Origin of the sequence: Rubellimicrobium roseum (assembly GCF_006152145.1) — a bacterium.
GTDB classification, from domain to species: domain Bacteria; phylum Pseudomonadota; class Alphaproteobacteria; order Rhodobacterales; family Rhodobacteraceae; genus Rubellimicrobium; species Rubellimicrobium roseum.
Genome location: NZ_VDFV01000001.1, coordinates 165,513 through 279,923, shown reverse-complemented (window position 1 = coordinate 279,923; position 114,411 = coordinate 165,513). Strand labels below are relative to the sequence as shown.

97 protein-coding genes (2 of these 97 running past the window's edge) are annotated in these 114,411 nt (G+C 69.5%); 45 read left to right on the top strand and 52 right to left on the bottom strand.

Going from position 1 to position 114,411, the window contains the following annotated elements:
* Positions 1–527, top strand: partial view of a hypothetical protein gene (locus tag FHG71_RS01265; protein WP_139079784.1) — the 3' portion only. Its footprint begins 337 nt before the window's first position; 527 of the gene's 864 nt are visible here — the last part of the coding sequence; its start codon lies off the left edge, out of view; its stop codon occupies positions 525–527.
* Here FHG71_RS01265 and FHG71_RS01260 read toward each other — a convergent pair.
* Positions 518–1,255 carry an SGNH/GDSL hydrolase family protein gene (locus FHG71_RS01260; protein ID WP_139079783.1) on the bottom strand — a complete coding sequence of 246 codons (738 nt, stop codon included), beginning with the start codon at positions 1,253–1,255 and terminating at the stop codon, positions 518–520. The two genes, FHG71_RS01265 and FHG71_RS01260, sit on opposite strands and share 10 nt — an antisense overlap.
* Before the next feature lies 1 nt (position 1,256).
* Complete coding sequence (locus FHG71_RS24510; RefSeq protein WP_139079782.1) at positions 1,257–1,787, bottom strand: acyltransferase; 531 nt, start codon at positions 1,785–1,787, stop codon at positions 1,257–1,259.
* Between the two features lie 336 nt (positions 1,788–2,123).
* Here FHG71_RS24510 and FHG71_RS01250 point away from each other — a divergent pair, with 336 nt between their 5' ends.
* The 6 genes from FHG71_RS01250 (at position 2,124) to FHG71_RS01225 (ending at position 11,703) form a co-directional block, all read left to right on the top strand.
* Entirely contained in the window at positions 2,124–3,161 is a 1,038-nt protein-coding gene (locus tag FHG71_RS01250) for a right-handed parallel beta-helix repeat-containing protein (RefSeq protein ID WP_176559231.1), read from the top strand.
* Between the two features lie 193 nt (positions 3,162–3,354).
* A complete protein-coding gene (locus FHG71_RS01245) occupies positions 3,355–4,701 on the top strand; it encodes an O-antigen ligase family protein (RefSeq protein ID WP_139079780.1) in 1,347 nt (448 codons plus the stop codon).
* Between the two features lie 29 nt (positions 4,702–4,730).
* Positions 4,731–5,798, top strand: coding sequence for a glycosyltransferase family 2 protein (locus FHG71_RS01240; protein ID WP_139079779.1), 1,068 nt, complete (start codon positions 4,731–4,733; stop codon positions 5,796–5,798).
* Positions 5,799–6,046: 248 nt separating this feature from the next.
* Positions 6,047–8,023 (top strand): type I secretion system permease/ATPase, encoded by a 1,977-nt coding sequence (locus FHG71_RS01235; protein WP_176559229.1) that lies wholly within the window; start codon positions 6,047–6,049, stop codon positions 8,021–8,023.
* Positions 8,024–8,039: 16 nt separating this feature from the next.
* On the top strand, positions 8,040–9,356 hold the full coding sequence (locus FHG71_RS01230; RefSeq protein ID WP_139079777.1) for an HlyD family type I secretion periplasmic adaptor subunit: 1,317 nt from the start codon (positions 8,040–8,042) through the stop codon (positions 9,354–9,356).
* A 379-nt stretch (positions 9,357–9,735) separates the two neighbouring features.
* The gene (locus FHG71_RS01225) at positions 9,736–11,703 is read left to right on the top strand and encodes a right-handed parallel beta-helix repeat-containing protein (RefSeq protein ID WP_139079776.1); all 1,968 of its coding nucleotides are present in this window, start codon (positions 9,736–9,738) and stop codon (positions 11,701–11,703) included.
* A gap of 69 nt (positions 11,704–11,772) precedes the next feature.
* Here the strand turns inward: FHG71_RS01225 and FHG71_RS01220 are convergent, their stop codons facing one another.
* The 10 genes from FHG71_RS01220 to FHG71_RS01175 all read right to left on the bottom strand — a co-directional run bounded on the left by FHG71_RS01220 (position 11,773) and on the right by FHG71_RS01175 (position 20,657).
* Complete coding sequence (locus tag FHG71_RS01220) at positions 11,773–12,888, bottom strand: inositol-3-phosphate synthase (RefSeq protein WP_246045296.1); 1,116 nt, start codon at positions 12,886–12,888, stop codon at positions 11,773–11,775.
* Position 12,889: 1 nt separating this feature from the next.
* Complete coding sequence (locus tag FHG71_RS01215; protein WP_139079775.1) at positions 12,890–13,813, bottom strand: beta-xylosidase; 924 nt, start codon at positions 13,811–13,813, stop codon at positions 12,890–12,892.
* Positions 13,810–14,589: a TIGR04290 family methyltransferase gene (locus tag FHG71_RS01210; RefSeq protein WP_139079774.1), complete on the bottom strand. Its 780-nt coding sequence runs from the start codon at positions 14,587–14,589 to the stop codon at positions 13,810–13,812. The genes FHG71_RS01215 and FHG71_RS01210 overlap by 4 nt, the downstream gene beginning before the upstream one ends.
* On the bottom strand, positions 14,586–15,167 hold the full coding sequence (locus FHG71_RS01205; protein ID WP_246045309.1) for a histidine phosphatase family protein: 582 nt from the start codon (positions 15,165–15,167) through the stop codon (positions 14,586–14,588). The genes FHG71_RS01210 and FHG71_RS01205 overlap by 4 nt, the downstream gene beginning before the upstream one ends.
* Before the next feature lie 53 nt (positions 15,168–15,220).
* Positions 15,221–16,309, bottom strand: a complete 1,089-nt coding sequence (locus FHG71_RS01200; protein ID WP_139079772.1) for a glycosyltransferase — start codon at positions 16,307–16,309, stop codon at positions 15,221–15,223.
* Positions 16,306–17,100 (bottom strand): PIG-L deacetylase family protein, encoded by a 795-nt coding sequence (locus tag FHG71_RS01195; RefSeq protein ID WP_176559228.1) that lies wholly within the window; start codon positions 17,098–17,100, stop codon positions 16,306–16,308. Before FHG71_RS01195 ends, FHG71_RS01200 begins: the two co-directional genes overlap by 4 nt.
* Before the next feature lie 4 nt (positions 17,101–17,104).
* Positions 17,105–17,845: a nucleotidyltransferase family protein gene (locus FHG71_RS01190; RefSeq protein ID WP_139079770.1), complete on the bottom strand. Its 741-nt coding sequence runs from the start codon at positions 17,843–17,845 to the stop codon at positions 17,105–17,107.
* Positions 17,833–18,942: a CgeB family protein gene (locus FHG71_RS01185; protein ID WP_139079769.1), complete on the bottom strand. Its 1,110-nt coding sequence runs from the start codon at positions 18,940–18,942 to the stop codon at positions 17,833–17,835. The genes FHG71_RS01190 and FHG71_RS01185 overlap by 13 nt, the downstream gene beginning before the upstream one ends.
* Positions 18,943–19,041: 99 nt before the next feature.
* A complete protein-coding gene (locus FHG71_RS01180; RefSeq protein ID WP_139079768.1) occupies positions 19,042–20,292 on the bottom strand; it encodes a cytochrome P450 in 1,251 nt (416 codons plus the stop codon).
* A 56-nt stretch (positions 20,293–20,348) separates the two neighbouring features.
* Complete coding sequence (locus FHG71_RS01175) at positions 20,349–20,657, bottom strand: hypothetical protein (RefSeq protein WP_139079767.1); 309 nt, start codon at positions 20,655–20,657, stop codon at positions 20,349–20,351.
* A 136-nt stretch (positions 20,658–20,793) separates the two neighbouring features.
* On the opposite strand from FHG71_RS01175, the gene FHG71_RS01170 reads away from it, so the two are divergent.
* Positions 20,794–21,570: an SDR family NAD(P)-dependent oxidoreductase gene (locus tag FHG71_RS01170; RefSeq protein ID WP_139079766.1), complete on the top strand. Its 777-nt coding sequence runs from the start codon at positions 20,794–20,796 to the stop codon at positions 21,568–21,570.
* Positions 21,571–21,588: 18 nt separating this feature from the next.
* On the opposite strand, the gene queF is transcribed toward FHG71_RS01170, so the two are convergent.
* The 3 genes from queF to FHG71_RS01155 form a co-directional block, all read right to left on the bottom strand.
* Positions 21,589–22,053: a preQ(1) synthase gene (gene queF, locus FHG71_RS01165; protein ID WP_139080012.1), complete on the bottom strand. Its 465-nt coding sequence runs from the start codon at positions 22,051–22,053 to the stop codon at positions 21,589–21,591.
* Between the two features lie 103 nt (positions 22,054–22,156).
* On the bottom strand, positions 22,157–22,660 hold the full coding sequence (locus FHG71_RS01160; RefSeq protein WP_139079765.1) for a YciE/YciF ferroxidase family protein: 504 nt from the start codon (positions 22,658–22,660) through the stop codon (positions 22,157–22,159).
* Between the two features lie 212 nt (positions 22,661–22,872).
* On the bottom strand, positions 22,873–23,772 hold the full coding sequence (locus FHG71_RS01155) for a sialate O-acetylesterase (RefSeq protein WP_139079764.1): 900 nt from the start codon (positions 23,770–23,772) through the stop codon (positions 22,873–22,875).
* Between the two features lie 2,425 nt (positions 23,773–26,197).
* Here FHG71_RS01155 and FHG71_RS01150 point away from each other — a divergent pair.
* The gene (locus FHG71_RS01150; protein ID WP_246045295.1) at positions 26,198–27,520 is read left to right on the top strand and encodes an aldehyde dehydrogenase family protein; all 1,323 of its coding nucleotides are present in this window, start codon (positions 26,198–26,200) and stop codon (positions 27,518–27,520) included.
* Here the strand turns inward: FHG71_RS01150 and FHG71_RS01145 are convergent.
* From FHG71_RS01145 to FHG71_RS01120, 6 genes are all read right to left on the bottom strand, one after another.
* Positions 27,498–28,595 carry a sulfotransferase family protein gene (locus tag FHG71_RS01145; RefSeq protein ID WP_139079762.1) on the bottom strand — a complete coding sequence of 366 codons (1,098 nt, stop codon included), beginning with the start codon at positions 28,593–28,595 and terminating at the stop codon, positions 27,498–27,500. The two genes, FHG71_RS01150 and FHG71_RS01145, sit on opposite strands and share 23 nt — an antisense overlap.
* On the bottom strand, positions 28,592–29,701 hold the full coding sequence (locus FHG71_RS01140) for a glycosyltransferase family 2 protein (protein WP_139079761.1): 1,110 nt from the start codon (positions 29,699–29,701) through the stop codon (positions 28,592–28,594). The genes FHG71_RS01145 and FHG71_RS01140 overlap by 4 nt, the downstream gene beginning before the upstream one ends.
* Positions 29,698–30,411, bottom strand: coding sequence for a lysophospholipid acyltransferase family protein (locus FHG71_RS01135; RefSeq protein WP_246045294.1), 714 nt, complete (start codon positions 30,409–30,411; stop codon positions 29,698–29,700). The genes FHG71_RS01140 and FHG71_RS01135 overlap by 4 nt, the downstream gene beginning before the upstream one ends.
* 83 nt (positions 30,412–30,494) lie before the next feature.
* Positions 30,495–32,024 (bottom strand): phytoene desaturase family protein, encoded by a 1,530-nt coding sequence (locus tag FHG71_RS01130; RefSeq protein WP_139079759.1) that lies wholly within the window; start codon positions 32,022–32,024, stop codon positions 30,495–30,497.
* Positions 32,021–33,565: a phytoene desaturase family protein gene (crtI, locus tag FHG71_RS01125; protein WP_139080011.1), complete on the bottom strand. Its 1,545-nt coding sequence runs from the start codon at positions 33,563–33,565 to the stop codon at positions 32,021–32,023. The genes FHG71_RS01130 and crtI overlap by 4 nt, the downstream gene beginning before the upstream one ends.
* Before the next feature lie 2 nt (positions 33,566–33,567).
* The gene (locus tag FHG71_RS01120) at positions 33,568–33,978 is read right to left on the bottom strand and encodes a DUF2141 domain-containing protein (RefSeq protein WP_139079758.1); all 411 of its coding nucleotides are present in this window, start codon (positions 33,976–33,978) and stop codon (positions 33,568–33,570) included.
* Positions 33,979–34,104: 126 nt separating this feature from the next.
* Here FHG71_RS01120 and FHG71_RS01115 point away from each other — a divergent pair, with 126 nt between their 5' ends.
* From FHG71_RS01115 to hpnE, 3 genes are read left to right on the top strand one after another with little or no spacing between them, the layout of a single operon-like run.
* Positions 34,105–34,944, top strand: coding sequence for a squalene/phytoene synthase family protein (locus FHG71_RS01115; protein WP_176559226.1), 840 nt, complete (start codon positions 34,105–34,107; stop codon positions 34,942–34,944).
* Positions 34,941–35,804, top strand: a complete 864-nt coding sequence (locus tag FHG71_RS01110) for a squalene/phytoene synthase family protein (RefSeq protein ID WP_246045293.1) — start codon at positions 34,941–34,943, stop codon at positions 35,802–35,804. The genes FHG71_RS01115 and FHG71_RS01110 overlap by 4 nt, the downstream gene beginning before the upstream one ends.
* Positions 35,801–37,060 carry a hydroxysqualene dehydroxylase HpnE gene (gene hpnE / locus FHG71_RS01105; protein WP_139079756.1) on the top strand — a complete coding sequence of 420 codons (1,260 nt, stop codon included), beginning with the start codon at positions 35,801–35,803 and terminating at the stop codon, positions 37,058–37,060. Before FHG71_RS01110 ends, hpnE begins: the two co-directional genes overlap by 4 nt.
* Here hpnE and fni read toward each other — a convergent pair.
* Both fni and FHG71_RS01095 read right to left on the bottom strand, forming a co-directional pair.
* Entirely contained in the window at positions 37,057–38,073 is a 1,017-nt protein-coding gene (gene fni, locus FHG71_RS01100; RefSeq protein ID WP_139079755.1) for a type 2 isopentenyl-diphosphate Delta-isomerase, read from the bottom strand. The two genes, hpnE and fni, sit on opposite strands and share 4 nt — an antisense overlap.
* Positions 38,074–38,151: 78 nt before the next feature.
* On the bottom strand, positions 38,152–39,501 hold the full coding sequence (locus FHG71_RS01095; protein WP_139079754.1) for a sensor histidine kinase: 1,350 nt from the start codon (positions 39,499–39,501) through the stop codon (positions 38,152–38,154).
* A gap of 187 nt (positions 39,502–39,688) precedes the next feature.
* Between FHG71_RS01095 and FHG71_RS01090 the strand changes: the two genes are divergently transcribed.
* Positions 39,689–40,480: a Crp/Fnr family transcriptional regulator gene (locus FHG71_RS01090; RefSeq protein WP_139079753.1), complete on the top strand. Its 792-nt coding sequence runs from the start codon at positions 39,689–39,691 to the stop codon at positions 40,478–40,480.
* Positions 40,481–40,491: 11 nt separating this feature from the next.
* Here the strand turns inward: FHG71_RS01090 and FHG71_RS01085 are convergent, their stop codons facing one another.
* Complete coding sequence (locus FHG71_RS01085; RefSeq protein WP_246045292.1) at positions 40,492–41,028, bottom strand: sigma-70 family RNA polymerase sigma factor; 537 nt, start codon at positions 41,026–41,028, stop codon at positions 40,492–40,494.
* A gap of 499 nt (positions 41,029–41,527) precedes the next feature.
* On the opposite strand from FHG71_RS01085, the gene FHG71_RS01080 reads away from it, so the two are divergent.
* Both FHG71_RS01080 and FHG71_RS01075 read left to right on the top strand, forming a co-directional pair.
* Entirely contained in the window at positions 41,528–42,565 is a 1,038-nt protein-coding gene (locus tag FHG71_RS01080) for a patatin-like phospholipase family protein (protein ID WP_139079752.1), read from the top strand.
* Between the two features lie 80 nt (positions 42,566–42,645).
* The gene (locus FHG71_RS01075; RefSeq protein ID WP_139079751.1) at positions 42,646–43,173 is read left to right on the top strand and encodes a DUF4142 domain-containing protein; all 528 of its coding nucleotides are present in this window, start codon (positions 42,646–42,648) and stop codon (positions 43,171–43,173) included.
* Positions 43,174–43,211: 38 nt separating this feature from the next.
* On the opposite strand, the gene FHG71_RS01070 is transcribed toward FHG71_RS01075, so the two are convergent.
* From FHG71_RS01070 to FHG71_RS01060, 3 genes are all read right to left on the bottom strand, one after another.
* The gene (locus FHG71_RS01070; RefSeq protein WP_139079750.1) at positions 43,212–43,868 is read right to left on the bottom strand and encodes an ABC transporter ATP-binding protein; all 657 of its coding nucleotides are present in this window, start codon (positions 43,866–43,868) and stop codon (positions 43,212–43,214) included.
* Positions 43,869–43,883: 15 nt separating this feature from the next.
* Positions 43,884–45,008 (bottom strand): polysaccharide biosynthesis/export family protein, encoded by a 1,125-nt coding sequence (locus FHG71_RS01065; protein WP_246045291.1) that lies wholly within the window; start codon positions 45,006–45,008, stop codon positions 43,884–43,886.
* 128 nt (positions 45,009–45,136) lie between these two features.
* A complete protein-coding gene (locus FHG71_RS01060) occupies positions 45,137–46,450 on the bottom strand; it encodes a DUF2793 domain-containing protein (RefSeq protein WP_139079749.1) in 1,314 nt (437 codons plus the stop codon).
* A 182-nt stretch (positions 46,451–46,632) separates the two neighbouring features.
* Between FHG71_RS01060 and FHG71_RS01055 the strand changes: the two genes are divergently transcribed.
* On the top strand, positions 46,633–47,448 hold the full coding sequence (locus tag FHG71_RS01055) for an ABC transporter permease (protein ID WP_246045290.1): 816 nt from the start codon (positions 46,633–46,635) through the stop codon (positions 47,446–47,448).
* A gap of 22 nt (positions 47,449–47,470) precedes the next feature.
* Here FHG71_RS01055 and FHG71_RS24505 read toward each other — a convergent pair whose 3' ends face one another.
* The 9 genes from FHG71_RS24505 to FHG71_RS01010 form a co-directional block, all read right to left on the bottom strand.
* Positions 47,471–48,841 carry a M10 family metallopeptidase gene (locus tag FHG71_RS24505; RefSeq protein WP_139079748.1) on the bottom strand — a complete coding sequence of 457 codons (1,371 nt, stop codon included), beginning with the start codon at positions 48,839–48,841 and terminating at the stop codon, positions 47,471–47,473.
* A 203-nt stretch (positions 48,842–49,044) separates the two neighbouring features.
* Positions 49,045–50,469 (bottom strand): siroheme synthase CysG, encoded by a 1,425-nt coding sequence (gene cysG, locus FHG71_RS01045; RefSeq protein WP_139079747.1) that lies wholly within the window; start codon positions 50,467–50,469, stop codon positions 49,045–49,047.
* A complete protein-coding gene (locus FHG71_RS01040; RefSeq protein ID WP_139079746.1) occupies positions 50,441–53,095 on the bottom strand; it encodes a nitrate reductase in 2,655 nt (884 codons plus the stop codon). The genes cysG and FHG71_RS01040 overlap by 29 nt, the downstream gene beginning before the upstream one ends.
* Complete coding sequence (gene nirD, locus FHG71_RS01035; RefSeq protein WP_139079745.1) at positions 53,092–53,427, bottom strand: nitrite reductase small subunit NirD; 336 nt, start codon at positions 53,425–53,427, stop codon at positions 53,092–53,094. The genes FHG71_RS01040 and nirD overlap by 4 nt, the downstream gene beginning before the upstream one ends.
* Complete coding sequence (gene nirB / locus FHG71_RS01030; protein ID WP_139079744.1) at positions 53,424–55,874, bottom strand: nitrite reductase large subunit NirB; 2,451 nt, start codon at positions 55,872–55,874, stop codon at positions 53,424–53,426. Before nirB ends, nirD begins: the two co-directional genes overlap by 4 nt.
* 59 nt (positions 55,875–55,933) lie before the next feature.
* The gene (locus FHG71_RS01025) at positions 55,934–57,196 is read right to left on the bottom strand and encodes an MFS transporter (protein ID WP_218014001.1); all 1,263 of its coding nucleotides are present in this window, start codon (positions 57,194–57,196) and stop codon (positions 55,934–55,936) included.
* 301 nt (positions 57,197–57,497) lie between these two features.
* On the bottom strand, positions 57,498–58,730 hold the full coding sequence (locus FHG71_RS01020) for a CmpA/NrtA family ABC transporter substrate-binding protein (RefSeq protein WP_139079743.1): 1,233 nt from the start codon (positions 58,728–58,730) through the stop codon (positions 57,498–57,500).
* Positions 58,727–59,323: an ANTAR domain-containing response regulator gene (locus FHG71_RS01015; protein ID WP_139079742.1), complete on the bottom strand. Its 597-nt coding sequence runs from the start codon at positions 59,321–59,323 to the stop codon at positions 58,727–58,729. The genes FHG71_RS01020 and FHG71_RS01015 overlap by 4 nt, the downstream gene beginning before the upstream one ends.
* A 102-nt stretch (positions 59,324–59,425) precedes the next feature.
* Positions 59,426–59,626, bottom strand: a complete 201-nt coding sequence (locus tag FHG71_RS01010; protein ID WP_139079741.1) for a heavy-metal-associated domain-containing protein — start codon at positions 59,624–59,626, stop codon at positions 59,426–59,428.
* Between the two features lie 162 nt (positions 59,627–59,788).
* Between FHG71_RS01010 and FHG71_RS01005 the strand changes: the two genes are divergently transcribed.
* Positions 59,789–62,266 carry a heavy metal translocating P-type ATPase gene (locus tag FHG71_RS01005; protein WP_139079740.1) on the top strand — a complete coding sequence of 826 codons (2,478 nt, stop codon included), beginning with the start codon at positions 59,789–59,791 and terminating at the stop codon, positions 62,264–62,266.
* A gap of 13 nt (positions 62,267–62,279) precedes the next feature.
* Positions 62,280–62,741, top strand: coding sequence for a Cu(I)-responsive transcriptional regulator (cueR, locus tag FHG71_RS01000; protein WP_139079739.1), 462 nt, complete (start codon positions 62,280–62,282; stop codon positions 62,739–62,741).
* A gap of 3 nt (positions 62,742–62,744) precedes the next feature.
* Here the strand turns inward: cueR and FHG71_RS00995 are convergent, their stop codons facing one another.
* The 6 genes from FHG71_RS00995 to FHG71_RS00970 all read right to left on the bottom strand — a co-directional run bounded on the left by FHG71_RS00995 (position 62,745) and on the right by FHG71_RS00970 (position 72,105).
* Positions 62,745–63,815: a DUF1513 domain-containing protein gene (locus FHG71_RS00995; RefSeq protein ID WP_139079738.1), complete on the bottom strand. Its 1,071-nt coding sequence runs from the start codon at positions 63,813–63,815 to the stop codon at positions 62,745–62,747.
* Positions 63,815–64,789: an imelysin family protein gene (locus tag FHG71_RS00990; RefSeq protein WP_139079737.1), complete on the bottom strand. Its 975-nt coding sequence runs from the start codon at positions 64,787–64,789 to the stop codon at positions 63,815–63,817. The genes FHG71_RS00995 and FHG71_RS00990 overlap by 1 nt, the downstream gene beginning before the upstream one ends.
* Entirely contained in the window at positions 64,789–66,297 is a 1,509-nt protein-coding gene (locus FHG71_RS00985; RefSeq protein WP_139079736.1) for a di-heme oxidoreductase family protein, read from the bottom strand. Before FHG71_RS00985 ends, FHG71_RS00990 begins: the two co-directional genes overlap by 1 nt.
* 4 nt (positions 66,298–66,301) lie before the next feature.
* Positions 66,302–67,567 carry an imelysin family protein gene (locus FHG71_RS00980; protein WP_139079735.1) on the bottom strand — a complete coding sequence of 422 codons (1,266 nt, stop codon included), beginning with the start codon at positions 67,565–67,567 and terminating at the stop codon, positions 66,302–66,304.
* Positions 67,568–67,658: 91 nt separating this feature from the next.
* The gene (locus FHG71_RS00975; RefSeq protein ID WP_139079734.1) at positions 67,659–70,793 is read right to left on the bottom strand and encodes an efflux RND transporter permease subunit; all 3,135 of its coding nucleotides are present in this window, start codon (positions 70,791–70,793) and stop codon (positions 67,659–67,661) included.
* 4 nt (positions 70,794–70,797) lie between these two features.
* Complete coding sequence (locus FHG71_RS00970; RefSeq protein WP_176559225.1) at positions 70,798–72,105, bottom strand: efflux RND transporter periplasmic adaptor subunit; 1,308 nt, start codon at positions 72,103–72,105, stop codon at positions 70,798–70,800.
* 192 nt (positions 72,106–72,297) lie between these two features.
* Between FHG71_RS00970 and FHG71_RS00965 the strand changes: the two genes are divergently transcribed.
* Complete coding sequence (locus FHG71_RS00965; protein ID WP_139079733.1) at positions 72,298–74,868, top strand: AMP-binding protein; 2,571 nt, start codon at positions 72,298–72,300, stop codon at positions 74,866–74,868.
* 1 nt (position 74,869) lies between these two features.
* On the opposite strand, the gene FHG71_RS00960 is transcribed toward FHG71_RS00965, so the two are convergent.
* The 3 genes from FHG71_RS00960 to FHG71_RS00950 form a co-directional block, all read right to left on the bottom strand.
* Positions 74,870–75,199 (bottom strand): tryptophan synthase subunit beta, encoded by a 330-nt coding sequence (locus FHG71_RS00960; protein WP_139079732.1) that lies wholly within the window; start codon positions 75,197–75,199, stop codon positions 74,870–74,872.
* Between the two features lie 207 nt (positions 75,200–75,406).
* A complete protein-coding gene (locus FHG71_RS00955; protein ID WP_139079731.1) occupies positions 75,407–76,522 on the bottom strand; it encodes a THUMP domain-containing class I SAM-dependent RNA methyltransferase in 1,116 nt (371 codons plus the stop codon).
* A 64-nt stretch (positions 76,523–76,586) separates the two neighbouring features.
* Complete coding sequence (locus FHG71_RS00950; protein ID WP_176559224.1) at positions 76,587–77,531, bottom strand: DMT family transporter; 945 nt, start codon at positions 77,529–77,531, stop codon at positions 76,587–76,589.
* 320 nt (positions 77,532–77,851) lie between these two features.
* Here FHG71_RS00950 and FHG71_RS00945 point away from each other — a divergent pair, with 320 nt between their 5' ends.
* From FHG71_RS00945 to FHG71_RS00865, 17 genes are all read left to right on the top strand, one after another.
* Entirely contained in the window at positions 77,852–79,678 is a 1,827-nt protein-coding gene (locus FHG71_RS00945) for a sigma-54-dependent Fis family transcriptional regulator (protein WP_246045288.1), read from the top strand.
* A 143-nt stretch (positions 79,679–79,821) separates the two neighbouring features.
* Positions 79,822–81,621, top strand: coding sequence for an NAD(P)/FAD-dependent oxidoreductase (locus FHG71_RS00940; RefSeq protein ID WP_139079728.1), 1,800 nt, complete (start codon positions 79,822–79,824; stop codon positions 81,619–81,621).
* Between the two features lie 154 nt (positions 81,622–81,775).
* Positions 81,776–82,774 carry a Gfo/Idh/MocA family protein gene (locus tag FHG71_RS00935; RefSeq protein WP_139079727.1) on the top strand — a complete coding sequence of 333 codons (999 nt, stop codon included), beginning with the start codon at positions 81,776–81,778 and terminating at the stop codon, positions 82,772–82,774.
* 2 nt (positions 82,775–82,776) lie between these two features.
* On the top strand, positions 82,777–84,348 hold the full coding sequence (locus FHG71_RS00930) for an acyl CoA:acetate/3-ketoacid CoA transferase (protein ID WP_139079726.1): 1,572 nt from the start codon (positions 82,777–82,779) through the stop codon (positions 84,346–84,348).
* Complete coding sequence (locus tag FHG71_RS00925; protein ID WP_139079725.1) at positions 84,345–85,112, top strand: enoyl-CoA hydratase/isomerase family protein; 768 nt, start codon at positions 84,345–84,347, stop codon at positions 85,110–85,112. The genes FHG71_RS00930 and FHG71_RS00925 overlap by 4 nt, the downstream gene beginning before the upstream one ends.
* 1 nt (position 85,113) lies before the next feature.
* The gene (locus FHG71_RS00920) at positions 85,114–86,637 is read left to right on the top strand and encodes an aldehyde dehydrogenase family protein (RefSeq protein WP_139079724.1); all 1,524 of its coding nucleotides are present in this window, start codon (positions 85,114–85,116) and stop codon (positions 86,635–86,637) included.
* A 59-nt stretch (positions 86,638–86,696) separates the two neighbouring features.
* Complete coding sequence (locus FHG71_RS00915; RefSeq protein WP_139080005.1) at positions 86,697–87,947, top strand: ABC transporter substrate-binding protein; 1,251 nt, start codon at positions 86,697–86,699, stop codon at positions 87,945–87,947.
* A gap of 55 nt (positions 87,948–88,002) precedes the next feature.
* Positions 88,003–88,899: a carbohydrate ABC transporter permease gene (locus tag FHG71_RS00910; protein ID WP_139079723.1), complete on the top strand. Its 897-nt coding sequence runs from the start codon at positions 88,003–88,005 to the stop codon at positions 88,897–88,899.
* A complete protein-coding gene (locus FHG71_RS00905) occupies positions 88,896–89,819 on the top strand; it encodes a carbohydrate ABC transporter permease (protein ID WP_139079722.1) in 924 nt (307 codons plus the stop codon). The genes FHG71_RS00910 and FHG71_RS00905 overlap by 4 nt, the downstream gene beginning before the upstream one ends.
* A gap of 4 nt (positions 89,820–89,823) precedes the next feature.
* Positions 89,824–90,933 (top strand): ABC transporter ATP-binding protein, encoded by a 1,110-nt coding sequence (locus FHG71_RS00900; RefSeq protein ID WP_139079721.1) that lies wholly within the window; start codon positions 89,824–89,826, stop codon positions 90,931–90,933.
* Positions 90,933–92,432 (top strand): FAD-dependent oxidoreductase, encoded by a 1,500-nt coding sequence (locus FHG71_RS00895; protein WP_218014000.1) that lies wholly within the window; start codon positions 90,933–90,935, stop codon positions 92,430–92,432. Before FHG71_RS00900 ends, FHG71_RS00895 begins: the two co-directional genes overlap by 1 nt.
* Positions 92,429–93,187: a 3-ketoacyl-ACP reductase gene (locus tag FHG71_RS00890; RefSeq protein WP_139079719.1), complete on the top strand. Its 759-nt coding sequence runs from the start codon at positions 92,429–92,431 to the stop codon at positions 93,185–93,187. Before FHG71_RS00895 ends, FHG71_RS00890 begins: the two co-directional genes overlap by 4 nt.
* 1 nt (position 93,188) lies before the next feature.
* A complete protein-coding gene (locus tag FHG71_RS00885; protein ID WP_139079718.1) occupies positions 93,189–94,769 on the top strand; it encodes a GMC family oxidoreductase in 1,581 nt (526 codons plus the stop codon).
* Positions 94,770–94,771: 2 nt separating this feature from the next.
* A complete protein-coding gene (locus FHG71_RS00880) occupies positions 94,772–95,953 on the top strand; it encodes a dihydrodipicolinate synthase family protein (protein ID WP_139079717.1) in 1,182 nt (393 codons plus the stop codon).
* Positions 95,954–95,957: 4 nt separating this feature from the next.
* Entirely contained in the window at positions 95,958–96,962 is a 1,005-nt protein-coding gene (locus FHG71_RS00875; RefSeq protein ID WP_139079716.1) for a LacI family DNA-binding transcriptional regulator, read from the top strand.
* A complete protein-coding gene (locus FHG71_RS00870) occupies positions 96,959–98,224 on the top strand; it encodes a glycerate kinase type-2 family protein (protein ID WP_139079715.1) in 1,266 nt (421 codons plus the stop codon). The genes FHG71_RS00875 and FHG71_RS00870 overlap by 4 nt, the downstream gene beginning before the upstream one ends.
* Positions 98,225–98,227: 3 nt before the next feature.
* Complete coding sequence (locus tag FHG71_RS00865; protein ID WP_139079714.1) at positions 98,228–98,551, top strand: Dabb family protein; 324 nt, start codon at positions 98,228–98,230, stop codon at positions 98,549–98,551.
* 23 nt (positions 98,552–98,574) lie between these two features.
* On the opposite strand, the gene FHG71_RS00860 is transcribed toward FHG71_RS00865, so the two are convergent.
* The 3 genes from FHG71_RS00860 to FHG71_RS00850 all read right to left on the bottom strand — a co-directional run bounded on the left by FHG71_RS00860 (position 98,575) and on the right by FHG71_RS00850 (position 101,506).
* Positions 98,575–99,504 (bottom strand): DMT family transporter, encoded by a 930-nt coding sequence (locus FHG71_RS00860; protein WP_139079713.1) that lies wholly within the window; start codon positions 99,502–99,504, stop codon positions 98,575–98,577.
* Between the two features lie 30 nt (positions 99,505–99,534).
* The gene (locus tag FHG71_RS00855; protein ID WP_139079712.1) at positions 99,535–100,305 is read right to left on the bottom strand and encodes a helix-turn-helix transcriptional regulator; all 771 of its coding nucleotides are present in this window, start codon (positions 100,303–100,305) and stop codon (positions 99,535–99,537) included.
* A gap of 976 nt (positions 100,306–101,281) precedes the next feature.
* Entirely contained in the window at positions 101,282–101,506 is a 225-nt protein-coding gene (locus FHG71_RS00850; RefSeq protein ID WP_246045287.1) for a SlyX family protein, read from the bottom strand.
* A gap of 68 nt (positions 101,507–101,574) precedes the next feature.
* On the opposite strand from FHG71_RS00850, the gene hisS reads away from it, so the two are divergent.
* The 4 genes from hisS to FHG71_RS00830 all read left to right on the top strand — a co-directional run bounded on the left by hisS (position 101,575) and on the right by FHG71_RS00830 (position 105,614).
* On the top strand, positions 101,575–103,062 hold the full coding sequence (hisS, locus tag FHG71_RS00845; protein WP_139079711.1) for a histidine--tRNA ligase: 1,488 nt from the start codon (positions 101,575–101,577) through the stop codon (positions 103,060–103,062).
* 2 nt (positions 103,063–103,064) lie between these two features.
* Entirely contained in the window at positions 103,065–104,156 is a 1,092-nt protein-coding gene (locus FHG71_RS00840) for an ATP phosphoribosyltransferase regulatory subunit (RefSeq protein WP_139080003.1), read from the top strand.
* A complete protein-coding gene (gene hisG, locus FHG71_RS00835; RefSeq protein WP_139079710.1) occupies positions 104,153–104,842 on the top strand; it encodes an ATP phosphoribosyltransferase in 690 nt (229 codons plus the stop codon). The genes FHG71_RS00840 and hisG overlap by 4 nt, the downstream gene beginning before the upstream one ends.
* A 64-nt stretch (positions 104,843–104,906) precedes the next feature.
* The gene (locus FHG71_RS00830; protein ID WP_176559223.1) at positions 104,907–105,614 is read left to right on the top strand and encodes an NYN domain-containing protein; all 708 of its coding nucleotides are present in this window, start codon (positions 104,907–104,909) and stop codon (positions 105,612–105,614) included.
* A gap of 92 nt (positions 105,615–105,706) precedes the next feature.
* On the opposite strand, the gene FHG71_RS00825 is transcribed toward FHG71_RS00830, so the two are convergent.
* Together FHG71_RS00825 and FHG71_RS00820 are read right to left on the bottom strand one after the other, a co-directional pair.
* Positions 105,707–106,201, bottom strand: coding sequence for a hypothetical protein (locus tag FHG71_RS00825; protein WP_139079708.1), 495 nt, complete (start codon positions 106,199–106,201; stop codon positions 105,707–105,709).
* Between the two features lie 374 nt (positions 106,202–106,575).
* Complete coding sequence (locus tag FHG71_RS00820; protein WP_139079707.1) at positions 106,576–107,037, bottom strand: DUF1489 family protein; 462 nt, start codon at positions 107,035–107,037, stop codon at positions 106,576–106,578.
* A 132-nt stretch (positions 107,038–107,169) separates the two neighbouring features.
* Here FHG71_RS00820 and FHG71_RS00815 point away from each other — a divergent pair, with 132 nt between their 5' ends.
* The 3 genes from FHG71_RS00815 (at position 107,170) to FHG71_RS00805 (ending at position 111,383) form a co-directional block, all read left to right on the top strand.
* Positions 107,170–109,485 carry an adenosylcobalamin-dependent ribonucleoside-diphosphate reductase gene (locus FHG71_RS00815; RefSeq protein ID WP_139079706.1) on the top strand — a complete coding sequence of 772 codons (2,316 nt, stop codon included), beginning with the start codon at positions 107,170–107,172 and terminating at the stop codon, positions 109,483–109,485.
* Positions 109,486–109,573: 88 nt separating this feature from the next.
* A complete protein-coding gene (locus FHG71_RS00810; RefSeq protein WP_139079705.1) occupies positions 109,574–110,647 on the top strand; it encodes a hypothetical protein in 1,074 nt (357 codons plus the stop codon).
* Positions 110,648–110,720: 73 nt separating this feature from the next.
* Positions 110,721–111,383, top strand: coding sequence for a VOC family protein (locus FHG71_RS00805; protein ID WP_139079704.1), 663 nt, complete (start codon positions 110,721–110,723; stop codon positions 111,381–111,383).
* Here FHG71_RS00805 and FHG71_RS00800 read toward each other — a convergent pair.
* Positions 111,372–111,809, bottom strand: a complete 438-nt coding sequence (locus FHG71_RS00800; protein WP_139079703.1) for a DMT family transporter — start codon at positions 111,807–111,809, stop codon at positions 111,372–111,374. The two genes, FHG71_RS00805 and FHG71_RS00800, sit on opposite strands and share 12 nt — an antisense overlap.
* Positions 111,806–112,318, bottom strand: a complete 513-nt coding sequence (locus tag FHG71_RS00795; protein ID WP_139079702.1) for a DMT family transporter — start codon at positions 112,316–112,318, stop codon at positions 111,806–111,808. The genes FHG71_RS00800 and FHG71_RS00795 overlap by 4 nt, the downstream gene beginning before the upstream one ends.
* Before the next feature lie 176 nt (positions 112,319–112,494).
* Here FHG71_RS00795 and rpsD point away from each other — a divergent pair, with 176 nt between their 5' ends.
* Entirely contained in the window at positions 112,495–113,118 is a 624-nt protein-coding gene (gene rpsD, locus FHG71_RS00790) for a 30S ribosomal protein S4 (RefSeq protein ID WP_139079701.1), read from the top strand.
* A 79-nt stretch (positions 113,119–113,197) separates the two neighbouring features.
* A protein-coding gene (locus FHG71_RS00785; RefSeq protein WP_246045286.1) for a homospermidine synthase crosses the window boundary here: on the top strand, positions 113,198–114,411 show its 5' portion. Its footprint extends 253 nt past the window's final position; only the first 1,214 of its 1,467 coding nucleotides appear in the window; its start codon is at positions 113,198–113,200; its stop codon lies off the right edge, out of view.

Sequence of the window (114,411 nt, the reverse complement as noted above, 5' to 3'; positions counted from 1 at the left end):
CCATGACGCCCGAGCGATTCTTCGACGGCGAGGTGGAATGGGGCTACTTCGGGTTCGCCCCCGAGCATTTCGAGTACGACCGGCTCATCGCGCTCTATCAGGAGCTCTTCGGACGCGACAACGTCTATGTCCTGCCGCAAGAGATGCTGCAGGCCGACCTCGACCTGGCTTGCGCCGACCTGGCCCGTTTCGCGGGCCATGCGGAGTGGCGCGGCCTGTCGTCCGACGCGCGACGCGTGCGGGGAGCGAGCGATCCGGAATACGCCGTTCCCGTGCTTCGGCGGGTCAACCACGTGCGGCCCTCGGCGCTCCACCATGAGCCGCTCCTGAACCTGGGCACCGGGGGGGACCACCTCTTCCGGGCGACGAGCTATCTCATGAGGCGGGCCTTCGTGGCGGCCCTCATGAAGAGCAGGACGCCGGTCAGCCAACACGTCCGGGCGCGCTTTGCCGGCTATTTCTCCGAAAGCAACGCACGCCTGCGGCGCATCGTGTCCAACAGCATCGACATGTCCGCCTACACCTGATCGCGCGTGACCTGACCCGGCGGAGCGGCCCCGCAGGTCACGCCGAGCGCGCGACCGAGATGGCTGACCAGCGCCGGCACGATGACGGCCGAAGCCGTTGCCGGATCGGGGTGCAGTCCGTCGGTGTGGAGCCCCCTCTCGCTCGGGGCGCGGGCGAGCCAGCGCGGATGAAAATCGACCAGGCCCAGATCGAGGGACCCGGCCAGAGTGCCATAGGCCGCGTAATGGTCCTCCAGCCGGGGGCGGACCAGGCTACGCAGGCCGGTCACGGGATTCATCGTCATCAGGGTGAGGCCGGTGGACGGGGAAGCGTCGCGCAGGTCGGACACAAGCTGGCGATGCAAGCGGTCGCTTTCGGAGAGCGACAGTCCATCGAGCATGTCCGCGTCGTTGATGGCGAACTCTATCAGGACGATATCAGGCTGGGCCGCCGCGACCTCAGCGACCTGTCCCGCGCCCCAGGAGACGTTCGCGCCGGGCTTGGCCACCTTTGTCACGGTGACCGGCCGATCAAGGCACCGCCCGAGTTCCGCGCCCACCTCTTGTGGCCAATCGTAGCGGGCCGTCAGGCTGGTCCCAAGCGCGACGACCCGCAATGCGCGGCCCGCTTCCAGGGAGATCGCCGGGAGGGCGCGGTCCCGCACCGGCGGGGCTGGACGCTCCCGAGGAAACGCGGCCAGCAGCAGGGCGCCGAGCGCCAGGAGCGCGACTGCGGCCCTCCGGCGCATCTCAGGTCAGCCCGGCCTCGGCCAGGGCCGCCTCGGTGCTGTCAGCTGTGAGGAAGCGGCCATAAGGGCCCACTTCGATGTCGCTCTTCAGGATGCGGGCAGGATTGCCGGCGACAAGGGAGCGCGGCGGCACCGACTTGGTGACGACCGATGCCGCGCCGACGACGCAACCGTCCCCGATCTCGACGCCCGGCAGGATGAGGCTGCGGCCCCCGATGAAGCAGTCGGCACCGATCCGCGTATGCAGATAGAGTCCCCTCGTCATGTCGTGGGTCAGGATGCGTGATTCGAACGCCAGATAGGTGCGCGGTCCCACGTGAACGCCCTTTGGAAAGGTTCGATCAAGCTGAGCCGAAAGCGACATTTGGACGCTGGGGTGGATGTCCATCCTCCAGACATATGTATACGAAAGGCGTCGTATCGTGACGAGAACGTTCCGGATGGCGCGGAGCCGGTTCAGTCCGCGGCGCTTCGCCTTCTTCAGGGGCGCTGCCTGAGCCGCAGGAGATGTGGAAGTTGCAGGAATGGTCATCGACGGTCCTTCGCTGGCGCAATGTGCAGGACGGGGCCCTCGGCCGAGATTATGGGTGTCGTGGTCAAGTTCAAGCTGAGGGATTATTGGGGCACTCTATGCGGGCTTCGTACCCCTTGGGAGAGATCGATGGAATGGACGAGATGTGGACTGCTGGTCGCGCTGCTGTTGGGCGGGGCGCAGGTCGCCCAGGCGCAGGATGCGGTGCTGTCGGATCCATCGGCTCTTGAGGAGGCCGTGGAGGCCCGGCCGGAGGGCGGCGTTCTGCTGCTTGCGGGCGGCGAATGGGGTAGGTTGGACCTCCGCGGCCTGCAGTGGTCCGAGGACCGGCCCCTGGTGATCCGCGCCGCCGATCCCGCCTCTCCGCCCCGCTTCACCGGGGGGCTGATCGCGAACGTTCAGGGACTTGTGATCGAAGGCATCCTGGTCGATTACACCTTCTCTCCGGAGGACAAGGCCAACGACCGGATCTTCCGGATCGAGGGCAGCCGGAACGTCGCCGTTCGGAACTCGGTGTTCGACGGTGACGAGGCCCAGGGGCGTGGGCCTCTGGATGACGGCTTCCCGACCGCTTACGCGGTCAGCGTCCGGAACTCGTCAGGGATCACGATCGAGGCGAACGAGATCCGGACCTTCTACCGTGGCATCGTGGTCTCCGAGAGCGAAGCGCTTGTGGTGCGCGGCAATGACATCCATAGTCTGCGGATGGATGGCATGAACTTTGCCCAGGTCGAGCGTCTGCTCGTCGAGGGAAACCACATCCACGACTTCGACCGTTCGGTGGAGTCCAAGGACCACGCCGACATGATCCAGTTCTGGACCAAGGGCACCGAAGCGCCGTCACGCGACATCGTCATCCGGGGCAACCTCCTGAACTCGGGGCAGGGCTGGTTCACCCAGTCCATCTTCATGCGCAACGAAGAGGTGGACCAGGGCAACGCCGGGCCGGAGATGTACTATCAGGATGTGGTCATCGAGGGCAATTTCATCCTGAACGCCCATCTTCACGGCATCTCGGTGGGTGAATCGGCCGGCCTGGAAATTGCGAACAACACGGTGGTGCGGAACCCGAACTCGGCGGGCACGAAGCCCAACCCAAAGACCTTCATCCCCTTGATCACGGTCGCGTCCGGCTCCACGGATGTTCTCGTCGAGAAGAATGTCGCTGGGGGCATCACTGGCGAGGAAGGGCAGCCGGACTGGTCGGTGCAAGACAATCTCGTGGTACAGGATCAAAGCCGGCTGGCGCCGTACTTCTACGGGCTGGTCTTCGTGGGGGGCGATCCGGGCAATCCCGCATCCTTCCTGCCCAAGCCCGGCGGGCCACTTGATGAAACGGGAATCGGCGCGGACATGAGGGCTCGCGAATTCTAGGCCGGTCGAGGATCCCGTGCGGCGCGTACCAAGGCCTTGGAGGCATCGAGGGCGGACCTGCCCTTGGCCATCCTTCTTTCGAGGATCGTGACTAGTGGTTGCAAGTGGCCTGTACCTGAACCGGCTTCCGCAGGCCCCCGGCCGTTCCCTGCCAGCGAGGGAAGGGGTTCGGGCCGCACGCCTGCCTTGGCCGGTGTCGGCTTACCTGCTGTGCGTGGCGGTCCCTGTCGCCTTCGATCTGGGCCCGCTGACCATGACGGGCCTTCGGGTGCTTCTCCTTGCCCTGACGGTGCCGCTGGCGATCCGTCTCTTCATGGGGCATTTCGGACGGGTCTTCCTGACGGATATCCTCTTCACCCTTCACATCCTCTGGGCCGGCGCTGCCTTGTGGGTCAACAATCCCGACCGCGCGGTCGAGCAGATGGGCTCGGTAGGCGTGGAGTTCCTCGGGGGCTACATGATCGCGCGTGCGTATGTGCGCAGCCCCGAGGTCTTCCTCGCGCTCTGTCGCAGGCTCGTGCTGATCGTCCTCTGCATCCTGCCGTTTTCGCTTTATGAGCTGATGACGGGGCGCCCTATCGTGGTGGAGATGATCTACCGGATCCCCGGGCTCAGCAGCGTCGAGATCGTCACCATTCCCGGGCGGATGGAGCTGGAGCGTGTTCAGGCCACATTCGCTCACCCTATCCATTATGGCCTGTTCTGCTCGGTCGCGTTTTCGCTGGCTTTCGTGGCGCTCAAGGGAGTGTCATCGACGCCCTGGCGCTATCTGAGCAGTGGGCTGGTGGCCTTTTCCGGATTCATGGCTCTCTCGAGCGGCGCCTTGCTGGCCGTCGTCCTGCAAGTCGCCCTCATCGTGTGGGCGTCCATCTTCGTCGGACTGAAGTCGCGCTGGTGGCTGCTCGTCGGTCTTTTCGCCCTGGGCTATGTCGCCATCGATCTGCTTTCGACGCGGTCTCCCATTCGGGTGTTCATGTCCTATGCGACCTTCTCGGCGCACAACGCCTACTGGCGGGGCATCATCTTCGAATGGGGCATGAAGAACGTCTGGGGCAGTCCGCTCTTCGGAATTGGCCTGAATGACTGGGTGCGCCCCTGGTACATGCACTCCGGCAGCATGGACAACTTCTGGCTCGTGATGGCGGTCCGCTACGGCTTGCCCGGGCTGATCCTTCTGGCGGTCGGCTACATGCTGGGCCTGATGCACATCATGCGCCGCAACTTCGAGGGAGACGAGCGTCTGACGCTGATCCGACGCGCTTGGGTCTTCACGTTCCTGGGGCTGAGCTTCACCTTGTGCACGGTCCACGTATGGACAAGCGTCTACTCCTTCGTGTTCTTCATGTTCGGCGCGGGCATGTGGCTGATCCTCGTGGAGCCTGAGAAAACGCAGCCGGCGGCAGCGGAAGGACGGCGTCCGCCAAGTCGCCCGTCGGCTGCGGTCCCGTCCCAGCCGCCGTCGGCCGTGGCGCACAGGCCGTCGCAGCCCTCTTACACTCGCTTCCCGGCCAGCCCTCAGCCGGCCCGCAAGCGAGACTGACGTCACATCCTAATACGGCACCCTGTCCCATGTCCTTTCCCTTCCTCGGAGTTGTCGTCGTCACGTTCAACTCGACCGATGTCATCCTTGATTGCCTGGAAAGCCTCCTCGCAGCCCAGGGCGTGCGCCTCGCCATTGCCGTCGTGGACAATGCCTCGGTCGATGACACGACCGGCTTGATACGCGCTTGGGCGTCAGGCGAGCGGCCATATGTCCCGGCCGATGATCTTCCCTTCGCCCTTCGCCCCGCGCCCAAGCCGCTACGTCTCCTCGCCGAGCGGGACCCGCTCCCGAACGAGGGTCACAGCGTCGCTCTCATCGAGACCGGCCTGAACGGCGGCTTTGCGGCTGGTGTCAATCGCGGCCTGGCCTATCTTGCCGGCTTCCCGGAGATCGAGCGGTTCTGGGTGCTGAACCCCGACAGCGCCGTCCCGCCCGAAACGCCCCGGGCGGTGGTCGAGGCCCCCGGCGGTTTTGGCCTGATGGGAGGGCGTGTCCTTTATCTCGACACGCCGGACCGGATCCAGATCGATGGCGGCACCATCAACCGGCTGACCGGCGTCACCGGCAACTCGGGTTTGGGAAGGTCGCATGCGGCCACGCCGGCGCCCGATCCGGCTGCACTCGACTTCATCACGGGGGCGAGCATGGTGGTCTCGCGGACGTTCTACGAGGCCGCAGGTCCCATGAAGGAGGATTACTTCCTGTACTACGAGGAGGTGGACTGGGCCTTGCGCCGCGGGAACCTGCCACTCGCCTACTGTCCTCAGGCCATCGTCTACCATCGCGCCGGCACGGCCATCGGCTCGCCGACCCTGGGGCGACCGGCTTCGCCGTTCTCTCTTTATTTCAAGCATCGGGGCCGTATGCGCTTCCTGCGCCGCTTCTTCCCCTGGTCGCTTCCGGCGGGCCTGGCCTATTCCCTGGCCAAGGCGGGGCAACTGGCGGCCCGTGGCTATGGACGTGAGGCGTGGACGATCATGGCGGGCTCGCTCGGCCTGCCTCCGCCGGCGTCTGTGCGCGCCCGCCTGGCGCCCGAGGCGCAAGCCTTGGCCTTTGGCCGTCCAAAGGCGCAAATGCGGCCTGAGACTCGCTGACCGTTTCGCTAAGGCGGTTTCTTGCCGCCTATAGGCGGCTTTGTTGAGCGATTGTTCACCGATCCGGGCTGTCGCCCACAGATCGCCTTGAAATCGGCGCAGTTGCCGGCGACCTCTCGTGCCGCTGGGGACGATAGCCAGCTGACAAGAACCAGGGACCAGTGACGCAGCCCATGCCTAGACCCCTCCCGCCCGGAGGGCCGTCGTCGCATGGCTGTGAAGCGCCCCGGTTGCGATGGGACGGGACGATGAACTCGCACTTCACCACCATAACGCCCCAGCCCCGGGCCGTGTTCCTTGCGGCCTGGCGGAATCTGCGACGCACCTGCGTCGCGGTCTTCGGCTTCAGCATCGTGCTCAATGTCCTGATGCTGACGGGCTCGATCTACATGCTGCAGGTCTACGACCGCGTTCTCACGAGCCAGTCGGTCGAAACGCTGCTCGCCCTCTTCGCCATCGTCGTGGTCCTTTACGCCTTCCTGGGCTTCTTCGACTTCCTCAGGGCCCGGATCCTAGGCCTCGCCGCCGTGCGGCTCGACCTCGCGCTGGGAGCGGGGGCCTTCGCCCAGCTCCTGCGGCAGGGACTTCCGGGCGTGCCACGCGCCGGCCAGCCGGTCGCTGCTCCCTCCCAGCCGCTGCAGAACCTCGACACGGTGCGCGGTTTCCTGTCGGGCGGCGCGGTGGGCGCGCTCTTCGATGCGCCGCTGGTGCCCCTCTACCTCGTGGTGCTTTATCTCGTGCATCCGATGCTCTGCGCGGTCACGATCGCCGGCGCCCTGGTCACGGCCGCCCTTGCCTGGGCGAACCATCTGCTGACCCGTGACGCCATCGACCGGACGCTGGCAGGCGAGTCCGCCGAGCGCGAGCTGGCCGAACGGTCCCGCCGCGGCGCCGAGGCGATCTTCGGCATGGGTATGCAGGGTGCCGTGGTCAGCCGCTGGCAGGGTCTCCGCAACGTCGCGCTCGCCGCGGGCCAGCGCTCGGGTCATCCGGCCGAGATGATCGCCGCCACCAGTCGCGCGTTTCGCATGCTCCTCCAGTCGGCGATCCTGTCCGCGGGCGCCTGGCTCGTCATCCAGGGCGAAATCACCGGCGGCATGATCATCGCCTCCTCCATTCTGTCCGGCAAGGCACTGGGGCCCGTGGACCAGATCATCGGCAACTGGCGCGCGATCCAGCGCGCGGCCCGGGCCCGCGACGCCCTGCGCCGCAGCTTTGCCGACGCGCCCGACACGCTGGCCGTGGTCGACCTGCCCGAGCCGCAGGGCCATATCGAGCTGCGCGACGTCACCAAGCTCGCGCCCCCTTCGGCCAACAACAGCGAGCGCCGGCCTCTCCTCGACGAGGTGGGCTTCTCGCTCGAGCCGGGCGACGGCCTGGCCATCGTCGGTCCCTCGGGCAGCGGCAAGTCCACGCTCGCGCGCGTGCTCATGGGGATCGTCACCCCTGATGCGGGCGAGGTCCGGCTGGACGGCGCCACGCTCGACCAATGGGCGCCCGAGCGGCTGGGCCGTCATCTGGGTTACCTGCCGCAGCTTCCCGACCTGCTGCCCGGCACGGCCCGCGACCACATCGCCCGCTTCGATCCCAGCGTGACCGACGAGATGGTGATCGAGGCGGCCAAGGTCGTGGGCATCCATGAATTGATCCTGAGCCTGCCCAAGGGCTATGCCACTGAAGTGGGTGGCGCCGGCGGGGCCACGCTTTCGGGCGGCCAGATGCAGCGGCTGGGTCTCGCGCGCGCCATCTGTGGCCGGCCCAAGGTGGTGGTGCTCGACGAGCCCAACGCCCACCTGGACGCGGCCGGTGACGAGGCGCTGGCGCGGGTGATCACGCTTCTGCGCCGCGCCGGATCGGTGGTGATCGTGGTCACGCACCGCCCCGCCGCCCTGGCTGTGCTCAACAAGGCGCTCGTGCTCAAGGACGGCCGGGTGGAGCGGTTCGGCCCCGTTTCGGACGTGCTGGGCCCGACTGCGGTGCTGCCGGCGAACGACCATATCCCGCTCGCGCCCGCCGCCATGCCGGCACGGCTCGGATGGGAGCCGGTCGTGGTCCAAGCTGCGCCGGCGGCTGAGAACCTGTTCACGCGGCTCGCCAACGTGCTGGAGACAGCGCAGGTGCCCCCCCACGGCGCCGATGTCCCCGAAGCCGATCCCCCCATGCCCCGCCGCGTGGCCCAGGCCATGGCGCGCCTCGGCGACCAGTCGGCCGCCGGCCGCCGCTGAGATCTAGGAGCCTTCCATGACCGCTTCTGCCACCCTCGACTCCGTTCCCGTCACCGACCTGCGCAGGCCGATTCGGCGGGGCGTCGCCGCCTTGGCGCTCTTGGCCGCCGTCTTCGGAGGGTGGGCCGGCCTTGCCCAGATCGAAGGTGCCGTGGTCAGCGGCGGACAGATCGTGGTCGCGGGCAAGCCGCAACTCGTTCAGTCGCTCGACGGAGGCATCGTCCGCGAGATCGCCGTCAGGAGCGGCGATCGCGTGCAGGCAGGCGACGTGCTGGTGCAGCTGGACGCCACCTTGGTCGAGACCAACCTCGGCATCGCCCGCGTGCGGTTGGCGGATGCGCTGGCGCTCCGGGCCCGGCTCGAATCCGAGCAGGCGGGCTTGGCCGAGCCGGTGTTCCGCTATCCCGAGTTGCCCTTCGCGCGTCCCGCCACGGCGGCGCAGGAAGAGGCGCAGCGCCGCATCTTCGCGGCCCGGGCCGAGGTGCTGACCGGTGGTCAGGCGCAGCTTCAGGAGGCGCTTCGGCAATCCGAGGCCCGCATCGATGGCCTGGAAGCCCAGATCGCCGCCAAGCGCGAGCAGGCGGCGCTGCTGGAAGAGGACCTGGCCAATGCCCGCTCACTCAACGAGCAGGGTCTGGTGGCCGGGCGCGAGCTCAATGACATCACTCGGAGCGTGGCGAGCATCGACGGCGAGATCGAGTCGCTGGAGGCCGAGATCGCCTCGGTCCGCATCGAGATGGAGGACGCACGCCTGGCCACTCTTCAGAAGGAGCGTGAGTTCCGCGAGTCCGTGGCGAGCGACCTCCGGGAAGCTTCGGCCCAGGTGGACGAGCTGATGCTCGAGATCGTGACCCGGTCGGCCGAGCTCGAGCGGACGGTGGTGCGCAGCCCGGCCGAGGGGGTCGTGCATGACGTGCAGGTGGCGACGCTGGGCGGCGTGATCGCGCCCGGCGCCACGCTCCTTCAGGTGGTGCCGCTCGGCACTGGGGTCGAGTTCGAGCTGCGGGTCGATCCCCGCGCCATCGACCAGGTGCATCCCGGCCAGCCCGCCGAGATCGTCATCGCGCCTCTCGACCCCGCGACGACCCCGCGTCTTCAAGCCGAGGTGCGCGAGGTGCCGGCGGCGGCCGTGACCGATCCGCAGAGCGGCGAGTCCTTCTACCGGGTCACGCTGTCGGTCACGCCCGAGGAGCTCGACCGGCTGGGCTCCGATATCGCCCTAATTCCGGGTATGCCTGTCGAGGCCTTCCTTCAAACAGGCGGTCATTCGGTCATGGCCTTCCTCCTCCATCCGATATCGAGCCACCTGAACCGCGCGTTCCGCGAGTCGTGAGGCAAGGGGCAGATGCCCCGTCACGCAATGTGCGCCGGCCGTCGGCGGCAGGCCAACCGGTCGGGCCGCCGCAGGGGACGCCATATGGGCCCATTGTCCCTTTCGAAGGGCTGCAATCCGGCGCCAAGCGGGAACATGCGTTCCGCATCAAAGGAGAAAATCCGATGAGCACAATCCGCGGCTCGCAACCTGCGGGCGAAATGGCGGACTATCTTCTCCCCGAGCCGTACGGCCAATTCAGCAGGGATCCGCTCAATTGCGAATGCTGACCTAATTCGGTCTGGACAGGGGTTGGCTTTCTACGACAAGTCACCACTTTGAGGGAAACAAAAGACAGCGACTGTACGCATAAGTCAGCGCGACAAACACGAGGGACACAATGTCGACCATCAACGTTTCTAATCTGTCACAACTCTATACCGCTCTGGGCTCCTGCAAGGGTGGCGAGACGATCCTGCTGAGCAGCGGGAACTACGGTGAGTTCCGCCTGGACAGGCAGACTGATTTCGACATCAATCTACCGCCGAACATCACGATCAAGTCGGCCGACCCGTCGCGCCCAGCGGTCTTCGACTCCGTCATCGCACGGGGCGCGTCGAACCTGACCTTCGATTCGATCAAGTTCGATTATGAGTTCGAAGCCGGCGACCCGATCACCTATCGTCCCTTCACCTTCGACGTTTGCGACAACCTCACGATCCGCAACAGCACGTTCGACGGGGACCTCGCGAGCGGCGTTTCTGCCACCGCGAACGGCTTCGGCTATGGAGTCGGCCTGTTCGTGCGCGGCAGCGCCGGTGTGGTGATCGAGAATAACGAGATCTTCGATTTCTATCGGGGCATGGTCCACACTGGTAACTCCAAGCTGACGGTGCGCGATAACGACATTCATTCGATCCGGATGGATGGGATGAATTTTTCGGCGGTACAGGACGTCCTGATCGAAGGAAATCACATTCACGATTTCAAGCGGTCCTATGCCTCCGTGGATCACGCTGACATGATCCAGTTCTTCACGACCGGCACGGTTGTTCCGTCGAAGAACATAACGATCCGCGACAACGTGCTCGACATTGGCGACGGCGGCTGGACCCAGTCCATCTTCATGCGCAACGAGGAAGTGGATCTTGGGCGCAAGTCCTTTGCCGCCATGGCCTACCAGAACATCCTGATCGAGAACAACACGGTCACGAACAGCCATGCTCACGGCATCACCGTGGGTGAGACGAACGGGCTTACGATCCGCAACAACTCGGTCCTGCGGGCCGATGGTGAGTTTGACGACGGCAAGGACTCCGGCGTGGAGATCCCCCGGATCAGTGTCGCTTCGGGCTCGCAGAACGTCGTCGTGACCAAGAACATCACGGCCTACCTGCCGGATGCCAGGGCTGGCTGGACGGTGGCCGACAACATCGTGGCTCAGGATCAGGACGCCACCAAGGCGAACCACTACAGCAAGCTCTTCACGGCGGCTTCCCTCACCGACGCTGCCGGCGAGCACGTCTTTGTCGCCCTCACGGGCAGCGAGATCGACAAGCTCAATGCGGGCTCGCTGCTCACGCAGGGACTGAGTGGCGCGGTCGCCAAACCTGTTGACCCGACCACGCCCGCGCCTGACGTCGACGTTCCTCAGGTTCCGACAGCTTCGGAAACGGACGTCTTGAAACTCGTGAGCGGTCGTTTCGTGGGCTGGGACGGGACCGAGTCCGTCGATTTGGGCGCGGCCCCCTCGATGACTTCGGACGGGATGCAGCTGACCGCCAAGGGCGTGACGGCCCGGGTGGACCGCCAGCACATGGACGAGGTCGTCGGCACCGACGACATGATGATCGCCTTCAAACTGGATGCGGATGCAGCAGGCGCAGCGGGCGAGCTTTTCCGCATGCATGGTAGTTTCCTGGCCTCGGTCACTTCGACGGGCGAGTTGAACTTCCGCATTCAGCGCGAGGGTGACACCACCGTGAGCCTGACGACCAAGGGGGCCGCGCTCAACGCCACCGCCGGAAAGGACCACTCCATCGTGGTCAACCTCGAGGACGGCAAGCTTCAGATCTGGGTGGACGACAAGCTGGCCGCCCAGACCGACTGCGATGGCGTCGTCGGCGGAAGCCGGTTCGGCTCGCATGACATGGTCTTCGGCAGCCCCTGGGATCGCGCGAACTTCAACGGCGACATCTCGGCATTCGAGATCACGTTGGGTGGCGAGGGGCCCGCAGCCTCGAGCGACGTCCTTTCGGCCAGCTCGGCGCAGGAGCAGGACCTCGACTACGCCGTCGCGGACCTGACCGAGGACGACGCGCGCTTCGACCTCGTGCCGTCGCACCAGGACACTGGCCTGATGGCCTGATCGCCCGTTCCCACGGGCAGCTAGAGACCCCGACGGCCCCCGGTCCTTTCGGCCGGGGGCCTTGCCGTTTCAGCCTTCGCGGATGAAATCCTCGACGGCCTGATAGGCCAGGTCGTCTTGCATCTGCCGGGGTGGGTGCTTGCAGAAAAAGGCGGCCGGCGCCTCGATGGGACCGGCGAGGCCCCGGTCGCGGGCCAGCTTGGCGCAGCGGATCAGGTCGATGGCGACGCCCGCGGAATTCGGCGAGTCCTCGACCGAAAGGCGGAGCTCCATGTGCATGGGCACGCCCCCGAACATGGTGCCCTCAAGCCGGATGAAGGCCACCTTGTTGTCGTTCTGCCAAGGGACGTAGTCCGACGGCCCGACATGGATGTTCTCCCAGTCGAGCCGCTGACCGGCGACGGCCTGCACGGCCTCGGTCTTGGAGATCTTCTTGGAGGCCACCCGGTCGCGGGCCCACATGTTGAGGAAGTCGGTGTTTCCCCCGGTGTTGAGCTGGTAGGTCCGGTCGAGCCGCACGCCGCGCTTGGCGAAGAGGTCCGTGAGCACCCGATGGACGATGGTGGCGCCCACCTGCGCCTTGATGTCGTCACCGATGATGGGCACGCCCGCCGCGGCGAAGCGCTGGGCCCAGGCAGGGTCCGAAGCGATAAAGACGGGAATGTTGTTGACGAAGGCGACACCAGCCTCGATGGCGCATTCGGCGTAGAACTCGGTCGCCTTCTGGCTGCCCACGGGAAGATAGTTCATCAGGACATGAGTCCCCGTCTCGCGCAGGGTGCGAACGACCTCGTCGCGATCGGGCTCGGGCAGGTCGGCCTTCAGGAAGGTGCGATGTTCGGGCTGTTCGGCCATGTGCGGCGCGAAGCCGTCGAGAACCTTGCCCATCCGTACCTTCGCGCCGGTTTCGGGCACATCGGCGCAGAAGATGGCGGTGCAATTGGGCTTCTCGAAGATGGCGCGGGCGACGTCCTGCCCGACCTTGCGCCGGTCGATGTCCCAAGCCGCGACGATACGGATGTCGCTGGGCCGGTAACCGCCGAGGTCCCAGTGCATGAGGCCCGTGTGCTCGTTCCTGTCGTGGTCGCGATACAGGGCGATCCCCTGCACGAGCGAGCTCGCGCAGTTGCCCATGCCCACGATGGCGACGTTGATGCCCTCGCGGGCGAGACTTCCGTCGGGCACCTCAGATCCTCCCTGCGGTGGCGCGCGCGGGCATCGCGGGCGCGTAGCGTTCGATCATGGCCGCGCAGAAGTCCGCGAACTGCTGCGGGTCGTCCGGCGGGCTCGTGTGGTGGCGGCCCTGGCCCAGGTGCTCGGGGGTGAAGCAGAAGGTCACCATCACGTCGAAATCCTGAAGCGCCTCCATCTGGCGGTCGAACCAGTCGAGAGCGTTAGGGCGAAAGCTGTCGGCCCAGGAAAGTCCGGTGCGCAGGTGCCGCACGTCCAGCCGCTTCATCCATTCCACGGCCGTTGGCAGGCGCGGGTCCTCGAAGTGGAACCACTGCATGAGGCCCATCTCGGCTGCATGGGGCGCGTAGGCATCAAGGCCCGGCTTCGGGGTGCCGTCCTCACGGATGAGGCCCATGTAGAAGTGACGGTAGTAGCTCGACCCTTCGGCCTCCTTGTGCCGTGTCGTGGCCCCCCATTCGCGCGGCAGGTCGAAGAGCGAATACCAGTAGACGCGGGGAACGCGGCCGACGAGCAGCTCCGCCGTCTTCTGGACGCCGAAGACCTGCACCTCCTCGGCCCCGAACGAGCCTACGCCCACCTCGCTCACCCAGACGGGGTGATGGGGCGCCACGGCCTCGATCTCGGCGACCTTGGCGGGCCATTCATGAATCTGCCACAGGTTCCAGTCGAGCGGGAACCCATGGACGGCGATCACGTCGACGCTGTCGAGCACGCCCAGGGTCCCCAGATGCCGGATATAGTTGGGGTCGATGGGCGAGATGCCTCCCAGAACCCGCGTCATGCCGGGATTCACGCCCGCGACGGCCGACCCCGCAAGGTTGATCATCGCGGCGAACCGCGACCAGTCGGGATCGAGCGCCGGGTCCCAGTGGGACTTGTTGTTGGGCTCGTTCCAGAACATCACCGAGTCGATCATCGCGCGGCTCCCCTTGCCGGATAGGCCGCGCCCGCGCCCCATTGCGCATAGGGCACCTCGGCGCGGCGGCAGATATAGACGTCCTCGGACGCGCGCGTCTCGATGGAGAAGCCCGAGGCCCGCAGCATGGCCTCGACGCCCGCGCGGTTCGGGACCCACCAGTTGGTCCAGTCGTCGGCATAGAGATGCTCGATGAAGTATGCGGCCGGATAGCCGGCGGTCTCGAACATCGCCTCCTCGGAGAAAGGCGCCTCCTCCGGCACGTCCAGCACCTGCTCCGGGCCGCGCAAGAGGGACTGGAAGACCATCAGGTCGCCGCAGACATGCTCGCGGATGAGGTCGAGCGCCAGAAGGGGGTGACGCAGGTGGTAGAGCACGCCCATGAAGACCACGACGTCGAACGTCTCGCCCAGCGCTCCCACGTCGTAGACTTCGAGTTGCCGGAACTCGATCTCCAAGCCCTCGATCTCGGCCGCGAGCCGCGCCTGTCGAAGATAATGCTCGTCATGGTCGATGCCGAGCACGCGCGAGGCGCCGCGCCGCTTCAACTCCAAGCTGTAGAAGCCGGCGTTGCACCCGATGTCGAGCACGGACTTGCCATCGAGGCGTTCAGGGATCGCATGGGCGAACCGCTCGAACTTGGTGCGGGGAAAGTCGCCCAGGAAATGGCCGGGCGCCGTCTCGATGCCACCGAGCCTCAGGTTATGGAACCAGGGTCCCAGGGCTTCGATGCGGCGGGCGAGGTCGTCGTTGCCGGGTTCAGGCACGTCCTTCATGCGGTCATTCCGATGGATTCGTTGAGGGAAAGCACCCGAGCGCCCCAGCGCCCGGCCTCCAAGCGACTGATCGAGGCGGGTCCGATCTCAAAGCGCAGGAGGTGGTCGAGCGACAGGCCCAGCACGCGGGCCACGAGGGCGCGGATCATGTCGCAGTGGGTGACGAGGGCGATCCGCTCGCTCGAGCGCATCGAGAGCGACGCCACATGGATCTCGATGCGGGCGGCGGCCTCGGCCATGCTCTCGCCGCGCGGGATGCGTGCGCTGGCGCGGCGATTATTCCAGTCATCCCAGGCGGGCTGGCCGGACAGGGTGGCGAACTCGGTGCCCGTCCAGTCGCCGAAGTCGATCTCGTCCAGCGCTTCGACCACCGCGAGAGGTGCGCCAGTCGCTTGGGCTATGGCTTCGGCCGTGGCGCGGGCGCGCTCGCGGGAGCTGGTGTGGATGGCGGTCAGCCCTTCTCCAGAGAGGTGACGGCCCAGCGCAGCGGCCTGCCGCTCGCCCTCGGGCGTGAGGGGCACGCCTGCGGCCCGGCCGGTGAGCCGGTGCCCGAAATCCGCGTGGGTGGCGTGGCGGATCAGATAAAGCCGGACGCTGATGGGACCCCCCGAAGCCTTCTACTTTCGTTCGGCTACAAACGTTCGCGGGCCTGTGAGGTTCCAGTGACCGTCTCGATTGGGCGGAGCCTCGCTGACTTGGCTGCCAAGTCTTCGTACCGGCGCAGATAACCTTCGATCATGCGGTCGGCCCCGAATCGGGCAATGGCGGCGGCGCGGCAGGTTTCGGGGTCCAAGGCGCCAACCTTTCGGATAGCCTCGGCCATCTCGGGGACGTCGCGGACGAGAAAGCCGGTCCGCCCGTGCTCCACGATGTCGGGCAGGGCACCGGTTGGATAGGCGATCACTGGCGTTCCAGCGGCCAGAGCCTCCATGGTGACCAGCGAGGAGGTCTCGCGCGCCTTGCAGGGCAGGAGGACGCAGCGCGCATTTGCGAGCAGCGCCTGCTTGCGCGCGCCCTCGACGGGACCGATCCAGCGCCGTCGCCACGATAGGCGTGGAGCAATGGCCCTGCGGAAGTGCCGCTCGTGGTCGGGGTAGGGGAAGACGGTACCGGCAAGGAGGAGCGGTACGTGGGCCAGTCGCGCGGCATCGAGCGCGTCGTCGAAGCCCTTCTCCGGGCAGATCCGGCCCAGCGCGAAGACGTAGCAGCGGCGCCGCTGCTTGAGGTCGGGGATGTCCACTCCGTTCTCAATGGGCGCCTCGATCCGGGACCCGGGCGGCGCGGTGGCGGCCTGCGCGGCGGAGACGGGGTGCAGGTGCGTGCCGGGCCGCACGGGGGCCAAGGCCTCGGGGGGATACCAGTCGAGCGGCAGATGCAGCGTCACGAGGACCGGCGGCCCCGGGAGCGGCAGGTAGGAGGGAAAATCGATGCCGTGGAGGTGGATCACATCGGGCCGATCGCTCGCGACGACCTCGGCGATGCGCGCGCGGACGGCGGCGCGGACGCGCTCGGCGTCCCAGTCGGTGATCGGGCCCGCGACGGCCGGGATGGGGCGCAAATCGCCCGCGACCCGCGAGCCCTCGCAGGCGATGACCAGCGAGCGGTGCCCGCGAGCCACCAGCGCGCGATCGAGCCGCGCGAGCACCTGCTCGGCACCGCCCACCGGGTCGGCGGTCACAGGGGCCAGCGGGTACGCGACGCTCAGGACCGAAAGCCTCATGCGCCCTCCCGGTCGAGAAGCGCGTTCGCGTGCTCCCGCCAGCGAGCCAGCGTCATGTCCCAGCCGTGCCGGTCATACCAGGCGAGACCCTGCGGCGCCGGTTGACGGAAGTCATAGAGCGGCGCGGGGCGCAACCGTTCCTCCCATTGGCTCGCAAAGCCGAGGACGCCACTTTGGCTGCGGTACTCGGCCAAGGCCGCATCGCGCCGGGCGCGTTCCGCCTCGGTCAGGTGCAACACTGTCTCGGGGGACTTCGGGTCGGGATGGAAGCGACCGAAGACGGGCCGATCGCCCTCTATGGCGTAGATGGGGAATTCGTAGACCCCTGGCACCTCGCGTCCGTCGGCGGACAGGCGGCGCAGCGCCAGCCGCACGCCCAATGCCGCCGTGTCGTGGTCTGGGTGGCCGTGCTCGTAGGCGTGGGTGATGACGACCTGCGCTTCGCCCAAGTCTTCGACGAGCTGGTCGAGAATGGCCGGTCCGTGCAGGATCGCTTCCTTGTCGGGGTGCCAGTAGCAGAGAAGCTCGGGGTCTGCACCCAGCGCGTCCATGGCGGCGACCACCTCGCGGCGGCGCATGCGTCCGTAGTCGTCGCGGCTGGACAAGCCCAACCGCCGGGCGTCCTCCATGTCGCGGGGGGCACCGTCGGTGAGGTGGATCACCGTCAGGTTCTCCATGCGGTTCATGCGCGAGCCCGCCGCCAGCACTTCGTCGTCGGGATGGGCCACCACCACGACCACGCGCTCGGGGATGCGTTCGCGCCGGGCCAGTCGGTCGAGGAAGCCCGGCACTGGCTCAGGCACCCGCGGCAGCGGCGGGGCCCAGGAGTTCCATCGCCAGGCGATAGCCTTCCAGCGTGCCCACGTCGGCGTAGATGGTCCCGGCGCGGACGCCCACCGCCTCGCCGCCTTGCGCGAGCCAGGCGTTGACCAGCGTGCCGATGTACTCGTCCGGCTCGGGGCGCGATAGCCAGAAATCGCGCAGCTCGTGGAAGACATGCCCAGGCATCTTGAAGGCGCCCCAGACCCAGTCCGAACGGATCTCGGGCGACTTCACGTCGATGGCCAGCACCCGACCTTCCGCGTCCGTCACCACGGCGTCAAAGTGCTGGGGCTGCTCGACGGGGAAGAGGAGAAAGGACAGCCGGTCGTCGGGCAAGGCGCGCAGCGCATCCTCGGGAAACCAGATCGTGTCGGGCAGGCCCACCAGCACCGGCTCGTCCGGGGGGATGACAGGATGGGCGCGGAAGATCGCGTCGCAGAGACCCGCAGGTTCGGGCTGCGTGACATAGGCGATGTCCACGAGGTCGCAGTGGCCGCCGTAGTATTTCAGGATATCACCCTTGTGAGGCGAGATCACGAAGCAGACCTTGGTGGCTCCTGCGAGCGCCATGCGCTCCACGAGGTATTCACTGACCGCCTTGGGTCGGGCGCGTCCGTCGCCCGAGAGCCGCCCGCCCACGGGCAGCAGTTCCTTGGAGAAGGCGAGGGGCTGAATGCGCGTGCCGTTCCCGGCGGCCGGGATCACTCCCCACATGCGACGGTCTCCCCTTGTATGGCGGACAGGCAGGACGACCCGCCAAGATAAGCGACGAGTTCGGCCGCGCGGGCCGCCGAGGTGTGCTGGGCCAGCACCCGCTCGCGGGCGGCGCGGCTGACGCGCTGGAGTTCGGCATCCGTGAGGTCCAGCGCCGCGATGGCTTCGGCGGTGGTGCGGGCGGTCAGTATCTCCGTTCCCGGAGCGAAGAAATCCCCCAGCCCCGCCCAGGTGTCGCTGAGAAGGGGAACGCCGCAGGCCGCCGCCTCGAAAAGCCGTCCCGAAGGGCACCACCCCATTGAGGCCATCGCCTCGCGCGTGACGTTGAGCGTGAGGCGCGAAGAGGCGAAGAAGGCGGAATGCTGCGCTGGGGGCAGATGCTTCACGAAGAAGATGTTGTCCGTCCACGGGAAGTCCCGAGGATACGCAGCGCCGGCCAGCACGAAGCGCTGGCCGGGCCGCGCGCGCGCCACGTCGACGAATAGCCGCTCCAAGGCCGCCTGCCGGTCGCTGGCATAGGTGCCCAGGTAGGACAGGTCCCCTCGAAACGTCGGGTCGGGGGTGGCAGGGCGGTGCACATCGGGGTCCACATGGCCGTAGAGCGCCGCCACCCGCCGTGCGCCCAGCCGCGTGCGCAGGAGATCCAGCGCCACCCCGCCCGTGTAGCTGAGCACGAGGTCGAAGGGCCCGAGACCTTCGGGGGGCAGGAAGTCCACCGCCTCGCCGCTTTCGAGCCGGCGCAGCGTCACCGGCGTGTCCATGTCGTAGAAGGCAGTCGTGCCTCGTGCCTCGTCCCAGGCAAGTCGCGAGGCGGCAGGGCCGTCCGGGCAGAAGGACGTGACCATCACTGCGTCGGCCCCGGCCACCTCGGCGCGCGCGCGGGGCAGGACCAAGGTCCAGTCAGCGTAAAGCACCAGCTCGGCCGCTAGGGGCAACTCTTGGAGATCGCGCGTGTCGGCGTACCAAGGCACATCGCGTTCGAAGAAGACGACCTCGTGCCCCAGCCGGGTCAGCGCACGGATGAGCCCGCGCCACAAGGTCGCGTGGCCGTTGCCCCAAGAGGAGCTGACAGCCAGTCCGAACACCACAAGCTTCATCGTGCCCCTGATCCCGTGACCCGCCGCGCGCCTGCGGCCGCCGACGTCAACAGGAGCGGGCCGTGACGGTTCCCAAGTAGAACACTCATTTGCGAGCGCTCAGGCGGTGGCCTGCCGGACCTGTCCGATGAGGAAGCCGCTTCGGGGGATGGCTGGAATGCGGCTCAGGTCCACCGACAGGTCCTGCGATGGCACCTGATAGTCGAGCGAGGCCAGCATTTGCGCGCCCATCTTCGTCAGCTCCTGCGCGATCCATTCGCCGGGGCAGCGGTGGGTCGTGGCATGGTCACCGGCGCCTTGCGGGATCAGGTCGTAGGGTCCGGGGATGCGGTCCAAGAACCGCTCGGGCCGGAAACCGTCTGGGTCGTCCCAGAGCCTGGGGTCCCGGTCGGTGCCGAAAAGGTCGATCAGTACCCAATCTCCCTTGCTGAAGTGGAAGTCCTTCCACTCGAAATCCCGCAGCGCCCGGCCGCCGATCATCGGGATGAATGGCGTGAGGCGGCGCACTTCCTGCGCGAAGGCCTCGGCAAAGGCCTCGTCGCCCGTGCGCAGGCGCTCGACCATCTCGGGGCGGCGATGGAGCGCCAGGGCCGAGAAGACGATGTAGCGGGCCACGGCGACCGTGGGTCGGATGACGTTGATGAGCTCGACCGCCGCGATCCGGGCGGGCAGCCGCCGCCCCTTCTCGTCGCGGTGCTGCGCAATGCTCTCGAGCGCCGTCCCTTTCGGCATCGAGTGGCCCGCCCGCGCCTCACGGATGATCTGGCGGGCCCAGTGCTCGGTCCGCGCCCGCAGGAGATGAGTGCGCCAGTTGTTTGGTCCCACGCGAGCCGAGGCTTCGACCATCTCCGCGACCTCGTAGAGCCGCTGCGGCGCTTCGGGTCCCAGCGGCACGCCGGCCCAGTCGCAGACCGCGTGGAACAGCAGTTCCCGCATCTCGTCGAACAGCGTGACTGCGCGAAGGCTTTCCCAGTCCGGAAGGCGGCGCTCCCATTCGGCCCGCGCGACCTGGGCCAGCCGATAGGCTGCCTCCGGCCCCAGGATGTCAAGGAACAGGCCCTTGCGGTGCCGGTGGGCGGCACCGTCGAGCGTCATGACGCTGCCCACGTCCTGCAGGAGCGTCAGCGCCGAGAGCGGTAGCCCGCCGCGACGGGTGAAGCGGTCGCCGTCGTAGAACATCTCGGCCCAGTCCGCCCCCTGCACGCAGGAGGCCTCCTTGAGCATGAGACGCGTGCGGAAGGCGTCGGTGCCATGTCGCCGACAGCGGCGCGGGATGAAGTTGTAGCCTTCGCGCCAGAGCGCGAACGAGCTGTCGGGCGCCCCATCGCGGGGCAGGCGGCTGTCGGGCATGGCATCGTTCCTGGCAGGCGCGACCCGATTCCCGGGCCGCCCGCGATGTTCCGGCGCTACTTGTGCCGCGCCGCCGCGTGGTCGCCGTGCTCGCGTTTCTCGGCAGTGTCGCGGCCGATCAGCTTGTTGAACAGGCTGCCTTCGTCGAAGAGGAGCGCGAGCTGCTTGTCTTCGAACTCCTGGAAGAACTCCTCCCAGGCGATCTCCACGAGGTGATCGTGATGCGAGTTGGGTGCATCGGGGAACATGAGGCGTATCAGGCCCACGTCGCCCTCGGAATGGGTCCGGTCCACGGCGGCGGGCTTGCCGCCCTTGCTTTCGGCCCATTTGCGGATGGTGTCGTGATCGGTCGTCGTTTCGGCCATGGTCGGGCTCCCGTCGAGGGTCTGCCCCCGCCAACACGTCCCGCGCGCCGAGGTTCCGGAACGCTCCGACACCCGGTGCGTTGCGAGGGGAATCGGACCGGGGCGCGTCGCGGCCCCGCAGCCAAGGAGTTTTTCCATGACACGTCCCCTCACTATCGTCACCGGCGCTTCGTCGGGCATCGGCTATGAACTGGCCAAGATCGCTGCCCGGGACGGGCATGACCTCGTGATCGCCGCCGATCAACCCGAGATCCAGCAAGCGGCGCAGGACTTCCGTGCCCTGGGAGCCGAGGTCGAAGCGATGGAAGTGGACCTTTCCACGACCGAGGGCGTGGACCAACTTTACGAAACGCTGCGCGGGCGTCCCGTGGAGGTGCTTTGCGCCAACGCCGGGCACGGGCTCGGCCATGGTTTCCTCGACCAGGATTTCGCCGAGGCGCGGCACGTGGTGGACACCAACATCACCGGCACGATCTACCTGATCCAGAAGGTCGGCCGCGACATGCGTGCCCGCAACAAGGGTCGCATCCTGATCACCGGCTCGATCGCGGGCTTCATGCCGGGCTCATTTCAGGCCGTCTACAACGGCACCAAGGCGTTCATCAACTCCTTCGCCTTCGCGCTGCGGAACGAGCTCAAGGACACCGAGGTGACGGTCACGGACCTGATGCCTGGTGCCACCGAGACCGAGTTCTTCGAGCGCGCCCATCTTGAGGATACCAAGGTCGGCACCTCGAAGAAGGACGACCCGGCCATGGTGGCCGAGGTGGGCTGGAAAGCCATGATGAATGGCGAGGGCGACGTGGTCGCGGGCTGGAAGAACAAGATCCAATCGGCCATAGCCAACATCACTCCCGCCGGGATGATGGCCGAGCAGCATCGCAAGATGGCCGAGCCCGGCAGCGGGACCTAAACGGTCTTCGGGCGGGGTTCAGCCCCGCCCGCGATAAGGCGGCACCCCCTGGTCCGGCAGCCAGACTCCCTCGGGCAGGGGGCCGGTCTGGTAGAAGACGTCGATGGGGATGCCCCCGCGCGGATACCAATAGCCGCCGATCCGCAGCCATTGCGGCTGGAGGAGATCCACGAGCCGCTTGCCGACCGAAACCGTGCAATCCTCATGGAACGCGCCGTGGTTGCGGAAGGACCCGAGGAACAGCTTGAGCGACTTGCTCTCCACCAGCCAGTCGCCCGGCACGTAGTCGATCACCAGATGGGCGAAGTCGGGCTGCCCCGTCATCGGGCAGAGCGAAGTGAACTCGGGCGCGGTGAACCGCACCACGTAGGCCGTGCCCTTCTGCGGGTTCTCCACACGTTCGAGGACGGCCTCCTCGGGGTTCTGGGGCAGGCGGGTGGCCGACCCGAGCTGGGTCAGGCCGGAATAGATGTCGTTGGCCATGGCGGGAACCTCGCGAAGGGATCGCGCCACCTAGCAGGCCTCATCCGCAGGCGAAAGGACCGGCAGGTTGCCCCGCCGGTCCTTCACGCCGTCGTGTTGTGCCTCAGGCGGCCCGCTGGTTCACCTTGGCCTCGGCCATGGCGGTCAGCTTCTTGTCAGTCGCATATTCCTCGTCGAGGTTCTGCTGGAGAACGCTCGCGCAGTCCGGGCGACCAAGCTGCTTCGCCCAGGCGATCAGCGTGCCGTAGCGGGTGATCTCGTAATGCTCCACCGCTTGTGCGGCGGCCAGGAGGGCGGCATCCAGCACCTCCTTATCCGAGACCTCGCCCGCGACCTCGTTGGCTTCCTTGATGATGCCGTCGATGGCGGGGCAGTCGACCTGCTTGGGCGACTGGCCATGCATCTGGAACACCTGCTCCAGCCGCTTGATCTGGTTCTGCGTCTCGGCCAGATGCTGCTCGAAGCCCGAGCGGAGCTGCGGGTCCGTGGCCTTGGAGATCATCTTGGGCAGGGCCTTGGTGATCTGGTTTTCGGCGTAGTAGATGTCTTGGAGCTGGTGGACGAAAAGATCGTCCAGCGTCGCGATGTCCTTGCTGAAAAGTCCCATGGGAATCCTCCGGTCATGCGGGGGCGGGACCCCGGAGGTCCACCTTCCCGCTTCGGATCGGGAAACGTCCTGTTGATCGAGCGGTTCCCGTCTCAAGGCGGTGCGTGACGGTCCAGCTCGGCATGACGAAGGCAAGCCCCAGGCGCGCAGGGCCTGCTTGGCACGAAGCAGGCCCATAACAAGGTGGCTGGTAAACTGGCCGGAGGGGGCGATCAGCGGCTCAGCAGCGCCGTCAGTTCGGGTGCGAGGTGGTTCACGATGGCGGCACGGCCCAGACTGTTGAAGTGGCAGGTGTCCCATCGAAACTCGTCACCGAGTTCGTCGGTGTTCATGCCGAGGATGGCGCGGTCGCGTCCCCGAACGGTGTTGGCCTGCACCTCGCGAACGATTTCCACACCTTTTGCCCGCTTCGAGCCGATGCACTTGGAAGCCTGGAAGAGATAGAGTTGGCTTTGGGGCATGTCGGCGAGCAGACGGTCCGCCAACTGACTGAACCGGCGCTCGAGCATTGACATGTCGTGTTCGGCCAAGGCGTCGGTTTCGCCTTGGTGCCAGAGAATCAGATCGGGCTCGAAGCCTGCCTGGCGTGCTGATGCCACCCGTCCAGCGAGCGCGGCGTAGTAGCCAGACCGATCGTCCAACCAGTCGCCGACCTGGGTGCCGCCGATCGCACCGTTGATGAACAGGACCGGCCGGCCAAGCTCGTCCGCGAGTCGCTGGCCGAGTTCCGGCCACAGGCTTCCCCTCTGGCCGCTTGCGCCGAGCATAGGGTCCCCGCCCGGATAGCAGCGACCTTCGAACCACGTAAAGACCGGTGCATCCGCCCTGATCTGGGACATGGAGGTATTGGAGTTCGCCGCATTCGACTGACCGCCCGTCACGAGCACCACCGCATGCGATGGGGCGGGACAGGCCACGGCCTCCAATCCTTCGGCCTGCTCCGGTCCAGGAACGCGGACCCAGTTCTTCTCAAGCCCGAGCGTTTCGCGGATCACATAACTTGATCGGTCCAACGCCTCGCGGGGCTTGTCCGACAGCGTTCCTGCCGCAAGTCCGCCAATTCCTGCCGCTGCAACCAGGACTACGGCAAGAAACCAAGATGGACGCTGCATGCATTCGCTTCCTTGTCAGGAGCGCCGAATTCGGTGCGCTGAGCGAGACCGGAGCGGGCGCTGATGTTCCATGATCTGCTTATGCAGACCTCTCCGGAGGCACAAGGAAGGCTTTGGAGCCAATGCGGGCCATGTGCTGTCCGGTCCTGTTCCTCGGTCCGCCGAGGCTCCTGAAGAGGTTGGCGGGCGTGCCGCTGGGACCCCGAGCTACGGCGGCTTGGACGTTGGCCACGGGTGGTGTGCGTATCCGAATCCTTTATCTAAGCTGGCCGAGCGCTCGAACCGGAATGCCTCGGAGGCGATCCGCATAGCCGGACAAACCGTTTCCGAGCAGGTTCGGGCCGATGCATCGCAGAGCGCAGCTACGCGTCGGCTAGATCCCGAGTGAAAGCCGCTGCGACGCTCTGAAATCGAGGCGGTTGGCTTGAAGACGTCTGCCACTGCCGATGTTGCTCCTCCCTATTCCACTGGGTGGGGTTGGCGTCCGGCCCGGCCCGTCCCTTGGGGGCGGTCGAGGTTCGGCGCCGAGCGGATCATCGGCATCCGGTGTGGGCAGGAGGTCCGAAGCCCCCCGTTCGAGGTGGGCAGCCGGTGCGGGAGCGGCCCGGCCCGGCGGCCCGCCCACGTCGCCGGTCCAGCATCCGCGCGGGCCGCTTCGGCGACAGGGTCACGTGACCGGCCGAAGGACGCACGGGCCCCTCGCGAGGCGAGCCCGGCCCGAGAAGGCCGGGGCGCCCCGTCGCTCCCTCGCGCCCCGACAGCCCGGGCGGACCGAGGTCGGCGCCGCCGTCCACGGCCGGAGATGGGGGGCGCCCTTCCAGGAGCGCAGGCGTTCTCGCGCCGCAGGCCGTTTCCCGGCCGCGCGTCCGCCCGTGACGGTCACGCCCGCCGGCGGGCCGGTCACACCTCCGACCGCCTCCGCCGCGCCCCCAACGCTCCACCCGCGCCCATGCGCCAGTCCCACACCAGAACTCTTGACTGACCTTCCCCTTGGGGTGATCCGGTTGGCCGTCCTGGGGCATGCCGGTTTGGCGGCCATGGCGGGGGTGGCCGCCCTCTGGGGCCAGAGGGCAATGGCCCGGCGCCGAGGGGAGACGCCGGTCGGTGCGGTCTGGTCGTGGGCCTTCGGGGACGCCTCTGGCTGCGGCGAGGCGACAGGCGATCTTGCCGTCCGGGCGCCCGCCGCCACCTGTGGCGTCGGGCTTCTCGCGGCCCCTGTTCACCCCGGGCTGACCCGGCCTCGCGGCCCGGCGGCGGGCGCGCCCCGGGCTACTATCCGGTCCCGCGCTGCGAACTCGGGGCGGGATCTCCTCCGATTGAGGGAATGATTCGACGGCGTCGCGCCGCCGGACGCAGGTCGGACACTGGTCCGACCCGCTGACCGCCAGCGGGGCTTGAGGCCAAGCCGAGGCCGCCCACCGGCGAGGACCAGGTCCTTCCGGCGTCAAGTCCGATCCGGCCGTCCGGAGTCGCCCCCTCGCCGGTGGGCGCGAGCCCATGGCGCTTCCCCAACTCGTTCCGTCGCGAACGCCCCCGGGTCCGTCGCCCGGTCCGTTTTCGGGCCGCTGGCCTCCCTGCGCCAGCGGTGGCGGGCGCAGGGCGTCACACCTGCGGACCATGTCGCCTCGGCCGCCGGATGGCCCAGTATCGCCCGCGGTCCCCCGGCCAGAGCCAGGCCGGAGCCGGGCCGCGACCTCCTGCGGTCCGCGCACGTCCGGAGCCACCCTTCGTCCGCCAACAGGCCCGAACAACAGGCCCGAAAGCCCGCTTAGGGAAGGACCGAGGTTCGGAGGGAAGTCTCGCGTTCTTCTAATATAGTGAAGCGTCTGGGCGGCCGACCAGCGACGACGCCGGCCCTCGTAAGGGCACTCGGCGGCGATGGGTTCAGCATGACATCGCCACGGGCTTCGGCCCATGCCCCCGCCTCTATGGTCCGGCCCAGATCTCCAGGCGAGTTGGTGCCTGTTCGCTGCACGAGTCGAGCGCTCGCCTTGTTTCGTCCCGATCCGTTTTTGCCCACTGACCTTCCCGAGAGGCCCTGGCATGGTCTTGCCGGTCTCCTAGGGAGATGGTTTCTTAGACCGCTTGCTGCGCCTTGATCCGGGTCAAGCTGTGCTTGGTCAACACGACACCCGCGGTTCACGAACGCGTCGGACAGTTCGGTCTCGGCCGCCCACCCCGTAACCTCCCCCCGGCATTCCAGAAGACATCACCGTTGTTGATGATCCCTTCGCTTGCCACGAAATCCACGTCAGCTAGCCTGTGACAATGTGCAGCTTGGAGGCCATCCAGTATCTCTCTTGAGATCGAATGGGACTCGGCTTGCGCTTGCGGCAGAATAATTCCGGTACGGAGAGCACGCATGGACGGCGGATCATCGGATCTTGGGGCGGTTGGCCTCGTACGTGCGGCTTTCGATAGCTTGGTGGCTGCGGCACCCGATCTGCCGGCACGGCGCGCGCATCTTCTGAGCTTGCGCGCAGCGGTCCTTCAGGCAGCCGACGACTTTGCCCGCGCCATCGACGCCGACTTCGTCGGGCGGCCCCGGCCCGAGACCATGCTGGCCGAGGTCGGGCTCGTGCTTTCCAGCATCGATTGGACGCTCCGACGGCTGACGCGGTGGACGCGCCCTCGCCGGGTGCGGCTGCCGGCCGAATATCTGGGTGCGTCGGGGCGGGTGGAGCGGGTGCCATTGGGCCGCGTGGGCATCATCGCGCCCTGGAATTATCCTCTGCAGCTTGCCTTCGTGCCCTTGGTCGCGGCGCTCGCAGGCGGAAACCGGGTTCTCCTCAAGCCCTCCGAGGCCACGCCTCGCACTGCCTCGCTGCTGGCGCAGGTCGTGGAGCGGGCGCTGCCACCCGACCTTGCTCGGGTCGTAGAGGGCGGACCGGAGATCGCGCGCGCGCTGACCGAGTTGCCGCTCGACGGGCTTTTCTTCACCGGCTCCACCGCGACGGGACGGAAGGTGGCCGAAGCAGCGGCGCGGAATCTGATTCCCGTGACTCTAGAACTTGGCGGCAAGTCGCCCGCCATCGTGATGCCGGACGCCGACCTGATGGATGCGGCCAAAGCGGTCATGGCCGGGAAACTCTTCAACGCGGGACAGACTTGCGTCGCGCCAGACTACCTTCTCGTCCCTCGCGACCGGATGGGCGACACCCTGGACGCCTTACGCTCAGCGACGCAGCGGCTCTACCCGGATCCGCAGGGGCCTGACTATGCCGCCATCGCCCGTCCCCAGGACCTCGGCCGACTTGAGGGACTGCTCGAGGGCGCACGCGGGGTGCCGCTCATGGAGCGCATGCCAGCACCGCCCAAGTTCGGCGCCTGGGCCGTGGTCGACCCCGATCCCGACAGCCCGCTCCTGCGCGAGGAGATCTTTGGCCCGATCCTTCCCATCGTCCCCTACGACGATCTGTTGCAGGCCGAGGCCTTCGCCAACGCCCGACCCGTGCCGCTCGCGCTCTACGTGCTGGGCCGGAGTCGGGCGGCTTGCGAAGGTGTCGTAGCGCGGGTGCGGTCGGGCGGGGCTCTGGTCAATGACTGCCTTCTGCACACGGCGGCGCACTCGCTTCCTTTCGGCGGGGCAGGCGAGTCCGGCATGGGCTCGTATCACGGCGAGGAAGGCTTTCTTGCCTTCACCCGCCCGCGCAGCATCATGGTGGCTTCGCGCTGGATGCCTGCGCGCCTGGGGCGCCCGCCCTATGGGTCCTCGGTGGATCGGATCATCCGGTTCCTGCTGCGCTAGGAACGCCGTAGAGCGCCAGTTCCTTGGACCAAGCGGCTTCTAGGCGACCTAGGTCCGTGGCCTCGAGGCGCGCGCCTTCGGGCCGGAATTCAGCGACCTGCCGAAGGTGAGCGTCGATCCTGTCCATGGCGCCTGGCGGGGCAGGCAGGTCTAGCTGACGCCAGAGCTGCTGCAGCACGCGTCTCGGCTCGGTGGTTAGGGACTCGAAGCTCACCTCGGCGAAACGCCCGGGCGGCAGCTGCGCCGACTGCTCGCGCAGCGCCCGCATCACTGGCGGATAGGTGGCCAACACCGCGCTGTCGATCTCGCCTACGGGCACATCCTGCAACGCCAGTTCGCGCATCGTGCGCCGGAGCGCCCGGCGCGAGGAGGCAAAGACCCCGCGCGGGTCGCGATGGATATGGACGATCCGCGCGCCCGGGAAAAGATCGAGGAGCAGGTCTACCTGGGCCGTGTAGGCGGGGTTCTTGAGCAGGAGGGGGCGCTCTCGTGCCCGCCGTCCCAGCGCCGCAACATAGCGGTGGATGGCACGCCTCCGAGCCTCGTCCGTTGGCCCGGCAAGCCCCTCGTGGTAGGTTTGGGAGAAGCGGCGCGGAAAGTAGACGGCGTGAAAGTAGCTGCCGGGCCCGAGATTGGCCAAGCCCACCTCATCCTCGGTCGGCGCCTCGGGGCCCATGGCGACCTTGTCGATCAGCCGGGTGCTCGGCAGGTAGGGGTCGATGAAGGGCTTGGCCAGCGGTGCAAGGCTCCGCGCTTCCCAAGGCATCGCCGCCAGCACCGGGGGAGCGGTGGCGAAGGCTCCCGAGGCGGCCAGGAGATTGTGGAGGTGCGTTGTCCCGCTGCGAGGGTAACCGACGATGAAGACAGGCGGGGCGATGGCGGTCGGGTCCAGGGCTTCAAGCGCGAGATCCGCCGCCGTGAAGGGCAGGCGCACGAGCGAAGTCGCCAGCGCCACAAGATAAGCCGGCGTCCCCCGGACCGAAGGCGGCCCGTGCCTCGCCACCAGCCGCAGAAGCGTCACGGGATCAGCGCCGCAGAGCGGATGGAAGATCCGGTGCCAAGGAAAGCCGCTCATACGTCGTAGGTGCGGCCGCGCCAGACGGCCGGGCTTCGACGCCGCCCGCGCAGCAGCGCGTTCCACTGGATCGCCAGCGTCACCGCTACCCCCACGGGATGAAGGAGCACCGAGACGGAAGAGGCTCCGACACGTCGGGCCGTGGTGGCGGCCGCCGCCCACATGAGTGCCGATGACAACGCAGCGATCCCCCAGGCCACGCCAGAGGCGACGGGCAGCAGCAGGATCGGCAGCAGGTGTCCTCCGCCCAGAAGCAGCGTCCATATGGGAAGGGCGCGAGGGGTGGCCATTCCCTCGCGGGCGTTCTTTGAAAAGCCCGCCCAGAGGTCGCTCCAGTTAGAGTACATCCGGCATGTGGCGAGGTCGCTCAGGTCGCAGAGGTCGGTGGCGAATCCTGCCTCCCGTACCGCCCTTGCAAGGCGCAATCCATCGTGGATAGTTCCGCGGATAGCTGCATGACCCCCGCTCGCGTCATAGGCCGCGCGCGTCACCGCAAGGCACTGACCGCAAGCCGCGGCGAAGCGCGGATCGGTCGCCTGCCACCGCGCCACGGCCAGCGGCAGGTAGCCCAAGAGCACAACGAAGATCTGCGGGATGGCGATCTTCTCTCCCAACGTGACCGTGACCTGCCGGGGAAATCCGCTGGCGAGGCCCAGGCCATTCGCCTCGACGAAGCCGGCGAGCCGCGCAAGGGTCTCGGGATGCAGTCGCACGTCGGCGTCGACATAGATCAGTATCGGCGCCCGTGCGGCCAGCGAAAGCTGCCAGCAGGCGTGCTGCTTGCCAACCCAGCCGCGTGGCAGCGGCGCGCCCGCCACGAGCCGCACTCGCCCGTCCTGCGCCGCCCGCTCCCGGACGATCGTGCCCGTGCGGTCGGCCGAACCGTCGTCCAGCACCACCACGTCCAGATCGACCCCGCGCGAGGCCAGCACGGAGTCGAGCACCGCGCCGATATTGCCCTCCTCGTCCCGGGCGGGGATCAGGACAGACACGGTCGGGCGCCTGGTGGCGAGGGGGGAAGGGGGCCGGTAGGCGCGAAGGTTGGCGAAGGTCATCCCGGAGTAGAGTGCCGCCAGAACCAAGGCGAGAACAGACAGAGGGATCATGGCCGTTCCGCAAGATGATCGGGCACGTGCCGTTCGCCGCGCGCGAGCGCCCGGAGCCGCTGCCAGGTTCCGTAGATGCCGCCCACGCCGGCCTGGCCCGCCAATAGGTTCGTGAAGGCGGCCGGATCGCGCGCTTGGGCGAGCGCAGCCAGCCGATCGCAGGTGTCCGTCAGGGCGATCTCGAGACGCGGAGCCCAATTCGCCGCGTCGCCTTGCCCTTCCAGCGGGGTTCCGAAGGCCGCCAACGCCTCGGGTCGCTTCTCGCTCCAGAACGGGTATTCCAGCGCCAGGGGCACGGCGATAGCCCTGGGTATCCGCGCCATCAGGTGGGCGACGCCCGGCCGGAGCCCCAGAGGCCGCTCGCGCGGGTCGGCGAAGCGGCCCTGCGCCGTGATCCACAGCATCCGGCGCGGGTCGGACAGGATCGCCCGCGATGTAGCGAGGAAACGCAGCGCGCCAGCGCGCCCTTCCTCGACGCCGAAGATGCCGATGCGGCGGAAGAAGCCGTAGCGGCGCAGCATCTCCGCCTCCATCGGTCCATAACCCTCGCGGTCGGGGAACAGGCGAGAATGAAGCACGATGACAAAGGCCGGGTCCCACCAGGAAGGATGGTTCGAGTAGATCACCAGCGGCCTGTCGGACGGCAGCTCCGGCAGCCCTGGCCGTGCCAGCCGGATCGCCCGGAATGAGGCCGCCATCTGACGTGCCATGACCGCCACGAAAAATCGGACCATCGGCGGACGACGCAGGGCCACAGGGTCCTGCGCCGGGTCGTGCCTATAGGCGGCAGCGCTCACTGGGCGGCGACGTGGGCGGCATTGGAAGTGGCGTCCTGATGAAGCGTGTCCGCCGCGATCCATCCGGACATGAGCGCCATCGGCATCCCCGGCCCCGGGTGCGCCGACCCGCCGGCCAAGTAGAGGCCCTTTACCTGCCGCGACCTGTTGCCCGGCTTGAAGGCGCCCAGCACCTTGCCATGGCTCGCGAGCCCGTAGATCGCACCGTTCAGAACCTTGTAGCGGTCATGGATGTCCTGGGGCGTGAGCGTCCTTTCGACCACGATCCGCTCCTCAATGTCGCCCATGCCGGCTGCGCGGGCCAGCTTGTCGAGGATCGTACGCCGGTACGCCGGCAACATCCGGGACCAGTCGTGCCGGTCGCGCAGGTAAGGCGTGTGCACGAGGATATAGAGGGCCTCGCCTCCTTCCGGGGCCACGCCCAGCTCGGTCCGGGCGGGCGCGGCGATGTAGGCGGTCGGGTCGGGCGCGGGCTCGCCCTTGCCGTAGATGCTGCCGAACTCCTCTTCCGGGTCGCGTGAGAAGACGAAGTTGTGGTGCGCCAGATGCTCGTAGGCTCGGTCCAGCCCCAGGTACAGCACCACGCCCGAGCAGGCGGCTTCGCGCTTGCGCCCGCGGGCGAAGCTGTCCCAGGCCGCGCCGCCGATCAGCTCGCGATAGGTTCGCACCGAATCCATGTTCGACACGATGCGATCGAACTCGAACCGTTCACCGTCCGAGGTGACGAGCGCCTTGGCCGACCCGTCCTCCGTGTGGATGCGGGTCACGTCCACGCCGGTGCGGAAGTCGACGCCCAGTTCCTCGGCCAGCCGGGTCAGGGCCACCGGGACCGCGCGCGTGCCGCCCATCGGGTACCACACGCCTTCGCCCAGCTGCATCTGCGCGATCCCGCAGAGCACGGCAGGTGCGCCGAGCGGGCTGCTGCCCACGTACTGGATGAAATGCTCCAACATCTGCCGCACGCGGGGGTCGGCGATGTTCCTCTTGATCTGGCCCGCGACCGTCCGGTGCATCCGAAGGCTCAGCACGTCCGACAGCGTGCCCAGGCTCATGTTGGCCTTCAAGTTCATCGTGTCCTTCAGGTCCTCGACGGACTTCCAGAAGAAGAACTTGTCGGACACCTCCGCCAGCCGCTTGGCCACCGCCATGAAATCATCGAAGCCTTTGGCATCGCCCGGATTCAAAGCTCCGATGGCCGCTCGCGCGTCGGTCTCGGTCTCCCTAAGGTCGAGCACCGTGCCGTCGTCGTAGAAGCAGCGCCACTGCGGGTCGAGCCGCACCAGCGTCAGGTAGTCCGCGATGTTCCGCCCCGCTTCGGAGAAGATCCGCTCCAGCACCCGCGGCATGGTCAGGATCGTGGGGCCCATGTCGAAGCGGAAGCCCGCCTCCTCCAGCACCGCGGCCTTGCCGCCCAGCCAGGGATTCTTCTCGAACAGCGTGACCTTGTGGCCGCGCGCCGCCAGTGTGCAGGCGGCGGCCAAGCCCCCAAGGCCTCCACCGATGATCCCGGTCCCCCCGATCCTCATTCCGCCGCCTCCGCCATTGCGCTTTGGGGCACGCGCCCCGCGTCCAATCCCAGATCCTCGGCCAGAAGCTTGGTCGCGATCCGAGCCGATTCAAAGATGGTAGGGAGACCACTGCCCGGATGGGTGCCGCCGCCCGTCAGATAGACGCCATCCAAGTCCTCGAACCTGTTGCGAGGCCGCAGGTGCAACATCTGGCCCAGATTATGGGCGAGATTGAAGGTGGCGCCCAGATGGATGCCCGTGGCTTCCCAGTCCTGGGGCGTCAGCATCCTTTCGCTGCGGATATGGGACCGTATGTCGCGGCCCACGAACAACGCCAGACGGTCCAGCACCATCTCGCGGTAGGAGGGCGCGAGCGCCGCCCAGTCCACGCCTCCGCGCAGGTTGCCCACCGGTACCAGCACGTAGAGCGCCGAGTGCCCCGGCGGCGCCAGTGTCGGGTCAGAGACACTGGCGTTCTGGACATAGATCGAGGGCTCGGCCGGCGCCTTGCCATCCTCGATTTCCCGGATGTTGCGCTCGTAGTCGCGGCTCAGGCAAATCGTGTGATGCGCGAGCCCGTCGATCTTCGTGTCGAGCCCGAGATAAAGCATGTAGGTCGAGCAGGAGTAGCTTTTGGCGTCGATCCTCTCATCTGTCCAGCGGCGGCGCAGCGCATTCGGCACCATCCGCTTCATCGAATGGGCGAAGTCGGCGTTCACCACCACCGCGTCGGCGGCATAGGTGCCCTGCGCCGTCCGTACGCCGGTGGCACGCCGCCCCGCGAACAGCATCTCCTCGACCGGCTCGGACAGCCGCACCTCAACGCCCATCTCGTCCAGCACCCGCGCCATGGCGCGCGGAATCGCATTGCAGCCCCCGATTGGGTGCCAGACCCCGTGCGCATATTCGATATGCGCAAGGATCGTGAACAGGGATGGACACTTGAACGGCGACATCCCGAGGTACTTTGACTGGAACGAGAAGGCGAGCCGCACCAGCGGGTTCCTGAACCAGCGCGCAAGGTCCCTGTCCACCGTCGCCCAGGGCCGCAACATCGGCAGCGAGCGGACCATGTCCCGGTCTGCGAAGGCGCCCAAGCCCAGGAAGGGTTTCTGCAGGATCGGCCTGAAAGCCTCGAACTTCCGCAGGTTGTCCGCGAAATAAGGCTCGACCCCCGCGGCATCCGCGGGGTCGATCCTTGCCACCTCGGCCTTGAGCCGCTCGATGTCGGCGCTGGCGTCGAAGTCCTGTCCGTTCTCGAACTTCAACCGGTACATCGGGTCGAGACGCACCATCGGCACCTCGACGTCTAGGTCGCGCCCCGTCGCCGCAAAGATCTCGCGCAGGATCTCGGGATAAAGGAAGAAGGTGGGACCGGTATCGAAGACGTAGCCGTCCTGCTCGATGCTGGCGGTGCGACCCCCGACCTTTGCCGCGCGTTCCAGCACCGTCACCTCGGCCCCTGCGGCTCGCGCCAGCATCGCCGCTGCAAGGCCGCCGGGGCCTGCGCCGATCACCACGACCCGACGTGCGTCCGTGCTTCGTTGCCCCCGCATCATGTTCACTGAAAATACCTCATCGTCAGGCGAACGGTCGCGCCCGGCTCTTCAAGCGTGAAGGAGGCGTCCCGCCACTGAGGCGGTCCGAAGCGCATGGGCGCATCGCGCGAGAAGCCCATCCCTTCAGTAGGCAAGAAGCCCGGACGATCGAGTGTCTGATTGTCGTTCTCATCATGCACGACCTGAACGGCGTAGGTGCCCGGCGGCACGCCCGTTACCGTCACCACGCCTTCGGTGGCCGGGGCACGACCGAAATGGGCGCAGGCCGGCTGGAGAAACTCGTTCTCGGTGCAGACCGCCGCATAGACGGTGCCCTCGACGTTCCGCAGGCCCCCGACCTCGATCCGCAGGTCAGCCGCCGTAGCCGGCGAAGCCAAGAGCGCGCCCAGCGCGACATGCAAGGCTCTTTTCATTTGCCAAAACACCGCCGGACCCCAATCTGTATCGCGCGGACCCTACGGCCCGCTTTCCTGCGGATGGAACTAAATCGCGATGCGCCCTCGTCACCAAGAAAAAACGTTCGCGAACGAGCCATTCACATGAGCCAAAGCGAGAATTTTCCCGTTGGCTCCCTCTTGATCCGGCGCGACCTGCGCCCAATGGTCCATGTCTTTTACCGCTTCGCGCGCGATTCCGACGATGTCGCGGACGATCCTGGGCTCGCCGCCGAGGCCAAGCTCCAGCGGCTTGCCTGGTTCGAGGCTGGACTCGACGGTGATTCGGATGGTGCGCCGCAGGGTTTGGCTCTTGCATCTCTCGACCGTCCCGAACCTTCGCATCACGCCCGCCAGCTTCTCGCGGCGTTCCGCTGGGATGCGCGTGGAGGCAGTTGCGCCACCTGGGGCGAACTCTTGGCCTACTGCGAGGATTCGGCCAATCCCGTGGGCCGCTTCCTTCTCAATCTTCATGATGAGGGGCGGGCCGCGCGCGTCTTCAGCGACCAGCTCTGCACCGCGCTGCAGGTTTTGAACCACCTTCAGGACCTCCGGGCCGACCACCTGCGGCTGGGGCGGCACTATCTTCCCGCCGACTGGATCGTGGGGGAGGGCGCCCGGCTCGACGACTTGGGTGCCGACCGGCTGTCGCCGCAGCTGCGGCGTGCGGTGGACCGGGCGCTCGACCAGTGCGACGCGCTCCTCACGGGTGCCGAGAACCTGCCCGGAGTGCTGCGTTCGCGCCGGCTCGCGGCGGAAGCCACGACCATTCTCTGGCTCGCCCGACGCCTGTCGCGGCACCTGCGCGAGCAGGACCCGTTGGCCGGGCGCGTGGCGCTTTCGCGGCTCGACTTCGCTCGGGCGGGCGTCTTGGGAGCCCTGGTCGTGCTGAGAGGACAAACATCGGCTCAGGCACAGCGCTCCGCGTGGGAGGAAGAGGCGTGACCGCGCTGCCCGCCCCCGCCGACTTCGCTCCCCGGCACCAAGTCCAGCGCATCGTAGCCGCCTCGGGCTCCTCCTTCGCCGCCGGAATGCGCCTGCTGCCTCGTCGTCGACGCGAGGCGATCTTCGCCGTTTATGCCTTTTGCCGCATCGTGGATGATATTTCCGACGGCACCAGCTCCCCCCGCGAGAAGGCGGAAGGCCTGGCGCTCTGGGAGGATGAGGTTGGGCGCATCTTCCGCCGCATCCCTCGCACGCCCGTGGGCGAGGAGCTGGTGCGCGCGGCCGAGATCTATGCCCTGCCACGTCGCGAGTTCGACCTGATCCTCGAAGGCATGCGCATGGACGCCGAAGGCATGGTGGCGCCCGATCCTGTCAGACTGGAGCGATACGTGCGATGCGTGGCCGGAGCCGTAGGGCTCCTGTCCATGCGCATCTTCGGGGCCTGGCGCGGCGACGTCTCGCGCCGCTTCGGACTCTCGCTCGCTCGTGCGATGCAGCTCACCAACATCCTGCGCGACGTGGAGGAGGACGCGGGAATGGGCCGCCTCTACCTGCCTGCGCCGCTGCTCGAAGCCGCCGGCATCCCGCCCGATCCCGACTTGGCATGTCGACATCCCGCCCTGCCCGAGGTGCGCCGCCAGCTCGGACTGGTGGCCCGGACGCAGTTCCAGCGTGCCCGCGCCGCGCAGGGTGCCCATTCCTGGCCCAGGATACTTCCGGCTCTGGTCATGATGGGTCCCTACGAGCGGCTACTCGGTCAGATGGAGGCTGACTGGACCCGTCCGCCTGCCCGCCGTTCCGGCTGGCGCAAGGCAGCGGACGGGCTGGCCTGCGCGGCGGGGGGGCTCACCTGGCGGTGACGGGTCACGTCCATGTCATCGGCGCGGGCCTCGCCGGCCTTGCCTGCGCGCTCGACCTTGCCGAGGCAGGCGCCCGGGTAACCCTGCACGAGGGCTCGCCCAAGCCGGGCGGGCGCTGTCGCAGCTACCATGATGCGGTGCTGGACCGCCGCATCGACAACGGCAACCACCTCATGCTGTCGGGGAACGCCGCCGTCCTGTCGCACGCCGTCCGCATCGGCGCGGCGGACCGGTTGGTCATGCTGCCCGACGCCGCCTTTCCCTTCGTGGACCTCGCGAACGGAGCCCGCTGGACGGTGCGGGTGCCTGCGACCCCGCGTGAGGCGCTCCGCCCGGACAGTCGCCCGCCAGGAGCGACGCCCGGTGCAGCGCTTTCGGGCGTCGGCGCCCTCCTCATGGCCGGGCCGGGCCGCACGGTGGCCGAAGCCGTGCGCGACCGCGGCCCCATGTGGCGCACCTTCTGGGAACCCATGACCACCGCCGTTCTCAACATGCCGCCCGAAGTCGGATCGGCCGCCCTCCTGCGGGCGGCGCTCTTGCGCAGCTTCTTCCGCGGCGCCCGCGCCTGCCGCCCGGTCCTGGCCCCGGAAGGTCTGGGCGAGGCGTTGATCGACCCCGCCGTGGCACGCCTGCGGCAGATGGGTGTTGAGATCCGTTTCCGCGCGCCCCTCGCGGGCCTCGCCCTCGACGGGGACCGAGCCGAGGCACTGGCCTTCACCGATGGTACCCGCGTCGCACTCGGTCCGCGCGACCGCCTCGTGCTGGCTGTCCCGCCTGTGGCGTTGAACGACCTCCTGCCCGGCCTGCCGCGGCCATTCCCGGGCCCTTCGATCCTCAATGCGCATTTCCTCGTGTCGCCCGAGCTCGCCTCCGCCGCGCCACCGCTTCTGGGACTCCTGTCCTCGAACGCCCAATGGCTGTTCCGGCGCGGCGACGTGCTTTCCGTCACCGTGTCCGCGGCCGAGGCCACGCCCGTGGGCGCTCTGGGCCGCGAGGAAGCGTTGGATCTCCTCTGGTCCGAGGTCGCCCGTGCCCTCGACCTGCGCGACGTGCCGCCGCTCGCCCGCCGCCTCCTTCGCGAGCGAGCGGCAACCTTCGATCAGTCGCCGGAAGGCGCCGCTCTCCGCCCCGCTACGGTAACGCCCTGGCGCAACCTCGTTCTCGCGGGCGACCATGTGAACACGGGCCTGCCCGCGACGCTGGAGGGGGCGGTGATCTCGGGCCGTCGCGCAGCAGCGCGCGCGCTCGCGGCCTAGGTCGCCTGCAGCTCTGCGCTCCGCAGCGCCGCAAGATTTGCCGACCCCGTGCAGAAGCAGGCCACGCGGAGCTGGTCCATCACCGTGCCGAAGTGATCCACGACCGCCTCGGCCGAACGCGTCGCGGCCTCCAGCAGCCCCGAGGCCTGCCCGACGACGTCGGCCCCCAGCCGAATGGCGCGCGCCACGTCCAGTCCGTCGCGTATGCCGCCCGAGCCGATCACCACTGCTTCGGGGCAAGCCGCACGTACCTCGGCGATGGCCTGCGCCGTGGGGATGCCCCAGCTCGCGAAGGCGCGCGCCACCGCCGCCTGCCGGGAGCTGCGCGCCCGCTCGGCTTCGACAGCGGCCCAGCTCGTGCCACCTGCGCCCGCAACGTCCAGCACCCGCACCCCCACATCCCAGAGCCGCCGCGCCACGGCGCCCGACAGCCCCGCTCCCACCTCCTTGGCCACGACCGGAACGGGCAGCCCCCGCGCCAAGGCCTCGATGCGGGACAGAAGCCCGCGCCAGTCACGGTCCCCCTCGGGCTGAACGGCCTCCTGCAAAGGGTTGAGATGGATGATGAGCGCATCCGCACCGATCATCTCCACCGCCCGCCGTGCCTCCTCGGCCCCGAAGCCGGTGTTGAGTTGCGCCGCCCCGAAGTTCGCCAGAAGCGGCACCCCCGGCGCGATCCGCCGCAGCTCCGCCCCGAGCCCCCCGGCCTCGCCCGCTTCCAGAGCCACGCGCTGCGAGCCCACAGCGAGAGGCAGCCCAAGCGCCTGGCATGCTTCGGCCAGATGACGGTTGATCGCCTCGGCCCGCGCTGGGCCGCCGGTCATGGAGCTCACCAGCAGCGGCGCGGCGATGCGCCGGCCCAGGAACTCGGTGGACAGATCGATCTCGTCCATGTGCAGCTCTGGCAGCGCGACATGGACGAACTCCACCGCGTCGAGGCCCGTGCGCGAGCCGCCGCGCCCCCTGCCACCCAGGACGATGTCGAGATGCTGGTTCTTGCGGTCGCTCAGCACGGGGAAGGGGTCCGGCTCGTTGGAATTGCCGCAGGGATGACCTGCCGCGCGGCCGGGCGCAAGCCGGTCCGGTCTGGCTCAGGCGCGGTCGGGACGCAGCGGCATTTCGATGGCACAGGCCAGCCCCTCGGGCCCGTGCTCGATCCGGGTCCGCGCACCCAGCGAATAGGGAAGCATCCGCTCCAGGAGCTCCGTCCCGAAGCCTTTGCGCCGGGACGCGCGCGCCTGGCCGCTGCCCGACTCGCGCCAGAAGAGCCGAAGGCAGGGCGGCTCGTCCTCCATCACCTCCCAGGTGACCTCGACGCGACCGGCCGGCGTGGCCAGCGCGCCGAACTTGATGGCATTGGTGACCAGCTCATGCAGCGCCAGCGCCATCATTTCCACCATCCGTGCCGGCAGACGCAGCGGCGGTCCGTCAAGCCGCATCCGGCTTTCGTCCACGGCCGCGACCTGCATCTCGTCCCGCAGGATCGTCTCCAGCTCCAGTCCCACCCCGGGCGTCCGCATCATCGCCGCGTGCACCCGCGTCACGGCGGCGATCCGCCCTTCCAGATGGGTGGCGTAACTGTCCTTTCCCGTCGCGGCCTGGGCGCTGCGGCGCACGATGGAGCGGATCACCGACAGGCTGTTGCGCACCTGCCGCTGGAACTCGGCCATGAGCCAGCGCTGGCGCGCCTCGGCCTCCTTGAGCCCTGTCACGTCCTGCATGATCCCTATCATGCGCACCGGCAGGCCCATAGCGTCGCGCTCGAAGCGGCCGGCGGCGCGGCACCAGCGCACCTGGCCCTCCCCGTCGGGCCGTATGCGGAACTCGGCCGCGTAAGGGCCGTGCTCGTCGCGAGCCCGCCTGAGACGCTCTTCGACCTCCGGCAGGTCGTCGGGATGCACGCGTGAGGACCAAGCCTCATAGTCGGGCGTCACCTCGCCTGGCGTGTATCCGTAAAGGCGGAAATGCCCGTCGTTCCAGGCGACCTCGCCCGTGATCAGATTCCAGTCCCAGGTGGACAGGCCGGCGACGTCGATGGCGATGGCCAGCCGCTCGCGGTCCTCGCGCCGGGTGGTCACGTCTTCGGCCGCGCCCAGCCATTCCTCGATCCGACCCTCTCCGTCCGTTACCGGCACCGCACGCGAGCGCATCCAGGCGACTCCACCAGCCGGCTGGTAGACGCGATGCTCGATGTCGATCGCCGTCCCGCGGATCCGCGCTTCCGCCAAAGCCCTCCGCAACGCGTCGTGATCCTCGGCGGGAACGCGTCGCGCGACCCAGTCCGCCAAGGATTCGGGTGCGCCGGACGCGAGCTTTCCACCTGCCAGGATCTCCAGGAGCGACAGGTCGGCGCTGAGCCGGAAAGGTGTCTGCCCGCAGGCGCGCAGGACCGCCCGCAGCCGCTGGTCGCCCGCCCGATCGCGACGTTGCGGGACGTTCATCGCGCGCCTCCGCCTAGAGGGACGGAGCTCACGGTCCGCCGGGGCCCGCCGCCCCTGCCGTGCTCTGCTCGCGTTCCGCCCATCGCTCTCTGCCGACCTTTCCCACGCGGCCAGCGCACACCGGACACGCGCACCGCGCAACCTATGTTAAGGTCGCAAGCCTGGCTTTGGGAAAAGGTTCCGCTCCATGCGAGCCGCCGCCCCGTCTTCACCGCTCAATCCTTTCCTCCGCAAGCTGGAGAACTACACCCGGCTGTCCGCCGAGGACCGTTCCGCGGCGGTGCGCCTGTGGTCTGAGCGGCCCCAGCGCTTCCGCGCCAAGGACGACGTGGTGCGGGAAGGCGAGGACCCCCGCGTGGTGCGCCTGGTCATCGAAGGCTGGGCCTGCCGCTACAAGTACCTGGAGGACGGGCGCCGCCAGGTGCTGGGCCTGTTCCTGCCGGGCGACATCTGTGATCTCAACGTCTTCGTCCTGCGCGAGATGGACCATTTCATCGGCGCGGTGACACCGCTCACCATGGCGCAGATCTCGCGCGAGCTGTTCGAAGAGGTGACGCTCGCCCATCCGCGCCTGCTGCAGGCCCTCTGGTGGGACTCGCTGGTGGGGACGGCCATCCAGCGGGAGTGGCTGATGAATCTCGGCAGCCGCACCGCCTTCGAACGGATCACGCATCTGCTGTGCGAGGTCTTCCTGCGCCTCAGCGCCGCCGGCCGGACGCGGGGGCTGAGTTGCGAGTTCCCCCTGACCCAGACCATGATCGCCGACATCACCGGACTCTCGACGGTCCACGTGAGCCGCACGTTCCAGGCGGTGCGGGACGAGGGGCTTGTGGAGATCCGCGAGCGCGTGATGACGATCCGCGATCTTGACGCGCTCCAGGTGGCCTCGCTCTTCTCCGCCAACTACCTGCATCTCGGACGCGAGGGACGCCACCTCGACGCCAATTGCAGCTCCGAGGACGGCCCCCTTCCGGGCTGATGGGCCGTCCGTCATGGCTCCGACCCGCCCACCAGCGCGGCCAAGGCCATCCGCGCCCGGTTGAGGCGGCTCTTCACGGTCCCGATCGAGCAGTTGCAGACCTCGGCCGCGTCCTCGTAGCCCAAGCCCATGACCGGAATCAGGATCAGGATCTCGCGATGCGCGGGCGAGAGGTCCTTCATCAGCCGTTCCAGCGCCTGTCGCGCCCAGAGGTCGGTGGCCTGCGTCGAGGGCATCACCGCGCCCAACTCGATCACCTCGGAGCCCGGCGTCGTCTCGCGCCGCGACCGGCGCCAGCGCGTGTTGAAGCTGTTGCGCATGATGGTGAAGAGCCAGGCCTTGAGGTTCGTCCCCTCGCGAAAGCGGTGCCGCGCCGCCAGGGCCTTCACGATCGTTTCCTGCACGAGGTCCTCGACATCCGCTTCCTGTCGCAGCAGGCGCCGCGCAAAGGCCACGAGCGCCGGACGCAGGTCCAGCACCTCTTGGTCGAAGCGCGCCGAACAGGCGGGCTGGGCAAGGGACGGGGAGAGACGGGCAGGAATCGTCACGGGCTGCACCTCCGGGAGCACGGCCAGCTTCCGGCCGCCGATGTCCAGAAAAGGCCATGATTCGGCGCCCGCCGCCTTAACCTATGCAACCGAGCCGTTCGTCGGTTTCAGACTCCTCGCGTAACCGCCCCTTCCGCTGGGACGTCGGAGGCGGCCGATGAGAGGGTAACACGATCCGTGGCCATCGCCCGGTTCAGCGCAGCCTTTAGGTAAGGCGGCGCGTGCCTCTCGGCAGTCCTGGGACACATTGCTGTGACCAGCGAAATCCAACCTGTGCCCGACTGCCCCCTGGCGTGATTGCCAGAGTTCGTCACTTGTCAGATGTCGTCCCCAGTTCTCGGAATTGGGACGCTATCGCCACGGCGTTCCTGACAGACTGACGGGTGCGAGACCCGGACGGCATCCCGTGCTGCGCGCCGTTCATCGCCGCGCTGGCCGGACGGACTGGAACCGGAGCAGGGGCTCGCCGTTCGGCCGAAGGCACGTCGCGGGAGTGGCAATGACAGGGCCGAAGCTTCTGGATGACTTCGACCTCGTTCTCGTGCTGGGCGGAGGCAATGCGCTTGGAGCCTACCACCTGGGCGTGTGCGAGGCGCTGCTCTCCTTGCGGGAGCCGGGCCGAGTCATCGGGTGCTCCATCGGAGCGGTCACGGGGGCTATCCTTCTCGGCAATACCTCAAGCACACGGATGGACCGTCTTCGGGAGTTCTGGTCCCATGTAGGCCTGCCCGACGCACCGCTGGCAGACCTCCTGCCGGGGCCCCTGCGTGCGCGCTGGAGCAACGGGCTGGGGCTCCAGACCCTGTTCGGAGGGCGCTCGGGCATCTCGCGGCCGCGCTTTCCCGGTTGGCTGTCTCTCCTGCCGGGAGTGCCTTCGGATGTTTCCCTCCAGGACCACCGTCCGATGGCGGCGCTGCTCGACCGACTGGTCGACTGGGACCGGCTCAACGCCTCGCCGATCCGCTTTTCACTCTTTGCGATCGACCTTGAACGGGGCGAGGAAACCTGGTGGGACAACCGCAGGGACCGCATCGAGCCGCGCCATGTGCTCGCAGCAACCGCGCTGCCGCCGCTCATGCCCCCTGTCGAAATCGAGGGGCGGCTGTTCTGGGACGGAGGTCTGGGCAACAACCTGCCGCTCGACCATGCGCTGGCGGGCCTGCTGGAGCATCCGACACTGGTGATCGCCTCGGACCTTTACGCACCCGAAGGGGGACGGCCGCGCAGCCTCAACGACACGACCCTGCGAGCCCAGGATTTAGGCTTCGCGCTCCAATCCCGCAAGCGGATCGGCGCGCTGCGGACCGAGCGGGCTCTCCGGCGGCAGATCGACCCCGCCACGCCGCCCGCGATCCTGGGTCATCTTGTTCACCGTCCCCCGGGGCACCAGCGCGCACTCAAGGCGCTGGACTTCTCGAGCACCGCCATCCGCGAACGCGCAGCGCAGGGACGTGCCGACATGCAGGGGATCCTTGCGCGCCTGCCCTCGGCGCCGCGGGACGAGCCGCTCGCCGTGCTCACGAGTGCCGCGGCGTGACCTCGCGCATGGCGAGAGCCGTGACGGAACAATAACCCGCTCCGCCTGTTCTCCGGGCATCCGACACCTGGGAGATCACCATGGATCGCAGACAACTCCTCGCCGGCGGCGCCGCCGTCGCAAGCTTCCTGCCAGCGGCCCGGGCCCTTACGGCCCAGGAGACCAACCAGCCGGTTGAAGGTGGCATGGCCGCCGGTGCCATGGACGAGGCCAAGATGCCGGCCCTCGAAGGTGGCATGTTCCTGATGCAGTCGAGCCAGTTGGCCGAGCAGAAGGGCGAGAGCGACAACGTCCGTGCCTTTGCCGCTCTCGAGGTTGCCGAGCAGCAGGCCATCGCGGCGGCTTTCGGCGCCGAGGGTGCCCAGATCCCACTGCGCGAGGACCACGCCGAGATCATGGCCCAGCTTGAGGCGGCTGAGGGCCAAGAGTTCGACATGGCCTACCTTCAGGCCCAGATCACCGCCCACGAGGAGGCTCGGGGCGTCCACGAGAACTACGCCCAGAGCGGCCAGGATCCGATGGCGCGCGGCGCCTCGATGGTGGGCGTGCCCTCCATCGACAGCCATCTCGTGATGCTGCGGAGCTTCGAGCAGCAGATGCAGGGCTGATCGCGCCCGGTGGCCCCCCTCCGTCCGGGTGGGGGCCATCAGACGTCGAGGTTGCGCAGGTGGTGCGCGATGGCCTCCCTGACGTCCTCGTAGTAGTGGAGCTGCCCACCCTCCAGCACGGCGCCCGCTTGGCAGAGATCCTGGATCTGCCGGAGCGAATGGCTCACGAAGAGCGCCCCCGACGTTCGCATCCGGTCCTGGAACACCTGCTGCGACTTCTTCTTGAAGGCGGCGTCGCCGACGGCGGTCACCTCGTCGATCAGATAGGTGTCGAAGTTGATGCCCATCGAAACCCCGAAGGCCAGCCGCGACTTCATGCCCGAGGAGTAGGTCCGCACCGGCAGGTGGAAGCTGGGGCCGAGCTCGGCGAAGTCATCGACGTAGGACATGAGGGCGTCGGTGTCGACGCCGTAGATGCGGGCCGTGAAGCGGGTGTTCTGCGCGCCCGTCAGCTCGGGGTGGAACGAGCCCGCATAGCCTACGGGGAAGGAGATCTGCCCGTCGGTGAGGATCTCGCCCGCGGTGACGTCCATGGCGCCCGAGATCATCTGGAGGAGCGTGCTCTTGCCGGCGCCGTTGCGGCCCAGCAGGGCTACCACGGTGTTGGACGGGAACACGGCGTTGATGCCGCGCAGCACGTGCTTGCGCTGGCCGTCGACCACGAAGGTCTTGGACAGGTTGCGCAGGACGATCATGCCACGCCCGGTTCCCTAGAGGCCACGCGCGCGGCTGGCGATGCCCAGGCTCGTGCCCAGCGCCGCGAGGATCGAATCGGCCGCGGTGAGCGGGCTTTCGGTGGCGTAGACCAGGTCGCCTGAAAGGATGGGGAACTGACCCGCGCTGAAGAGCCCGTCGGCCGTGGTCAGGTCCAGAGTGAAGACCACTCGCTCATGCGTGGGGCCGCCGCCCTCGGCGCCCACCATCGGCAGGGGATAGTTGCGCAGGATCAGGATGCCCTTGGGATTGCCTCGGGCGTCATTCAGGCCACCGATGATCGAGAGGGCCTCGAGCGCGTTCATCTGGTCGGTGGGGAAGGGATGGCGAGCCTCGCGTCCCGCGGCGCCGAGCGACAGGAAGAAGCGCTCGTCGGGCTCGACGATCACCTTGTCGCCGGGGCGCAGCGTGGTGTCGAGACGGGGATCGGAGAACAGGCGGTCGATGGAGGTCCCGTAGATCGCGTCCCCCCGGATCAGCCGAATCTGCGGATTGTTCATCTCCTCGATCACGCCGCCCCCTTCGGCGATCAGCGACAGGACGGTGTAGCTCTGGTTGCGCATGGGATAGGTGCCCGGACTCTGCACCCCGCCCACGAGGCTGACGAGGGTGCCGGTGCTTTCGGCCACCTCGAGCTGGACCTGCGCCGATGGGCTGACCTCCACGAACTGCGCTTCGATGACCTCGCGGGCGCGGTCTGGGCTCATGCCCGAGACCTTGACGTTGCCCACATAGGGCATGAAGACCGACCCCGTGGAGGACACCGTGACGCCATCCATGGCGATGGCCCGCTGTCCCGGCGCCGCGAGAAGCGAGTTCGCCTCGTTGGTCCAGAGCCGGATCGCCAGCACGTCGCCCGGCGCGATCACGCGGTTCGCGGGGCCGTCCTGCCGCTCCAGCCAGCCCATGGGCTCTTCGCCGGGGCGGGGCCAGGCGGCGTAGACGGGCAGCGCCGCGCGCGTGACGGGCTCCACGGCGAAGTCGCGCACGGCCGGGTCGGCCGAGGAGCTGCGCATCCCCAGGACCTCGGATTCGAGGCCCGCGCCCCGCGGCAGGTTGCAGCCCGCCAGCGCCAGGCCCAGGGCCGCACCCAATCCCAGGCGGAGCATCATGATCGGCATTCGCGTCCTCGGGTTCCTGATCCGGCCCGTCGCAGAGGGGCCCTCGCTCTCCCATACCGGCTGGAACCCGGCCGGAAAACCCGTCCCTTGCGGCGCGCCGGGCGAAATCGCGCGCATGTGCGGGCTTTTCAGTACCATCGGCCGATGGCCAGGACGTCGAGGCCGGACGCCACGCGGGAGTTCGACGTGCTCACGACCGCAAGCCCCACCGCGCTGGCCGTCTTGCCGATGGCGCGCGCGCAGAGCGCCGTGGTGCCGGTCGTGCCGGTGACGCCCGTCGTCACCACGAGGCCCGCCGTCGAGGCGAAGGGCTGGGGATAGGTCCAGAGCGTGTCGGCCGCGGTCCCGGTGTTTAGGCTGTGCCAGCAGGTCTGCGTGCCGTCCTGGTGGCGCAGCCAGCGGCCGTTGGCGTTGGAGCCGCTCTCCTGCAGGGAGCCGGCGGCCCAGCCGCTCCAGGCCCCGCCCGAGGGCCGCGCCCGGCCCAGGACAAGGCCGGGGTAGAGGCCGGGGGCGCTGCCCTGCTCGACGATCAGGAGCTGCGTCTCGCTCCCGTCGGCGCGGCGCGAATGGAGAAGCGTGGCGCGCTGGACGCCGGCGGGCGCGCCCGCGCTGCCCGACGCGGCGTCGTAGGCGTGGAGGCCCGCGGCGAGGCTGCCGTCGGTGGCCCCGGCGTTCCCGACCGGGGGCAAGGGGCCGCCCAGCCCGAAGGCGCCGGCGAGGAGGAGCCGGCCGGGCGTGGCGTCCGTGGGACCGGACTGGACGGCCGCCCCCGTCAGCGGCCCGTTCACCACCGCCCCCTGCGGCAGCGTCACGACGCCCGTCGTCCGGTCGGCTGCCAGCGCCGTGCGCCAGGCCGCGCCGTCCCCCACCTTGAGGCTGAAGTCGAGCCCGCCCATGAGCCCCATCTCGGCATGGCCGGTCCAGCCGGACTGGAACAGGAGGCTCGCGGTGTCGGTGGCCTCCGCCTTGTTCACCTTGAGCTGGTGGCCCGCGCCGGCATGGCTTAGCAGAGTGGCCGGCGCCGACACCGCGAGGCGGTTGGTGGCGTCGGACGCCGTGCCCACGCCCAGCCCGTCGAGATCCTGAAGCAGGCCCGCGCCGGTCCCGAGCGCCCGCCAGCCGCCATCGGTCCAGACGCGCAGGGCGCCCGCCGCCGCGTCCCAAGCGCGCCAGCCCTCGCGCGGGAGGAGGAACTGCCAGCCGGTGCCGTCCCAGAGCGCGAGCCGGCCGTCCTGACCGGCCCAGTCGCCTTGCGCCCCGGCCGCCAGCGCGTGGACGTCGCCCGCCTGCGGTGCCGCCGGGGGCTGGGTCGCGCCGAAGGACAGGACCGAAAGCTGCACGGCCGCGTCGAGAAGCTGGAGCGCCTCGTTGTGGGTGACATGCTTCTGGGCTTGGGCGGGCTGGAGATAGGGCAGGGACAGGCGGGGCGAGGTCGAGGGCATGGGGACGATCCTTGGGTCGGGTTGACGCCTTCAGGATCGGCCCGAAAGGTTAACCATTCCTTCGACCACCGAACGGTCCTCCCCCGATTCGCGCAACACCCCGGCCTTGCATCCGGCGCGCCACGCGGGGATTATGCGGACCTCTGGCGGAGGGCCCGCTCCGCGCTGATCCAGGCCTGCCGATGTCGATCCCCGCCGACGCCCCCAAGCTCCGCTCCATCCACCGGCAGATGCGCTTCGCCACCCCTCGGGTGATCACGGCGCTCATGCTGCGGGAGATGACGACGACCTATGGCCGCAAGCCCGGCGGCTACATCTGGAGCATCCTTGAGCCGGTCGCAGGCATCGCGCTGATGAGCTGGATCTTCACCGCGGCCGGGGCGCGGCATCCGGGGCTCGGCACCAACTTCCCGATCTTCTACGCCACGGGCCTGCTGCCGTTGTTCGCCTACCTGCACCTCAACTCCCGCGTGATGCTGGCGCTGAGCTATTCGCGCCAGCTTCTGGCCTATCCGCGCGTGACGGTGACGGATGCGCTGGCCGCGCGTTTCCTTGTGGGGCTCATCACGGAGCTGCTGGTGGCCTACATCGTGCTGGCGGGCATCCTGATGCTGATGGACACGGGGACGCACCTGATCCTGCACCATGTCGTGCTGGGCTTCGCCATGGCGGCGGCTCTCGCGGCGGGGACGGGGGTGCTGAACTGCTTCCTCAACCACGTCTTCCCCGTTTGGGGCAGCGTCTGGGGGCTGTTCATGCGGCCGATGATCTTCGTGTCGGGGGCGCTGATCCTGCTCGACGCCCTGCCTCAGGAGTGGCAGCGCTGGCTGGTCTGGAACCCGCTGGTCCACATCATCGCCGAGGTGCGCAAGGGGTTCTATCACGGCTACACCCCGGCCTATGTGTCGCCGGCCTTCGTGTTCGGCATCGCACTGGTCTGCGGGGTGGTGGGGCTGCTTCTGGTCTGGCGCACCCATCGCGACCTCCTCGAGAACTGAGGAGGCCGCGCCGGGAGGGCGATCAGACGATCGCGAGGTCGTTCAACAGGATGGTGATGTTCGTCCGGTCGCGCAGGACCAGCACGTCGCCGTCGCCGAAGTTGAGCGCGACGTCGCCGTTGTTCAGCTTGGTGCCGAACTCCGTCAGGACCTGACCGACCGTGCGGCCGCCGCCCCAGAGCGCGTCGTTGAGCCGGATGGTGTCATCGTCGTTCTGGAAGCCCAGCACCACGTCGCGCCCGCCGGTGAAGAGGAAGGTGTCGTCGCCGTCGCCGCCGCTCAGGCGGTCGTTGCCCGAGCCGCCGTCCAAGAGGTCGTTGCCCGAGCCGCCGTTCAGGACGTCGTTGCCCGTGCCCCCGCGGAGCGTGTCGGCCCCACGGTCGCCGTTCAGCGTATCGGTGCCGGCCTGGCCCAGCATCCGGTCGCGCCCCACCTGTCCCCAGGCCCGGTCGTCGCCCGCCCCGAGCGTAAGGACGTTGTTCGCGCCATTGCCCGTGACCTTGTCCGCGCCCGAGCCCGCGACATAGTGCTCGATGGTGGTGCCGTGGGCGATGCCGAGATTGTCCCGGAGGCCGTAGACGCTCGAGAACCGGCCGCCGCCGAGGTTCACCGTCTGGGCGCGGGTGTCGTCGCCGAAGTGGATGGTGTCGGCGCCGCCGATGTCGAAGATGGTCATGGCGTTGCGCGACAGGTCGCCCGCCCCCGCGCCGAAGACCCCGTCGAGATAGGTCCCGAGGTCCGAATCCTTGCCCCAGCGGGTGTTGCCGGCGGTGGGGCCCTCGGTCGGGCGTCCGTAGATCTGCTGGATCGCCATGATGTCGGCCATCATCGGCGTGAGGAGGTTGGCCTTGCCGCCGGCGACGTTGGGGTTCTCGTCCTGGTCGAGGTAGGACATGACCGTCTGCTGCCAGCTGTCGTTCTGGAACAGCGCGTTGGCGTAGGTGCTGCCGCCCTCGTAGGTCGAGGGATGCCCCAGGCCCAGGGCGTGGCCGATCTCGTGCATGTAGGTGTGGAAGGCGTAGTCGCCGACCTTGGTGCCGTAGGTGCGGATCCAGTCCTCGCCGATGGTCACGGTGGCGGGGGCTTCGCCGTTCGGTCCCGAGACCATCTGCCCGCTCGAGGGAATGTAGAAGACGTCCGTGTCGGCGCCGGGCTCGACGTCGTTGATGACGATCTGCGCGCCGCTGCCCACCATCGAGAAGCGGACGTCGGCCACCGTCTCCCAGGCCGCGAGCGCGGACTTGGCGAGGGCCTTCTGCGTGTCGTTCAGCCCCACGAGGCTGACGGTGATCGTCGAGGTGTCGAACTGGTGGCGGCCCCCGTTCTTGTCGCCCCAGTAGCCGGTGACGAGATAATCGGAGAGGGTCTTGGTGGTGGCGGGCTGAGGGGCCATGGAGCTGCTTTCCTGCTTGGAGAACCGGGACCTGACTGCGGCGCGATCAGGCGCAGGCAAGTTGGACCCGAGGAAGGCAATCGTCGGGCCAAGAAGGGGCGGACGCGCGGCGCGTCTCCATCAGGGGCCTGTGCGAACCGGTGGGCAAGGGGCAAGGAGGCGTCCGGGTGCGCCCAAGCCGCAGTCCGGCGGAACCTTGCCGGTCAGGCGACGGCCTGACGGACAGCGGCCCGAGGCTCGGCGAAGGCGCGGCCGATCCCGAGGACGATGGGCTGGCGGAGGTCGCTGCGCCCGACCGCCGCCGGCAGCCCGGCCAGCGTCGTCCGCTCGGTCCGCTCGCCGGGGCGGCCCAGGGCCTGGCCCAGCGCCACGGGCGTGTCGGGGCCGAGCCCCCGGGCGAGGAGGCGGGCCGCGAGGTCCCCGGCCGTGCGCGCGCCCATGTAGACGACCGTCGTGGCCGTGGGGTCGGCGAGGGCGGACCAGTCCAGGTCCTCGGGCAGGCCGCCGTGCCGGCTGTGGCCGGTGACGAAGCGCACCGAGCGGGCATGGTCGCGGTGGGTGAGCGAGGTGCCGAGCGTGGCGGCGAGCGCCATGCCGGCGGTGATGCCCGGCACGACGTCGTAGGGCAGGCCATGGGCCCGCAACGCCGCCATCTCCTCGCCCGCGCGGCCGAAGATCATGGGGTCGCCGGACTTGAGCCGGACGACGCGGCGGCCCGCCTTTGCCAGCGTGACCATGAGGTCGTTGATCTCGGTCTGCTGGCAGGAGGGGCGGCCCGCGCGCTTGCCTACGAGGATGCGCTTGGCCTCGCGCCGGGCGAGCTCGAGGACGCCGTCCGAGACGAGGTCGTCGAAGAGGATCACGTCGGCGGACTGGAGGGCGCGGACGGCCTTGAGCGTGAGGTGCTCGGGGTCGCCGGGGCCCGCGCCCACGAAGGTGACGTGGCCGCCGGGGCGGGCGGGGGTGTCGAGGAGCCGCAGGAGGTCGGCCTCGGCCGTGGCCTCGGGCGCGGGGCCGAAGGCGCGGTCCACGACGGCCTCCCAGAAGGCGCGGCGGGCGGGGCCGGGGGCGAGGCGCTGGGCCACCGTGTCACGGAGCCGCTGGGCGAGCGCGCCCCATTGGCCGAGGGAGCGGGGCAGGAGCGTCTCGATCCGGCGGCGGACGGCCTGGCCCAGGATGGGCGCGGCGCCGGTGGTGGAGATGCCGACCACGACCGGCGAGCGGTTCACGACCGAGCCGAACTGGAACTGGCAGAAGGCCGGGTTGTCGATGACGTTGACGGGGACGGCGCTCGCGCGGGCGGCGTCCACGAAGGCCTGGGCGCGGGCGGGGTCCTCCTCGTCGGCGATGGCGAGGGCGCAGCCCGTCAGCAGGTCCGGGCTCCAGTCCCGCGCGAGGTGGCGGACGGCGCCAGCACGGACGAGGCGGGACATCTCCTCGTCGAGATGGGGGGCGGCGACGGTGACCTCGGCTCCGGCGGCGGCGAGAAGCTCGGCCTTCCAAGCCGCCGGGTCCGTGCCGCCCGCGACGAGCGCGCGCTTGCCGCGCAGGTCGAAGAAGACGGGCAGGACCGAGAGCGGTTCGACCCGGGCCGGAGCGTCACTCGGCGGCAAGGCGGCGATGGGCATGGATCAGCTCCCGGATCTCGGAGCGGCAAGAGCCGCAGTTGGTGCCGGCGCGGGTGGCCAGGCCCACCGCCTCGACGGTGGCGGCGCCGTTGCGGACGGCGCCCGCGATGTCGTTGACGCCCACGCCCAGGCAGGCGCAGACGATGCGGCCCCGATCGGGCAGGGGGACGGGCGCGCGGCCCGACAGGAGCGCGCGGCGGTCCAGGGGCGAGAGAGGCTGCCCCCCGGCCAGGAGCGCCAGCAGCCACGTCCGGTCGGGAAGTTGCCCCGGCGGAGCGACGAGCAGCGCCTCGGCAAGCCGCCCCTCGGCGTCGAGGGCCGCCGCGCGCCAGGTGCCCGCGCGCCGGTCGGCGTAGTCGATCAAGCCGTCGCGGGCGGCCGAGGGCAGGAGCGCGCGGGCCAGCATCACGCCCTCCTTGGGCGGCTCGGCCCCGGCCAGCTCGTAGGCCCAGCCACCCTCGACGCGGGCGCGGCTCCAGTGGAGGAGGCCCGTAGGCCGGATGTCGCGGTGCGTGAGCAGGAGGCCCGCCCAGCGGACGGGGGCCTTCGTCACCCGGACGGAGACGTGCTTCAGCTCGGGCTGGCCCGAGAGCGCGTCGGTCGCGGGGTTCGAGACGGAGCCGGCGGAGGCGCGGGCGGCGAAGAGACCGCTCCAGTGCATGGGCAGGAAAGCCTCGCCGGGGCGGAGCGCGTCACTGACGCGGAGGCGGGCGAGGGCCTCGCCGTAGGGGCTTTCCACACGAACGAGGTCGCCGTCCCGAAGGTCCTGCTCCTGCGCCTCGCGGCGGGCGAGATCGAGGACGGGTTCGGGGGCGTGCGTCATCAGGCGCGGGACATGGCCCGTGCGCGTCATCGTGTGCCACTGGTCGCGCAGGCGGCCCGAGTTGAGCGAAACGGGATAGTCGCGGTCCACGGGGCGAGCGGGCCCCTCCTGCCGGACGGCGACGAGGCGGGCGCGGCCGTCGGGCGTGGGAAAATGGTCGGCGAGGAGGCGCCCGCCGGCGGCCGCGTCGCGACGGACCGGCCATTGCAGGGGGGCCAGGGATTCATAGGCCGCGTCCGAGAGGTCCGACACGGACCCGAGGTCGAACAGGCGCTCGCCGTCGTTCTCGAAGGCCGAGAGGGCGGCGTGCTCGCGGAAGATCTCGGCACGGGTCCGATAGGGAAAGGCGTCCGCGTGGCCCAAGCGGCAGGCGACGTCGGTGATGATGTGCCAGTCGGGCCGGGCCTCGCCGGGGAGGGGGAGGAAGGCGCGCTGGCGGGAGATGCGGCGTTCGGAGTTGGTGACGGTGCCGTCCTTCTCGCCCCAGGCGGCGGCGGGGAGGAGGACGTCGGCGTAACGGGTCGTGTCGGTGCGGGTGATGTCCGAGACGACGACGAAGGGGCAGCGGGACAGCGCCTCACGCACCTTGCCGGCGTCGGGCATGGAGACGGCGGGGTTGGTGCCCATGATCCAGAGGGCTTTGATTTGGCCGGTGCGGGCGGCCTCGAAGAAATCCACGGCCTTGAGGCCGGGTTTCTGGGAGAGGCCAGGGGCGTTCCAGAAGCGCGACACGCGGTCGAGTTCGGGCTGCAAAAACCCCATGTGGGCGGCAAGCTGGTTGGCGAGGCCCCCGACCTCGCGCCCGCCCATGGCGTTGGGCTGGCCGGTGATGGAGAAGGGGCCGGTGCCCTCGCGCCCGATGCGGCCCGTGGCGAGGTGGCAGTTGAGGATCGCGTTGACCTTGTCGGTGCCGTGGGCCGACTGGTTCACGCCCTGGCTGTAGACGGTGACGGCTCGGTCCGTCTTGGCGAACCAGTCATAGAAGCGGGCGAGATCGGCGGGATGGACGTCGCAGCCCTTGAAGACGCGGGCGCGGTCGGAGGCGTCGGCCTGCGCGAGAGCGAGGGTCGCGTCGAAGCCGGTGGTGTGGCGGGCGATCCAGTCGGGCTCGGTGGCCCCCTGCGCCGCCAGATGCGCGAGGAGGCCGTTGAAGAGGAGCACGTCCGTGCCGGGGCGGATCGCGAGGTGGAGGTCGGCGTCCTCGGCCGTGGCGGAGCGGCGGGGGTCGACGACGACGATCCGGGTGCCGCGCGTCGCCCGCGCGGCGAGGAGGCGCTGATGCAGGACCGGATGGCACCAGGCGAGGTTGGAGCCTACGAGGACGACGAGGTCGGCCTGCTCCAGGTCCTCGTAGGTGCTGGGGACGATGTCTTCGCCGAAAGCGCGCTTGTGGCCCGCGACCGAGGAGGCCATGCAGAGGCGCGAGTTGGTGTCGATGTTGGCGGTGCCGATGAAGCCCTTCAGGAGCTTGTTGGCGACGTAGTAGTCCTCGGTCAGGAGCTGGCCGGAGACGTAGAAGCCGACGGAGTCGGGGCCGTGCTGCGCGATGGTCTCGGTGAAGCGATGCGCCACGAGGTCGAGGGCGGCGTCCCAGGAGGCGCGCTGGCCCTTGATCTCAGGGTGGAGGAGGCGACCGTCGAGCGCCATGGTCTCGCCCAGGGCCGAGCCCTTGGAGCAGAGGCGCCCGAAGTTCGAGGGGTGGTCCGGGTCGCCCCGGACGTGGACGCGGTCGCCCTCGACCCGGGCGAGGACGCCGCAGCCCACGCCGCAGTAGGGGCAGGTGGTCCGGACCTCTCCGCTCACGCCGCGACCCTCGCGCCGATGGCGGAGCGCAGGAGGAGAACGCGGGTGCCCTCGACCCGGACCGGGATGGTTTCGACCGCGCCCTCGTCGGCGCCCTGGGCCGCGCCGGTCTCCAGCGAGATGACCCAGTTGTGGAGCGGGCAGGTGACGGAGTGGCCGTGCACGATTCCTTCGGTCAGCGGGCCGCCCTTGTGGGGGCATTCGTTGCGGATCGCGAAGATGCGGTCATCGGCGGTGCGGAAGACGCCGATCTTGCCGGTGGGCGTCTGGACGCAGCGCGAACCGCGCAGGGGGAGGTCGTCCAGGGCGCCGATGTCGATCCAGATACTCATTCCGCAGCCTCCTGATAGCCGACAACCGCCATCGGCTTGAATTCGTGCTTGTCCTTGCCCGAGACGCGCTCGGACCAGGGGTCCACCTGGGCGAACTTCTGGGAGAACACGAAGCGGTCGAAGTACGACTTCCGCCGAGGGAGGTCGTCCATGATCTGGCGCCTGATCTCGGGGACGCCGATGCGCTTCGTCCACTTGTAGATGCGTTCGAGGTAGCGGCCCTGCTCGCGGTACATCTGGGTGAGGGCGACGACGATCTCGAGCGCCTCGTCCTCGGTGCTCGCGTGGCCCAGCACTTCGGTGCCCTTGATGTCGAGGCCGGCGGCGCCGGCGAAGTGGATCTCGTAGCCCGAGTCCACGCAGATCACGCCAATATCCTTGCAGGTGGCCTCGGCGCAGTTGCGGGGGCAGCCGGAGACGGCCAGCTTCAGTTTCGCGGGGGTCCAGGAGCCCCACATGAACTTCTCCAGCCGGATGCCGAGGCCGGTGGAGTCCTGCGTGCCGAAGCGGCACCACGTGCTGCCCACGCAGGTCTTCACCGTGCGGAGGCCCTTGGCATAGGCCTGGCCCGAGACGAAGCCCGCCTTGCCGAGGTCGGCCCAGACGGCGGGCAGGTCCTCCTTGCGGATGCCCAGCATGTCGATGCGCTGTCCGCCGGTGACCTTGACGGCGGGGATGTCGAACTTGTCCACCACGTCGGCGATGGCGCGAAGCTCATGGGACGAGGTCATGCCGCCCCACATCCGGGGGACCACGGAATAGGTGCCGTCCTTCTGGATGTTGGCGTGGACGCGTTCGTTGACGAAGCGGGACTGGTAGTCGTCGGCGTAGTCGGCGGGCCAGTCGCAGACGAGGTAGTAGTTGAGCGCCGGGCGGCATTTGGCGCAGCCGCAGGAGGTTTGCCACTCCAGTTCCTGCATGACGGCGGGGATGGTCTTGAGGCCCTTGGCGCGGATCAGGCGGCGCACCTCGTCGTGGCCATGGGTCGTGCAGGGGCACATCGGCTGGACGGTGGCGGGGTTGTAGCGGTCGCCCAGCTCCAGCTTCAGGAGCTTTTCGACGAGGCCCGTGCAGGTGCCGCAGGAGGCGGAAGCCTTGGTGTGGGCGCGCACGCCATCAAGGTCGGTCAGGCCCTTGGCGCGGATCGCGCCGGTGATCCTGCCCTTGCAGACGCCGTTGCAGCCGCAGATCTCGGCATCATCCGAGAGGGCCGCAACGGCCGCCAGAGGGTCCGCGGGGGCGCCCCCCTGGAAGGCCTGCCCGAAGATCAGCGTGTCCCGCATGTCGGACACGTCGGTGGCCTTTTTCTTGAGGTCGTTGAACCAGGCGCCGTCGGCGGTCTCTCCGTAAAGGACGGTGCCGACGATCCTGTTGTCCTTGAGGACGATGCGCTTGTAGACGCCCGCGCTCGCGTCGCGGAGGACGATCTCCTCGCGGTCGTCGCCCTCGGCGAAGTCGCCGAGCGAGTAGAGGTCGATGCCGGTCACCTTGAGCTTGGTGGGCGTGTCCTGGTGGACGAAGCGGGGGGTCGTGTCGCCCGCGAGGTGGGCGGCGAGGACGCGGGCCTGCTCGTAGAGCGGGGCCACGAGGCCGTAGACCTGCCCGCCGACCTCGGCGCATTCGCCGAGCGCGAAGACGGCGGGATCAGAGGTCGCCATGGTGTCGGTCGTGACGATGCCGCGCGCGACCTCCAGCCCGGCGTTCTTGGCGATCTGAACGTTGGGGCGGATGCCCACGGCCATGACGACGAGCGAGGCCGGGATCTGCGTGCCGTCGGCCAGCTCGACGCCCTGCACGCGGTCGGTGCCCAGGATGGCCTTGGTGTTGGCCTTGGTGATGACGTGGATGCCGCGGCGCTTCAGCTCCTTCTCCAGCAGGTAGCCCGCGGCGGGATCGAGCTGGCGCTCCATCAGCGTGGGCATGACGTGGAGGACGGTGACCTCCATGCCCCGCGCCTTGAGGCCCGCCGCCGCTTCGAGGCCCAGGAGCCCCCCGCCGATGACCACGGCGCGGCCGCCCCGTTCGGTCGCGTCCAGCATCTTCTCGACGTCGTCGAGGTCGCGGTAGGCCAGAACTCCGGCAAGATCCTTGCCCGGGACGGGGATCATGAAAGGGTTGGAGCCGGTGGCGATCACGAGGCGGTCATAGGCCGCCGTGATGCCCCCATCCGAGGTCACGGTCCTCGCGTCGCGGTCGATTCCCGTGATCCGGTGGCCGCGATGGAGCGTGATGCCGTGGGCGGCGTACCAGGCGTCGTCGTGGATGACGATGTCGTCGTAGGTCTTCTCGCCCGAGAGCACGGGCGACAGCATGATGCGGTCGTAGTTCACCCGGGGCTCGGCGTTGAAGATGGTCACGTCATGGGCGCCGGGCGCGGCCTCGATGAGGTGCTCCAGCATCCGGCCCGGAGCCATGCCGTTGCCGATGATGACGAGGCGTTCGGTCATTGCGGGGGTCCTTGGGTTCGGGACAGGGGCGCGGCGGAGGGGGCCGCCGCGGAACGGGGTCACTCGGCCGGAACGGGGGCGGCTTCCAGGCGCCGGACGGTGGCGGTCATCCAGGCGAAGCAGGCGGCGATCAGGACGAAGAGAAGCATGAAGCAGCTCGACGCGAGGCCGGTCGTGTCCTTCAGCGCGCCGAAGGCCAGCGGCAGGACGAAGCCGCCCAGGCCCCCGATCATGCCGACGAGGCCGCCCACGGCGCCCACGTTGCCGGGATAGTAGGCGGGGATGTGCTTGTAGACGGCGGCCTTGCCGAGCGACATGAAGAAGCCCAGGACAAAGGTCACGGCCATGAACAGGGGCCAGGCGAGCGTGGCGGTGGCGGCGACCGAGCCGTCCGGCGCGGCGAAGGTCGAGGGGGTCGACAGGACCAGCGTGCAGAGGCCCGAGACGGCCAGGGTCCACCACAGCACCTTGCGGGCCCCGATCCGGTCCGACAGCACGCCGCCGTAGGCGCGGAAGATCGAGCCGGGGATCGAGTAGGCGGCGCCGATCAGGCCGGCGGTCGCGATGTCGAAGCCGTAGACGCCCACCAGGTAGCGCGGCAGCCAGAGCGCGAGCGCGACGAAGGCGCCGAAGGTGAAGAAGTAGTAGAGCGAGAAGCGCCAGACGCGAAGGTCCCGGAGCGGCTCGAACTCCTTGAGGAAGGGGCGCGGCGGGGGCACCTCGCCCTTCCGGCGGGCGCGGATCACGGGGTCGTCCTCGGTCGTGAGCCAGAAGACCACGGCCATGACCGCGAGCGCGGCGGCCCAGACGAGCGCGACCGTCTGCCAGCCGTAGGCCACGAGGACGAAGGGCGCGACGAACTTGGTAACGGCGGCGCCCACGTTGCCCACGCCGAAGATGCCCAGCGCCGTGCCCTGCTTGCCCGCGGGGTAGAAGCGCGACACATAGGCCACGCCCACCGCGAAGGAGCCGCCCGCGAGGCCCACGCCCAGCCCGGCGAGGAGCATCTGCGGGTAGGTCTGCGCGAAGGACAGCAGGGCCGTGGCCAGCGCCGCCGAGAGCATGGTCGCCGTGTAGACGATCCGGCCGCCGAAGCGGTCCGTCCAGATGCCGAGGACGAGGCGCACGAGCGAGCCTGAAAGGACGGGAACGCCGATCAGGAGGCCGAAGGCGGTCTCGGACAGGCCCAGGTCCTCCTTTATCCGGATGCCGATGATCGAGAAGATCGTCCAGACCGCGAAACAGACCGTGAAGGCGGTGGTGGACATCGCGAGCGCCCGGTGGGGCGATCCGGGGTCGTGGTGGGCCTGGGCGTCGGACATGCGAACTCCTTGGCGCGGAGAGGCGCGCGGTGCGGGAAAAATGAAAAAGCCGCCGTCAGGGGATCGCGACGCACCCCGGGGGTGGGTGGCGCGAACTCCGGACCGGCGGCTTTGCCAGGCACCCGTCATTGGGCGCCGAAGTGGGAGGATGTGCCCTAGAGGTAGCGCAGGGTGGTCCCGCAGCCAAGGAAAAAATCCATGTAGATCATGTATATAAACTGCCCGTATCTTGTGCGTTCAGCCCTGTGCCGCGCTGCGGCGCCGGGCGGTTCGCGGACTGCCCAGGGAACGGGCGGCCCCTTCACGCTTCGTGGGCAGTCGATGAACCGGCCTGCGTGGCGATGTACGCGTCGAGCGAATCGGGGTCGAATCGCTGGCCGTCGAAGAAGCCGTCGGGGCCTAGCACGAGGCTCGGTCCCGTCGAGCCGACCGGGGTGGGCCGGTCGAGAGCGCCCTCGACCTTGGCGTTGGCGGCGGGCTGCGCCACGCCCAGGGGGCGCAGCGCGCGTCGCCAGAGATCGGGGCGGTAGGATTCGCGGGCGGCGGCGGCGGCCTCGGGGCCGGGTACGACCTGCCCCCAGCGCACCATCTGGCTGTAGAACCAGAGCGCGTGGCTTTTCCAGGGGAAGGTGGCGGCCGAGGCCTGGGGCACGAAGAAGTCCGGCACCCGCGTGGTGAGGCCCGGTCCCGCCAGGATCTCGCCGGCGAGCGCCGGACGGAGCCAATCGGGCGGGCAGCCGATGCGTTCAGCCAGCAGCGCGGCGAGTTCCGCCTGGTTGGCGGGCTCGGCGCACCACAAGGAGGCCCGGTGGAGGGCGCGCAGGAGCGCGTCGAGCGCCTCGGGGTTGCGGTCGGCCCAGGTGGCCTCGGCGGCCAGTACCTTTTCGGGGCTGTTGCGCCAGATGGCGGCCTTGACGGTGGCGATGCGGCCCGCCCCGCGCAGGACGGCGGCCGTGTTCCAGGGCTCGCCCGCGCAGAAGCCGTCGAGCGTGCCCGCGACCAGGGCCTCGGGCATGAACGAGGGCGGCAGGACGGCGATCTCGACGTCGCGGCTCGGATCCAGCCCGCAGGCCGCCAGCCAGTAGCGCAGCTCGTAGTTGTGGCCGGAATGGGGGTGCACGACCCCGAAGCGGAGCCGGGCCCAGCCGTCGCGCGCGCGCCGGGCGACCACCGCGCGCAGGGCCCGGCCGTTGGGTGCGGGCGCGAGGTCGGGGGTGGCGCCCTCGCGGGCCATCAGGGTCCAGAGCGCGTTCGACACGGTGACGGCGTTGCCGCCCAGGCCCAGCGCCATCGGCACGACCGTTCGCGCGGGCAGAGGCCAGAGGCCAAGGTTGCCGGCAATGGGCAGGGGGCCCAGCATGTGGGCGACCTGCATCTGGCCCACGGCCAGCCGGTCGCGCAGGGTGGCCCAGGAGGTCTCGGGCAGCAGGAGGAGGTCGACGCCTTCGGCGGCGGCAAAGCCGCGGGCCTGGGCCGTCACCAGGAGCGCGCTGTCGAGGAGAGGCAGGAAGCCTGCCGCGATGCGATGGGTCACAGGTCGTCTCCCAGAAGGTCCGCGGCGGTCAGGAGGCTTTGCGCGATCTCGACGATCCTGCGGTTCCGGTTCATCGCCGTCCGGCGCAGGAGGGCGTAGGCCTCGTCCTCGGTGATGCGCTTCTGCTTCATCAGGAAGCGCTTGGCGCGGTCCACGACCTTGCGCCCTTCCAGCTCGTCGCGCGCCGCCTCCAGCTCGCGGGTGAGACGGGCGTAGGCGTTGAAGCGGCTGACCGCCATGTCGAGGATGGGCTTGACGCGCTCCTGCCGAAGCCCGTCCACGACATAGGCCGAGACGCCGGCCTCGACGGCCCGCGCGATGGCATCGCTGTCCGATCGGTCCACGAACATCGCCACCGGGCGGCGCACGGCGCGAGAAAGCTGGAACATGTGCTCCAGCATGTCGCGTCCGGGGTTTTCGAGGTCGATGACGATGACGTCGGGCGCCGCCTCCTCGACGCGGCGGGCCAGGCCGGTCAGCGAATGGACGAGCGTCACATGGCTGTGGCCGGCCTCGCGCAGGCCCGCCTCGATGATCGCGGCGCGGGCGCGGTTCTCGTCGATGACGAGGATCGAAAGGGAGGGGTCCGCCATGCCCCGCATCTGTCCCGGCCCGGCCCTTCGGCGCAAGGCTCAGGTCCGGCCGGACGTCCCGGGTTCGGACCGGATCGGGCGGGGTGCCCGATCCTTGGGCGGTCAGGTGGCGGGTGTCGCGGGGTAGCCCGCCTCCTCCAGAGCCCGCAGGAGGGCGGCGGGGTCGGCGGCGCTGTCGACGCGGAGAGCGCGGGCGGGCGCGTCGGCTTCGATCCGGGCCGCGGGATCGATGCCCTGCACGGCCTTGGTCACGCGCCGGACGCAGGCGGCGCAATGCATGTCGAGGACTTGGAACTGCAGCATGGGGCGACTCCTCGGAATGGGGTTCGCCAGGGAGATGGGGGTTCCCACCGTGGCAAGGTCAAGGGGGAGCGGGTCCATCCGTTCCGGCGGCGCAGGCCTTGACCTTCCCATGATGGGAAACTTTATCTGTCCTGACATCGAAGCCGAATCGGGAGAGAACCCATGGCCGAGGTGGCCCAACTGGAACGCCGGATCAGCCTGCCGGTGGAGGGGATGACCTGCGCCTCCTGCGTGGCGCACGTGGAGAAGGCCATCGGCAAGGTGCCGGGCGTGGCCGGGGTGAACGTGAACCTTGCCACCGAGCGGGCGGAGGTGGCCTTTGCCGGCCGCCCCGATCCCGCGGCCGTGGTCCATGCCGTCGAGGAGGCGGGCTACGCGGTGCCGGAGGACACCCTGGAGATCGGCGTCGGGGGCATGACCTGCGCCTCCTGCGTGGCGCACGTGGAGAAGGCGCTGAAGGCGGTGCCGGGAGTGGCGGGGGCCTCGGTGAACCTGGCCACCGAACGGGCGCGGGTGTCCTTCGCCCGGGGCGCGGTGATGGTGTCCGACCTGGAGGCGGCGATCCGCGAGGAGGGCTATGAGCCGCATCGGATCGAGACGGGCGTCGAGGCCGAGGACCGCGAGCGCGCCGCGCGCGAAGGGGAGCGCCTCGCGCTGCGCCGGTCGGTGCTGGTCGCGGGCGTGCTGACGGTGCCCGTGTTCGTGCTGGAGATGGGCTCGCACCTGATCCCGGCGGTCCATGACCTCGTGATGGGCACGATCGGGATGCGGGTGTCGTGGCTGCTCCAGTTCGTCCTGGCGACGGGGGTGCTGTTCGGGCCGGGGCTGCGGTTCTTTCGCAAGGGATTGCCCGCGCTGCGGCGCCTGACCCCCGACATGAACTCTCTGGTGGCGGTGGGGACGTCGGCAGCCTGGGGCTACTCGGTCGTGGCGACCTTCGCGCCGGGGCTGCTGCCCGCCGGCACGGTGAACGTCTACTTTGAAGCCGCGGCGGTGATCGTGACGCTGATCCTGCTGGGCCGCTATCTGGAGGCGCGCGCCAAGGGGCGCACGTCCGAGGCGATCAAGCGGCTCGTGGGGCTTCAGGCGCGCACGGCGCGGGTGCGGCGGGACGGGGCGGCGCAGGACGTGCTGTTGGCGGACGTGCGCGCGGGTGATGTGGTGGAGGTGCGGCCGGGCGAGAAGGTGCCCGTGGACGGCGAGGTGGTCGAGGGCGCGTCCTGGGTGGACGAGTCGATGATCACTGGCGAGCCGGTGCCGGTGGAGAAGCACGCGGGCGCCCGCGTGGTGGGCGGCACGATCAACGGCACGGGGGCCTTCGCCTTCCGCGCGACGGCGGTGGGCGCGGACACGGTGCTGGCGCAGATCATCCGCATGGTCGAGCAGGCGCAGGGGTCCAAGCTGCCGATCCAGGCGCTGGTGGACCGGGTGACGGCCTGGTTCGTGCCGGCGGTGATGGCCGCGGCGGCGCTGACCTTCCTCGTTTGGCTGGTGTTTGGGCCTGACCCGGCGCTAACCTTCGCGCTGGTGAACGCGGTGGCAGTGCTCATCATCGCCTGTCCCTGCGCGATGGGGCTCGCGACGCCGACCTCGATCATGGTGGGTACGGGGCGCGCGGCGGAGCTGGGCGTGCTGTTCCGGCGGGGCGAGGCGCTGCAGACGCTGCGCGACGTGGAGGTGGTGGCGCTCGACAAGACCGGGACGCTGACTGAAGGGCGGCCGGAGCTGACCGATCTGACCCCCGCGCCGGGCTTTGCGGCCGACGAGGTGCTGGCGCTGGTCGCGGCCGTCGAGGCGCGGTCGGAGCATCCCATCGCGCAGGCGATCCTGCGGGCGGCGGAGGTGAAGGGCCTGCGGATCGGGGCCGTGGAGGGCTTCGAGGCGGTCCCCGGCTATGGCGTCGCGGCGCGGGTGGACGGGCGGCGGGTCGAGGTGGGCGCGGACCGCTACATGGTCCGACTCGGGCACGATCTTGGCGCGTTCGGAGCGGAGGCGGCGCGGCTCGGGGCCGAAGCGCGGACGCCGCTTTACGCCGCCGTTGATGGGCGGCTCGCGGCGGTGATCGCCGTGGCGGACCCGATCAAGGCGACCACGCCCGAGGCGATCCGGGCGCTGCATGACATGGGCCTGCGGGTGGCGATGATCACCGGCGACAACCGTGCGACGGCCGAGGCGGTGGCGCGGCGGCTCGGGATCGACGAGGTGGTGCCGGAGGTGCTGCCCGAGGGCAAGGTCCAGGCGCTGGCCAAGCTGCGCCAGGGCGGGCGGCGCGTGGCCTTCGTGGGCGACGGCATCAACGACGCCCCCGCGCTGGCCGAGGCGGACGTGGGCCTGGCTATCGGGACGGGAACGGACGTGGCCATCGAATCGGCCGAGGTGGTGCTGATGGGCGGCGACTTGCGGGGCGTGGTGAACGCCATCGCGCTCAGCCGCGCGACGATCCGCAACATCCGGCAGAACCTGTTCTGGGCCTTCGCCTACAACGCCGGGCTGATCCCGGTGGCGGCGGGGCTGCTGTATCCGGTGAACGGCACCCTGCTGTCGCCGGTGCTGGCGGCGGGGGCCATGGCGCTGTCGAGCGTCTTCGTGCTGTCGAATGCGCTGCGGCTGCGGGCGGTCCGGCCCGTGGCGGCGGCCTGACGGGGAGATACCCATGAACATCGGGGATGCGGCCAAGGCCTCGGGCGTGAGTGCCAAGATGATCCGCTACTACGAGGAGATCGGGCTGGTGCCTAAGGCGGCTCGGCGGGGGAGCGGCTACCGCGACTACGGCGAGGCAGATGTGCACCGGCTCCGCTTCATCCGGCGGGCGCGCGACCTCGGCTTCGCGGTCGAGGAGATCGGGGAACTCCTGGCGCTCTGGAGCGACCGGACGCGGGCGAGCAGCGCCGTCAAGGCGATGGCCCTGTCCCATGTCGAGGACCTGCGCCGGAAGCGCGACGAGATCGACGGGATGATCGCCACGCTGGAAGGGCTGGCGGCCTGCTGCCATGGCGACGACCGGCCCGACTGCCCGATCCTGGAAGAGCTGGCGACCGAGACCGCGCCGGTGGGCCCGCCGCCCGGCCCGCCGCGCTTCGGGCGCCCGGGCGGGCGGGCACCGCAGCGGAGCTGACGGTCAGAGGCGGACGAGGTGGTTGTCCCAGGCCAGTTCGGCTCGGCCCAGCGGGGCGGGGATGCCGTCCTCGACGGACAGAAGCCCGCCCAGGCCGTCGCTGAGCAGGAACCCCCGGCCCAGCGGCGCGATGCCGCAGACCTCGGGGCGCGCGACATGGCCCAGGAAGCTTCCACCCGCGTCGAATCGCTGGACCCGGCCGCCCTTGGGCGAGGTGATGGCGACCTCCGTGCCGTCGCCCGACCACGCGATGCTGCCGGCGTAGCCCTGCATGAGGCGGGCCTCGGGCTCGGGCGCCTCGGCCAGCGTCACCGTGCCGTGCGGGTCGCGGAGCCCGAGAAGCGGGACCAGCGTCTCCGGTTCGCCCTCCCACTGCATCGCGAAGGCCAGGGTGCCATCATCGCGCAGGGAAAGGTGGCGGATCGAGAGCTGGTGGAGGTCGGGGGTGAGTTCCGTCACCTCGGGCGCCCCGCCATTCAGCGGGTCCAGCACCGCGAGGTTCGGGCGCATGGTGGCGAGGTTGAGCCTGGTCCGGTCGGTCGGGTCCGTGGCGATGCCGCCATTGGCCACGATCACGAGGCCCGAGTCGAGGCGCTTGAGGTCGTGCGGTCCCAGGCCTCCTGTGGGCACTTCGCCCAGCCGGCGGAAGCCGTCCGTGGCGTCCCAGAGGCCCATGAAGCCCTCGCTGGTGTCCACGGCCTGCTCGGATGTGGCCAGCACCGCGCCCTCGGCAAGGAAGGTGCCGTGGCCATTGAAATGGCGGCCCTCGGGCGGGCTCAGGCGGTGGCGCACCGTACCGCGCGCGCAGTCGAGGACGAGCGCATAGGTGCCGGGCCGGCGGGCGAAGGCGACGGCCAGCGCCTCGGTCGGATGACCGCAGCCGGCATGGCCGCGTGCGGGAAGAGGAAGGCGGAAGGCCGCCGTGCTGTCCTCGCGCAGGCCATGGAGGGAGTAGCCCCCGTCCGGGTCGCCCGCGCAGGCAAGGACGGCGGGCGAGCCTGCGTCGGCCCAGCCCAGGGCAGGGAGCGAGGCGCAGGCGAGGAGGGACGCCAGGAAACCGCGCCGTGTCGCCATCAGTCTCCGTCCCGGCTGTTGAAGCCAGGCTGGAGCCCGCGCGGGGCGCCGACCTCGGCCTCGACGATGTCGAGCAGCGCGCGGACACGCTGCTGAAGGATCTCGAGCTTCAGGCGGGCCGTCGGGTCCTCGATGTTCTGGAAGGTCGGATCATCGATGGCTGCGGCGGCATGGCGGACCTGATCGAGAGCGGCCTCGGTCAGGGGCAGGGGGATTTCCGCGAGGAGTTGGGCCACCGCGACAGCCGCCTCGGCCGAGGCGAGCGCGTTGGGCAGGGGGCGCCCGGTGCGCCAGAATTCGGCGCGGGTGGGGCGGGGGCGTCCGGGTTCGCCCAGGGGGCGGCCGAGGCGAGTGTCCGCGGTGAACTCCAGCGCCGAGAGGATCTGGGTGTAGAGGGCGCGGAAGGCCTCGTCCTCGGTGAGATACCGGGCATTGCCCGCCTCGCCGGCGCTGGCCAGCGCCTCGGCTTCCGCTTGCCATCCTTCGGCCAGCGCAGCCCCCTGCGCGGCCATGTCGGCGGTGACGGTCTGCACGAGGGTGCAGGTCGGGGAGTTCGTCCCGTAGCCGGACAGCTCCGGGTCGCCCAGCAGGCGGTCGAGCGCCGGGAAGCCGCGCGCCGCAGCCGAAACCTCGGCGAAGGCGGCAGGGTCCCGGAGCGCGGGGGCGTCGGAGGCGAGAAGGCCGCGCAGGGCCTTGGCTCCCGCCCCGCGCTGATCCGGCCAGTAGGCGATGGTGAGCGCGGCCGGTTCGGTCGGGCCGAGCCGGAGGTCGGCGATGGGAGACCAGGCGGTCCAGGCGGCGTCATAGGCGGGCCGCAGCGCTTCGGCCGTGCAGTCGGCCCGGGCCGCCTGCGCGAGAGCCTCAGTCGCCTCGGCGAAGGCGGCCACGCCGGGACGGAGATGCTGCTGGGTGACCTCCTCGACCCCGGCAAGCGCCGGGGTGGCGAGAAGGGCGAGGACCAGGGCCAGGCGCATCAGAGACTCTCCACGAAGCGGATCAGGGCGGCGCGGTCCTCGGGGCTCAGCGCCACGACGGCGTCGCGGTGGGGCTGCGCCTCGCCGCCGTGCCAGAGGACGGCTTCAAGGAGCGTCCGCGCGCGACCGTCATGAAGGAACCCCGCGACCCCCGCCACCTGTTCCGTGAGCCCGATGCCCCAGAGCGGCGCGGTGCGCCATTCGGTCCCCGTTGCGCGCCCTTCGGGCCGGTGGTCGGCCAGACCCTCGCCCATGTCGTGCAGGAGCATGTCGGTGTAGGGCCAGACGAGCTGGAACGACGGCTCGGGCCGGTCCTCCAGGCGGTGCGTGACGAAGGCGGGCTGGTGGCAGGACTGGCAGCCGATGTCGTGGAAGACCTGCTTGCCGCGCAGCACCTGCGCGTCGTCCGCGCCGCGCCGGGCGGGGACGCCGAGGTTCCGGGCGTAGAAGGTCACGAGATCCAGCGAGGCGTCGTCCACCTCGGGCTCGCCCCCGGCGGGCGCGGCGCGGCAGGTGGCTTGTGCCTCGGTGCATTCGCCCCAGGGGTCTGGGAAGAGGCTGGTGGACAGCCCCATGTCGCCCGAGAAGGCGGCGGCCGACTGCTCGCGCACGGTGGCGGTACCGGCCTTGTGGCCGAAGCGGCCGAGCATGGGCTGATCGAACTCGGCCGACCAGACGACGTTCGGGCGTCCCGAGACTCCGTCTCCGTCCGCGTCCTCCTCGTCGGCATGGGACAGGATGTCGGCCTCGGGGATCGCCTCCAGGAGTCCGAGCCCGATCATCTGGGGCGCGACGCGCGGCGAGAGCATCGCGCCGGGGGCGAGGGCGCCCTGCGTCAGGTCGGCGGCCGCGTAGGTCGGGCGGCGCAGGTGCGCGACCTCGCCGCCCGCGAGCGAGACGGCGACCTCCTCGTAGGTGACGGCGAAGCGACCCTCGGCCTCGTGGCCGTGGATGGCGAAGTCTTGGAGCTGCCCGCCGTAGGTCGGGTCGGGGGCGGTGGGGTGGAAACCTTCGATGCCGTGGGTCTCGCCATCCGGGTCGGGGATGGAGAGGCGCAGGAAGATCGACACGGCGTCGTCCTGCGGTCCCTCGGGCGCGTGGCCCCGGCCGTCGCGGGTATGGCAGGACTGGCAGGCGCGGGCGTTGAACAGGGGGCCGATCCCGTCGGCGGCCTGCGTGGAGGAGGGCGAGGACACCCATTCCCGCGTGAAAAGCGCGTTGCCGAGCTTGAAGTCCATCTCGCGCGCGAACTCGATGTTCCCGGACGGGAAGGAGAAGGCGTCGCGACCCGGCCGGGCGCGCACGGTGGCGGCGCCGGCGGGCTTGTCCTCGAACCGCTGCGGCCCCGGATCGAGGGCAGTGACCGCGGCGATGCGCTCCGCTTCCTCGGCCGTGCGGGGCAGGGCGGCGAGGTGCGGCTCGCCCCAGCCGGAAACGCCCAAGGCCCCCGCCGCGGTGGCGAGGGCCAGGGGAAGAACGAGGGCAGGCCGGGCGAGGGCCCGCGTCATGCGATCACTGGAAGACGGCATCCGGGTTGTCCAAGCTGTCCGAGCCCTCGAAGGCGACGGCGTCGAGGCCCAGCGCCGCGATGGCCCGCTCGAAGCTGCGGGTCTGGTCGATGAGGCCGTCCACGCCGGCCATCACGAGGCGCTCGCCCTCGGCGTTGCCCGCCTCGAGCATCGTGTCGTAGGCGGTGCCGTTCTCGGCCGCCGTGCGGATCGCGTCCAGCGCCGCCACCGTGGTGTCGAGCTTGGCCGTGATTTCCTCGGCCAGCGCCGGGTCGGTGTCGGCCACGAGATCGCGCAGGGACGGGCCTTCGACGAGGCCGCCGTCCGGACGGACATAGCGGCCCAGGTAGACGTTCTGCACGCCCAAGCCGTCGTAGTAGTGGCTGTTGTGGGTGTTGTCCGAGAAGCAGTCATGCTCCTCCTCGGGGTCGTTGAGCATGAGGCCGAGGCGCATCCGCTCGCCCGCCTGCTCGCCATAGGAGAGCGAGCCCATGCCGGTCAGCATAGCCTGGAGCCCCGCCTGCGGGTCGGTTGTCACCGCCTCGCGCGCGGCGCCGCCCTCGGCCCATTGCGCGGCCATCCAGGCGAGGTCGTCCACGAGGAGCTGCGTGGCGGCGCGGAGGTAGTCGGCGCGGCGGTCGCAGTTGCCGTTGGTGCAGTCCGCGCCCTGCGCGTAGTCGGTCCAGGGCCGGTCGCCCGCGCCGGGTCCGTGCCCGTTCAGGTCCTGCCCCCAGAGCAGGAACTCGATGGCGTGATAGCCGCGCGCGACGTTCGATTCGACGCCGTCCGCCTGGTCGAGGGTGCCCGCGATCAGCTCGGGCGTGATCGTGGAGGCATCCACCTCCTGCCCGGCGATGGACAGGGTGGGGTTGGCGATGACGTTGAGCGCGGCGAGCTGGTTCTCGTCGGTGGCGCCGCCGTAGGAGGCGTCGACGTAGTCGATCAGTCCCTCGTCCAGCGGCCAGGCGTTCACCTTGCCTTCCCAGTCGTCCACGATGGGGTTGCCGAAGCGGAAGACCTCGGTCTGCTGGTAGGGCGCGCGCGACGCGATCCAGGCGGCGCGGGCGGCGTCGAGTCCCTCGGGCGAGGGCGCGTCGAGGAAGGCCTCGATGGCGGCCTGAAGCTCCTGCGCGGTGGAAAGGCTGTCGGCGTATCCGGCCTCGGCGATGTCGGCATAGGTGTCCACGACCTCGGCCGGGGTGGCGGCCAGGGCGGCGTGGGACAGGGACAGCGCGAGCGCGGTCGTGGCGGCAAAGGGGAGCGGACGCATCGGGGCCTCGTCGGGGGTGATCCGAGCTGGTTCCTGACCGTTCCACTCAACTATGTCAATGCCGCCGAGAGATCCATCGAAAGGCCGGGGATCACTCCCCCGGCACCTCCGAGGGATGGCCGGCCGCGAGGCGGGCGGCGCGGCGGCTGAAGAGGCGGCTCACCAGCACGTAGAAGGCGGGCACGAGGAAGATGCCCAGGAAGGTCGCGGTGACCGTCCCACCCATGACGCCGATGCCGATGGCGTTCTGCGCGCCCGCTCCGGCCCCCGTGGCGGTGGCGAGCGGCAGCACCCCCAGGAGGAAGGCGAAGGAGGTCATCAGGATCGGCCGGAGGCGGAGCCGGGCGGCCTCGATGGCGGCCTCCTGCGGCGTGCGTCCCTCGGCCTCCAGGTCGCGGGCGAACTCCACGATCAGGATGGCGTTCTTGGCCGCGAGCCCGATGGTCGTGAGCAGTCCCACCTTGAAGTAGACGTCATTGGCCTGCCCAAAGATCCAAGCTGCCGCCAAGGCCCCCAACACCCCCACCGGCACTGCGAGCATGACCGAGAAGGGGATCGACCAGCTCTCGTAGAGCGCGGCGAGGCAAAGAAAGACCACCAGCACCGAGAGCGCGTAGAGGTAGGGGGCCTGGTTGCCAGACTGCCGCTCCTGGTAGCTGAGCTCCGTCCAGGCCACGCCCCAGCCACCGGGCACCTGCGCGGTCAGCTCCTCCATGATGTCGAGCGCCTCGCCGGAGCTGATCCCCTCGGCCTCGGAGCCCGAGATCGACAGCGCCCGCTGCCCGTCGATGCGGGTGAGGGACGGTGCCACAGGGGCCCATTCGGTCGACATGAACGAGGCGAAGGGGACCATCTCGCCCGCGCCGTTGCGGGCGTACCAGTCCTCGATGTCCTCGGGCTGCATCCGGTGCTCGGCCTCGGCCTGCACGATGACGGGGCGCAGCTCGGAGCCCAGGGCGAAGTCGTTCACCGTGCGGCCGGCGAAGATCACCGACAGCATGGCGTTGACCTGCGGCAGCGACAGGCCGAAGCTTTCGGCCTTCTGCTGGTCGATGCGGATGCGCAGGGCGCTCTCGTCCTCGGTGCCGGAGGCGCGGGGACTGGAGATGCGGCCGTCGGCCTCGGCGATCGCCACGAGTTCGTCGGCGGCGGCGCGGATCGCGTCCACGCCCGCGCCAGACTGGTCCACGAGGTACATCGAGAAGCCGCGCGAGTTGCCAAGGCCCTGGATCGCCGGGGGCTGGATCATGAAGATCCGCCCCGCGCGATGGGCGCCGAAGCGGGCATTGGCCCGCTCGGCCACGGCCGAGGCGGACAGCTCGGCGTCCTGCCGTTCCTCCCAGTCCTTCAGCTTGACGAAGAGCATGGCGCGGCTCTGCCCGGAGCCCGAGAAGCCGAAGCCCAGCGCGGCGAAGGTGGATTCGACCGCCCCCGTCTCCTCGGTGAGAAGGTACTGCTCGACCTCCTCGACCACGGCCTGAGTCTGGGCGGCGGTGGAGCCCTCGGACAGGTTGATCATGGTCATCAGGACCCCCTGGTCCTCGGAAGGCAGGAAGGATTCGTCGATGCGCCCGTAGAGCGCCCAGGCGCCCGCACTGAGACCCCCGAGGACGAGGAGCGCGAGCACGGGCCAGCGGACGATCCGCGTGACTGCCCCGGCGTAGCCGCGCGTCGTGGCCGCAAAGCCGCGGTTGAAGAGCCGTGCGGGCAGGAAGCGCGCATCGTGCGCGCGGGGCCGCAGGAAGGAGGCGGTGAGCGCCGGCGTCAGGATCAGCGCCACCAGCGCCGAGAGCACCATGGCCGAGATGATCGTCACCGAGAACTGCCGGTAGATCACCCCCGTCGAGCCCGGGAAGAAGGCCATGGGCAGGAACACCGCCGACAGCACCAGCGCGATGCCGATGAGTGCGCCGGTGATCTGGCCCATGCTCTTGACGGTGGCCTCCAGGGGGCCGAGCCCGTCCTCCTCCATCACGCGCTCGACGTTCTCGACCACCACGATGGCGTCGTCCACGAGGAGGCCGATGGCGAGGACCATGGCGAACATGGTGAGCGTGTTGATCGAGTAACCCAGCACCGACAGGACCGCAAAGGTGCCGAGCAGCACCACGGGGATGGCGATGATCGGGATCAGCGTCGCCCGCCAGTTCTGCAGGAAGACGAGGATCACCAGGAACACCAGCGCGATGGCCTCGACCAGCGTATGCTGCACCCGCTCGATGGACAGCTCCACGAACGGCGAGGTGTCGTAGGCGATGCGGATCTCGACGCCCTCGGGCAGGGCGGCTTCCAGGCCTTCCAGCGTCGCGCGCACGGCCTCGGCCGTATCGACGGCGTTGGCCCCGGTGGCGAGGTTCACGCCGAAGCCCGCGGCAGGCAGGCCGTTGAAGCGGGCGTCGCCGCCGTAGCGCTCCTGCCCGATCTCGACCCGCGCCACGTCGCCCAGGTAGACCGCGCCCGTGCCGTCGCCCGACTTGACGGTGATGCCCTCGAACTCCTCGACGGTGGAAAGCTGGCTCTGGGCGGTGATGGTGGCGGTGAACTGCTGGCCCGGGACCACGGGCTGGGTGCCGAGCGCGCCCACCGAGACGGTGGTGTTCTGCGCCTCGACAGCCGCCACGATGTCGGCCGGGGTGAGCTGGTACTGGGCGAGGCTCAGGGGATCGAGCCAGATCCGCATGGCGTAGCCCGAGCCGAAGCTGTTGATCCCGCCCACGCCAGGGGTCCGCTGGACGGGACCCTCGACCGTGGTCGAAAGGATGTCGCCAAGCTGCAGCGTGCTGTAGCGGCCATCGGTGGACACCAGCGCCCCCACCAGCAGGATCGAGGAGGAGGAGCGCGACACCGACACGCCGTTCTGCTGAACGGCGTCGGGAAGCCGCCCCTCGACCTGCTGGACGCGCGCCTGCACCTCGTTCTGGGCGTCGGGGCCGTCGATGCTGCCGTCGAAGGTGAGCGTGACGCCGGCCGAGCCTTCGCGCGAGGAGGACACCATGTAGAGCAGGCCGTCGAGCCCGGTGAGCCCGTCCTCGATCACCTGCGTGACCGAGCCCTCGACCGCCTCGGCGGTGGCGCCGGGGTAGGAGGCCGAGATGCGGATCGTGGTGGGGGCGATGTCGGGATACTGGGACACCGACAGCGTCGTCAGCGCGAAGGCCCCCGCCAGCATGGTGACGATGGCGAGGACCCAGGCGAAGACCGGGCGGAAGATAAAGAAGCGGGCCATGGGGTCACTCCCGGGCGGTGGCGGGCGCGGCGGCAGGGCTCGCGGCGGAGCCCGAGGCCTCGGCGCGGGTCTCGGTCCCTGACGTGGCGGCCCCGGCCGTTTCCGGCGCCGCCTCTCCGCCGTCCGGGGTCTCGGGCGCGAGATCGCGGACCACGCCCTGCTCGTCGATGGTGACGGGGACGGTCGTGATCTCGGCCCCGTCGCGCAGGTTGTTGAGCCCGTCCACGATGAGGAGGTTGCCCGGTTCCACGCCTTCGGTGACGACCCAGGCGTTGCGGTAGGTGCCGGTCGAGGTCAGGGTGACCTCGCGCGCCGTGCCCTCGCCGGCCACGAAGGCCGTCAGATCGCCGTTGGGGGCCCGGCTGGTGGCGCGTTGGGGCACCAGCAGGCCCTCGCTCGTGCCGAGGGTGACCTCCACCCGCAGGAACTGCCCCGGCAGCACGTCGCCCTGGGGGTTGTCGAAGGCGATGCGGATGTCGACCGTTCCCGTGGTGGTCGAGACGCTGGTCCCCGGCGTGACGAGCGTCCCTTCGCCCTCCAGCACCGCGCCGGTCTCCAGCACCAGGCGGAAGTCGATTTCGCCCCCCGGCGACAGGCTGCCCTGGTCGATGCGCTCGCGGATGCGCAGCATGCGGGCGCTCGATTCGGTCACGTCCACGTAGATCGGGTCGAGCCGCGTGACCGTCGCCAGCGCGTCCGCCTGATTGGCGGTGACGAGCTCGCCCGTGGAAACGGCCGGGACACTGGGGATGCCGGCGATGGGGCTGCGGATCGCGGTTCGGTCGAGGTCGAGCCGGGCCGAGGTCAGGCCTGCCTCCGCCGAGGCGAGCTGCGCTTGGGCCTGCGACAGCGCGGCCTCGGCGGTCTCCAGTTCGGCCCGCGTGACGGCCGAGCCTTCGAGACTGCGGTAGCGGTCCACGGTCGCCTGCGCCGTGGCCACGGCAGCCTCGGCCCCGGCCCGCGTCGCCTCGGCGGCGGCCACGGCGGCGGCGTAGCTGTCGTCCTCGATGCGGAACAGGAGTTCCCCGGCCTCCACAGGCTGGCCGGGTCGATAGGCGACCTCCTCGATGCTGCCGTTCACGCGCGGTCGGATGCCGGCCTCCTCGTAGGCCACGGCGCGGCCGGGCAGGGTCAGCGTGTAGGGCACCTGCTCGGAGGCCAGTTCCATGACGCCGACCTCGGTGGGCCCGCTGGGTCCCCCGCCGCCCATCGGCTGCGCCCCGGCCATTGGCGCCAGCAGCGCGAGAAGGACGGCCAGCGCCCAACCCCTCCGTCCGGCTCCGCCGTCCGCCGTCGATGGTTCCCGCCCCATGAGCCGCCCTCCGTTGTGGACCGGTCGCCGCCGGTCCGCTTCCCGGCATCTAACGCATCTCGCGCCACTGTCCGTCGCCTTTGGGCACGAAAGATCGTGAACGGGTTGCGAAGCCGTCGCGCAGCTTTGTTCTTGACTAAATCCGTCAACATTCCTACGCGCGCCAGTGTTCCCTAGCGCGCGGAGCCTGCCGTGATCCCTGACTTCGTTCGCGATCTTCACCGTTACGGCGACCGGCCGGCGCTGCTGGTCTCCGGCCGCGCGCCGGTGAGCTACGCGGACCTCGCCGCGCAGGTCGTGGCCGTCGCGGCGCGGCTTCCCGGCCCGCGGCGGCTGGTGGCGGTCGAGGCCGCTTCGGACCCGCAAGCCATCGCGGCCTATCTGGGGACGCTGCTCGCCGGTCACGCGGTGGCGCTGCTGCCGCCCGGCGACGCCGCCGCGCGCGAGGGGCTGGAGGCGCGGTTCCGGCCCGACTGGACCTTCCGCCGCGACGGCGGGCGTTGGCGGCTCCTGCCCTCGGGCCGTCCGGCAGGCGAGGCGCCGCATCCCGACCTCGCGCTCCTGCTCCAGACCTCGGGCAGCACGGGGCAGGGAAAGGGCGTACGCCTGTCAGGCGGGGCGCTTCAGGCCAACGCCGAGTCCATCGCGGAATATCTTGGCCTCACGCCCGGAGACCGCGCCGCGCTGGTCCTGCCGCTGCACTACTCCTACGGACTTTCGGTGCTTCACTCGCACCTGACCGTCGGGGCGAGCCTTTGGCTGCACCCCTGCTCGGTGCGGACACCCGGCTTCCTCGACGGGCTAACCGAGGCGCGCTGCACCAGCCTTGCGGGCGTGCCGCACACCTATGACCTCCTCGACGGCATTGGCTTCCGCAGCGCCGCGTTGCCCGACCTGCGGCTCCTGACCGTGGCTGGAGGGCGGCTCGACCCTGACCGGGTGCGCCTCTGGGCCCGGCACATGACCGAGCGGGACGGCCGTTTCGTCGTCATGTACGGCCAGACCGAGGCCACGGCCCGCATCGCCTGGTTGCCGCCGCATCTGGCGCAGACGCATCCCGACGCCATCGGAGTGGCGATCCCCGGCGGTCGGCTGTCGTTGCGCGGCCTCGACGGGGCCCGGCTGGACGCGCCCGAAGCCGAGGGCGAGCTGGTCTACGAGGGCCCCAACATCATGATGGGCTATGCGGAGCGTCGCGAGGACCTGTCCCGCCCGTCCGAGGTGACGGAGCTTCGCACCGGCGACCTCGCGCGGCGTGACCAAGACGGGCTTTTCCGCATCGTGGGGCGCCTCAGGCGCATGTCCAAGATCGGCGGCCACCGGATCGGCCACGACGCCGTCGAGGCGGCGCTGGCCGCGAAGGGCGTGGCGGCGGCGGTGACGGGGGACGACCGGCGGCTGCTCGTCGCCTTCGCGGGCACGGCGGTCGAGGACGAGGTCGCGGCGCTGGCCGTTCACGCCACGGGCCTCACCCTGCGCCATGTCACTGTCCTGCGGCTGGCGGAGCTGCCGCGCCTGCCGTCGGGCAAGGTCGACTATGCCGGCCTGCGCGGGCGGCTGGAGGATCGGGGCCCCGATCTCGCCCGCGCCTTCCGCGACTGCTTCGCGCCCGCCCGCGTGGGCTCCGGCCACAGCTTTGCGAGCCTCGGGGGGGATTCGCTGCGCCATGTGGAGCTGAGCTTGGAGCTTCAGCGCACTCTGGGCCACGTGCCAGCGGGCTGGGAAACGATGACCCTGGCCGAGCTCTCGGCGCTCGCGCCGTGCGAAGGCGAGGGAAGCGCGCTGGGCAGCGACCTCGTGCTCCGGGCGCTGGCGATCGTCGCGGTGGTCACGCAGCACCAGACCGGCTGGCCGGTCTACGGGGGCGCGGCGGCCATGGTCGTGCTGGTGGGGCTGGGGCTGGGCCGCTTCGGGCGCGTGGCGCTGGTCGAGGGCGACTTCGCCCGCTTCTTCCGCCCGCTCCTGCGGGTGCTCGGGGCCTATTACCTGATCCTCGCGGGCTACGCGCTCGCCTGGGGGCAAGTGCCCTGGGCATCTGTGGCGCTCGTGGGCAACTTCGGGTTCGCGGACCCCACGGCGCGTGAGATGCTGCCGCACCTCTACTGGTTCGTCGAGGCCTACACGCAGATGCTGCTGGTCGTGGCGCTCCCGTTCCTCTGGCCGGGGGTCCGGGCGCGGGTAGCGCGCGATCCCTTCCCCTTCGGGCTGGCGCTCCTCGCGGCGGCGATGGCCGCGCGGCTCCTGGGGCCCGAGCTCTGGCCCATCGGCGGGCGGCAGATCTTCACGCTGCCCTGGGTCTTCTATCTCTGCGCGCTGGGCTGGTGCGTGGCCACGGCCGACACCGCGCGCCGGCGCTGGATCGTGCTGATGGCGGCGGCGGCCGTCATGCCGACGGTCGCCTACTTGGGCGGCAACTGGTACGGCGCCTGGATCAAGTATTCCGCGCTGCTCGCGGTGGTCGGGTGGCTGCTGTTCCTGCCGCGCCTGCGGCTGCCGGCGGCGCTCCACCGGCCGATCCTCGCGGTGGCGCAGGCGAGCTTCCTCGTCTACCTCCTCCACCGCCTCGTGCCCGAACTGCTGATGCCGGCCTTGGGGCTCGACCTGTCGCCCGGAGTGACGGACGCGGTGGCCGTGGCGGGAGGCGTGGGGGTGGGGCTGCTCGCAGCCTGGGGGCAGGGGGCTCTCCTGCGGCGGGCGGGGCCTTGGCTCGCCGCCCTGGGCCGGGCCATGCCGCTCCGGGGGGCCGCGCCGCGCCGCGCCTGATTCAGACCTGCCGGATGCGGATGCGCCGGATGCGCCCGGAGGTCCAGCGCCGCCCGCGGATCATCAGGGCCGATGTCGTGGGCCGCAGCGCAGGAATATCGACAGCCAGTAGCAGGAGGCCCAGGGGCAACATCCAGACCCCCAGGAACGGCAGGAAGGACAGGAGCCCACCCGCCATCAGAGTGAACGCGATGGGAAGCCGCACCAGTGCCGATCCTTCCCGCAGGAGACGGCGCAGCGGCCTACGGAGCGACGGGATCCGCCGCTCCAGCACGCGGAACTGGCGCAGCAGTCTCTGCTTCTGCCGAAGGCGTTCGCTCCGGTGCGGCATGGGGGGACGACTCCTTCCTGGGGGCTGGGGACGGGCGGGCTGACCGGGACTTGGGCTGCGGAAGCCTTCGGCGCAAGACCCCTTCCCGGGCCGGGCCGGCTCGATGCCCCGATACTGCTCGCCTTTCATCCCTGACCCCTTCCACATCGTCCTGCCGCCTGCCACGCAGGGGTTCAACCGGGCCCCAGGCATCCGAGTTCCCGGCGCTCAGGACAGCGGCCGCTCCGTCCGGTGGAGATGCACCTTGAGGCCCCCGTGCGGCACCGGCGGTCCCAGCGGCGCAAAGGGCAGCCCCGTGGCGCGGGCGAGCGAGGGCTCGCTCGTCACCAGCCCCACGCGCCAGCCCTTGAACCGCTCGCGCAGCACCTCGCCCAAGGAGGCGTGCAGCGCATAGAGGAGCCGCTTGTTGCCGATGCGCGTGCCATAAGGCGGGTTGACGATCACGAGACCCGGCGGGCCCTCGGGCCGTTCGAGCGCGGCGATGGGCTGGCATGCGAACTCGGTCAGACCTTCCACGCCCGCCCGGGCGGCGTTGGCGCGGCTCATGGCGATGGCGCCCGAGTCCCGGTCCCGGCCGAAGAAGCGGACGGAGGTCTCGCGCGGCGCACGCGGCTCGCGCATCCTGACCCAGGCGGCCGGGTCGAAGGGGACCAGTCGCTCGAAGGCAAAGGCGCGCGAGCGGCCGGGGGGCAGGCCCAGGGCGATCTCGGCCGCCTCGATCACGAAGGTCCCCGAGCCGCACATCGGGTCGAGCACCGGTTCCAGACCTGTATAGCCGCATTCGCGCAGGAAGAGCGCGGCCAGCGTCTCGCGCATGGGGGCCTTGTTCACGGCCTCCTTGTGGCCGCGCTTGTGGAGAAGCTCGCCCGAGGTGTCGACGCTGATCGTGCAAAGGTCGTCCTCGACGCGGGCGAGGACCCGCAGCGCATCCTCGCCGCCCAGGATCGCGCCCATCTCCTCGCGCAACGCCGTCTCGATGCGCTGCACCACGGCCCCCGCATGATAGATTCGCGAGCCCGAGCAGGAGGCCTCCACCTTCACGGCCTCGCCGCGGCGAAGGACCTCGGCCCAGGGAAACTTGCGCGCGCGCTTGTCTAGTTGCGCCAGGTGGAGCGCGCGGAAGGCGCCGAGGCGCGCCAGCACGCGCGTCGCGCCGCGCAGTTCGAGGTTCGCGCGCCAGACCTCGGGCCAGCCGCCCCGGAGCGTGACGCCCCCGGGCGAAAGAAGGGGCGTGCCGAAGCCCTCCTCGGCGGCCTCCGCCGCCAGCGCCGCTTCCAGCCCCGGCGGGGCCACGAGAAAGATGTCGAAGGGTTCGTCGCTCATGGACGGTCCCTAGCCGAAGGCGCCGCCCGCTGCGACCCCTGTCAGGACGCGCGTTCCCCGGGCCTCAGGGGCGCTGCGGTGGCGTGCCGAGCGTCAAGGGCCGACGCCAGCCTCGGGCGGGCCGGAGCCGGCCGGGGGCTCGGGCCGCGACCGGCGCCGTCGCCGGGCGGACGGCCAGCGCGATCGCCACCATGATGAGCGCTGCCCCCAGGATCGTGTGCCGTGCCGGCACCTCCCCCAGCAGCCAGATGGCGAGGGCCGCGCCCACCACGGCCTCCCCGCTGCAGATGACGGCGGCCTGGCTGGCCGAGGCCACACGCTGTGCCGCGATCTGGAGCATGAAGGCGAGCCCCGTGGAGACGATCCCTAGGTACAGGAGCTCCGGGCCGGCCTGCATCGTATCCGCCCAGGACGGGCCGCCCTGCGTGGTGCCCAGCGCCAGCGCGACGGCGGCCGTCGCCAGGAACTGCGCGGCGCCCGTCGTGAACGGCCGGCCGAAGCGGCCCGCGTGCCGGCCCAGCGCGACCATCCAGGCCGCGTAGGCCAGCGCCGACAGGAGCGCCGTGCCGTCGCCCGGCCCCAAGGTGGCCGAGAGGCCTCCCGAGAGGCAGAGCACCCCCGCCAGCGTTATTCCCGCGGCCAACATGACCGGCGGTTCGGGCCGCTGCCGCAGAGAGGCCCAGGCCACGAGCGGGGTCATGACTGCGCAGGTGTTCACCAAGAAGCCTGCGTTGGTCACGGTGGTGTCGAGGAAGGCTGCCTGCTGGAGCACCAAGGCGAGGGCGAAAAGGCCCGACAGCTGCAGGAGGCTGCGCGCCTCGCCATCCGCCGGTCGGAGCGCCGCCTCGCGCAGGGCGAGGGGAAGCACGAGCAGACCCGCGATCAGGCAGCGCAGGCCGACCGCGCTGAGGGGGTCGAGGTGGTCGAGCACCGTCTTTTGGGCGACATTGCCCGAGCCCCAGGCCAGGGCAGCCACGAGCAGCAGGAGGTTGGCGTGCAGGCGCGTCATCGGGCCTCTCGGATGCGGGGACGGTCGGGCAGCCCGGTCTCCCGGTGTGTCACCGGGGTCTGGGTCGCGGCCAAGGCGCCTGCGCTTTCCACTTCGCCGCGCCGTCGTGGCTTCCCGGAAACTGGGGTCTTCTCGGCGTTTCCGTCCCGAAACGCAGGCGAAAGGAATCCGAAGACGGCTGAAGGGTCGCGTACGGGACCGGTCCGCGCGAGCCGGGGGGACCGGTCCCACCGCCCGATCGTTGCTACGACCAACGTCGTATTCCGCAGCCGGCACGCTGGCCGCAGCATGAGGGACGTCATCCGGGCAGCGAGGCGGGCGTGCTGGACCGCGACCACATCCGCGAGATCGATGCGGTCCTGAGTGGCGGCCAGGGCAGTCGCGACGCCCTCGTGATGCAGTCATGGCGTCGCTGCGTCGAGCAGTACGGCCTCGATCCCGCGCGCCCCAGCCCGGCCCACATCGTGACCGAAACCCGCCTGCGCGAGCACCGCGAGCAGGCCGAGCGGCTCATCGCCATCGCCCGCAGCGGCCTTGAGGCATTGTTTCGGCAGATCGTGGGCCAGAACTATGTCCTGATGCTCGCGGACGCCCAGGGGGTCACCGTCGACTATTTCGGGGACCCGCGCTTCGAGGAGGACCTGCGCCGGGCGGGGCTCTACCTTGGCGCGGACTGGTCCGAGGACCTGGCCGGCACCTGCGGAATCGGGTCCTGTCTCGTCGCGGGCGAGCCCGTCACCATTCACCAGACCGACCATTTCGACCTGATGCACACGCGGCTGTCCTGCACGGCTGCCCCGATCTTCGACGCCTCGGGCGTGCTGGCGGCGGTACTCGACATCTCGCTCCTGCGCTCGCCCCAGCCCAAGATCAGCCAGAGCCTGGCGATGAACCTGGTGAGGACCTCGGCCCGGCGGATCGAGATGGCGAACCTCATGGCGATGACGCGGGGCGACTGGGTCCTGCGCTTCTCGACCATGCCCGAGTTCCTCGACGTGGACCCCGAGGCCGCGGTCGCCCTGGACGGCACGGGCCACATCATCGGCCTGACGCGCGGCGCGCAGCAGGCGCTCGCGCCCGACGGAGGGCCGGTGCTGGGCGAGCGCCTCGACAGCCTCATGGAACTGTCGGTGGACGACCTGCCCGAGCTGATGCGCGGCCGTCCGACCGAGGACCGGCTGATCCGGCTACGCGACGGGCAGGCGATGTTCGGCCACGCCATCGCACCCCAGCGGGGGCCCCTGCCGCGGTCGGCCCCCGCCCCGGAGCTTCCGGCCGCGCTGCGAAACTTCGGGGGCGAGGACCCGGCGATCCGGCGCCTGCTCGTGCAGGCGGCGCGGCTGGCCCCGACCGGCATCCCTCTCCTGATCCGGGGCGAGACCGGCACGGGCAAGGAGCGGCTCGCCCGAGCGATCCACGACTGCCAGCCGGGGAGCCGGCCCTTCGTCACGGTGAACTGCGCCGCGCTGTCCGGGGCCGACCGGACCCTCCTGGCCGAAACTGCGGACGGCCTGCGGCTCGTCGAGGGCGCACGGGGTGGCACGCTGGTCTTCGACAACCTGGGAGACCTGCCCCCCGAACTTCAGGGGCGCCTGCTTCGGCTGCTGTCCGAGGTGGAGACACAGGCTTTCGGCTCGGGGTCTGCGGGTCGGGTTCGGCTAATCTCGACCACGCGGCAGGACCTCGCGGAGGCGGTGGAGCAGGGACGGTTTCGCGAGGACCTCTTCTTCCGGCTGGCGGGCGCGACGCTGACCGTGGCGCCGTTGCGGTTGCGGCAGGACTTCGACTGGCTCCTCGACCGGCTGCTGCGCCAGCGGACGCATGGCCGCGCGGACAGCTACCGGCTCAGCCCGGCGGCGCGGGCGCAGCTCAAGTCCCGCCCATGGCCGGGCAACGTGCGCGAGCTGATGAACCTTCTCGATGTGGCGGTGGCGCTGGCCGAGGCGCCGGTCATCGACCTGCCTGACCTTCCGCCCGCGCCGATGCCGGAGGGCCACGCCGGCCCGGCGACGGAGGAGAGTCTGGAGGCCATCCTCGCCGCCTGCGGCTGGAACATGTCCTGCGCGGCACGGCGGCTGGGCGTGGACCGCTCGACGATCCTGCGCCGCGCACGCCGGCTGGGCCTGGTCCAACCGCCCCGGCGCTGACGCGCCCTGTTGCAGCGGCGTTGCGCGTGCAACGGACGTGCCGGAAATCTCCGTTCCGGCGTCACTGGCCGCGGGTTCGCGCCTCGCGCCCCGACCGTCCTGGGTCATCCTCCCCCTGCAAAGACAACAAGGGAGGACCACTCATGCTCGATATCGTGGCGAACGACCAAGTGACGGCCCTGCTCGACGAGTTCGGGGCGGCGCTCGAGGCGGGGGACATCGACCGCGCCCTCGCCTGCTTCCAGAACGACTGCTACTGGCGCGACCTGGTGACCTTCACCTGGAACATCAGGACGGTGGAAGGGAAGGACGAGATCGCCGACATGCTGCGCTCGCAGCTCGGGGCGACCCGGCCGCGCGGCTGGCGCGTCGCCGAGGGGGAGGTCGCCACCACCGACGGCGGCGTCGCCACCGCCTGGATCGAGTTCGAGACGGAGGCCGCGCGCGGCTACGGGCTCGTGCGGATCAAGAACGGGCGGATCTGGACGCTGCTCACCTCGATGTCCGAGCTCAAGGGCCACGAGGAGCCGCTTGGCTTCGGCCGCCCCTTGGGTGCCAAGCACGGGGCCGGCAGGAACCGCCCGAGCTGGAAGGAGGAGCGCGAGGCCGAGGCGCGCGAGCTGGGCTATACGCGCCAGCCCTATGTCGTGATCGTGGGCGGCGGGCAGGGCGGCATCGCGCTCGGTGCCCGGCTGCGCCAGCTCGGCGTGCCGACGATCGTCCTAGAGAAGAACGACCGTGCGGGCGACAGCTGGCGCAAGCGCTACAAGTCGCTCTGCCTCCACGACCCGGTCTGGTACGACAACCTGCCTTACCTGCCGTTCCCGCCGAACTGGCCGGTCTTCGCGCCCAAGGACAAGATCGGCGACTGGCTGGAGATGTACACCAAGGTCATGGAGCTGAACTACTGGACCCGGACCACCTGCAAGTCGGCCCGCTACGACGAAGCGACCGGCGAATGGACCGTCGTCGTGGACCGTGACGGCGAGCAGGTCGTCCTTCGGCCCAAGCAGCTCGTCCTTGCCACCGGGATGTCGGGCAAGCCGAACCTGCCCCGGTTCCCCGGCATGGACCGGTTCAAGGGTGACCAGCACCATTCTTCGCAGCATCCGGGGCCCGACGCCTACCGGGGCAAGCGGGCCGTGGTCATCGGCTCGAACAACTCGGCCCACGACATCTGCGCCGCGCTCTTGGAGAACGACGTGGACGTGACGATGGTCCAGCGCTCGCCCACCCACATCGTGCGCTCGGACACGCTGATGGAGGTGGGACTGGGCGCGCTCTATTCCGAGAAGGCGGTGCGGAGCGGCATGACCACGGAGAAGGCGGACCTGATCTTCGCCTCGCTGCCCTACCGCATCCTGCACGAATTCCAGATCCCGCTCTATGACCGGATGCGCGAGATCGACGCCGACTTCTACGCGGGCCTAGAAAAGGCGGGCTTCCGACTCGACTGGGGCGACGACGGCTCGGGCCTGTTCATGAAATACCTGCGGCGTGGCTCGGGCTACTACATCGACGTGGGCGCCTGCCAACTCATCATCGATGGCCAGATCAAGCTTGCGCACGGCAACGTTCGCGAGATCACGGAGGATTCGGTGATCCTGGAGGACGGAACCGAGCTTCCGGCCGACCTCATCGTCTACGCCACGGGCTACGGCTCAATGAACGGCTGGGCGGCGGACCTGATCGGCCGCGACGTCGCGGACAAGGTCGGCAAGTGCTGGGGTCTGGGTTCGGATACCACCAAGGACCCGGGGCCCTGGGTGGGCGAGCAGCGCAACATGTGGAAGCCCACGAAACAGGAGGGGCTTTGGTTCCACGGCGGGAACCTTCACCAGTCGCGGCACTATTCGCAGTTCCTGTCGCTCCAGCTCAAGGCGCGCATGGAGGGCATTCCCACTCCGGTCTACGGCATCCCGGAGACCCATCACCTGGGCTGAATCCGCCCCGTCCGGCCGCCCTTCCTTCAGGGAGGGCGGTATCCGCCTCTCGGACCGTAGTAGTTACGAGGTCGCTCGCTAGGGCTAACAATCGGCCGTTGACCTTTTGGAACGTTCCATATTATACTTGGAACGTTCTAGAGGAGTCACATCGATGCGTTGGGGCCTTGTTGGCGCAAGCACCATCGCGGCCGAGCAAATGATCGGAGCTTTCCGCTCCCTTCCGGGCTCCGAGGTCACCTGGGTCGTGAGTGGGCAGCCTGCCCATGCCGCCGACTTTGCAGGCCGCCACGGCATTCCGTCCTCCACGACCTCGCTCGATGAGATGCTGGCCGACCCGGCCGTGGACGCCGTCTACATCTCGTCCACCAACGAGAAGCATCGCTCCCAAGCGCTGGCCGCCATCGCGGCCGGAAAGCACGTCCTGTGCGAGAAGCCGTTGGCCATGACCGTGGCCGAGGCACGTGAGATGGTCGCGTCTGCCGAGGCCGCGGGCCTTGTCTTCGGTACCAACCACCACCTGCGCAATGCCGCGACGCATCTGGCGATGCGCGACCTCGTGGCGGGCGGGCGGATCGGCCGGGTCCTGTCGGCCCGCGTCCATCACGCGGTCTTTCTGCCGCCGCACCTGCAGGGCTGGCGGATCAACGACGCCGAGGCCGGCGGCGGCGTGATCCCCGACATCACCGTGCACGACGCCGACACCATCCGCTTCCTGCTGGGTGAGGACCCACAGGAGGTCGTGGCGCTCTCCGGCCAGTCCGGGATGGGGCAGGGGGTCGAGGACTCGGTCATGTCCGTCTGGTCGCTGCCCTCGGGCGCGATGGTCACGGCGCACGAGAGCTTTACCCATCACTTCGCCGAGACGGCGGTGGAGATCCACGGGACGGAAGGCTCGATCTACGCCCGGGGCGTGATGACCCAGCGCCCGGTGGGCAAGGTCGAGCTCGTCACCGCTGAAGGGCGAAAGCCCGTGCCGGTGACGCCCCACAATCTTTACGATCGCGCCGTCCGCCTGTTCGCCGAGGCCGTCCAGGGGCACGGTCGACCCTCCGCCGATGGATGGGACGGCGTGGCCTCCCTCGCCGTGGCGCTGGCCGTCCGCGAGGCCGCCCGCCGCGGCGCCCGCACCCAAGTCGACTACGGAGCCTGATCATGTCGAAGCTGACCACCTTTGAGGCCGCCGTGACCCGCATCCCGGACGGAGCCGTGGTGACGGTCTCCTCCTCCTCGGCGCTTGGCTGCCCCGACAAGGTGCTTTGGGCCATGGGCGAGCGTTTCGGCCGAGAAGGGCACCCGCACGGCCTGACCATGCTCCACCCGATCGCCGCCGGCGACATGTACGGGGTCAAGGGTATCGACCACATTGCTCGGGATGGGATGATCTCGACGGTGATCGCCGGGTCCTATCCTTCGGGACCGTCCTCGCTGCCCATGCCCGAGATCTGGCGCATGATCGTCGAGGACCGGGTGGCGGCCTACAATGTGCCCTCGGGCATCCTGTTCGACATGCACCGCGACGTGGCGGCGCGGCGGCCGGGCGTCCTCACCAAGGTCGGGCTCGACACCTTCGTGGACCCGCGCCGCGAAGGCTGTGCGATGAACGGCGCGGGCGCCGCGCGGCCCATTGTCCGGCGGGTCGAACTGGATGGCGAGGAGTGGCTCCACTTCCCCAACATCGCCCCGGACGTCTGCATCCTGCGCGCCACCACCGCGGACGAGCGCGGCAATCTCACCTACGAGCACGAGGGCGCCTACCTGGGCGGGCTGGAGCAGGCCATCGCCACACGCTGCAATGGCGGGCTGGTGATCGCGCAGGTCAAGCGCGTCACCGCGGCCGGCTCCTTGCGTCCCCACGACGTGCGGGTGCCGGGGCATCTCGTGGACCTCGTCGTGGTCGATCCCGACCAGCGCCAGACCACCGAGACGCCGTACGATCCCGCCATTTCGGGCGAGATCATGCGGCCTTGGGGCAGCTTCACCCTGGCCGAGCACGGAGTCGAGAAGGTGATCGCCCGCCGCGCCGCGATGGAACTGCGCGCCGGGCAGACGGCGAACCTGGGCTTCGGCATCTCGGCCATGGTGCCGCGCGTGCTGCTGGAAGAGGGGCTGGCGCAGGACGTGACCTGGGCCATCGAGCAGGGCGCCGTCGGGGGGATGCCTCTCACGGGCTTCGCCTTCGGCTGCGCGTCGAACGCCGATGCCTACGTGCCCTCGCCCCAGCAGTTCACCTACTTCCAGGGTGCTGGCTTCGACATGAGCTTCCTAAGCTTCCTGGAGGTGGATCGGGAGGGAAACGTCAACGTGTCGAAGCTGGGCAAGAAGCCGTACCTGACGGCGGGCTGCGGCGGCTTCGTGGACATCACGGCCCACGCCCGCAAAATCGTCTTCTCGGGCTGGTTCGAGGCCGGGGCCGAGGTGGCGCTGGGGGCGGACGGCGTGAAGGTCCGCAAGCCCGGCAAGTTCGCGAAGATGGTGGACGAGGTGGAGCACGTCACCTTCTCGGGCCGGCGGGCGCGGGCCACGGGGCAGGACGTGATCTACGTCACCGAGCGCTGCGTGATCCGCCTGACGGGTGACGGGCTGGTGGCGACCGAGATCATGCCGGGCATCAAGCCGGAGCGGGACATCGTCGCGGCGTCGCAGGGGCGCGTGACCGTGGCGGGGAACGCCACGACCATGCCGCTGTCGCTCCTCAGCGCGGGATCGATGGGGCTGGTGCTGTGAGCGAGGTTCATCTTCATATCGAGGGCGGGATCGCGGAGATCCGGCTCGACAACCCGGCCAAGATGAACGCGCTGGACGTGGGCATGATCCGGCGGCTGGCCGAGCATTGCGCCTCGATCGAGGCCGATGGGTCCGTGCGAGCGGCGGTGCTGACCTCGGAAGGCGACCGCGCTTTCTGCACTGGAGCCGACATCAAGGCCTGGGGCGAGATCCCGCCGCTGGATTTCGCCCGCGGCTGGGTGCGCGAAGGGCACCGGGTGTTTGATCGGCTGGCGCGGCTGTCGCTGCCCACGGTCGCGGCGCTGCAGGGTCCGGCCTTCGGCGGGGGGCTGGAGTTGGCGTCGACCTGCGACATCCGGGTGATGGCGCCGGGCGCGAAGATCGCGCTGCCCGAGGCGGGCGTCGGCATCGTGCCGGGCTGGTCGGGGACGCAGCGGCTCCTGCGGCTGCTACCCGAGCCGGTGGTGAAGGAGATGGCGCTCTTCGGGCGGCGGCTCGACGCGGAGCGCTGCGTGTCGCTGGGCTTCGCGGCGGAGATCGCGGACGACCCGCGCGCCCGCGCCTTCGAAATCGCTCGGGGACTCGCAACCTTATCGCCGCGCGCCGTGGAGGTGGCCAAGTGGATGATCCACGCCGCCGTGGGCGAAGATCGCGACGCGATGATCGAGGCGCTGGGGGCCGGGATGGTCGGCGCCTCGGACGACCGGGCGGAGGGCGTGGCTGCCTTCCGCGAGAAACGCAAACCCGTCTTTCCGGGGACCTGACATGCTCGATCTCACCCTGATCCCGGCGACCGGGACCGCGCTGCCCCCGCCCTTCGAAGGTCGCCACCTCATCGACGGCGAATGGCGGGCGAGCCGGGACGGGCGGACCTTCGACCGCCTGTCGCCCGCGCATGGAACGCTCGCCAGCCGCTCTGCGCTGGGGTGCGAGGCCGATACCGAGGCCGCTATCGGCGCCGCGCGACGGGCCTTCGACGACGGGCGGTGGAGCCGGCTGTCGGGCAAGGCACGGTCGGCGGTGCTGCTGCGCGTCGCGGACCTGATCGAGGCCAACGTGGAGCGGATCGCCGTCGTCGAGACGCTGGAGTCCGGAAAGCCGATCAGCCAGTCGCGCGGCGAGGTCGGGGGAGCGGCGGACCTGTGGCGCTATGCGGCGGCGCTGGCCCGCACCGTGCAGGGCGACAGCCACAATACGCTCGGCTCGGACATGCTGGGCATGATCCTCAAGGAGCCCATCGGCGTCGTGTCGGTCATCACGCCCTGGAACTTTCCCTTCTGGATCCTGAGCCAGAAGCTGCCCTTCGCGTTGGCGGCCGGATGCACCTGCGTGGTGAAGCCGTCGGAGATGACGCCCTCGACCACCGTGATGATGGGCGAGTTGCTGCTGGAGGCGGGACTGCCGGCCGGCGTGGTCAACATCGTGCTGGGTTACGGGCAGCCGGTGGGCAGCCTCATGTCCACCCATCCCTACGTCGACATGGTGACCTTTACCGGATCGACGGCGGTGGGGAAGGGGATCGTCACGGCGGCCTCGGGAACGCTGAAGAAGGTCGCGCTGGAGCTGGGGGGCAAGAACCCGCAGGCGATCTTCCCCGACGCAGACCTCGACAGCGCGGCGGATGCGGTGACCTTCGGCATCCACTTCAACGTGGGCCAGTGCTGCAATTCCGGGAGCCGCATCCTCGTCCACGAGGATATCGCGCAGGACTTCACGGCGCGGGTGGTGGACTTGTCGAGGCGGGTGGCGTTCGGTGATCCGCTCGATCCGCAGACACAGGTGGGCGCGATCGTGTCCGAGGCCCACCAACGAAAGATCCACGGCTATGTGGAGGCAGCGGCGGGCGCCGGCGCCGAGGTGCGGCTGGGCGGCGGGCCTCTGACGGTGCCGGGGCTCACGGGCCAGTTCTACCAGCCCACAGTGGTCGCGGGCGTCACGCCGTCGATGGCCATCGCGCGCGAGGAGGTCTTTGGGCCGGTCCTGTCCGTCCTGACCTTTCGGACGCTGGACGAGGCGGTCGCGCTTGCCAATGATGCGAGCTACGGCCTCTCGGCGGGGGTGTGGAGCGAGAACGTCCACACCTGCCTCGACTTCGCGCGCCGGGTGCAGGCGGGGACGATCTGGACCAACACCTGGATGGACGGCTTTCCCGAGATGACCTTCGGCGGCTTCAAGCAGTCGGGGCAGGGCCGCGAGATCGGGCGCTACGGGCTGGAGGAGTTCCTGGAGGTCAAGACGGTCGCGATGCGGGTCGGCCGCACGCGCACGCCTTGGGTCAGGACCCGCTGACGGGGAGGTCGGCGGAGAACGAGTTGCGCAGAATAAAAGGGAGGAACCACATGCGTAAGATGAAGACTCTGACAGCGGCGGCCGCGCTGGCCAGCGTGGGTGGCTGGGCCGCCGCGCAGGAGGGCGGGTCGGGCGTCGAGGTCCTGCACTGGTGGACGAGCGGCGGCGAGGCCGCGGCGCTGAACGTGCTCAAGGAGGATCTGTCGGGCCAGAGCATCGGCTGGAACGACATGCCCGTCGCGGGCGGTGGCGGCGAGGCGGCGATGACGGCGCTGCGCGCCCGAGTCACCGCCGGCAACCCGCCGACCGCCGTGCAGATGCTGGGCTTCGACATCCAGGACTGGGCCGCCGAGGGGGCCCTGGGCAACCTCAACGAGGTCGCGGCCGCCGAGGGCTGGGATGCCGTCGTGCCGGCCGCGCTCCAACAGTTCTCCAAGTACGAGGGCAACTGGATCGCCGCCCCGGTAAATGTCCATTCGACCAACTGGGTCTGGGCCAACAAGGCGGTCCTCGACGAGCTCGGGATCGCCCAGCCCACCACCTGGGACGAGCTGGTCGCCGCGATGGAGGCCGTCGAGGCCGCGGGCAAGGTGGCGCTCGCCCATGGCGGGCAGGCCTGGCAGGACGCCACGATCTTCGACGGCGTGGTGCTGTCCACTGGCGGCCCCGAGTTCTACAAGGCCGCCTTCATCGACCTCGATCCCGAGGCTCTGGGCTCGGAGACGATGGTTCAGGCCTTCGATCGCATGTCGCAGCTGCGCGAGTTCGTGGACGACAATTTCTCGGGCCGCGACTGGAACCTCGCCTCGGCCATGGTCGCGAACGGCGAGGCCGCCTTCCAGATCATGGGCGACTGGGCCAAGGGCGAGTTCAAGAACGCGGGGCTCACGCCCGGCGAGGACATCCTCTGCTTCCGCATGCCGGGCACCGAGGGGGCGGTGACCTTCAACTCCGACCAGTTCGCCATGTTCAACGTGACGGACGAGACCGCGGTGACCAACCAGGCGGCGATGGCCTCGGCGATCATGTCGCCCGAGTTCCAGGTGGCCTTCAACACCGTCAAGGGCTCGGTCCCTGCGCGCACGGACGTCGCGGACACCGAGTTCGACGCCTGCGGCAAGCAGGGCATGGCCGACCTCGCGGCGGCGGCTGAGGCGGGGACGCTCATGGGCTCCATGGCTCACGGGCATGCCAACCGCGCCGCGGTGAAGAACGCGATCTACGACGTCGTGACTGCACACTTCAACGGTGAGTACGACAGCCAGACCGCGGCCGAGGAGCTCGTGAACGCCGTCGAAGCGGCGATGTGAGCCCATACCCGGGGACGGCGACCGCGCCGTCCCCTCCACATCCGAGGAGGGGATCATGGCCACCGCGACAGAGGCCGATTTCCGCACGCGCCTGCAGGACTGGCTGCCCAAGCTGGTGCTGTCGCCGTCGCTCGCGGCCATCCTGGTGTTCGTCTACGGCTTCATCGCCTATTCGATCTACCTGAGCTTCACCGATTCCAAGATGATGCCCTCCACCGACTGGGTGGGCTGGGAGAACTACGGCACCCTCTGGGGGCTGAGCCACTGGCACACCGCGCTGGTGAACCTGGCGATCTTCGCCTCGCTCTACATCGTCGCCTGCACCGTCATCGGGCTGGTGCTCGCGATCTTCCTCGACCAGAAGATCCGGGGCGAGGGGATGCTGCGGCCGATTTATCTTTATCCGATGGCGCTCTCGTTCATCGTGACGGGGACCGCCTGGAAATGGTTCCTCGACCCCGGCATCGGGCTCGAGCACACGATGCACCTCTGGGGGTGGGAGAGCTTCAGCTTCGGCTGGATCAAGGACCGCGACATGGCGATCTACACCGTCGTCATCGCCGCCGTCTGGCAGACCTCGGGCTTCGTGATGGCGATGTTCCTGGCGGGCCTGCGGGGGATCGACAACGAGATCCTGAAGGCCGCGCAGATCGACGGGGCGTCGAACTGGAACCTCTACCGGCGGATCGTGATCCCGCTGCTGCGGCCCGCCTTCCTGTCGGCGTTCGTGATCCTGAGCCACCTCGCGATCAAGAGTTACGACCTCGTCATCGCGCTGACCGGCGGCGGCCCCGGGCGCGCGACCGAGCTGCCCGCGACCTTCATGTATTCCTACACCTTCACCCGAAACCAGATGGGCGTGGGCGCGGCCTCGGCGGTCATCATGCTCATGACCATCGCGGCGATCATGGTCCCGTATCTCTACGCCGAGCTGAAGGAGCGCGAGAGATGAGCACGATCTCGCAGGAAGCCGTCGTCGTCCGCCCCGCCGCCCCCGTCCCCAGCCAGGACACCGCCGTCCGCACGAGCCGCGTCGCGCGGACCTTCATCTACCTCGTGCTGCTCCTCTTCGCGCTGTTCTACCTGCTGCCCTTCGCCATCATGGTCATCAACAGCGTGAAGCCCCTGTCCGAGATCACGGGCGGCAACATGCTGGCGCTGCCGCAGGACTGGACGATCGCACCCTGGCTTTCGGCCTGGTCCACCGCGCAGATCGGCGTAGAGCCTACGGGCCTGCGCCCCTACTTCCTGAACTCGATCCTCATGGTCGTGCCCGCCGTGGCGATCTCCACGATCCTCGGCGCGCTGAACGGCTACGTGCTGACCAAGTGGCGGTTCCGGGGCGACACGATCCTCTTCGGGCTCATGCTCTTCGCGTGCTTCATCCCGTTCCAGATCGTGCTGATCCCGATGGCGCGGATGCTGGGTCTCATGGGGCTGGCGGGCTCCACGCCGGGGCTGATCCTCGTGCACGTGGTTTACGGGCTGGGCTTCACCACGCTCTACTTCCGCAACTACTACGCCGCTTTTCCTACCGAGCTGGTGCGCGCCGCTATGATGGACGGGGCGGGGTTCTTCCGCATCTTCTGGCGGATCATGCTGCCGGTGTCGGGGCCGATCGCCGTCGTGTCGGTGATCTGGCAGTTCACCAACATCTGGAACGACTTCCTGTTCGGCGCCTCCTTCGCGGACCTCGACTCCATGCCGATGACCGTGGGGCTCAACAATCTCGTCAACTCCTCGACGGGGGTGAAGGAATACAACGTGCATTTCGCGGGCGCGATCCTGGCGGCGCTGCCCACCCTCCTCGTCTACATCGTCGCGGGCCGGTACTTCGTGCGGGGCCTGATGGCGGGATCCGTGAAAGGCTGACCCGATGGGCTTCCTCGACATCCGCAACGTCACGAAATCCTACGGCTCGGTCGAGGTGCTCCACCGTGTGGACATCTCGGCCGAGGAAGGGGAGTTTCTGGTCCTCGTCGGCCCCTCGGGCTGCGGGAAATCCACGCTCCTCAACATGATCGCGGGGCTGGAGGCCATCTCCTCGGGCGACATCGCGATCAACGGACGCGTGGTGAACGGGGTGCATCCCTCCAAGCGCAACATCGCCATGGTGTTCCAGAGCTACGCGCTTTACCCTAACATGACCGTCGGGCAGAACATCACCTTCGGGCTGGAGATGCACGGGGTGCCCAAGCCCGAGCGGGACAAGGCGCTGGCGCAGGTCGCGAAGCTCCTGCAGATCGACCATCTCCTCGACCGCAAGCCCGCGCAGCTTTCGGGCGGGCAGCGGCAACGGGTCGCGATGGGGCGGGCGCTGGTCCGCAACCCGGACGTCTTCCTCTTCGACGAGCCGCTGTCGAACCTCGATGCCAAGCTGCGCGTCGACATGCGGACCGAGATCAAGAAGCTGCACCAGAGGCTGGGGCGGACCATCGTCTACGTCACCCACGACCAGATCGAGGCGATGACGCTGTCGACCCGCATCGCGGTGATGAACAAGGGCTATGTCCAGCAGTTCGGCACCCCCAAGGAGATCTACGACACGCCGTCGAACCTGTTCGTGGCGTCCTTCATGGGTTCGCCTTCAATGAACCTGATTCCGGCCAAGGTGGCGGTCGAGAACGGCGCACCGCACGTCGTGGTCATGGACGCCGAGGGGCAGGCGCGGCTCCTCCGGCTGTCCCAGCCGGCGCTGTCGGCCTGGTCGGGGCGGGAGATCGTGCTCGGCGTGCGGCCCGAGGCGATCACCGACCCCGAGGGCGCGGATCGCAAGTCGCTGAACGTCCAGCCGCTGAAGAACCGCGTCACCGTCACAGAGCCCGCTGGGTCGGATACCTTTGTGACGACCACGCTGGGTGGCAAGGACATCATTGCCCGGATGCGGGCCGACGCGAGCGTTTCCCCGGGCGAGGTCTTCGACTTCGCCGTCAACATGGACAAGGCCGTGGCCTTCGATCCCGTCACCGAGAACCGTATCGCCTGATGCCGCAACCGGATGTCATCATCATCGGCTCCGGAATGGGCGGGGCCACGCTGGCGGCTGCGCTGGCGCCGACGGGGCGCCGCATCCTGATCCTGGAGCGCGGCCACCGGCTGGAGCATTCGCCCGAGGCGCGCAGCGACGAAGCCATCTTCGGACGCGGCCATTTCCGGCCCCAAGAGGAGTGGCTGGACGGGGAGGGAAAACCGTTCAACCCGGGCAACTACTATCACGCCGGCGGCAACTCCAAATTCTACGGGGCCGTGCTGATCCGCTACCGCCGCGAGGACTTCGCGCCGCTGCGCCACATGGGTGGGACAACGCCGGGCTGGCCGATGAGCTACGACGAGTTGGAGTCCTTCTACCAGGAGGCCGAGCGGATGTTCGAGGTCCGGGGCGCCTTGGGCGAGGACCCGACCGAGCCCCCGCATTCCGGAACCTACCCATATCCGCCCGTGCCCGACGAACCGTCCATCGCGGACCTGCGGGCCCGGTTGAGGCGCGCAGGCGCGCATCCCTCCCCGCTCCCTCTCGGGGTGGATATCGACCACTGGCTTCGGCACGGCCGGACGCCCTGGGACGCATTCCCCGATACCTGCGGCGGCAAGAAGGATGCTGAAACGGTGTCGTTGGCCTACGCGCTCCAGTACCCGAACGTCAGCTTTGTCGAGAACGCACGCGTCCGCCGCCTCCGCGCCGGGGCCGATGGCCGCATCGAAGCCGTCGAATTCGACCGGAACGGCATCCCCGAGACGCTCTCGGCCCCCGTGATCGTGCTGGCGGCGGGAGCGGTGAACTCGGCCGTGCTGCTTCTCGCCTCGGCGGACGAGCGGCACCCCACCGGCCTCGCCAACCGCTCCGACCAGGTCGGCCGGAACTTCATGAACCACAACCTCAGCGCGGTGCTGGGCGTGCACCCGCTTCGGCGCAACGACTCGATCTACCAGAAGACGATCCAGGTGAACGACTGGTACCTGACCGGCGGCCCGAATGGACAGCCGCTCGGCAACATCCAGATGCTGGGCAAGATCTCGGGCACCATTCTCGCCTCGGACACGCCGATCCCGAAACCCATTGCCCGGTGGGTGGCCGACCACTCCGTCCATCTCCTCGCCATGAGCGAGGACCTCCCCAACCCCGAGAGCCGCGTGACGCTGAGGGGCGACCGCATCATGCTGGACTGGAAACGGTCGAACTGGGAGGGGCACCTCGCCCTTGTGGCGAAGATGAAGGCATTGCTGCGGAAGGCGGGTTGGCCCGTGGTGCTGTCCAAAGCCTTCGACCGGCGGACGCCCTCGCACCAGTGCGGGACGGCCCGGATGGGCCGCGACCCCGAGGCGAGCGTCGTGGACCCGTTCTGCCGCACGCATAACCATCCGAACCTTTTCGTCGTCGACGCCTCGGTGTTGCCGACCTCGGCGGCGGTCAATCCGGCGCTCACCATCGCGGCGCTGGCGCTGCGGGCGGGCGCCCACATCGCACAAAGGGACCTCGCGGCATGACGGGCACGGCTCTCATCACCGGCGGCCAGCAGGGCATCGGCTTGGGCATCGCCGGTGCGCTGGCGGACGCGGGCTTCCGCGTGGTCCTCGCCTCGCGGTCCGACCCGGACGCGCCTGCCGTGCGCCAGGCTCTGGAGCGGCTGGGGCCCAACGCTTCCTACTACCGGCATGACCTGTCGGAGGTGGAGGCCATCCCCGCGCTTCTCGACGCCGTGGAGTCCGAGGCGGGGCCGGTGACGGCGCTCGTGCAGAACGCGGGCGTGCCGGCGCGGGTGCGTGGCGACATGCTGGAGATCACGCCCGAGAACTTCGATTTCGTGCTGGACGTGAACCTGCGCGGGGCCTTCTTCCTCGCGCAGGCCGTGGCGCGACGCATGATCGCGCGGCCCGCCGGGCCCTACCGCTCGATCACCTTTGTCACCTCGGTCAGCGCCACGCTTGTGAGCATCGAACGCGCCGAATACTGCATCTCCAAGTCCGGGGCTGCGATGATGGCCAAGTTATTCGCCGTCCGACTCGCCCCCCACAGCATCGGCGTCTTCGAGTTGCGTCCCGGCATCATCGAGACCGGCATGACCGCCGGCGTGAAGGACAAGTACACCGCCCGCATCGAAGGCGGGCTCGTGCCTGCCGGACGCTGGGGCCAGCCATCCGAAATCGGCGAGGTCGTGGTGCCACTCGCGCAGGGGCGCTTCGCCTTCGCCACCGGCGCCGCCATTCCGGTGGACGGCGGCCTCTCCATCCCGAGGCTCTGACATGGGTTACGACTTCATCATCATCGGTGGTGGCTCGGCGGGCTGCGTCCTCGCGGCGCGGCTGTCCGAGAACCCGGCGGCCAAGGTCCTGTTGCTGGAGGCGGGCGGGCGCGACCGCCACCCGTTCTACCACTTGCCCGCGGGCTTCGCGAAGATGACCAAGGGCATCGGAAGCTGGGGCTGGCACACCGTCCCGCAGAAGCACCTGAACGGGCGCGTGCTGAAGTATACCCAAGCCAAGGTGATCGGTGGAGGGTCATCGATCAACGCGCAGATCTACACGCGGGGCAACGCGCTCGATTACGACGAGTGGAGGCAGATGGGCTGCGAAGGCTGGAGCTACGAGGACGTTCTCCCCTATTTCCGCAAGGCCGAGGACAACGATAGTTTCGAGAACCGCTATCATAGCAAGGGCGGTCCCCTGGGCGTGTCCCGCCCTCGCGCGCCACTGCCCATCTGCGACGCCTACTTCGCGGCGGCGGCCGAACTGGGTATTCCGCGCAACCTCGACATGACGGGTGAGCAGCAGGACGGCGTGGGCTATTACCAGCTGACCCAGCGCAACGCGCGGCGCTCCTCGGCGGCGATGGCCTATCTCGGACCTGCGCGGGGCCGGCCCAATCTCACGGTTCGGACGGGCGCGCAGGTCCGCCGCATCGTCGTGGAGAAGGGCCGCGCACAGGGCGTGGAGATGGCCGACGGCACCCGCATCGAGGCGGGGAGGGAGGTGATCCTGTCCTCGGGCGCCATCGGCTCGCCCTGGCTCCTGATGCTCTCAGGGATCGGTCCGGCGAACCACCTGTCCGGGGTGGGCGTGGCCCCGGTCCTCGACCGTCCGGGCGTGGGAGCGAACCTCCAGGACCACCTCGACCTCTTCGTGATCTGCGAGGTCACGGGCCCGCACACCTACGACCGCTACGCCAAGCCGCACTGGTCGGCGTTGGCAGGGCTGCGCTACCTGTTGACCAAGCGGGGACCGGTGGCTTCCAGCCTCTTCGAGACGGGCGGCTTCTGGTACGCCGACCCCGACGCGCGCTCGCCCGACATCCAACTCCACCTGGGCCTGGGCTCGGGCATAGAAGCCGGGGTCGCGGCCATGCCCAACGGAGGCGTCACGCTCAACTCTGCGTATCTTCGGCCCCGTTCGCGCGGGACGGTGCGGCTGGCTTCGGACGATCCGGGTCAGGCGCCGCTGATCAACCCGAACTACTGGGCCGACCCCCACGACCGCGAGATGTCGATCCGGGGGCTGAAGCTCGCGCAGGAGATCATGCGGCAGGCGCCGCTGAAGCCCTATGTCCTGGCCGAGCGGCTGCCCGGTCCCGGGGCGCGGAGCGAGGCCGACTTCATTGACTACGCCTGCCGAAACGCAAAGACAGATCACCACCCGGCGGGCACCTGCCGGATGGGCTCGGACCCCGAGGCTGTCGTGGACCCGCGCCTGCGCCTGAACGGGATCGAGGGGTTGCGCGTTGCCGACGCCTCGATCATGCCGACTGTCGTGTCCTCCAACACTAACGCGCCCACGATCATGATAGGCGAGAAGGCCGCCGACCTGATCCGCGCCGATCATGGGATGTGACCATGCTCAAGACCCTTCCTGCGCTGACCCTGCCCACCGCCGCTGGCACGTTGGAGCCCTACCGCCTCACGGGCGAGCCCTTGGTGGTTCGCGCGCCCCGCGTGCCGCTGACCCGCACGGCCTTCGCCGCCGCCCATGTCGTCTCGGACCCGCTGCGCGAGCGTAATCCCTGGGACACCCGACCCGCCGTGGACTGGGACGCGACGCTGCACTTCCGCGAGGGGCTCTGGGACCAAGGCCTGGGGCTCGCCGAGGCGATGGACACCGCCCAGCGCGGCATGGGCGTGGACTGGCCTACCGCAAGGGAGCTGATCGAGCGCACGATGCGCGCCGCCAAGGCGCACGCCCTCCGTCCATGCGTGGCGAGTGGGGCCGGGACGGACCATGTGCCCTTGCCGGACTTGCGGGATGCCGACGCCATCGTCGCGGCCTATGAGACGCAGATGGAGGCGATCGAGGCGGCAGGAAGCCAGCTTATCCTGATGGCCACCCGCGCGCTGCCGGCCATCGGCGCGGACGGCGCGACCTATGCCGCAGTCTATCGCCGCCTGATCGCGCAGGCCAGGGAGCCCGTCATCCTTCACTGGCTGGGCGACATGTTCGATCCCTTGCTCGCGGGCTACTGGGGCTCGCACGACGTGGCCGAGGCGACCGGGACGGTGCTGGCCATCATCGCGGAGAACCCGTCCAAGGTGGACGGCATCAAGATCAGCCTTCTGGACGAGGCGCACGAGATCGCCTTTCGCGCGCGGCTGCCCGAAGGCGTGCGCCTCTACACGGGCGACGACTTCAACTACGCGCGCCTGATCGCGGGGGACGGGACGCGGCACTCCCACGCGCTCCTCGGCATCTTCGCCGCCATCGCGCCCGCCGCCAGCCAAGCGCTGGAAGCGCTCGCGCAGGGCGACCGCGCCACCTACGACGCGCTCCTCGACCCCACCGTGCCTCTCTCGCGAGAGATATTCCGTGCGCCCACGCGCTTCTACAAGGCCGGTATCGCCTTCCTGGCCTGGCTCAACGGTTACCAGTCTCACTTCATCATGCCGGGGGGCTTCCAGTCCTCCCGCGACATCACACATTATGCCGAGGTGTTTCGGCTTGCCGACCAAGCGCGCCTCCTCGCGAGGCCCGATCGCGCCGAGGCGCGGATGCGCACGCTCCTCGCGCTGCACGGGGTGGAGTGAGCCCATGGCCCGCCGGCCCACGATCATAGACGTGGCGAACTGCGCCGGCGTGTCGAAGTCGACCGTGAGCCTTGTGCTCAAGGAAAGCCCACTCGTGCGCGAGGAGACGCGCGCCCAGGTCCGGCAGGCGATGAACGAGCTGGGCTACGTCTACAACCGTGCGGCCGCGAATTTGCGCAGCACCAACGCCGGCCTCATCGGGCTCGTCATCAACGACCTGCGCAACCCCTTCTTCACCGAGTTCGCCACTTCGGCTCAGATGGCGCTCTCGGGGCGCGGCTACGCGACGGTGGTCGCCAACACCGACGAGGATCCGGGCCTGCAGGCGCAGGTGGTAGGCTCGATGATCGAGCACGGCATCTCGGCCCTGGTCATCTCGCCCACCTACGGGGCCGAGGAGGACACCTTCGGCCCGCTGGCTCGCGCGGGCATCCCGGTGCTGCAGGTCCTGCGCCAGGTCGACCCGTCGGAGCGTTTCCCCTTCGCGTCGCTCGACTACGCCCGGGGCGGGCGCCTCGCGGCCGAGCACCTCCTGAACCTGGGCGCGCGCCGAATCGCTTTCGCGGGCGGCGTTGAAGGCCGGCCCATCACGCTCGAACGGATGGCGGGCTATCTCGACGTGATGCGCGAGCGGGGGCAGGAGCCTCTGCTCCTCGCCGGGCGCAGCTCCCGCGCCTTCGGCCGCGACACCGCCGTCGCCCTATCCGAGGATCGGCCCGAGGTGGACGCCGTGATCTGCTTCAACGACCTCGTGGGGCTCGGGATGTTGTCGGGCTTCCTGTCGGTCGGACGCAGGGTTGGGCGCGATATCCGTATCGTGGGCTTCGACGACATTGAGGAATGCATCATGGCCTATCCGCCGCTGTCCTCCGTGCGCTGCGACATCGCGGGCTTCGGGCGCGGGACCGCCGCGACCCTGCTCGACTGGCTGGAGGAGGGCCGCCGTCCCCCGCCCGAGAGCCGCGCGCCCGTGTCGCTGGTGGCCCGCGCATCTAGCCTCGGCGCATGAGCCGCCCGGCTCCCCGCGCGTTCCTGCGCTCGCTCTTCGATCGCGCGGTCGCCGCGGCCGACCCCATGCGGTCGCTGGCGGCCCACCTTCCGCCCCGTCCCGTGGGACGCGTGGTGGTGGTCGGCGCCGGAAAAGCCTCCGCGCGCATGGCCGAGGCGGTCGAAGCCGCTTGGGGCCCCTGCAATGGGTTGGTCATCACCCGCTACGGCCACGGCCGCCCCCTGCAGGGCATCGAAGTCGTGGAGGCTGCGCATCCCGTGCCGGATGCCGCGGGCGAGGCTGCGACCGCGCGGATGCTGTCTCTGCTGGACGGCTGCGGCGAGGACGATTTTGTGCTGGTCCTGATCTCCGGCGGTGCCTCGTCGCTGCTCGTCGCGCCGGTGCTCGGTCTGAGGCTGTCCGACAAGCAGGCAATCAACGCTGCGCTTCTGGCCTCCGGTGCGCCCATCTCAGCCATGAACACGGTCCGCAAACACCTGAGTCGCGTCAAGGGCGGTCAGCTCGCCGCCGCCGCCCATCCGGCGCGGCTCCTCGCGCTCCTCATCTCGGACGTGCCAGGGGACGACCCCGCAGTGATCGGCTCGGGCCCGACGATAGGCGAGGGTTCCACCCCCGCCGAGGCGCGGGCGATTCTCGATCACTGGGGCGTGGCCGTGCCGGACCCGGTCCGGGCGGCCCTCGCCCGACCCACGGGGGTCGTGCCGCCCGGCGACCCGCGACTCGACCGTACCGAGACACGGGTCATCGCCGCTCCCGCGCAGTCGCTCGCCGCCGCGGCCGCCCTCGCACGCGAGCGTGGCTGCGAGGTGCACGTCCTGGGCGACGCCATCGAGGGCGAAGCGAGCAAGGTGGCGCAGGCCATGGCCACCCAGGCGCTGGCACTGCAGCGGGACCGCGCGTCCGGCGCGCTGCCCATCGTGCTCCTGTCGGGGGGTGAACTCACTGTTACCCGGCGCGGCGACGGAATCGGCGGGCCCAATGCCGAGTTCGCGCTGGCGCTGGCCTTGGCCCTCGATGGTGCTCCTGGCATCCATGCCTTGGCCTGCGACACCGACGGGGTGGACGGCGCGGCCGAGATCGCCGGTTCGATCATCGTTCCCGACACGCTGGCCCGCGCCCGCGCGCAGGGGCTTGACCCGGCCGGGGCGCTCGCCGCCAATGACGCGCACACGTTCTTCGGGCGTTTGGGCGATCAGGTCGTCACCGGCCCTACGCTCACCAACGTCAATGATTTCCGCGCCATCCTGATTACGGGGACCTGACCCATGCTGCTTCATTGCGTCTTCTGCGCCCTACGTCCCGACGCCGAACCGGAGGCGCTCCGGGCGGTTATGGAGGATCTGGCTGCCCTCAGGACCGAGGTCGAGGGCATGCTCGACTTCCGCCACGGCCCGAACCGCGACTACGAGGGCAAGAGTGCCCGTTTCGGCCATGGCTTCGTCATCGCCTTCCGCGACCGCGCCGCGCATCTGGCCTACGACGCGCATCCCCGCCACAAGGACGCGGGTGGCCGCCTCGTCGCTCTCTGTGATGGCGGTCATGAAGGGATCACCGTCTACGACCTGGAAACCGGTCCCGCCGGGCCCTGACCCATGCGCCGGCCCGCGTGGTGTCAGGCCACGGGCCCCGCCGCGTCCCCCCGATTCATCGGCGCTGGAGGCGCCGCACGGGCCGCCGGCAGCAGCGTGATGACGGCGAGGCCCGCGAGCACCAGCGAGGCGCCTGCGACCTTTTGAGCCGTGACCGCCTCGCCCACCACTGCGCTGGCCAGAAGCCACGCCGTCACCGGCTCGGCCAAGGCGAGCGTCACCGCCGTCGAGGCCGCCACGCGGGTGAGGCCCCAGGTGTAGAGCGCATAGGACAGCCCCGTGACGCCCACGCCCAGAAAGCAGATCCAGAACCAGCTCGCCGGCGTGGCCATCCAAACCAGCGGCGTCACGAACAGGACGGGCGCCGTCATGCACGCGGCCACGCCGAAGGTCGCTGCGGCCAGCGTCGCGGGAGGCGCGCGGTGGCCCACCCGGCTCGTGACCATGGAATAGAAGGCGTAGCAGGCCGCCGCCCCCGCCGCGAGAAGGACACCTTCGAGCGAGCCGCCCCCCGTCCCACCCGTGAGAGCCAGAAGCCCGACACCCAGGATGGCGACGGCCTGCCCCAGCAAACGCAGCCAGCCGGGCCTTTCCCGGTTGACGACCACCTCGAAGGCCGTAGCCCAAATCGGCGCGCTGCCGATGGCGATGGCCGTGCCAATGCCCACGCCCGTCTCGGCCACTGCACGGAAGAACAGAAGGTTGTAGCCGCCTATGGCAAGCCCCGCGGGGATCACCCCGGCCCAGGGCAGGCGGGCGAAGCCTTGGCGACCCTCGTGCCGGGCAAGCGCCAGCAGCAGGAGCGTCGCCGCCCCGACCACCAATCGCAGCGCCCCCACGGCCAAGGGTTCACGGCCCTCGGGCAGGAAGGTCTGAACCGTGCCGGTGGTGCCCCATAGGAGCGCAGCGAGAAGAATCGCGCCGATGCCCGGCAGTCTTGACGAACGAAGCATGTCACTCCCCCACGCAGTCTCGGCCGCGACTTATCCGGGAACAGGGCCGCGCTCTTGTCCGGGCGTCCCAGCCTTTGGACCCATCGTCCCGCGGCGCCAAGCCCCCGGCGTGCGGCCGGTCTCTCGGCGCATGGCGCGGGTCAGAGCGGCCTGATCCGAGAAGCCGCAAGCCAGCGCGACCTCGGCTAGGGACAGGCGTGGCTCGGTTATAAGGCCAAGCGCCACCTCCAGCCGGACACGAGTGACGAGCCGGCCCGGCGTCGCCTCCCCTTCATCGGCCAGAAGCCTATAAAGCCCCGATCGGCTGACGCCCGCCTCTCGTGCCAGCCGCGCCACATGCCAGTCCGCCGCAGGATCACGCCGGATGGCCTGGCGCAGGAGGTCGAGCGGCCGAGGTGAGGGCCCAAACCGGCTTAGGGTGCCCGTGAGAAGGCAGGCGAGCGCGGCCCGCTCGTCTTCGCCGATCTCCACCTCCCCCGTGCGCAGGGCCGCAAAGTCGAGCAGGCGCCGCACCCCGGGCGAGGGTGCGAAAAAGCGCCCGTGGCCTAGCCCGTCCCGCACCGCATCAGGCAGCGAGGCCTCGGGCAGGTCAAGGATCAGGGACCGGTTGAAGCTTCGCCCGGCTTGGGCATGGGCCGCACCGGGCGCCACGAAGGCCGAGAGCGCGGGGGACAACCGCGCCCACCGACCTTCGATCTCGATTTCCAATTCGCCGCTCACCGGCAGTACGACCTGCACGAAGTCATGCGCGTGAAGGTCACCGACGCCGTCATAGGAGCGGACATGGAGAGCGGGCAGCATCGGCGACCTCGTCGGGCACGGCATTGGTCCGGCTGGAGGGGCGGTGAGGTCCGTCCTTCCGGATGCCGGACTTGTAGCGCCCCTTGCGTCCGGGCGCACGGGCCCTTGACCCGAACCTTCGGCGCAGAGCCTTGCTTGCCGAACTCCCGCGCAGCCTTGGCGTTCTCTGATCCGGCGGGCCGCCATCGCTCTCCCCTGCCGCCTTGCAATCTCCGGCACGCCTGAAGCGATACCCGTCGCATGGAGCCGAAGAGGGCAGGGGCACTCGAGCTAGGGCCGCGTCGCACTAAGGAGCCGGTCTTGAGCGCAACAATTCCAGTTGCGGCGGCCGGACTCGCCACCGAAGCCCTGCGGCATCCTGACCTGATCCGGACCGGGACAGAAAACTTCACTGGAACTCTCCGGAGGCACCTCCACTTCGTCCGTCAGGATCGCCAGCCCCGCGTCTTGCGCCCGAGCCGGCGGATGGGCGAACTCGCGGCGGCGCTCGCCCATCCGCCGGACGAGCCCGGCGCGGGTCCTCCCGTCGCCGCTGGTCGCCCCCATAGGCCTATCGTCCAGCCAGAGACGTCGTCAACGGCCGAGCAGGCTTGAGGCCACGCCAGGACGATCGGCCAGCATCAAGATGCTGGTACTTTCCATCCCGCGACCTCCTAGCCAAAACCGAGCGTCCGAGCGTCCGAGCGTCCGAGCGTCCAAGCGTCCGGGCGGCCGGCCAGCGGCGGCCTCCGTCGGCCATGATCTCAGCATCAGATATTGCCACGGGCTTGGGCCAACCTCCCGGCCTCCATGGTCCGGCCCAGGCGCCCAGGCGAAATGAGCGCTAGTTCAGGTGGACTCCACCCGATCCTGTGATGGCAGCGGGCCGGAGGGCCGCAGGTTACACAGCATCTGAATGGCGGATCTGCCAAGCCATCAAAGGCACGTGCGCCACTCGGAACTGCCAGTAAGGATGTGGGCCAAAATCTGCCGCCACTTACCAATGTGGCGGGCGGTCGATAGGCACCTCGCGCATTGCCTGCTGCTCCCGCTCGGCCTCGCGCTCCATGAGCATCTGGACGCGGCGCGTGAGGAGGGCGATCTCCCGTTCTTGCCGAGCGATGATGTCGGACATGTCGTCCACGGTGCGGATAAGATGCGCGAGGCGCTCTTCGAGGGGCGTGAGGTCCATGGCGGCAGGACAGCCGACCGCGCGCGCCATGTCCAGCCCCGCCGTTGCCCCTCCCTGCGCCCCGCGCTAAAGCGCGGGCGCAGCCCGGAGGAGCCCGCGTGCCCAAGGATCAAAAGCCCCGTCGCCCCAAGGCCGAGACGCCCAAGGGCTTCCGCGACTACTTCGGCGCCGAGGTGACCGAACGCGGCGCCATGCTCGCACGCATCGCGGAAGTCTACCGGCATTACGGCTTCGATGCGCTGGAGACCTCCGCCGTGGAGACGGTCGAGGCTTTGGGCAAGTTCCTCCCCGACGTGGACCGTCCCAATGAAGGCGTCTTCGCCTGGCAAGAGGAGGATCGCGACTGGCTGGCGCTGCGCTACGACCTGACCGCGCCGCTTGCGCGCGTCTACGCACAGCATCGGGCACAGCTGCCCACGCCTTATCGCCGCTACGCGATGGGCCCCGTCTGGCGCAACGAAAAGCCGGGCCCGGGCCGCTACCGCCAGTTCTATCAGTGCGATGCCGATACGGTGGGAACGCCGACCGTCGCGGCCGACGCCGAGATCTGCAGGATGCTCTGCGACGCGCTCGAGACGCTGGGCATCGCCCGCCGCGACTATGTGGTACGGATCAATAACCGCAAGGTCCTTAACGGCGTCATGGAGGCCGCGGGCGTGCTCGACCCCGCCGACCCGGATCGGTTCATGCACGAGCGCGGCATCGTCCTGCGCGCCATCGACAAGCTGGACCGTCTGGGTACCGAGGGCGTGCGGGCGCTGCTGGGCGAGGGCCGTAAGGACGAGAGCGGCGATTACACCAAGGGCGCCCGGCTCTCCGAGGAGCAGGCGCAGGTGGTGCTGGGCTTCGTCGAGGCACGAGGCGCTACGGGCGCCGAGACGTTGCGCAACCTCACCGACCTCTGTGGCCAAACCCAGACTGGCGCGGTGGGCATCGGGGAGCTCACGCAGATGGCCGAGCTCCTCGAGGCTGGCGCTTATGGTACTGACCGTATCCTGCTTGATCCTGCAACGGTGCGGGGCCTGGGCTACTACACCGGTCCCGTGTTCGAAGCGGAGCTGACCTTCGAGATCCTGGGCGAGGACGGCAAGCCGCGCCAGTTCGGTTCGGTCGCAGGGGGTGGGCGCTATGACGACCTCGTGAAGCGCTTCACCGGCGAGGCGGTCCCAGCCACGGGTGTCTCCATCGGAGTGGACAGGCTGCTCGCGGCGTTGCGCGCCAAAGGCCAGGTTGCCCATGAGGAACCCGGCCCCGTGGTCGTTACCGTCATGGACCGCGATCGCATGGCCGACACCTTCGCCATCGTGGCGGATCTGCGGAACGCGGGCATCCGGGCCGAGGCCTACTTGGGCAATCCCAAGAGCTTCGGCGCGCAGATGAAGTACGCCGACCGTCGCCGCGCTCCCTTTGCGATCATCGAAGGGTCCGACGAGAAGGCGAGGGGGGTCGTGCAGGTCAAGGACCTCGTGGCGGGGGCACAGGCCGCGCAGACCGCGAGCCTGGAGGAGTGGAAGGACCGCCCGGCGCAGCAGGAGGTCACGCGCGCCGATCTCGTGGCGCATCTCCAGCGGCTGCTCGCCAAGTGACGCTGCCCGCGCAGAAGGCCGCCGCCTGGGCCGAGGCGCAGCGCCTGCTCGGGCACCTGCGCGAGCGCGGCGCGGAGGAGGTCGAGGCCGCCATCCTCCAGCCCGCCGCCGAGCTGCTGGACCTTTACGGTGAGGACATCCGCGCCCGCGCCTTCGTCACGCAGGACCCATTGCGCGGCGAGATGATGCTGCGGCCCGATTTCACCGTGCCGGTCGTGCGGATGCACATGGAGGCGGGGCTCGACCCCGCGCGCTACGCCTATGCGGGCGAAGTCTTCCGGCGGCAAGAGGTGGACGATCCCCAGCGCCCCTCCGAATACCTTCAGGTGGGGTTCGAGCTCTTCGGCGGCCGCGACCCGGCCGAGGCGGATGCCGAGGTCTTCGCCGCGCTGGCATCGGCTCTCCCGGACCTGCCCCTGCGGGCGGCCATGGGGGACATCGGGCTGATCCTTGCCGCGGTGGACGGGCTCTCGACCACGCCCACGCGCAAGGCCGCGCTGCGCCGCCACGTCTGGCGGCCCCGGCGTTTTCGGGCGCTGCTCGACCGCCACGCAGGTCGGGTGCCGTTGCCCGAGGGACGCGCGGCGCTGCTGGCCGTGGCCGACCCCTTCATCGACACCGGTCCCGAGATCGGGATGCGGACTCGGGCCGAGATCGAGGCGCGTCTCCAGCAGTTGCGCGAAGAGGCTTTGGCTCCGCCGTTGCCGCCCGAGGAGGTCGCGGTGATCGACGCGCTGCTGTCGCTCGCGGCGCCCGTGCCTGCGGCGCTGGACACGCTGCGTGACTTGGAGCGGGATGCGCCGGGGCTGGGTCCTGCGCTCTATCGGCTGGAGCGGCGCGTCGAGGCGCTGGAGCGGCGCGGGATCGCGCTGGGTGACATTGCCTTCGAAGGCAGCTTTGGTCGTACGACGCTGGAGTATTACGACGGCTTCGTGTTCGGCCTCTTCGCTGCCGCCCGCCCCGATCTGCCTCCGGTGGCCACCGGCGGGCGCTACGATGCGCTGACGCGGGTGCTGGGTCGGGGGCGCGTGGTTCCGGCGGTGGGCGGTGTGATCCGGCCCGAGCTGGTCGTGCAACTGCGGGGTGGAGCATGACGCTGCGGCTGGGTCTGCCGTCCAAGGGGCGACTGATGGAGGACGCCTTCGGCTGGTTCGCTGCTCGCGGGATCAATCTCGGACGTGCGGGCAGCGAGCGGGAATATGCGGCGCAGTCCGACTGGGACGGCCTGGAGCCTGTGCTCCTGTCAGCCGGAGAGATCCCGCGCGAGCTGGAGGCGGGCCGCATCCACCTGGGGGTCACGGGCTCGGACCTCGTGCGCGAGAAGGTCGCGGCCTGGGCCGACCGGGTCGAGGAGTTGGCGCCCATGGGCTTTGGGCAGGCCGACGTGGTGATCGCGGTCCCCCGCTTCTGGGTGGACGTAGAGACGCTGGACGACCTGGACGCGGCCTGCGCGGCGTTCCGGCGGGCGCACGGGCATCGGCTACGCATCGCCACCAAGTATCACCGGTTGACCCGTGACTTCCTGCGCGGCCATGGCGTCGCGGATTACGTGCTGGTGGACAGCCAGGGGGCGACCGAGGGCGTGGTGCGCGGCGAGACCGCCGAGGCGATCTCGGACATCACCTCGACAGGCGAGACTCTTCGGGCGAACGGGCTCAAGGTGCTGGCCGAAGGACTGATCCATGCGAGCCAGGCCACGCTGTTCCTGAGCCGCACCGCGCCCTGGGGCGCGCCGGAGCGAGCGGCGCTGGAGAGACTTCGCGAACGACTGGGGCTTTGAGGAGTCCATTGCCGCGGCGACCGCGACCATCCATCCTGCCGGCAGGGATCGGACAGGAGCCGCCGTGGAACAACAAGCCATCGCGGCGGCGCGGCCGCCGCTGACGGAAGCGCGCGTCGCCCTTCTCGTGGATGGCGACAACATCGCGGCCGACTGGGCCGGCCAGCTTCTGGTGAGGGCGGCCCGCCTGGGTTCGGTGCTCGTGAAGCGCGTCTACTGCGACGTAGGTCATACCCGGAACTGGGAAGCCTCGGCCGGCTTCGGACTACGGGTGGCGCGGATAGGCCCGAACGCGGCCGACATGCTCTTGACCATCGACGCAGTGGAGCTGGCCCATCGAGGCGACCTGTCGGCCTTCGTGCTTGCATCAAGCGACGGCGGCTTCGCCCCGCTCGCGCGGTATCTTGTGGAGCGCGGGACGACGGTGCTGGGGCTCGGAGGGGCAACCGCGCCCCCGGACTGGCGGAAGAGCTGCAGCCGGTTCGAAGTCCTGCAGCGGGGGGCGGCCAAGCCGACACCTCTGACGACCAATGCGACATCAGCGACGCCCCATGCCGCGGCAGCCTCCCGACCCGCTCCGGTCGTACCGGTGCCGAATGATCCTGGGGCAGGCCTTGTCGCAGACATGCCCCGCTTTTCGGATACGGATGCTAGGCTCCGTGCGCTGATCGCGAAGGAAGGCCGGGACGGAGGCTTGGCCATACAGCAAATAGGACCACGCCTGAATGCCCTGCACAAGCTGACCCTGACGTCCATCGGCGCCTCGGGCTAGCGCACCTACATGGCCGGAAGACCAGCTTTCTACCAGTTGGACCCGAAAGGGCCGGATGCTTGTGTCCGTTGGATCGGTCCCCGGCCGAAGACCTAGCCATCCCGTTGGGCGTGTTGCCGTTCCGGCGCTGAGGTCAGGACGTCGCCGGTCGCGAACCCGCTCAGATCCCGCAGGGCACTGGCGGAACGGGCCACCACATTGTGGTCCGCGTTGCCGTGCAGGTTCAACCCCCCAAGCAGCATCGGGCGCCACCAGACGGCGTGGCCCTTCGCCGTGCCATCCGACCAGCCGAACGCTTCGTAGACTCCGGCCGTCGAGGAGGAGGCGTCAATGCCGCGCAGATCGGTGCGGTTCGCGCTCGGGGTACAGTTCGAGATGACATCCATCTGACCGCCGGGGCGGCGGTCGTCCACGCTACCGAACACGAACCTGTCGCCGAGCGAGGCAAGACCGCTCGAAAGCAGGTTGCGGCCCAATCCCACCACGAACCGGTCCGCGCCCGCGCCGCCGTCTAGGCGGTCGGTCCCGGCGTAGCCCAAGGTTCGGGCGGGGCCACCCGAAAGCTCGAATCGATCGTCGTCGCCCAAGGCTCGGCTGAGCGCACCTGCCGGCCTTCGGTGGGCCCAGGCGAGCCCCCAAGCCTCGTGGATGGACTGGATCCCAACTCGATGCCCCGGACGCCGGCCCAGACTTCCAGGCCGACGAGTCGGGGTAAGTCTCTCGACCTCGGCCCGATCGGGGTAGTCGACCCCATTCACGCGGAAGGAGGGGTCCCGGCGTCGAGGCGGCTTCGAGGTCGATTCGATCTCGTTGAGGTTGACGGAAAGCAGGTCATGGGAGCTTCTGGAGAAGCGAAGGCCATGTTGTCGAGCGTTCCTCAATCGGGATGGATCCCTCCACGGTCGAGCATGGCCCACGCAAGGCTGCCGGCGCTGCGGGAGCCAAGGCAGGAAACGCGCTCTCAGCCGCCCGCAGTCCGGCGCTTCGGGGCCGGGCCCCAGACGACGCCGAACTCGGCCAAGGCAATAGACAGTTTGGGCGGAAGCTCCTCCTCGGCGGCGTCCCACTGGCCGAGATCGCGCGGCGCCTCGGCGGCCGGCAGGTACCGCCAGCCCTGGAACGGGCGACGCGGCATCGGGGTCACTCGGACGAGCGCGGGATCGAGGACTAAAGCGCAGCGGGGGATGCCGTCGCCGCCCTGAACTTCGTCGAGCCGGACGATCCGCTGACGGCAGAGCACCACGCCCTTGATCGCCCAATAGATCGAACCGCCGTCGAGCAACTCGGTTTCCCGCTTGGGCCACATCCGGGTGACATGGCGCGGGAGCCCGTCGGGTCCCTGGCCGGGGCCGGCCTGCCAGCGGGCCAGGTCGGCAACGTCCTCAGTCCCCACCGACAATTTGATAAGATGCAGTCCCGTCACTCGGTCCCCCTTCGTGCGGCGCGCAGCATGGGGGTCACGCTCCTTGTCCGCAAGGGGTGGGCCCCCACATCTCGTTGACCGGGGCCCGGCGCGGGGCCAAGATGAAGTTCCCTCTTTGTTCGGGAGTCCTGCATGGCGAACGACCAGACCCCGCTGCGATCGAGCTTCCTTGCTCCAATTTCGGAATCGATCTGGGACATGAAGTACCGGCTCAAGGCACCGGACGGACGGCCCCTGGACAGTCAGGTCGAGGACACCTGGCGGCGGGTGGCGAAGGCGCTGGCCTCGGTCGAGACGGATCCCTCGATTTGGGAGGGACGCTTCTACGGAGCCCTCGATGGGTTCCGCTTCCTGCCGGCGGGTCGGATCGTCGCGGGGGCGGGCACCGCGCGGTCGGTGACGCTGTTCAACTGCTTCGTCATGGGAACCGTCGAGGACTCGATGGGCGGCATCTTCGACGCGCTCAAGGAGGCGGCGCTGACGATGCAGGCCGGGGGCGGAATCGGCTACGACTTCTCGACCCTTCGGCCCCGAGGGGCGCCGGTGAAGGGAGTGGGGGCGGACGCCTCGGGGCCCCTGTCCTTCATGGACGTGTGGGATGCGATGTGCCGGACCATCATGTCGGCTGGAAGCCGTCGCGGCGCGATGATGGCGACCCTGCGCTGCGACCACCCGGACATCGAGGACTTCGTGACCGCCAAGCAGGACCCGGCGCGATTGCGGATGTTCAACGTGAGCGTGCTGATGACGGACGCCTTCATGGAGGCGGTGAGGGCGGACGGCAACTGGGACCTGGTCTTTGACGGCCGGGTGTTTCGCACGATTCGGGCGCGGGAGCTCTGGGACCGGATCGTGCGCTCGACCTACGACTTCGCCGAGCCGGGCGTGATCTTCATTGATCGCATCAACCGCGAGAATAATCTCCGCTACGCCGAGACCATCGCCGCCACGAACCCTTGTGGCGAGCAGCCCCTGCCACCCTACGGGGCGTGCCTCCTGGGCTCGGTCAACCTCGCGCGCCTCGTGCAGGACCCGTTCGGGCCGGGTGCGCGGCTCGATGAAGGCGAGCTGCGGGACTTGGTCGCCGTCGCTGTGCGAATGATGGACAACGTGGTGGACCTGTCGCGCTTCCCGCTGCCCCAGCAGGCCGAGGAGGCGCGGACCAAGCGGCGGATCGGACTGGGCGTCACGGGCCTCGCGGACGCACTGATGACTCTGGGGTTGCGCTACGGCTCCCCGGAGGCGGTTGACTGGACACGAGCCACGATGCGGCAGGTCGCGAGGGCGGCCTATCTGGCCTCGGTGGACCTGGCCAAGGAGAAAGGGCCGTTCCCGCTCTTCGACGCGGATCGTTATCTCGACTCAGGCACAATGCGGCGCATGGACGAGGACGTGCGCGCGGCCGTGCGGGCGCATGGCATCCGAAACGCGCTCCTGACCTCCATCGCGCCGACGGGGACGATCTCGCTTTACGCTGGGAACGTGTCCTCGGGGATCGAGCCGGTCTTCGCCACCTCCTACACGCGCAAGGTGCTGATGCCGGACGGCTCGCGCCGCGAGGAGGAGGTGGTGGACCACGCCGTCGCGCTGTGGCGGAGTCTTCGGGGCGACGCGGACCTGCCGGCGCAGGTCGTGACGGCGCAGGATCTGGCCCCCATGGATCACGTGCGGATGCAGGCGGCGGCGCAGGAATGGGTGGACTCGTCTATCTCCAAGACGATCAACGTGCCCGCGGACATTCCGTTCGAGGATTTCCGTGACGTGTATCAGGCCGCCTGGGACCTTGGCTGCAAGGGCTGCACAACCTATCGACCCAACGCCGTCACCGGGTCGGTCCTGTCCGTGGCCGAGCCGCCCAAACCCGCGCCCATGGCCGAGGACAAGCCGCTGGAGCGGCCCGAGGAACTGGAGGGCGCGACCTACAAGCTGCGCTGGCCAGGTTCCGAGCACGCCATCTACATCACCGTCAACGACATCGTCGTGGACGGGCGGCGCCAGCCCTTCGAGGTCTTCATCAACTCCAAGAACATGGAGCACTACGCCTGGACGGTGGCGCTGACCCGGATGATCTCGGCGGTATTCCGGCGCGGCGGCGACGTGACCTTCGTCGTCGAGGAGTTGAAGGCCGTCTTCGATCCGCGCGGCGGAGCCTGGATGGGCGGGCGCTACGTGCCCTCGATCCTGGCCGCCATAGGAATCGAGATCGAGAAGCACCTTAAGCGGATCGGTTTCATGGAGCAGGCCGACCGGCTCGTCGGCGTGGATGGGACGGCGACCCCCGTGGAGAGGACTGGCAAGTTCGACGATGCCGGCTGGGAGGAGGCTCCGACGGCGGATGCCGTCGCGGCTGCGCCCGGAGCGGCCTGCCCGTCCTGCGGCAGCTATGAGGTCCGCGTCCAGGAGGGCTGCCTGAGTTGCGCGACCTGCGGCTTCTCGCGCTGCGGCTGACAGGAACCCCCCTGCGGCTGCGGCATTGAGCGGGGGAAGGGGCATGGACAGGCACGCCGCCCCAAAGACCAAGGGAAGGAGCGCCCTCATGGCCGACCAGCCGAACCCGCCCGATCCGGACGATGCCCTCACCGAGCGCGCGGTTTCCATGGACCGTCGTCCTGCCGAGCCCGACCGGGGGGCCGGCCGCGCCGTCAACGCGGCCTTCAGCCGGCGCCGGCCCGAAGGAGCGCCGGCACCGCAGGCCGAGACCACCGGCCAGCAGGACCTGCGTATCGAAGGTGCGGGCTATCCGTCCGAGGACATGGACGACGTGGCCCCGGAGGGCGACGACGCGCATGACGACGACGATGGCTATCGCGACGCCGACAACGACCTGGATGACGACGTCGACGGGGAGGAAGACGAGGACGGCTATCGCCCGGCCGACGACACGGACGTGCTCGGGACACGGCCCGAGGCGCTGGAGGAGATGATGGTACCGCCGAGCGGGGACGCGCTTGGCGGCGACCGGGACAGCGACCCCAACCTCAACGGCGGGCACGGCATCCGGATGACCGCGCCGGAGGAAGGGCCCGTGCCGATCGAGGAAGAGGACACCGACCTTTCGATCATCGGCCATGGCCACGAAGACAAGGCGGCCTGGAACCGCGACCGCGTCGCCCATCTGCAGGAGATCGAGGACGACGAGCGCGAGGCGCGCGACGCCACCTCGGAAAGCGCGGGAGTCGGCGGGGCCGTGCTGGCTGGCGCGCTGGAAGGTTGGGAAGGAGGCAATGCCTCGCCCACCATCGCGCAGGGCGTCGACCCGGAGAGGGGCCCCGAACTGGACGAGGAGGAGGAGGTCGTGGGCGACATGGCCATCGACGACATGGCTGACGACGTGCTCGGCGACGACTCGACCCGCGACCCCAACAATGCGCCCTTCCTGCCCGAGCACCGCGACCTGCCGGACGATAACCTGTCGCTGGAGGAGCGGCTGATCGCCACGCCGGGCGAAGATGTGCTGTCCTCGGGTCCCGAGTTCGGAGTGAACGAGGAGTTGGAGGCCGAGGACCTGAACGAGACCGATAACATCGAGCAGGCCTATGAGGACCAGCGGCTCGCGATGGACGACTCGGCCCAGGGGAACGAGCGCCGGGGCGGCGTCGAGGACGACTGATGCGCCCGTCGCGGCGGCTCGTCATCCTTTCCCGATCTGCTAGGACGCGGGAAACGCGCAAGAGGAGCCGCCGATGACCCGTGCCCTTATTCCGGAACTCGTGCTTCGGGATCCCGAAGCCGGATCGCTCTTCCTGGAGCGGGTCTTCGGCTTTGCCCAACAGGACGGCCGACTCGTGCTGGGCTCGCAGGAGGTGATCCTGTCGCAGGGCGAGCCCGACGGCCGACACGGGCGCATCGACCATCTCGCCCTGTCGGTGCCGAGCATCTCGGACGCCTTGGCGGCCTGCACCGCGCGGGGGGGCGTGCTGGGCGAGTCCACGCCGAAGGGGCCGGTCATCATTCCCGAGTTCTGGGAGCGCGGGGTGGAATACGTGTTCCTGGACGGCCCCGAAGGCGCGAAGATCGAGTTGATCGCTCGGCGGCCCCCTGCGGCCATGCGTCCCTGGGGCCACGACCACATCGGCATCTCCTGCGCCGACCTGCGACCGATGCGCGACTTCTTCCTGGGTATCGGGCTCGAAGAACGGGCGGCTGTGACGCTGGAGCGTCTCGAGGGCCGGGTGGACGTGGCCTTTCTTGCCTGGGGCGAGGACGTCGTGGAACTCTACTGCCTGCCCGAGACGCGGGCCGATCCGTCGCTCAATGCGGGCCAGGGTTTCTGGCGCAGGCTCCGCGCCCAAGGGATCGACGGGCGGCAGGTCGGGCCCGAGGGGATCGAGATCCTACCCCTTTGATCCGCGCGGGATCGCCACGCCCGCAAGGATGACGAGCACGCCCAAGGCGCGGAGCGGGGCGCCCTCGACCCCCCGCAACGTGTCGAGGAGAGCCCCCGAGATCATCTGGCCGGCGATCACGAGGAGCGCCGTGTTCGCCGCGCCGATGCGGGCCACGAGCCAGCTTCCGGCGGCCACGAAGATCACCCCCAGCGTGCCGCCCGCCCAGGCCCAGCCCGGAACCTCGGCCAGCCCGACGGGAAAGGGCGGTCCCCCGGCAAGGACCCAGCCGGCGAGCGCGGAGATCCCCAGCGCCAGGGCGCCCACGAGGTGGTTCCAGAAGGAGGCGCCGAGCGCTCCCTTGGTCAGCGCCAGTCGTCCGTTGATCTGCCGGCTGAGTCCGATCAGACCGCCCGCCGCGATCGCCATGGCCACGGCCGCGATCATGCCGGCGCCCCAAAGATGAGAAGGGCGCTGCCTCCGAGGATCAGGGCGATGGCCAGGAGGTCGCGCCGGCTCGCGCGGCGGCGCGGCAGCCCCAGCAGCCCCCAGCGGTCGGCGGCGAGGCCGAAGGCGGCCTGCCCCAGCAGGCCCAGCGCGAGCGTGCCCGACAGCGCCAGCGCCGTATTGGCCGCCACCGAGGACAGCATCACCGTCATCGCGCCCAAGAGCCCGCCGCCATAAGCCCAGAGAGGCGACCGGCCCTCGGCCGCCGCGCGGGTCCGGCGCAGCGCGGCAAGCATCAGGAGCGCCGCGACCGTTCCCGTCGCGTGCGGCGCGAGCGAGCCCCAGAGCGGGCCCGCGTGGGCCGTGACGGTGGCGTTGCAAAGGACCATGAGCGACAGGAGGCAGCCCGTGCCCAGGGCCGCCGCGACGTGCAGTGGATGGGCGCGCGACTCGCGGGTCGTCGCGACTGGCGCGGTCTCGGGGCCGGGCGGCAGGGGCTTGGTCGTCATCGGGCCAGCATCGGGGGGCGGGGCAGGCTTGACAACCCCCGGCCGAGCGGTCATGAGGCGCGCCTGGTGTTGGTGGCCCCCGCAAGGGGATGCCTGTCGCCCGCAAGGGAAAGGACAACGCCCTTCAACCCCGGCCCGCTCCGAATTCTTCGGGGGCCCCATGAAGGAGATCAGCCGTGACGAAGCGCACCGCTGCCAAATACAAGCTCGACCGCCGCATGGGCGAGAACGTCTTCGGCCGTCCGAAGTCGCCCGTCAACAAGCGGGAATACGGCCCCGGCCAGCACGGCCAGCGCCGCAAGAACAAGCTGTCCGACTTCGGCACGCAGCTGCGCGCCAAGCAGAAGCTGAAGGGCTACTACGGCGACCTGACCGAGAAGCAGTTCAAGCGCATCTACGCCGAAGCCGCCCGCGTGAAGGGTGACACCGGCGAGAACCTCGTGGGCTTCCTCGAGCGCCGCCTCGACGCCGTCGTCTACCGCGCCAAGTTCGTGCCCACCATCTGGGCCGCCCGCCAGTTCGTGAACCACGCCCACGTGCTGGTGAATGGCAAGTCGGTGAACATCCCCTCCTACCGCGTGAAGGAAGGCGACGTCATCGAGGTCCGCCAGAAGTCCAAGCAGCTCGGCCTGATCCAGGAAGCGATCGCGCTGACCGAGCGGGACGTGCCCGACTACCTGGAAGTGGACCACAGCAAGCTGACCGCGACCTTCGTGCGCCAGCCGGGTCTGGCCGATGTTCCCTATCCGGTCATCATGCAGCCGAACCTCGTGGTCGAGTTCTACGCCAAGAACGGCTGATCCCAGCCTCTTCGGCCCGGATTTCCAGACCCGTCGCGGAGCCTCCGCGGCGGGTCTTTTCGTTGCCGAATCCGTGATCATGATCCACATGGAGGTCATGGTCCAGACAGCCCCCCGCGGACGCACCGCCCCGAGCCACCCCGTCCATGCCCGCATCGAGGGCGCCATCGTCATCATCGGCTTCGGCTCGATCGGCATGGGGGTCCTGCCCCTGATCGAGCGGCACTTCGAATACGATGCCAGCCGGCTCACGGTGATCGACCCAGATCCCGACATGGCGAACTGGCTGCGCCAGCGGCAGATCAACCACCTCAACCTGGGCCTCACGCGCGAGAATTATCGCGAGGTGCTGGGCGGGCTCTTCGGGCAGGGGCCCGGCTTCTGCGTCAACGTGTCGGTGGACGTGGCCTCGCTGGACGTCATGCGCTTCTGCCGCGAGATCGGCGTGCTTTACATCGACACCGTCGTGGAGCCCTGGGCGGGCTTCTACTTCGAGACGGAGGACAATGCGGCGCGGACGAACTATGCGCTCCGGCAGGCCGTGCGCGACGAGAAGGCGGCGCACCCCGGAGGGTCGACGGCCGTAAGTTGCTGCGGCGCCAATCCGGGCATGGTGTCGTGGTTCGTCAAGGAAGCGCTCCTGCGGCTGGCCGCCGACACCGGGCGGCAAGTCGCGGACCCCACAACCCGCGAGGGCTGGGCGCGGCTCATGCAGGCGCTGGGGGTCAAGGGGCTCCACATCGCCGAGCGCGACACCCAGGCCCGTGCCCGCCCCAAGCCGCGCGGGACCTTCGTCAACACCTGGTCGGTCGAGGGCTTCATCGCCGAAGGCTTTCAGCCGGCCGAGCTGGGCTGGGGCACCTTCGAGCCGTGGTTTCCCGAGAACGCCCACCGCTTCGAGGCGGGCTGCCGGTCGGCGATCTGGCTCGAACGGCCCGGCGCGATCACCCGCGTCCACACCTGGTGCCCGACGCCGGGGCCGCAGTTCGGCTTCCTCGTCACCCATAACGAGGCCATCTCGATCAGCGACTACTACACCGTGGGCGACCCTGGGTCTCCCGAGTTTCGTCCGACCTGCCACTACGCCTATCACCCCTGCGACGAGGCTATCCTGTCGCTTCACGAGATGTTCGGGGGCGGCCGCAAGCAGGCGCGGCAGGAGATCCTGACGGCCGACGAGATCACCGAGGGCGGCGACGAACTGGGCGTGCTGCTGTTCGGGCACGAGCGGAACGCGCTCTGGTACGGCTCGCGCCTGTCGAACGAAGAGGCCCGCCGACTCGCGCCGCTCCA

Excerpts from the sequence above, each read along its gene's own strand:
- FHG71_RS00915 (WP_139080005.1), top strand. The coding sequence starts at position 86,697 with ATGAAGACTCTGACAGCGGCGGCCGCGCTGGCCAGCGTGGGTGGCTGG.
- FHG71_RS00850 (WP_246045287.1), bottom strand. The coding sequence starts at position 101,506 with ATGGCGCGCGCGGTCGGCTGTCCTGCCGCCATGGACCTCACGCCCCTC.
- hisG (WP_139079710.1), top strand. The coding sequence starts at position 104,153 with ATGACGCTGCGGCTGGGTCTGCCGTCCAAGGGGCGACTGATGGAGGAC.
- FHG71_RS00885 (WP_139079718.1), top strand. The coding sequence starts at position 93,189 with ATGGGTTACGACTTCATCATCATCGGTGGTGGCTCGGCGGGCTGCGTC.
- FHG71_RS01080 (WP_139079752.1), top strand. The coding sequence starts at position 41,528 with ATGACAGGGCCGAAGCTTCTGGATGACTTCGACCTCGTTCTCGTGCTG.
- FHG71_RS00895 (WP_218014000.1), top strand. The coding sequence starts at position 90,933 with ATGCCGCAACCGGATGTCATCATCATCGGCTCCGGAATGGGCGGGGCC.
- FHG71_RS00970 (WP_176559225.1), bottom strand. The coding sequence starts at position 72,105 with ATGGGGCGGGAACCATCGACGGCGGACGGCGGAGCCGGACGGAGGGGT.
- FHG71_RS01260 (WP_139079783.1), bottom strand. The coding sequence starts at position 1,255 with ATGCGCCGGAGGGCCGCAGTCGCGCTCCTGGCGCTCGGCGCCCTGCTG.
- FHG71_RS01115 (WP_176559226.1), top strand. The coding sequence starts at position 34,105 with ATGAGCCAAAGCGAGAATTTTCCCGTTGGCTCCCTCTTGATCCGGCGC.
- FHG71_RS00935 (WP_139079727.1), top strand. The coding sequence starts at position 81,776 with ATGCGTTGGGGCCTTGTTGGCGCAAGCACCATCGCGGCCGAGCAAATG.
- FHG71_RS01210 (WP_139079774.1), bottom strand. The coding sequence starts at position 14,589 with ATGAAGGACGTGCCTGAACCCGGCAACGACGACCTCGCCCGCCGCATC.
- FHG71_RS01095 (WP_139079754.1), bottom strand. The coding sequence starts at position 39,501 with ATGAACGTCCCGCAACGTCGCGATCGGGCGGGCGACCAGCGGCTGCGG.
- FHG71_RS01055 (WP_246045290.1), top strand. The coding sequence starts at position 46,633 with ATGTCGATCCCCGCCGACGCCCCCAAGCTCCGCTCCATCCACCGGCAG.
- cysG (WP_139079747.1), bottom strand. The coding sequence starts at position 50,469 with ATGCCCATCGCCGCCTTGCCGCCGAGTGACGCTCCGGCCCGGGTCGAA.
- FHG71_RS00950 (WP_176559224.1), bottom strand. The coding sequence starts at position 77,531 with ATGACGCGCCTGCACGCCAACCTCCTGCTGCTCGTGGCTGCCCTGGCC.
- FHG71_RS00920 (WP_139079724.1), top strand. The coding sequence starts at position 85,114 with ATGCTCGATCTCACCCTGATCCCGGCGACCGGGACCGCGCTGCCCCCG.
- cueR (WP_139079739.1), top strand. The coding sequence starts at position 62,280 with ATGAACATCGGGGATGCGGCCAAGGCCTCGGGCGTGAGTGCCAAGATG.
- FHG71_RS01005 (WP_139079740.1), top strand. The coding sequence starts at position 59,789 with ATGGCCGAGGTGGCCCAACTGGAACGCCGGATCAGCCTGCCGGTGGAG.
- FHG71_RS00985 (WP_139079736.1), bottom strand. The coding sequence starts at position 66,297 with ATGACGCGGGCCCTCGCCCGGCCTGCCCTCGTTCTTCCCCTGGCCCTC.
- FHG71_RS24510 (WP_139079782.1), bottom strand. The coding sequence starts at position 1,787 with ATGACCATTCCTGCAACTTCCACATCTCCTGCGGCTCAGGCAGCGCCC.
- FHG71_RS00890 (WP_139079719.1), top strand. The coding sequence starts at position 92,429 with ATGACGGGCACGGCTCTCATCACCGGCGGCCAGCAGGGCATCGGCTTG.
- FHG71_RS01215 (WP_139079775.1), bottom strand. The coding sequence starts at position 13,813 with ATGATCGACTCGGTGATGTTCTGGAACGAGCCCAACAACAAGTCCCAC.
- FHG71_RS01060 (WP_139079749.1), bottom strand. The coding sequence starts at position 46,450 with ATGCCCTCGACCTCGCCCCGCCTGTCCCTGCCCTATCTCCAGCCCGCC.
- FHG71_RS00795 (WP_139079702.1), bottom strand. The coding sequence starts at position 112,318 with ATGACGACCAAGCCCCTGCCGCCCGGCCCCGAGACCGCGCCAGTCGCG.
- FHG71_RS01180 (WP_139079768.1), bottom strand. The coding sequence starts at position 20,292 with ATGCCCGACAGCCGCCTGCCCCGCGATGGGGCGCCCGACAGCTCGTTC.
- FHG71_RS01015 (WP_139079742.1), bottom strand. The coding sequence starts at position 59,323 with ATGGCGGACCCCTCCCTTTCGATCCTCGTCATCGACGAGAACCGCGCC.
- FHG71_RS01130 (WP_139079759.1), bottom strand. The coding sequence starts at position 32,024 with ATGAGGATCGGGGGGACCGGGATCATCGGTGGAGGCCTTGGGGGCTTG.
- FHG71_RS01225 (WP_139079776.1), top strand. The coding sequence starts at position 9,736 with ATGTCGACCATCAACGTTTCTAATCTGTCACAACTCTATACCGCTCTG.
- FHG71_RS01235 (WP_176559229.1), top strand. The coding sequence starts at position 6,047 with ATGAACTCGCACTTCACCACCATAACGCCCCAGCCCCGGGCCGTGTTC.
- FHG71_RS00900 (WP_139079721.1), top strand. The coding sequence starts at position 89,824 with ATGGGCTTCCTCGACATCCGCAACGTCACGAAATCCTACGGCTCGGTC.
- FHG71_RS00930 (WP_139079726.1), top strand. The coding sequence starts at position 82,777 with ATGTCGAAGCTGACCACCTTTGAGGCCGCCGTGACCCGCATCCCGGAC.
- FHG71_RS01190 (WP_139079770.1), bottom strand. The coding sequence starts at position 17,845 with ATGTGGGGAGTGATCCCGGCCGCCGGGAACGGCACGCGCATTCAGCCC.
- FHG71_RS01160 (WP_139079765.1), bottom strand. The coding sequence starts at position 22,660 with ATGGGACTTTTCAGCAAGGACATCGCGACGCTGGACGATCTTTTCGTC.
- queF (WP_139080012.1), bottom strand. The coding sequence starts at position 22,053 with ATGGCCAACGACATCTATTCCGGCCTGACCCAGCTCGGGTCGGCCACC.
- FHG71_RS01145 (WP_139079762.1), bottom strand. The coding sequence starts at position 28,595 with ATGAGCGGCTTTCCTTGGCACCGGATCTTCCATCCGCTCTGCGGCGCT.
- FHG71_RS01120 (WP_139079758.1), bottom strand. The coding sequence starts at position 33,978 with ATGAAAAGAGCCTTGCATGTCGCGCTGGGCGCGCTCTTGGCTTCGCCG.
- FHG71_RS00960 (WP_139079732.1), bottom strand. The coding sequence starts at position 75,199 with ATGCCGCACCGGAGCGAACGCCTTCGGCAGAAGCAGAGACTGCTGCGC.
- FHG71_RS00880 (WP_139079717.1), top strand. The coding sequence starts at position 94,772 with ATGCTCAAGACCCTTCCTGCGCTGACCCTGCCCACCGCCGCTGGCACG.
- FHG71_RS24505 (WP_139079748.1), bottom strand. The coding sequence starts at position 48,841 with ATGGCCCCTCAGCCCGCCACCACCAAGACCCTCTCCGATTATCTCGTC.
- FHG71_RS01140 (WP_139079761.1), bottom strand. The coding sequence starts at position 29,701 with ATGATCCCTCTGTCTGTTCTCGCCTTGGTTCTGGCGGCACTCTACTCC.
- FHG71_RS00990 (WP_139079737.1), bottom strand. The coding sequence starts at position 64,789 with ATGCGCCTGGCCCTGGTCCTCGCCCTTCTCGCCACCCCGGCGCTTGCC.
- FHG71_RS01175 (WP_139079767.1), bottom strand. The coding sequence starts at position 20,657 with ATGGCCGAAACGACGACCGATCACGACACCATCCGCAAATGGGCCGAA.
- FHG71_RS01185 (WP_139079769.1), bottom strand. The coding sequence starts at position 18,942 with ATGAAGCTTGTGGTGTTCGGACTGGCTGTCAGCTCCTCTTGGGGCAAC.
- FHG71_RS00865 (WP_139079714.1), top strand. The coding sequence starts at position 98,228 with ATGCTGCTTCATTGCGTCTTCTGCGCCCTACGTCCCGACGCCGAACCG.
- FHG71_RS01230 (WP_139079777.1), top strand. The coding sequence starts at position 8,040 with ATGACCGCTTCTGCCACCCTCGACTCCGTTCCCGTCACCGACCTGCGC.
- FHG71_RS01240 (WP_139079779.1), top strand. The coding sequence starts at position 4,731 with ATGTCCTTTCCCTTCCTCGGAGTTGTCGTCGTCACGTTCAACTCGACC.
- FHG71_RS00800 (WP_139079703.1), bottom strand. The coding sequence starts at position 111,809 with ATGATCGCGGCCGTGGCCATGGCGATCGCGGCGGGCGGTCTGATCGGA.
- FHG71_RS00975 (WP_139079734.1), bottom strand. The coding sequence starts at position 70,793 with ATGGCCCGCTTCTTTATCTTCCGCCCGGTCTTCGCCTGGGTCCTCGCC.
- FHG71_RS00940 (WP_139079728.1), top strand. The coding sequence starts at position 79,822 with ATGCTCGATATCGTGGCGAACGACCAAGTGACGGCCCTGCTCGACGAG.
- nirD (WP_139079745.1), bottom strand. The coding sequence starts at position 53,427 with ATGAGTATCTGGATCGACATCGGCGCCCTGGACGACCTCCCCCTGCGC.
- FHG71_RS01090 (WP_139079753.1), top strand. The coding sequence starts at position 39,689 with ATGCGAGCCGCCGCCCCGTCTTCACCGCTCAATCCTTTCCTCCGCAAG.
- FHG71_RS00980 (WP_139079735.1), bottom strand. The coding sequence starts at position 67,567 with ATGCGTCCGCTCCCCTTTGCCGCCACGACCGCGCTCGCGCTGTCCCTG.
- FHG71_RS00805 (WP_139079704.1), top strand. The coding sequence starts at position 110,721 with ATGACCCGTGCCCTTATTCCGGAACTCGTGCTTCGGGATCCCGAAGCC.
- FHG71_RS00910 (WP_139079723.1), top strand. The coding sequence starts at position 88,003 with ATGGCCACCGCGACAGAGGCCGATTTCCGCACGCGCCTGCAGGACTGG.
- FHG71_RS01025 (WP_218014001.1), bottom strand. The coding sequence starts at position 57,196 with ATGTCCGACGCCCAGGCCCACCACGACCCCGGATCGCCCCACCGGGCG.
- FHG71_RS01135 (WP_246045294.1), bottom strand. The coding sequence starts at position 30,411 with ATGGCACGTCAGATGGCGGCCTCATTCCGGGCGATCCGGCTGGCACGG.
- FHG71_RS00875 (WP_139079716.1), top strand. The coding sequence starts at position 95,958 with ATGGCCCGCCGGCCCACGATCATAGACGTGGCGAACTGCGCCGGCGTG.
- FHG71_RS00995 (WP_139079738.1), bottom strand. The coding sequence starts at position 63,815 with ATGGCGACACGGCGCGGTTTCCTGGCGTCCCTCCTCGCCTGCGCCTCG.
- FHG71_RS00860 (WP_139079713.1), bottom strand. The coding sequence starts at position 99,504 with ATGCTTCGTTCGTCAAGACTGCCGGGCATCGGCGCGATTCTTCTCGCT.
- FHG71_RS01075 (WP_139079751.1), top strand. The coding sequence starts at position 42,646 with ATGGATCGCAGACAACTCCTCGCCGGCGGCGCCGCCGTCGCAAGCTTC.
- FHG71_RS00815 (WP_139079706.1), top strand. The coding sequence starts at position 107,170 with ATGGCGAACGACCAGACCCCGCTGCGATCGAGCTTCCTTGCTCCAATT.
- FHG71_RS01070 (WP_139079750.1), bottom strand. The coding sequence starts at position 43,868 with ATGATCGTCCTGCGCAACCTGTCCAAGACCTTCGTGGTCGACGGCCAG.
- FHG71_RS00955 (WP_139079731.1), bottom strand. The coding sequence starts at position 76,522 with ATGAGCGACGAACCCTTCGACATCTTTCTCGTGGCCCCGCCGGGGCTG.
- FHG71_RS01010 (WP_139079741.1), bottom strand. The coding sequence starts at position 59,626 with ATGCTGCAGTTCCAAGTCCTCGACATGCATTGCGCCGCCTGCGTCCGG.
- FHG71_RS00810 (WP_139079705.1), top strand. The coding sequence starts at position 109,574 with ATGGCCGACCAGCCGAACCCGCCCGATCCGGACGATGCCCTCACCGAG.
- nirB (WP_139079744.1), bottom strand. The coding sequence starts at position 55,874 with ATGACCGAACGCCTCGTCATCATCGGCAACGGCATGGCTCCGGGCCGG.
- FHG71_RS01065 (WP_246045291.1), bottom strand. The coding sequence starts at position 45,008 with ATGCCGATCATGATGCTCCGCCTGGGATTGGGTGCGGCCCTGGGCCTG.
- FHG71_RS01200 (WP_139079772.1), bottom strand. The coding sequence starts at position 16,309 with ATGAGGCTTTCGGTCCTGAGCGTCGCGTACCCGCTGGCCCCTGTGACC.
- crtI (WP_139080011.1), bottom strand. The coding sequence starts at position 33,565 with ATGATGCGGGGGCAACGAAGCACGGACGCACGTCGGGTCGTGGTGATC.
- FHG71_RS01170 (WP_139079766.1), top strand. The coding sequence starts at position 20,794 with ATGACACGTCCCCTCACTATCGTCACCGGCGCTTCGTCGGGCATCGGC.
- FHG71_RS00870 (WP_139079715.1), top strand. The coding sequence starts at position 96,959 with ATGAGCCGCCCGGCTCCCCGCGCGTTCCTGCGCTCGCTCTTCGATCGC.
- FHG71_RS01155 (WP_139079764.1), bottom strand. The coding sequence starts at position 23,772 with ATGCAGCGTCCATCTTGGTTTCTTGCCGTAGTCCTGGTTGCAGCGGCA.
- FHG71_RS00855 (WP_139079712.1), bottom strand. The coding sequence starts at position 100,305 with ATGCTGCCCGCTCTCCATGTCCGCTCCTATGACGGCGTCGGTGACCTT.
- FHG71_RS00905 (WP_139079722.1), top strand. The coding sequence starts at position 88,896 with ATGAGCACGATCTCGCAGGAAGCCGTCGTCGTCCGCCCCGCCGCCCCC.